At 37.0% G+C, this 91,326-nt stretch carries 93 protein-coding genes and 1 pseudogene; 57 read left to right on the top strand and 37 right to left on the bottom strand.

Annotated features, from left to right (window positions below; translation table 11 throughout):
- Positions 1-85: 85 nt before the first annotated feature.
- Complete coding sequence (rluA, locus tag ACT2CV_RS06830; protein ID WP_464973117.1) at positions 86-745, bottom strand: bifunctional tRNA pseudouridine(32) synthase/23S rRNA pseudouridine(746) synthase RluA; 660 nt, start codon at positions 743-745, stop codon at positions 86-88.
- A gap of 106 nt (positions 746-851) precedes the next feature.
- On the opposite strand from rluA, the gene ACT2CV_RS06825 reads away from it, so the two are divergent.
- Genes ACT2CV_RS06825 through ACT2CV_RS06815 form a run of 3 tightly spaced genes read left to right on the top strand, consistent with a single transcriptional unit; the run spans position 852 to position 3,288 of the window.
- Positions 852-1,568 carry an ABC transporter ATP-binding protein gene (locus ACT2CV_RS06825; protein WP_464974036.1) on the top strand — a complete coding sequence of 239 codons (717 nt, stop codon included), beginning with the start codon at positions 852-854 and terminating at the stop codon, positions 1,566-1,568.
- Positions 1,568-2,314 (top strand): ABC transporter permease, encoded by a 747-nt coding sequence (locus ACT2CV_RS06820; RefSeq protein ID WP_464973116.1) that lies wholly within the window; start codon positions 1,568-1,570, stop codon positions 2,312-2,314. Before ACT2CV_RS06825 ends, ACT2CV_RS06820 begins: the two co-directional genes overlap by 1 nt.
- A gap of 23 nt (positions 2,315-2,337) precedes the next feature.
- Positions 2,338-3,288, top strand: a complete 951-nt coding sequence (locus ACT2CV_RS06815; protein ID WP_464973115.1) for an ABC transporter substrate-binding protein — start codon at positions 2,338-2,340, stop codon at positions 3,286-3,288.
- A gap of 41 nt (positions 3,289-3,329) precedes the next feature.
- On the opposite strand, the gene ACT2CV_RS06810 is transcribed toward ACT2CV_RS06815, so the two are convergent.
- The 3 genes from ACT2CV_RS06810 to epmB form a co-directional block, all read right to left on the bottom strand.
- Entirely contained in the window at positions 3,330-3,719 is a 390-nt protein-coding gene (locus tag ACT2CV_RS06810) for an MliC family protein (RefSeq protein WP_464973114.1), read from the bottom strand.
- Between the two features lie 11 nt (positions 3,720-3,730).
- Positions 3,731-5,065, bottom strand: coding sequence for a LysM-like peptidoglycan-binding domain-containing protein (locus ACT2CV_RS06805; protein WP_464973113.1), 1,335 nt, complete (start codon positions 5,063-5,065; stop codon positions 3,731-3,733).
- A 97-nt stretch (positions 5,066-5,162) separates the two neighbouring features.
- A complete protein-coding gene (gene epmB, locus ACT2CV_RS06800) occupies positions 5,163-6,200 on the bottom strand; it encodes an EF-P beta-lysylation protein EpmB (protein WP_464973112.1) in 1,038 nt (345 codons plus the stop codon).
- Positions 6,201-6,235: 35 nt separating this feature from the next.
- Here epmB and efp point away from each other — a divergent pair, with 35 nt between their 5' ends.
- The gene (gene efp, locus ACT2CV_RS06795; protein WP_464973111.1) at positions 6,236-6,802 is read left to right on the top strand and encodes an elongation factor P; all 567 of its coding nucleotides are present in this window, start codon (positions 6,236-6,238) and stop codon (positions 6,800-6,802) included.
- A 47-nt stretch (positions 6,803-6,849) separates the two neighbouring features.
- Here the strand turns inward: efp and ACT2CV_RS06790 are convergent, their stop codons facing one another.
- A complete protein-coding gene (locus ACT2CV_RS06790; RefSeq protein WP_464973110.1) occupies positions 6,850-7,353 on the bottom strand; it encodes a DUF2301 domain-containing membrane protein in 504 nt (167 codons plus the stop codon).
- 125 nt (positions 7,354-7,478) lie between these two features.
- On the opposite strand from ACT2CV_RS06790, the gene ACT2CV_RS06785 reads away from it, so the two are divergent.
- Positions 7,479-8,165 (top strand): amidophosphoribosyltransferase, encoded by a 687-nt coding sequence (locus ACT2CV_RS06785; RefSeq protein ID WP_464973109.1) that lies wholly within the window; start codon positions 7,479-7,481, stop codon positions 8,163-8,165.
- Positions 8,166-8,233: 68 nt separating this feature from the next.
- A complete protein-coding gene (gene nfuA / locus ACT2CV_RS06780) occupies positions 8,234-8,818 on the top strand; it encodes a Fe-S biogenesis protein NfuA (protein ID WP_464973108.1) in 585 nt (194 codons plus the stop codon).
- Between the two features lie 34 nt (positions 8,819-8,852).
- On the opposite strand, the gene ACT2CV_RS06775 is transcribed toward nfuA, so the two are convergent.
- Positions 8,853-9,905, bottom strand: a complete 1,053-nt coding sequence (locus ACT2CV_RS06775; RefSeq protein ID WP_464973107.1) for a glycosyltransferase family 9 protein — start codon at positions 9,903-9,905, stop codon at positions 8,853-8,855.
- A 75-nt stretch (positions 9,906-9,980) separates the two neighbouring features.
- On the opposite strand from ACT2CV_RS06775, the gene ACT2CV_RS06770 reads away from it, so the two are divergent.
- Together ACT2CV_RS06770 and proS are read left to right on the top strand one after the other, a co-directional pair.
- Positions 9,981-10,712: a 3-deoxy-D-manno-octulosonic acid kinase gene (locus tag ACT2CV_RS06770; protein ID WP_464973106.1), complete on the top strand. Its 732-nt coding sequence runs from the start codon at positions 9,981-9,983 to the stop codon at positions 10,710-10,712.
- A gap of 49 nt (positions 10,713-10,761) precedes the next feature.
- The gene (proS, locus tag ACT2CV_RS06765) at positions 10,762-12,477 is read left to right on the top strand and encodes a proline--tRNA ligase (RefSeq protein ID WP_464973105.1); all 1,716 of its coding nucleotides are present in this window, start codon (positions 10,762-10,764) and stop codon (positions 12,475-12,477) included.
- A gap of 82 nt (positions 12,478-12,559) precedes the next feature.
- Here the strand turns inward: proS and modC are convergent.
- From modC to gpt, 3 genes and pseudogenes are all read right to left on the bottom strand, one after another.
- Positions 12,560-13,237: pseudogene (modC, locus tag ACT2CV_RS06760) on the bottom strand (molybdenum ABC transporter ATP-binding protein); the annotation flags it as partial.
- Complete coding sequence (gene modB / locus ACT2CV_RS06755) at positions 13,224-13,940, bottom strand: molybdate ABC transporter permease subunit (protein ID WP_464973104.1); 717 nt, start codon at positions 13,938-13,940, stop codon at positions 13,224-13,226. The gene modB and the pseudogene modC, both read right to left, overlap by 14 nt.
- Positions 13,941-13,995: 55 nt before the next feature.
- On the bottom strand, positions 13,996-14,454 hold the full coding sequence (gene gpt, locus ACT2CV_RS06750; protein ID WP_464973103.1) for a xanthine phosphoribosyltransferase: 459 nt from the start codon (positions 14,452-14,454) through the stop codon (positions 13,996-13,998).
- Positions 14,455-14,648: 194 nt separating this feature from the next.
- On the opposite strand from gpt, the gene ACT2CV_RS06745 reads away from it, so the two are divergent.
- From ACT2CV_RS06745 to narL, 20 genes are all read left to right on the top strand, one after another.
- On the top strand, positions 14,649-16,109 hold the full coding sequence (locus ACT2CV_RS06745; RefSeq protein WP_464973102.1) for an aminoacyl-histidine dipeptidase: 1,461 nt from the start codon (positions 14,649-14,651) through the stop codon (positions 16,107-16,109).
- 104 nt (positions 16,110-16,213) lie between these two features.
- Entirely contained in the window at positions 16,214-16,627 is a 414-nt protein-coding gene (secE, locus tag ACT2CV_RS06740; RefSeq protein ID WP_464973101.1) for a preprotein translocase subunit SecE, read from the top strand.
- Position 16,628: 1 nt separating this feature from the next.
- Entirely contained in the window at positions 16,629-17,186 is a 558-nt protein-coding gene (gene nusG / locus ACT2CV_RS06735; RefSeq protein WP_464973100.1) for a transcription termination/antitermination protein NusG, read from the top strand.
- Between the two features lie 217 nt (positions 17,187-17,403).
- Positions 17,404-17,832, top strand: coding sequence for a 50S ribosomal protein L11 (rplK, locus tag ACT2CV_RS06730; protein WP_005542594.1), 429 nt, complete (start codon positions 17,404-17,406; stop codon positions 17,830-17,832).
- A gap of 4 nt (positions 17,833-17,836) precedes the next feature.
- A complete protein-coding gene (rplA, locus tag ACT2CV_RS06725) occupies positions 17,837-18,526 on the top strand; it encodes a 50S ribosomal protein L1 (protein ID WP_464973099.1) in 690 nt (229 codons plus the stop codon).
- Between the two features lie 85 nt (positions 18,527-18,611).
- Positions 18,612-19,583 carry a glycosyltransferase gene (locus tag ACT2CV_RS06720; protein WP_464974055.1) on the top strand — a complete coding sequence of 324 codons (972 nt, stop codon included), beginning with the start codon at positions 18,612-18,614 and terminating at the stop codon, positions 19,581-19,583.
- A gap of 1 nt (position 19,584) precedes the next feature.
- A complete protein-coding gene (locus ACT2CV_RS06715; RefSeq protein WP_464973097.1) occupies positions 19,585-20,697 on the top strand; it encodes an FAD-dependent oxidoreductase in 1,113 nt (370 codons plus the stop codon).
- Positions 20,687-22,726: a hypothetical protein gene (locus tag ACT2CV_RS06710; protein WP_464973096.1), complete on the top strand. Its 2,040-nt coding sequence runs from the start codon at positions 20,687-20,689 to the stop codon at positions 22,724-22,726. The genes ACT2CV_RS06715 and ACT2CV_RS06710 overlap by 11 nt, the downstream gene beginning before the upstream one ends.
- 4 nt (positions 22,727-22,730) lie before the next feature.
- Positions 22,731-23,492, top strand: a complete 762-nt coding sequence (locus tag ACT2CV_RS06705) for an NAD-dependent epimerase/dehydratase family protein (protein ID WP_464973095.1) — start codon at positions 22,731-22,733, stop codon at positions 23,490-23,492.
- A 17-nt stretch (positions 23,493-23,509) separates the two neighbouring features.
- Positions 23,510-24,325, top strand: a complete 816-nt coding sequence (locus tag ACT2CV_RS06700; protein WP_464973094.1) for a sugar phosphate isomerase/epimerase family protein — start codon at positions 23,510-23,512, stop codon at positions 24,323-24,325.
- The gene (locus ACT2CV_RS06695; protein WP_464973093.1) at positions 24,325-24,681 is read left to right on the top strand and encodes a DMT family transporter; all 357 of its coding nucleotides are present in this window, start codon (positions 24,325-24,327) and stop codon (positions 24,679-24,681) included. Before ACT2CV_RS06700 ends, ACT2CV_RS06695 begins: the two co-directional genes overlap by 1 nt.
- A gap of 10 nt (positions 24,682-24,691) precedes the next feature.
- Positions 24,692-25,483: a glycosyltransferase family 2 protein gene (locus ACT2CV_RS06690; RefSeq protein ID WP_464973092.1), complete on the top strand. Its 792-nt coding sequence runs from the start codon at positions 24,692-24,694 to the stop codon at positions 25,481-25,483.
- Positions 25,484-25,501: 18 nt separating this feature from the next.
- A complete protein-coding gene (locus ACT2CV_RS06685) occupies positions 25,502-26,374 on the top strand; it encodes a hypothetical protein (RefSeq protein WP_464973091.1) in 873 nt (290 codons plus the stop codon).
- A gap of 106 nt (positions 26,375-26,480) precedes the next feature.
- On the top strand, positions 26,481-27,236 hold the full coding sequence (locus ACT2CV_RS06680; RefSeq protein ID WP_464973090.1) for a hypothetical protein: 756 nt from the start codon (positions 26,481-26,483) through the stop codon (positions 27,234-27,236).
- A 292-nt stretch (positions 27,237-27,528) separates the two neighbouring features.
- Complete coding sequence (rplJ, locus tag ACT2CV_RS06675) at positions 27,529-28,020, top strand: 50S ribosomal protein L10 (RefSeq protein ID WP_464973089.1); 492 nt, start codon at positions 27,529-27,531, stop codon at positions 28,018-28,020.
- Between the two features lie 57 nt (positions 28,021-28,077).
- A complete protein-coding gene (gene rplL / locus ACT2CV_RS06670; RefSeq protein WP_464973088.1) occupies positions 28,078-28,449 on the top strand; it encodes a 50S ribosomal protein L7/L12 in 372 nt (123 codons plus the stop codon).
- A 304-nt stretch (positions 28,450-28,753) separates the two neighbouring features.
- The gene (rpoB, locus tag ACT2CV_RS06665) at positions 28,754-32,782 is read left to right on the top strand and encodes a DNA-directed RNA polymerase subunit beta (protein ID WP_464973087.1); all 4,029 of its coding nucleotides are present in this window, start codon (positions 28,754-28,756) and stop codon (positions 32,780-32,782) included.
- A 149-nt stretch (positions 32,783-32,931) separates the two neighbouring features.
- Entirely contained in the window at positions 32,932-37,197 is a 4,266-nt protein-coding gene (rpoC, locus tag ACT2CV_RS06660; protein ID WP_464973086.1) for a DNA-directed RNA polymerase subunit beta', read from the top strand.
- A 132-nt stretch (positions 37,198-37,329) separates the two neighbouring features.
- Positions 37,330-39,834 (top strand): class I adenylate cyclase, encoded by a 2,505-nt coding sequence (locus ACT2CV_RS06655; protein WP_464973085.1) that lies wholly within the window; start codon positions 37,330-37,332, stop codon positions 39,832-39,834.
- A gap of 53 nt (positions 39,835-39,887) precedes the next feature.
- The gene (narL, locus tag ACT2CV_RS06650) at positions 39,888-40,517 is read left to right on the top strand and encodes a two-component system response regulator NarL (RefSeq protein ID WP_464973084.1); all 630 of its coding nucleotides are present in this window, start codon (positions 39,888-39,890) and stop codon (positions 40,515-40,517) included.
- A 40-nt stretch (positions 40,518-40,557) separates the two neighbouring features.
- Here narL and ACT2CV_RS06645 read toward each other — a convergent pair whose 3' ends face one another.
- Positions 40,558-41,628: an AI-2E family transporter gene (locus ACT2CV_RS06645; protein WP_464973083.1), complete on the bottom strand. Its 1,071-nt coding sequence runs from the start codon at positions 41,626-41,628 to the stop codon at positions 40,558-40,560.
- Positions 41,629-41,728: 100 nt separating this feature from the next.
- Here ACT2CV_RS06645 and ACT2CV_RS06640 point away from each other — a divergent pair, with 100 nt between their 5' ends.
- Together ACT2CV_RS06640 and ACT2CV_RS06635 are read left to right on the top strand one after the other, a co-directional pair.
- A complete protein-coding gene (locus ACT2CV_RS06640; RefSeq protein ID WP_464973082.1) occupies positions 41,729-42,004 on the top strand; it encodes an alternative ribosome-rescue factor A in 276 nt (91 codons plus the stop codon).
- A gap of 14 nt (positions 42,005-42,018) precedes the next feature.
- Positions 42,019-42,315: a DUF5377 family protein gene (locus ACT2CV_RS06635; protein WP_464973081.1), complete on the top strand. Its 297-nt coding sequence runs from the start codon at positions 42,019-42,021 to the stop codon at positions 42,313-42,315.
- Between the two features lie 30 nt (positions 42,316-42,345).
- Here ACT2CV_RS06635 and ACT2CV_RS06630 read toward each other — a convergent pair whose 3' ends face one another.
- Together ACT2CV_RS06630 and gorA are read right to left on the bottom strand one after the other, a co-directional pair.
- Complete coding sequence (locus ACT2CV_RS06630) at positions 42,346-43,209, bottom strand: DMT family transporter (RefSeq protein WP_464974035.1); 864 nt, start codon at positions 43,207-43,209, stop codon at positions 42,346-42,348.
- A gap of 42 nt (positions 43,210-43,251) precedes the next feature.
- Positions 43,252-44,622, bottom strand: a complete 1,371-nt coding sequence (gene gorA, locus ACT2CV_RS06625) for a glutathione-disulfide reductase (protein WP_464973080.1) — start codon at positions 44,620-44,622, stop codon at positions 43,252-43,254.
- Positions 44,623-44,820: 198 nt separating this feature from the next.
- On the opposite strand from gorA, the gene ACT2CV_RS06620 reads away from it, so the two are divergent.
- The 4 genes from ACT2CV_RS06620 to ACT2CV_RS06605 all read left to right on the top strand — a co-directional run bounded on the left by ACT2CV_RS06620 (position 44,821) and on the right by ACT2CV_RS06605 (position 48,183).
- Positions 44,821-45,831, top strand: a complete 1,011-nt coding sequence (locus ACT2CV_RS06620; protein WP_464973079.1) for a YeiH family putative sulfate export transporter — start codon at positions 44,821-44,823, stop codon at positions 45,829-45,831.
- 101 nt (positions 45,832-45,932) lie between these two features.
- Positions 45,933-46,703 carry an amino acid ABC transporter substrate-binding protein gene (locus ACT2CV_RS06615; RefSeq protein ID WP_464973078.1) on the top strand — a complete coding sequence of 257 codons (771 nt, stop codon included), beginning with the start codon at positions 45,933-45,935 and terminating at the stop codon, positions 46,701-46,703.
- On the top strand, positions 46,687-47,403 hold the full coding sequence (locus tag ACT2CV_RS06610) for an amino acid ABC transporter permease (protein WP_464973077.1): 717 nt from the start codon (positions 46,687-46,689) through the stop codon (positions 47,401-47,403). The genes ACT2CV_RS06615 and ACT2CV_RS06610 overlap by 17 nt, the downstream gene beginning before the upstream one ends.
- Positions 47,404-47,412: 9 nt before the next feature.
- Positions 47,413-48,183: an amino acid ABC transporter ATP-binding protein gene (locus ACT2CV_RS06605; protein WP_464973076.1), complete on the top strand. Its 771-nt coding sequence runs from the start codon at positions 47,413-47,415 to the stop codon at positions 48,181-48,183.
- 53 nt (positions 48,184-48,236) lie between these two features.
- Here ACT2CV_RS06605 and ACT2CV_RS06600 read toward each other — a convergent pair whose 3' ends face one another.
- Both ACT2CV_RS06600 and eno read right to left on the bottom strand, forming a co-directional pair.
- Positions 48,237-48,644 carry a DUF2251 domain-containing protein gene (locus ACT2CV_RS06600; protein WP_464973075.1) on the bottom strand — a complete coding sequence of 136 codons (408 nt, stop codon included), beginning with the start codon at positions 48,642-48,644 and terminating at the stop codon, positions 48,237-48,239.
- Positions 48,645-48,746: 102 nt separating this feature from the next.
- Positions 48,747-50,048 carry a phosphopyruvate hydratase gene (eno, locus tag ACT2CV_RS06595; RefSeq protein WP_464973074.1) on the bottom strand — a complete coding sequence of 434 codons (1,302 nt, stop codon included), beginning with the start codon at positions 50,046-50,048 and terminating at the stop codon, positions 48,747-48,749.
- Positions 50,049-50,280: 232 nt separating this feature from the next.
- Here eno and ACT2CV_RS06590 point away from each other — a divergent pair, with 232 nt between their 5' ends.
- The 6 genes from ACT2CV_RS06590 to ACT2CV_RS06565 all read left to right on the top strand — a co-directional run bounded on the left by ACT2CV_RS06590 (position 50,281) and on the right by ACT2CV_RS06565 (position 58,653).
- Complete coding sequence (locus ACT2CV_RS06590; RefSeq protein WP_464974054.1) at positions 50,281-50,856, top strand: restriction endonuclease subunit S domain-containing protein; 576 nt, start codon at positions 50,281-50,283, stop codon at positions 50,854-50,856.
- Positions 50,853-54,056 carry a type I restriction endonuclease subunit R gene (locus ACT2CV_RS06585; RefSeq protein WP_464973072.1) on the top strand — a complete coding sequence of 1,068 codons (3,204 nt, stop codon included), beginning with the start codon at positions 50,853-50,855 and terminating at the stop codon, positions 54,054-54,056. Before ACT2CV_RS06590 ends, ACT2CV_RS06585 begins: the two co-directional genes overlap by 4 nt.
- 13 nt (positions 54,057-54,069) lie before the next feature.
- Positions 54,070-55,029 (top strand): Abi family protein, encoded by a 960-nt coding sequence (locus ACT2CV_RS06580; RefSeq protein ID WP_464974034.1) that lies wholly within the window; start codon positions 54,070-54,072, stop codon positions 55,027-55,029.
- A gap of 128 nt (positions 55,030-55,157) precedes the next feature.
- Entirely contained in the window at positions 55,158-56,360 is a 1,203-nt protein-coding gene (locus ACT2CV_RS06575; protein WP_464973071.1) for a restriction endonuclease subunit S, read from the top strand.
- A 63-nt stretch (positions 56,361-56,423) separates the two neighbouring features.
- Positions 56,424-58,040 (top strand): type I restriction-modification system subunit M, encoded by a 1,617-nt coding sequence (locus ACT2CV_RS06570; protein ID WP_464973070.1) that lies wholly within the window; start codon positions 56,424-56,426, stop codon positions 58,038-58,040.
- A 67-nt stretch (positions 58,041-58,107) separates the two neighbouring features.
- Positions 58,108-58,653, top strand: a complete 546-nt coding sequence (locus tag ACT2CV_RS06565; protein ID WP_464973069.1) for a restriction endonuclease subunit S — start codon at positions 58,108-58,110, stop codon at positions 58,651-58,653.
- Here the strand turns inward: ACT2CV_RS06565 and ACT2CV_RS06560 are convergent.
- The 12 genes from ACT2CV_RS06560 to ACT2CV_RS06505 form a co-directional block, all read right to left on the bottom strand.
- Positions 58,625-59,551, bottom strand: a complete 927-nt coding sequence (locus ACT2CV_RS06560) for a site-specific integrase (RefSeq protein WP_464973068.1) — start codon at positions 59,549-59,551, stop codon at positions 58,625-58,627. The two genes, ACT2CV_RS06565 and ACT2CV_RS06560, sit on opposite strands and share 29 nt — an antisense overlap.
- A 26-nt stretch (positions 59,552-59,577) precedes the next feature.
- Positions 59,578-60,072, bottom strand: a complete 495-nt coding sequence (locus ACT2CV_RS06555) for a restriction endonuclease subunit S (RefSeq protein WP_464973067.1) — start codon at positions 60,070-60,072, stop codon at positions 59,578-59,580.
- Between the two features lie 51 nt (positions 60,073-60,123).
- Complete coding sequence (pyrG, locus tag ACT2CV_RS06550) at positions 60,124-61,758, bottom strand: glutamine hydrolyzing CTP synthase (RefSeq protein ID WP_464973066.1); 1,635 nt, start codon at positions 61,756-61,758, stop codon at positions 60,124-60,126.
- A 142-nt stretch (positions 61,759-61,900) separates the two neighbouring features.
- Positions 61,901-62,731: a CAF17-like 4Fe-4S cluster assembly/insertion protein YgfZ gene (ygfZ, locus tag ACT2CV_RS06545; protein WP_464973065.1), complete on the bottom strand. Its 831-nt coding sequence runs from the start codon at positions 62,729-62,731 to the stop codon at positions 61,901-61,903.
- 3 nt (positions 62,732-62,734) lie between these two features.
- A complete protein-coding gene (locus ACT2CV_RS06540; protein WP_464973064.1) occupies positions 62,735-63,598 on the bottom strand; it encodes a YicC/YloC family endoribonuclease in 864 nt (287 codons plus the stop codon).
- A gap of 207 nt (positions 63,599-63,805) precedes the next feature.
- On the bottom strand, positions 63,806-64,582 hold the full coding sequence (locus ACT2CV_RS06535) for a DeoR/GlpR family DNA-binding transcription regulator (RefSeq protein WP_464973063.1): 777 nt from the start codon (positions 64,580-64,582) through the stop codon (positions 63,806-63,808).
- Between the two features lie 71 nt (positions 64,583-64,653).
- Entirely contained in the window at positions 64,654-65,697 is a 1,044-nt protein-coding gene (gene gatD, locus ACT2CV_RS06530) for a galactitol-1-phosphate 5-dehydrogenase (protein ID WP_464973062.1), read from the bottom strand.
- A gap of 13 nt (positions 65,698-65,710) precedes the next feature.
- Positions 65,711-67,075, bottom strand: coding sequence for a PTS galactitol transporter subunit IIC (locus tag ACT2CV_RS06525; RefSeq protein WP_464973061.1), 1,365 nt, complete (start codon positions 67,073-67,075; stop codon positions 65,711-65,713).
- 37 nt (positions 67,076-67,112) lie between these two features.
- On the bottom strand, positions 67,113-67,397 hold the full coding sequence (gatB, locus tag ACT2CV_RS06520) for a PTS galactitol transporter subunit IIB (RefSeq protein WP_464973060.1): 285 nt from the start codon (positions 67,395-67,397) through the stop codon (positions 67,113-67,115).
- Positions 67,398-67,406: 9 nt separating this feature from the next.
- Positions 67,407-67,847 (bottom strand): PTS galactitol transporter subunit IIA, encoded by a 441-nt coding sequence (gene gatA, locus ACT2CV_RS06515; RefSeq protein ID WP_464973059.1) that lies wholly within the window; start codon positions 67,845-67,847, stop codon positions 67,407-67,409.
- Positions 67,844-69,115 (bottom strand): tagatose-bisphosphate aldolase subunit GatZ, encoded by a 1,272-nt coding sequence (gene gatZ, locus ACT2CV_RS06510; RefSeq protein WP_464973058.1) that lies wholly within the window; start codon positions 69,113-69,115, stop codon positions 67,844-67,846. The genes gatA and gatZ overlap by 4 nt, the downstream gene beginning before the upstream one ends.
- A 15-nt stretch (positions 69,116-69,130) precedes the next feature.
- Positions 69,131-70,075 carry a tagatose 1,6-diphosphate aldolase gene (locus ACT2CV_RS06505; protein WP_464973057.1) on the bottom strand — a complete coding sequence of 315 codons (945 nt, stop codon included), beginning with the start codon at positions 70,073-70,075 and terminating at the stop codon, positions 69,131-69,133.
- Between the two features lie 259 nt (positions 70,076-70,334).
- Between ACT2CV_RS06505 and rph the strand changes: the two genes are divergently transcribed.
- The 3 genes from rph to ACT2CV_RS06490 are packed head-to-tail and all read left to right on the top strand — an operon-like array spanning position 70,335 to position 72,201.
- Positions 70,335-71,051 carry a ribonuclease PH gene (rph, locus tag ACT2CV_RS06500; protein WP_464973056.1) on the top strand — a complete coding sequence of 239 codons (717 nt, stop codon included), beginning with the start codon at positions 70,335-70,337 and terminating at the stop codon, positions 71,049-71,051.
- Between the two features lie 16 nt (positions 71,052-71,067).
- The gene (gene pyrE / locus ACT2CV_RS06495) at positions 71,068-71,712 is read left to right on the top strand and encodes an orotate phosphoribosyltransferase (protein WP_464973055.1); all 645 of its coding nucleotides are present in this window, start codon (positions 71,068-71,070) and stop codon (positions 71,710-71,712) included.
- Between the two features lie 18 nt (positions 71,713-71,730).
- Positions 71,731-72,201: an FxsA family protein gene (locus ACT2CV_RS06490; protein WP_464973054.1), complete on the top strand. Its 471-nt coding sequence runs from the start codon at positions 71,731-71,733 to the stop codon at positions 72,199-72,201.
- A 32-nt stretch (positions 72,202-72,233) separates the two neighbouring features.
- On the opposite strand, the gene metJ is transcribed toward ACT2CV_RS06490, so the two are convergent.
- On the bottom strand, positions 72,234-72,551 hold the full coding sequence (gene metJ / locus ACT2CV_RS06485; RefSeq protein ID WP_464973053.1) for a met regulon transcriptional regulator MetJ: 318 nt from the start codon (positions 72,549-72,551) through the stop codon (positions 72,234-72,236).
- Between the two features lie 191 nt (positions 72,552-72,742).
- Between metJ and aqpZ the strand changes: the two genes are divergently transcribed.
- Positions 72,743-73,435, top strand: a complete 693-nt coding sequence (gene aqpZ / locus ACT2CV_RS06480) for an aquaporin Z (RefSeq protein WP_464973052.1) — start codon at positions 72,743-72,745, stop codon at positions 73,433-73,435.
- A gap of 37 nt (positions 73,436-73,472) precedes the next feature.
- Here the strand turns inward: aqpZ and mutM are convergent, their stop codons facing one another.
- The 4 genes from mutM to radC form a co-directional block, all read right to left on the bottom strand.
- On the bottom strand, positions 73,473-74,285 hold the full coding sequence (gene mutM, locus ACT2CV_RS06475; RefSeq protein ID WP_464973051.1) for a bifunctional DNA-formamidopyrimidine glycosylase/DNA-(apurinic or apyrimidinic site) lyase: 813 nt from the start codon (positions 74,283-74,285) through the stop codon (positions 73,473-73,475).
- A gap of 57 nt (positions 74,286-74,342) precedes the next feature.
- A complete protein-coding gene (gene rpmG / locus ACT2CV_RS06470; protein ID WP_464973050.1) occupies positions 74,343-74,513 on the bottom strand; it encodes a 50S ribosomal protein L33 in 171 nt (56 codons plus the stop codon).
- An 11-nt stretch (positions 74,514-74,524) separates the two neighbouring features.
- Positions 74,525-74,761, bottom strand: a complete 237-nt coding sequence (gene rpmB / locus ACT2CV_RS06465; RefSeq protein WP_005717521.1) for a 50S ribosomal protein L28 — start codon at positions 74,759-74,761, stop codon at positions 74,525-74,527.
- 222 nt (positions 74,762-74,983) lie between these two features.
- Complete coding sequence (gene radC, locus ACT2CV_RS06460; RefSeq protein WP_464973049.1) at positions 74,984-75,646, bottom strand: RadC family protein; 663 nt, start codon at positions 75,644-75,646, stop codon at positions 74,984-74,986.
- 152 nt (positions 75,647-75,798) lie between these two features.
- Between radC and coaBC the strand changes: the two genes are divergently transcribed.
- The 5 genes from coaBC to crp all read left to right on the top strand — a co-directional run bounded on the left by coaBC (position 75,799) and on the right by crp (position 79,095).
- A complete protein-coding gene (coaBC, locus tag ACT2CV_RS06455; RefSeq protein ID WP_464973048.1) occupies positions 75,799-77,007 on the top strand; it encodes a bifunctional phosphopantothenoylcysteine decarboxylase/phosphopantothenate--cysteine ligase CoaBC in 1,209 nt (402 codons plus the stop codon).
- Between the two features lie 20 nt (positions 77,008-77,027).
- Complete coding sequence (gene dut, locus ACT2CV_RS06450; protein ID WP_464973047.1) at positions 77,028-77,483, top strand: dUTP diphosphatase; 456 nt, start codon at positions 77,028-77,030, stop codon at positions 77,481-77,483.
- Positions 77,480-78,136, top strand: coding sequence for a nucleoid occlusion factor SlmA (gene slmA / locus ACT2CV_RS06445; RefSeq protein WP_464974033.1), 657 nt, complete (start codon positions 77,480-77,482; stop codon positions 78,134-78,136). The genes dut and slmA overlap by 4 nt, the downstream gene beginning before the upstream one ends.
- A gap of 6 nt (positions 78,137-78,142) precedes the next feature.
- Positions 78,143-78,361, top strand: coding sequence for a YheU family protein (locus ACT2CV_RS06440; RefSeq protein ID WP_464973046.1), 219 nt, complete (start codon positions 78,143-78,145; stop codon positions 78,359-78,361).
- Positions 78,362-78,423: 62 nt separating this feature from the next.
- Entirely contained in the window at positions 78,424-79,095 is a 672-nt protein-coding gene (gene crp / locus ACT2CV_RS06435) for a cAMP-activated global transcriptional regulator CRP (RefSeq protein WP_464973045.1), read from the top strand.
- Between the two features lie 45 nt (positions 79,096-79,140).
- Here the strand turns inward: crp and recF are convergent, their stop codons facing one another.
- Genes recF through dnaA form a run of 3 tightly spaced genes read right to left on the bottom strand, consistent with a single transcriptional unit; the run spans position 79,141 to position 82,756 of the window.
- The gene (gene recF, locus ACT2CV_RS06430) at positions 79,141-80,226 is read right to left on the bottom strand and encodes a DNA replication/repair protein RecF (RefSeq protein ID WP_464973044.1); all 1,086 of its coding nucleotides are present in this window, start codon (positions 80,224-80,226) and stop codon (positions 79,141-79,143) included.
- Between the two features lie 26 nt (positions 80,227-80,252).
- Positions 80,253-81,353 carry a DNA polymerase III subunit beta gene (gene dnaN, locus ACT2CV_RS06425; RefSeq protein WP_464973043.1) on the bottom strand — a complete coding sequence of 367 codons (1,101 nt, stop codon included), beginning with the start codon at positions 81,351-81,353 and terminating at the stop codon, positions 80,253-80,255.
- A 32-nt stretch (positions 81,354-81,385) separates the two neighbouring features.
- Positions 81,386-82,756 (bottom strand): chromosomal replication initiator protein DnaA, encoded by a 1,371-nt coding sequence (dnaA, locus tag ACT2CV_RS06420; RefSeq protein WP_464973042.1) that lies wholly within the window; start codon positions 82,754-82,756, stop codon positions 81,386-81,388.
- 366 nt (positions 82,757-83,122) lie between these two features.
- On the opposite strand from dnaA, the gene rpmH reads away from it, so the two are divergent.
- From rpmH to mnmE, 7 genes are all read left to right on the top strand, one after another.
- Positions 83,123-83,257, top strand: coding sequence for a 50S ribosomal protein L34 (rpmH, locus tag ACT2CV_RS06415; RefSeq protein WP_005539760.1), 135 nt, complete (start codon positions 83,123-83,125; stop codon positions 83,255-83,257).
- A 15-nt stretch (positions 83,258-83,272) separates the two neighbouring features.
- Complete coding sequence (gene rnpA, locus ACT2CV_RS06410; protein ID WP_464973041.1) at positions 83,273-83,641, top strand: ribonuclease P protein component; 369 nt, start codon at positions 83,273-83,275, stop codon at positions 83,639-83,641.
- Positions 83,596-83,865, top strand: a complete 270-nt coding sequence (gene yidD, locus ACT2CV_RS06405; protein ID WP_464973040.1) for a membrane protein insertion efficiency factor YidD — start codon at positions 83,596-83,598, stop codon at positions 83,863-83,865. Before rnpA ends, yidD begins: the two co-directional genes overlap by 46 nt.
- A complete protein-coding gene (gene yidC / locus ACT2CV_RS06400; RefSeq protein ID WP_464973039.1) occupies positions 83,862-85,469 on the top strand; it encodes a membrane protein insertase YidC in 1,608 nt (535 codons plus the stop codon). Before yidD ends, yidC begins: the two co-directional genes overlap by 4 nt.
- A 153-nt stretch (positions 85,470-85,622) precedes the next feature.
- The gene (locus ACT2CV_RS06395) at positions 85,623-86,099 is read left to right on the top strand and encodes a cupin domain-containing protein (RefSeq protein ID WP_464973038.1); all 477 of its coding nucleotides are present in this window, start codon (positions 85,623-85,625) and stop codon (positions 86,097-86,099) included.
- A 67-nt stretch (positions 86,100-86,166) separates the two neighbouring features.
- Positions 86,167-86,502, top strand: coding sequence for a n-acetylglutamate synthase (locus ACT2CV_RS06390; protein ID WP_464973037.1), 336 nt, complete (start codon positions 86,167-86,169; stop codon positions 86,500-86,502).
- Positions 86,503-86,555: 53 nt separating this feature from the next.
- Complete coding sequence (mnmE, locus tag ACT2CV_RS06385) at positions 86,556-87,917, top strand: tRNA uridine-5-carboxymethylaminomethyl(34) synthesis GTPase MnmE (protein WP_464973036.1); 1,362 nt, start codon at positions 86,556-86,558, stop codon at positions 87,915-87,917.
- A 53-nt stretch (positions 87,918-87,970) separates the two neighbouring features.
- Here the strand turns inward: mnmE and ACT2CV_RS06380 are convergent, their stop codons facing one another.
- From ACT2CV_RS06380 to metN, 3 genes are read right to left on the bottom strand one after another with little or no spacing between them, the layout of a single operon-like run.
- Positions 87,971-88,801, bottom strand: a complete 831-nt coding sequence (locus ACT2CV_RS06380; RefSeq protein WP_464973035.1) for a MetQ/NlpA family lipoprotein — start codon at positions 88,799-88,801, stop codon at positions 87,971-87,973.
- Between the two features lie 28 nt (positions 88,802-88,829).
- Entirely contained in the window at positions 88,830-89,519 is a 690-nt protein-coding gene (locus ACT2CV_RS06375) for a methionine ABC transporter permease (RefSeq protein WP_464973034.1), read from the bottom strand.
- Positions 89,509-90,546 carry a methionine ABC transporter ATP-binding protein MetN gene (gene metN / locus ACT2CV_RS06370; RefSeq protein ID WP_464973033.1) on the bottom strand — a complete coding sequence of 346 codons (1,038 nt, stop codon included), beginning with the start codon at positions 90,544-90,546 and terminating at the stop codon, positions 89,509-89,511. The genes ACT2CV_RS06375 and metN overlap by 11 nt, the downstream gene beginning before the upstream one ends.
- A gap of 166 nt (positions 90,547-90,712) precedes the next feature.
- Between metN and gmhB the strand changes: the two genes are divergently transcribed.
- On the top strand, positions 90,713-91,267 hold the full coding sequence (gene gmhB / locus ACT2CV_RS06365; RefSeq protein WP_464973032.1) for a D-glycero-beta-D-manno-heptose 1,7-bisphosphate 7-phosphatase: 555 nt from the start codon (positions 90,713-90,715) through the stop codon (positions 91,265-91,267).
- Positions 91,268-91,326: the final 59 nt, after the last annotated feature.

Raw genomic sequence — 91,326 nt, 5'->3', positions numbered from 1 at the left:
AAAGTGCGGTGGGAAAATGCGAAGTTTTAGTGGTCATGCTTTCTGAAGATTTTTAACTTATTCCTATTGGTTGTTATTTAAATAACTAAAAATCTGCTTCACAATAGAAAGTCATTTTCTCTTTTGTGATTGGATGAGCAATTGTTAGGCTTTCTGCATGTAAGCAAAGGCGTGGAGACATGCTCTTTGCTTGCGGATGAGAATAAAATTTATCGCCTAATATAGGATGGCCTAATGCCAACATATGCAGGCGTAATTGATGAGAACGACCTGTTATTGGTGTGAGTTTTACTCTTGTGCTGTTATTGGGTAAACGTTCTAATACTTCAAATTCAGTAATAGCTTTCTTACCTAATACAAAATCAATACGTTGTCGCGGTCGGTTTTCCCAATCACAAATAAGAGGAAGATCAATGATGCCCTTATCTTGTTTAACATGGCCCCAAACTAGTGCTTGATAGTGTTTTTCTGTTTCTCTTTCACGAAATTGGCGTTTTAATTCGCTGTCAGCGGCTTTGCTCATGGCAAATAATAGAATACCGCTCGTTGCCATATCTAAACGATGAGCAGGTTCGCAAAAGCCATATTTCTCTTTCACTCGACTCATTGCACTATCATAATATTCGGGGCGATTCCCTGGTACAGATAATAACCCGCTTGCTTTATTTACAAGCAGGATATAATTGTCTCGGTAAATAATATCAAGCCAAGGTTCTGTTGGGGGATTGTAATCGATTAGCGCCATATTTGATTTCATCATACAAAAGTGCGGTGCATTTTAGCATAAATTTTGCTTTCTCTTTTAGTTATTTTTCCTCTATTATAGGGCTTTATGTTTATTGATATTGATGATGAATACTGTTGAAATTCAACATCTTGACTTTGCGTTTAGTCAACAACGTATTTTTCAAGATTTTAGTTTTAGTTTACCTCAGCAGAAATGGATCGCTTTGCTCGGAGCTTCTGGCATTGGGAAATCAACTTTGCTACGTCTGATTTCTGGATTGGAAACTAATTTTACTCAAGGAACCGTTACTGTTGCAGAGGGAATTAAACTGGCTTGGTTAGCACAACAAGATAGTTTGTTTCCTTGGTTGTCAGTGTTAGACAATGTGCAATTAGAAGCACATTTGCAATCAAAAACGAATGAGAATACCAAGCAGAAAGCAGAAGAATTGTTGGCTGCAGTAAAAATGGCGGAGCATAAAAATAAACCTTGTTATCAATTATCTGGCGGTCAGAGGCAACGCGTTGCTTTGGCTCGCACCTTAATGTTGGAAGCTGATTTAATCTTAATGGATGAGCCTTTTTCTGCTTTGGATGCGGTAACACGTTTGCAATTACAGAAGTTATCTCGAGAATTATTAAAAGATAAAACGGTTTTATTAATCACTCATGATCCGCAAGAAGCATTACGATTAGCGGATCAGGTCTTCGTTTTGAAAAATCAACCCGCACAACTTTCGCAAGCGATTATTCCCTCCACTAAAGCCCCTCGTTTTGAGCAAAATGAAGAATTATGGTTGCTTGAAAATCGCTTATTTAGTGAATTAACTGAGAATTATTGATGAAGACTTTTTTTAAATCCATTTTATTGTGCGTAAGCTTAATTCTGTTATGGCAAAGTGCGGTCTTTTTTTTCGATCTTCCTCATTATTTGTTACCAACTCCAAAGCAAGTTGGCATGGAATTAATGGACCGCTCTGCTTTATTGTGGGAGCATACTCAAGTTACAGCCATCGAAATTTTTATTGGTTTGTTATTAGGCTTTTTACTTGGTTTGATTTCTGCTTTATTACTTTCTTTATCGGAATGGCTGACTTCATTGCTGTTGCCTCTACTAGTGATTTCTCAGGCAATTCCCGTATTTGCCATTGCTCCATTGCTGGTTTTATGGTTTGGTTATGGTATGGCATCTAAAATTGCCATGACGGTATTAATTATTTATTTCCCTGTGACAGCTGCCTGTTATGACGGGCTGCGAAATACGCCAAAAGCTTGGTTAGAATTGGCTAAAACGCTCAACATCTCCGCTTGGGCAATGCTTTTTAAAGTGCGTTTGCCTGCAGCAATGCCTTCTTTAGCATCAGGTCTAAGGATTGCGGTATCTATTGCGCCTATTGGTGCCATTGTGGGAGAATGGGTCGGCTCATCACAGGGATTGGGTTACTTAATGTTACATGCAAATGCGCGTATGCAGATTGATCTGATGTTTGCTGCATTATTTATTCTATTATTAATTGCACTGTGCTTGTATTTTGCTACAGATAAAATTCTCACACATTATTTACCTTGGGTAAGGCATTTGCGCTAACGATGATTTATTTAGGAGGTTTTATGCAAAAAATTCTTTCATTTTTCACCGCACTTTTGGCGTCTTTGTTGCTCATATTGCCAGCACAAGCTGCTGAAAAGTTCACCGTATTAATTGACTGGTTTACCAATCCTGTACATGCCAGCATGGTGATTGCTAAACAGCAAGGCTTTTTTGAACAACAGGGATTAGACGTTGAATTAGTGGAACCCACTGATCCTTCAATGCCGCCAAAATTAGTGGCAGCGGGACAAGCTGATTTAGCTATGGACTACCAACCGCAATTATATATGCAAGTGGAACAAGGCTTACCCTTAGTTCGAGTTGGTACCTTAGTTTCTACTCCTTTTAATTCATTAGCCTTATTAAAAGAGAGTGGTATTAAAAGCTTAGCTGATTTGAAAGGTAAAAAAATCGGTTTTTCTGTTGGTGGTTTTGAAGATTCATTATTAAAAGCAATGTTGACTTCAGCTGGTTTAACGCTAAAAGATGTTGAGTTAGTCAATATTAACTGGGCATTATCACAATCTTTATTAACTAAGCGCGTTGATGCGGTGATCGGTGCTTATCGTAATTTTGAATTGCATGAACTACGTTTAGAAGGAAAAGAAGGTGTAACCTATTTCCCAGAAAATTATGGCGTACCTTCTTATGAAGAATTAATTTTAGTGGCACATAAAGATCGTGTAAATGATCCAAAAATTTCTGCTTTTTTAACCGCAGTTGAGCAAGCAACCACCTATATTAAACAAAACCCAGAAAAAGCCTGGCAAGAGTTTAAGGCTTATAAACCAAAAGAACTCGATAATGAACTAAATCGTCTTGCTTGGAATGATACTTATCCAAAATTTGCAGATAATCCTCGTACTTTAGATAAAGAACGTTATCATAAAGTCGCTGATTTTATGTTACAGCAAGGCTTGATTAAGTCGATACCCGAATTGAATGATTATGCTGTGGAACTAGTAAAATAAAATGAAAATAAAAGGCAGATTATTGAAATCTGCCTTTTTTGTTATTGTTGTTTCACACATTCTTCCGCGAGAATTTGTCCAACGCTATTAAGTAAGGTGTTACTATTATCTGATTTCTCAAACCAGTGCCAATGAATATTAGTATAGGATTTACCTGTTTGAGATAAAGTGGCGTTGAGTTTACCTGTCACGCCTTCAAAAGTAAGATTAATAGAATCTGCTTTTATTTTCTTTGATTTCTTACCACTTTGTGTGAGACGTACAACTTTTACATCTTTTCCATTTTTACAATGATAAAGATCTGTTGTCCCTTTTTGTGCCATTTTATCTAATGTTGTAGGCTTGCTTTTTGCCTTAGGCACTTCTATTGGCTCGATGTGGATGGTACAAGCGCTCAGTCCAACTGCCAGAAGTAATAAAAGTGGTTTCAATGTTAATTTCCTTATTTATGATATTTATAAGAGCCATCTGATTGGCGAGTGAAAGTACCACCATTTGATAAGCGTAATGTATTCACGCGTCCTTCACTATTCACAGAAACTTGAATTTTATCATTGGCTTTAAAGCTACTGAGTACATTATTCGCACCATTTGCTTTTGTCATTGCATTGGCATCACGAATATCTAAACCATTTGTACGGAATACCTGGAATAATGAAACTCCTGCAGGAACAGTTAAGGTTTTGTTGGTACCGTTGCTTGCTACTTTAGCTGGAGTAGCGGCTGTTGTGCTTGGTTTAGCTTCTACTACTGGCGCTTTGGTTTTCGCTTGTTCAGCTGCTGCTTTTGCTTTTTTCTCAGTAGCAATTTTGGCTTGTTCTTTTGCTTTCGCTTCTGCTAATTTTGCTTTTTCTGCTGCAATTCTTGCTTGTTCAGATACTTTTGCTTTTTCTGCTGCAATTCTTGCCTGTTCAACCGCTTTTGCTTTTTCCGCAGCGATTCTTGCTTGTTCTTCCGCTTTTTCTTTCTCTACTGCAACTTTGGTTTGATCTGGCTGTTGCATTGTTTCATTTGTTTGAACCGCTTGCTGAGGGAGTGCTTCCGTTGCAACTGGTTTTTGCTCAGTTGTTACAGACTCGTTGCTTACACTTGGTTGATTATTGGTTGCTGTAGATTCAAGAACAGCAGTTTCGTTTTTATTGTTTTCTTCAACTGCTTTATTTGGATCTAAAGATTGAAATTCTATTGGCATATTGTTGCTATTATTAGCTTGAATTTCTTCAACGGTATCATTGCTTGGTTTTAACCAAATAAGCGCCAATAAAACAGCGATAGCACCAGTAATTGCAATAAATAAACGGCGATGTTTAGTTGGTAATTTTTGCATAATCGCCCAATTCTCAGGGTTTTTACGATTTGGTTTTTCTTGTTGCGGAACGATAGCTTCAACCGGCGTTTCTACGTTTTCTGTTTCTTCCACAACAACATTCTCAGTTGCTACGCTTTCAATGGGTGTTTCTACCATAGTTGCAGATGCATCTACTTCGTTTTCTTCTACAGAGGTGCTCTGAGCCAATGTTGGATTGCCAACTAGGTTTACAGATGGATTGCTCGGGTTTTGTACCGCACTTTGCATACTCTGTGGTGTCACAATATTGGTCGTAGCAGGGCCAAAAGTTGGTTCTTTACGCACAGCAAATTGCGTATGTGATGTATCTTTTTTACCAAATAACCCTGTCATTTTGTATAAGATAGACTGTTCTGCTTTTGGTGCAGGGCTTTGATTTGAGTCGAAATCCAATTCGCTTTGATTGGATGGTTTGTTGTTTTGTTCCACGATAAACCTCAATAAATGCTAAAAATACGCAAAATAACCGCTAAAATTCGCAGCTAAAGTGCGGTCAAAAATTGGCTACATTTTAAAGGATCTTTAGTTATTTGCCTAGTATAAGTTCATTTGAATATAAGGTTTTGTTCGGCTCTTGAGCAATTTCACGTGCAAGTTTTGGCACCAGATAACCAGATGTTAATGTTTGTAGTTTCTGGTAAATTTCTGCTGCCTTCTTATCATCAATATGAAAATGGCTTGCTCCTTCAACTTTATCTAATAAATGCAAGTAATAGGGTAAAATTCGTGCTGCAAAAAGTTTCTCACTTAATGTTTTTAGAGTATGTGGGTTGTCATTCACTTGTTTTAATAACACTGATTGATTCAATAATACCACGCCACTTTGAGCCAATTTAGCCATGGCTGAGCAGAGCTGTTCGTCAATTTCATTAGGATGATTAATATGAGTGACCATAATGGTCGCAAAGCGAGAATTGGCGAGCAGTTGGCAAAGTTCATCGGTAATGCGTTGAGGAATAACGACTGGCAAACGCGTGTGAATACGTAAACGCTGTAAGTGCGGTATATTTTCCAATTGTTTTACCAACCATTCGAGTTCATGGTCTTTCGCCATTAATGGATCGCCACCAGAAAAAATAACTTCATCAATTTCAGTATGTGCAGCAATATAGTCCAATGCTTTTTGCCAATTGGCTTTATTGCCTTTGTTATCTTCATAAGGAAAATGGCGACGGAAGCAATAGCGACAGTTAATGGCGCAGCCACCTTTTACCATAAGCAAGAGGCGATTATGGTATTTATGTAAAATATTTGGCGCAGCGGTTTGTTGCTCTTGCAAAGGATCTTGGATAAATCCTTCCATTTGTTGAAATTCTTTCACATCCGTCATTACTTGCAGAAATAAGGGATCCAGAGGATTACCTTTTTCCATTTTATCTACAAAAGGCTGAGGAACGCGCATAGCAAATAAACGGCGAGCAGCAATATCTTTTTCAAATTTATCAAGGGGCAAATTTAATTGTTGAACTAATTCTTTCGGATCGGAAATGGAATTTGCCAGAATTTCCAACCAATTTGTTGTTTTTTCTTCTCTAATGGAGATATTTTGGGTTAAAATACGCACTTTAATAAAACTAGCTCTATCAAATTGAGGATAATATGGCTACATATACTACCACTGACTTCAAACCAGGTCTAAAATTTATGCAAGATGGCGAACCTTGTGTCATCGTTGAAAATGAATTTGTAAAACCGGGTAAAGGTCAAGCGTTCACTCGTACACGTATTCGTAAATTAATTTCAGGCAAAGTATTAGATGTTAACTTTAAATCAGGCACTTCTGTTGAAGCAGCAGATGTAATGGATTTAAACTTAACCTACTCATACAAAGATGATGCATTCTGGTATTTCATGCACCCAGAAACATTTGAACAATATTCAGCTGATGCAAAAGCAGTTGGTGATGCAGAAAAATGGTTATTAGATCAGGCGGATTGTATTATTACTTTATGGAATGGCTCACCAATTTCTGTTACTCCACCAAACTTTGTGGAATTAGAAATTGTTGATACCGATCCAGGTCTCAAAGGCGATACTGCAGGTACAGGTGGTAAACCAGCAACTTTAAGCACAGGTGCGGTAGTAAAAGTGCCATTATTCGTTCAAATCGGCGAAGTGATCAAAGTGGATACTCGTTCAGGTGAATATGTTTCACGTGTGAAATAAGCGTTGAGCAATGAAAAAGGGCGTATGTAAAAATACGCCCTTTTTGTTTATATTTGATATTTCGTTTTGTCGCCAATATCAAAATGTAATGGCATTCGCCATTTTTGAATAGCGAGAACCGCAAATAGCAATGCGCAAATCAGGCTTATAATGATCAATAAACCGTTAAATTTAGCCACATAACTTAACCATAATAAAGCCACAAGCACTGGCATAGCGTTTAATGCGAAAATACGAAAACAAAAATATTCTTTAAAACACAGCCCACCTAATGTGACCAATACCGCGCCAAGTGCTAATGTCGGTTGGTTAATCATATATAAAAACATGCCTATCCAAGTAGCAAATTGCAATAATAAGCGAAAAGATTTCAAATAAATATGTAACGAAGAGGCGCAGAGAATTGCCGCGGCAAAAAGACCTAATAAAGCGAATTCATAATAGGGTAAAAGTGCGGTGAAAATCGCAGCAAAAATAAAACCAGTTCGATATAAGCAAACGGTGAGTTTATCTAAAAAATCCATTGGAGATTGAATATGTGGATCTGCCATTGTTCTGTCCTTTAATGTTTAGAAAATGATTTTGTGATTTCGCTCGCAAAATCACCACAAGAAAATGTATTTAATCTGTTTTCTGTGTAAGCCTACCATAAAGTGCGGTGCAAAAAGGAATAATTATGAATTTTTGGCGATTTTGTTGTGTTCATTGTCATCGGAAATTAAAAATTGGTTCGCATGGACTTTGCAGTATTTGTAATCGACAAATTCGGCGTTTCAGCTATTGTGGTTGCTGCGGCACAGAATTGGTAAAAAATGAGCAGCATTGCGGGCAATGTTTACGTAATGAGCCGAGTTGGCAGCAAATGGTGATTGTTGGGCATTATAAAGAACCGCTGTCTATCTTAATTCATCGTTTCAAGTTTCAAGGACAATATTGGTTAGATCGTACTTTGGCACGCTTGCTTTATTTAGCTATTCGAGAAGCAAGACGAACTCATTATCTTGATTTGCCTGAAGTTATTTTGCCTGTTCCATTACACCATAAACGCCAATGGAAAAGAGGTTACAATCAGACGGCGTTATTGGCGAAATGGTTATCCAGATGGCTGAATATTCCAGTCAGAGAAGATTTATTGCGACGAGTAAAACATACGCCAAGTCAACGTGGGTTAACGGCAAAATCCAGGCGAGCCAATTTGAAAAATGCTTTTGAAGTTACGCCTGAATTTAAAAAGTGCGGTTATAAATCTGTTTGTTTATTAGATGACGTGATTACGACGGGTTCCACATTAAATGAAATATCAAAGCAGTTACATAAAGTGGGCATCGAGCATATTCAAGTTTGGGGACTGGCGCGTACATAATATTTGCATAAATAGCGATCTAAGCGTATTATGCCCGACATATAAAGTCAGATTATTAAGGGTATCCTATGCAACAAATTAAAATTTCAGCAGCAGCACAGGCGCATTTCCGTAAATTATTGGATCAACAAGAAGAAGGTACCAATATTCGTGTATTTGTGGTTAATCCCGGCTCACCTAATGCCGAATGTGGCGTGTCTTATTGCCCACCTAATGCAGTAGAAGAAGCGGATACCGAAATGAAATATGAAAGTTTTTCTGCATTTGTTGATGAGATCAGCTTGCCTTTCCTTGAAGATGCAGAAATTGATTACGTGACCGAAGAATTAGGCGCGCAACTGACATTAAAAGCACCTAATGCCAAAATGCGTAAAGTTGCCGATGATGCACCATTAATTGAGCGTGTGGATTATGTTATTCAGACACAAATTAACCCACAATTAGCCAGCCATGGTGGACGTATTACTTTAATTGAAATTACTGATGACGGCTATGCTGTATTGCAATTCGGTGGTGGTTGTAATGGTTGCTCAATGGTTGATGTCACTTTAAAAGATGGCGTTGAAAAACAGTTAATTGAAAGCTTCCCAAATGAATTAAAAGGCGCGCGAGATGTAACGGAACATCAACGTGGTGAACATTCATATTATTAAAAAATCTGCCGAAAGGCAGATTTTTTCTTTTAGCTTAATGAATAAAATGCAGTTTGCGTAATTGCACTAACACATCTTCCACTTGAATGTCTGCCATCAGTTGTTTGCCTTTTAATTTGGTTGCCCAAGGCAATTGATGAGAAGGTTTCCCATATTCTTTTTGCACATTCTTTTCGTAAACAGAAACCACATTATCTAAATGATGATAAGGGCCTGTGCGCCAAGGATTATGATAAGCATAAAGACCAACAACAGTTGTTCCCACCATAGTTGCAATGTGCGTGGGGCCACTATCTGGTGCGATGACTAAGTCTGCTTGTTGAATTAATGCGGTAAGTTCTGCAAGATTGGTTTTGCCACAAGCGTTAGTAATGGGAAAATCACAAAGTGCGGTGATTTTTTCACAAGTTTCCATCTCACGTTTGGCAGGCGAACCACATAAAATGACATGAATATTTTGTTGGTGAGCAATTTTCGCCACTTCCGCATAGCGTTCAGTTATCCAATCTTTTTCTACTTTGCTGGAACAAGGCGCAATCACTAAGTTTCGTTTATCTGTGGCAAGGAATTGTTTGGTTTTTTCCTTGCTTTCGGCGGGAATTTGCAAATGCCAATGGGGTTGAAATTCAGGTACGCCAATTTTGTAAGCAAATGCTTTGAAACCTTCTAGCACATGGGGATTTTCAGGATCATTAACACGTTGATTCACAAAAAAATGTTGTCCTTCTCGGCTACGTTTTTGCCCAAAACCAATTTTATATTTGGCTTTAATGCCAAGAGATAAAATAGATGCGCGAATAGCTGTCTGCATATTTAATAACGCATCAAATTGTTGATTCTTAAGTTGTTTCCATAATGCTATTAGTCCTTTCCAACCTGTTTTTTTGTCGTACACAACTAAATTTAAATCAGTGAGAGATGACAATAGCGCATATTCGGCCTTGCCTACAATCCAAGTGATTTTGCATTCAGGATAAAAACGAGCAATTTCCTGTACCACAGCTAAAGCATGGGTTACGTCACCAATGGCGGATAAGCGTAAAATACAGAGAGATTTTGGTGGTTGCTGTGCGCTAAAAAGTGACATAAAAAAGCTCCTTAAATTTTGGAAACCTCAATATTTTAAAGTAGAATAATGCCGTATGCTAGAAGGATCATTAAAATGATTGAATTACAACATAAAAATGCATTTTTTCTCTTTTCTGAACCCCATTATGCAACGGGGGATTATGCACAATTTTTTAATCCAGATTATTGGCAGCAACAAGCGAGAATTTTAGGATCGGCTCGAGGGCGTGGTGTGACTTGGTTTTTACACACACAAGATGTATTTGGGATTAATACGGCATTACGTCATTATTACCGCGGTGGTTTGTGGGGAAAACTGGTAAAAGATCGTTATCGTTTTAGCACCATTGAGCAAACGCGTAGTTTTATGGAATTTAAGTTGCTCCATAAGCTATATCACTCTGGTTTACCAGTGCCGAAACCCATTGCCGCACGTGTTGAAAAAGGTTTGTTCAGCTATCGCGCTGACATTATCATGGAAAAAATTGAAAATGCGCAAGATTTAACCGCACTTTTGCAACAACAAACGCTACCTTCAGCGGCTTGGCAACAAATTGGTGCGCTCGTACGTCAATTACATGATTTGCAAATTTGTCATACTGATTTGAATGCGCATAATATTTTGCTGCAACAAATTGACGCTCAACAAAAATGCTGGCTGTTGGATTTTGATAAGTGCGGTGAAAAATCTGGTGATTTTTGGAAAGCAGATAATTTGGCGCGTTTGCTCAGATCCTTTAACAAAGAAGTCAAACGAATGAATATTCAATTTGAGCCACAAAATTGGCAAGATTTGCTTTCTGGTTATCACAACGCATCAATTTAATGATAAACTAGCGCCATTTTTTGAAAAGATACAACAATTAGGAATAACAATGCGTACAAGTCAATATTTATTTTCAACTTTAAAAGAAACACCGAATGATGCGCAAGTGGTCAGCCACCAATTAATGTTGCGTGCAGGCATGATTCGTGCGATGGCATCGGGTTTATATAACTGGTTGCCAACGGGCATTCGTGTATTAAAGAAAGTCGAAAATATTATTCGTGAAGAAATGAATAAAGGTGGTGCGATCGAAGTGCTTATGCCAGTGGTTCAGCCTGCAGAATTATGGCAAGAATCTGCACGTTGGGAGCAATATGGTCCAGAATTACTACGCTTTAAAGATCGTGGTGAACGTGATTTTGTGTTAGGACCTACTCACGAAGAAGTGATTACTGATCTTGTGCGTCGTGAGGTGACTTCATACCGCCAATTACCACTAAACTTATATCAAATTCAAACAAAATTCCGAGATGAAGTGCGTCCTCGTTTTGGTGTAATGCGTTCTCGTGAATTTGTGATGAAAGATGCCTATTCATTCCATACGACACGCGACAGTTTGCAAGAAACCTATGATGTGATGTATCAAACTTATAGCAATATCTTTAGTCGCTTAGGTTTAGATTTCCGCGCAGTACAGGCGGATACGGGTTCTATTGGTGGTTCAGCATCGCATGAATTCCAAGTGTTAGCAGCTAGTGGTGAAGATGATGTAGTGTTCTCTAGTGAAAGTGATTTTGCAGCGAATATTGAGTTAGCTGAAGCTATTGCCATTGGAGAACGTCAAGCACCAACAGCTGATTTACAATTAGTGGATACACCAAATGCGAAAACTATTGCTGAATTAGTGGAACAGTTCAATCTACCAATTGAAAAAACGGTTAAAACGCTGGTGGTAAAAGGTGCAACTGAAGAACAACCTCTGGTTGCGCTTATTATTCGTGGTGATCATGAATTAAATGAAGTGAAAGCACAAAAACATCCACTGGTGGCGGATCCATTAGAATTTGCTGATGAGGCGGATATTAAAGCAAAAATTGGTGCAGGTGTCGGCTCATTAGGGCCAGTGAACTTAGCTATTCCGGCAATTGTTGATCGAACTGTGGCTTTAATGTCTGATTTTTCAGCAGGTGCGAATATTGATGGTAAGCATTATTTTAATGTGAACTGGGAACGTGATGTGGCATTACCTGAAATTGCTGATTTGCGTAATGTGGTGGAAGGCGATCCAAGCCCAGATGGCAAAGGCACATTACAAATTAAGCGTGGTATTGAGGTGGGGCATATTTTCCAATTAGGTACGAAATATTCAGAAGCGATGAAAGCCACTGTTCAAGGTGAAGATGGCCGCCCACAAACCATGATTATGGGTTGTTATGGCATTGGTGTTACACGAGTTGTGGCAGCAGCAATTGAGCAACATCATGATGAACGCGGTATTATTTGGCCAAGCGATGAAATTGCGCCATTTACTGTGGCGATCGTGCCAATGAATATGCATAAATCGGAAAGTGTGCAACAATTCTCGCAAGATTTATACCGCACTTTAATGGCGAAAGGCGTAGATGTAATTTTTGATGACCGTAAAGAGCGTCCAGGTGTTATGTTCGCTGATATGGAATTAATTGGTGTGCCTCACATGCTTGTTATTGGTGAGAAAAATTTAGCAAATGGCGAAATTGAATATAAAAATCGTCGTACTGGCGAGAAGCAAATGATTGCAAAAGATCAATTGTTGGATTTCTTAGCACAGCAAGTGAAAGCTTAAACTGTAACGAAGAAAAAAGTCATCTAATTTTCACCGCACTTTATGAAAAGTGCGGTGATTTTTTTTGGTTATTTTAGGCAATTCGCCACTTGTCAAATTGGGCACTGTTTACGACCGTATCCACCTTGTCGTAAGCAATAACTTGACCATTATCCAGTAGAATCACTTGATCTGCCAATGTGGTTAATTCATCCACACTGTGGGTTACATAGAGAATAGGGATCTCTATTTCATTGGAGAGCGAATCTAAATATGCCATAAGCTCTTGCTTACGAGGGAGATCCAAAGCAGACAATGGTTCATCCATGAGTAGCATTTCTGGTTGCGTGAGTAAGGCGCGCCCAATGGCGACACGTTGTTTTTCTCCGCCAGATAAACTTAATGGATAACGATTGAGCAGAGGTTCCAAAGAAAGTAAATTAATAATTCGTTCAAATTCCACCGCACTTTTCTTCTTCATGCCATAGCAGAGATTGCCTTTCACCGAATAATGTGGAAATAAGCGACCATCCTGAAAAACATATCCCATATGGCGTTTGTGAGCAGGCAAGTAAATATTCTTTTCTGTGTCTACTAAGGTGTTATTATTGAGGCGAATGTAGCCTTGATCTGGTTTGGTTAGCCCACTAATTAAGTTAATCAATGAGGATTTACCTGAACCTGACACACCAAAAATTGCGGTAATATTCGGCTGTGGAATGGTTAAGTTTACGGCGAGATCGAGTTTGCCTAGTTTCTGTTTTACATTAATCTCTAGCATCAATTTGTCCCAATTTTTTCTGTGTTCGTTTTGCTAGCCATTCTGATGCAAGCAAAGAAATTAACGAAATAATGATAGCGATAATACATAGCCTTGCAGCTGCGCTTTCTGCGTTAGGGGTTTCAATAAAAGAATACATCGCAAGAGGCAAGGTTTGAGTGACTTTCGGAATATTGGAGACAAACGTAATGGTGGCACCAAATTCACCGAGGGAGCGGGCAAATCCCAAGATCATACCCGCAAGAATGCCTGGGAAAGCGAGAGGCAATGTGATGGTATAAAAAATACGCCAAGGTGAAGAACCTAGGGTTTGAGCAGCTTGTTCTAGGCGTAAATCAATGCTTTCAATGGCAAGGCGAATGGAGCGAACAACCAAAGGAAAAGCAACCACTGCGGAAGCTAAAATTGCACCATTTAAATTAAAACCAAAGGTAAAACCAAACCATTTGCTCAGATATTGACCGATAAAACCATTGCGTCCCATTGATATGAGTAATAAGTAACCAATGACAACAGGTGGGAGAACGAGAGGTAAATGAATGATGCCATTGATTAATGATTTTCCCCAAAATTGTTTACGCGCAAGTAACCAAGCAATAGCAATCGCTGGTGGCAATAACCAAATATTTGCCCAAAATGCGACTTTTAAACTCAGTATAATTGCATTAATTTCGGAGGGAGAAAGTTTTATATAATCCATCATATAACGAAAATAGCGTTAAAAAATACGAGCATTGCCCGCATTTTTCATTAAATAATTACTTACGTGAAATAGGTGGTACAAAACCTAAACCTAAATCCCAAGGTTGTTCAATCCATGTATTTTGTGGAATATCAATAACATATTTATCCACTAATGATGCCCCTGCTGGTTTTGCAAATACAGTAACAAATTTTGCTTTTGGATAAAGACGACGAATTTCACGTGCAGTATTGCCCGTATCCACTAAATCATCAACTACAATAAAACCTTCGCCATCCATATCTGGTGCATGTAAGACTTTTAAATCACCTTGTTGATCATGATCATAGCTTGCGATACAAAGGGTTTCTACATAACGAATGCCTAATTCGCGAGCTAAAACTGCTGCAGGAAATAACCCGCCACGACTTACAGCAATAATCCCTTTCCACTGTGAAGCTGGAAGTAAATGTTCAGCTAATTTGCGGGCATGCATATGGAACATATCCCAAGTAACAATATATTTTTCGCTCATAGAAGTACCTTTCGTTCGATAAATTTAAAAATTGCGTTAGGATACCATTTAATTTTGCCCAATTGCTAGAATTTTTCTTTTTTTCACCGCACTTTTGTATAAAAAGTTGACGAAAATCGCGGAATCAGTTCGTTAAACTAGAAATTTACAGTAAAAAGGTCCATAATCAAGCCACTTTGTAAGGAGATCTTAAAATGTCAGAAATTCAATTATTACAACCTACATTACTTTGGAAATGGTTTGATCAAATTTGCGCAATTCCTCATCCCTCTCATCATGAAGAAGCCATTGCGACTTTTATTGTGAATTGGGCGCAGCAAAAAGGCTTATTCGTTGAACGAGATGAGGTGGGCAATGTGCTCATCAGAAAACCAGCAACAGCTGGTATGGAAAACCGTCAAGGCGTGACATTACAAGCCCACTTGGATATGGTGCCACAAGCAAATGAAGATACAAAACATGATTTCTTAACAGATCCAATTTTACCTTATGTGGATGGCGATTGGGTCAAAGCGAAAGGCACCACATTAGGTTCAGATAATGGTATTGGTATGGCGTCAGCTTTGGCGTTGTTAGATAGTGATGATATTGCTCATCCTGAATTAGAAGTCTTGCTTACCATGACGGAAGAAGCAGGTATGGATGGCGCAGTTGGTTTACGTCCAAATTGGTTGAAATCTGATATTATGATTAATACTGATACGGAAGAAAATGGTGAGATCTATATTGGTTGTGCTGGTGGTGAAGATGCGGAGTTAGTATTACCAATTGAGTGGGAAGCGAATAAATTTACTCACAGTTATCAGCTTTCATTTAAAGGATTACGTGGAGGTCACTCAGGTGGCGATATCCATAAAGGTCGCGTAAATGCGATTAAATTACTTGCACGTTTCCTTGCTAATTTCCAACAACATCATGATTTTGCATTTAGTTTAGCGGAAATTCGAGGTGGCTCAATTCGTAATGCTATCCCGAGAGAAGCTTTTGCAACTCTTTGTTTTAATGGCGAACCGGCAGTATTGCAAAGTGCGGTGCAAAAATTTGCAGATTTAATGAAACAAGAATTAGCTATTGCTGAGCCTTCACTGGTAATTAGCTTACAAGCGGTAGAAAAAACAGCACAAGTATTTGATGCAACTTCAAGTCTTAAAGCTATTCATTTCTTAAATGCGTTACCAAATGGTGTGTTACGTAATAGTGATGCGGTAGAGGGGGTTGTAGAAACCTCAAGTAGCGTTGGTGTATTAAGTACCACTGAACAAGGTGTGAAAGCAATTATATTAATGCGTTCATTAATTGAAAGCGGAAAAGAATATATGGAAAATCTGCTTTATTCTTTAACCGCACTTTGTGGCGCAAAAGTGACCTTTGCTAATAGTTATCCAGGTTGGGCTCCGCAGCCAAACACAGAAATCTTAAATTTAACGCAAAAATTATATGCGGAAGTTTTAGGTTATGAACCTGTGGTAAAAGTGATTCATGCAGGCTTAGAATGTGGCTTAATTAAGAAAATTTATCCTAATATGGATATGGTTTCAGTTGGACCTACTATTCGTAATGCTCATTCACCTGATGAAAAAGTTCATATTCCAGCGGTGCAAACTTATTGGCAATTGATGACTAAACTTTTAGCAAATATGCCTGTGAAAAAATAAGCGGAAAATTCGGGAAAAATTAATATGAAAATGAAAAAGAAAGTGCTACAATCGCACGTTCTAAAATTATGTCCCGAATTTATATTTCATCGATAGGTTAATTTATGGCTCTTGAAATCGAGAAGAAAAAACGTGCACCTGAAGAAACAACAGGGCAGAAATCAGTTGGTTTAAACCGTCTTTTATGGTTATTAGTTGCTATTTTAGTTGTAGCAGCTGCAGTAGGAAATATCTATTTAGCTGATCAGTATTCAACACCAATTCGTGTTGTGGGTATGGCTGTATTACTTGCCATTGCCTTCGTATTAGCAGCAATTACTAATCAAGGTGCAAAAGCACGTGCATTTTTCAAAGAAGCGCGTGTTGAATTAAGACGTATTGTATGGCCAACTCGTCCAGAAGCAATGCAAACAACATTTATTGTGATGGCAGTCACTGTTGTTATGTCATTAATTTTATGGGCATTTGATAGCATTATTGTTTCAGTACTTAACTTTTTAACTGATTTGAGATTCTAATATGACAGAAACAACAGTAGCAAAAAAACGTTGGTATGTATTGCAAGCGTTTTCCGGTTTTGAAGGTCGTGTAGCAGCAACGTTGCGTGAATATATCAAATTAAACCAAATGGAAGATCAATTTGGTGAAGTGTTAGTACCAACAGAAGAAGTGGTTGAAAACGTTGCAGGTAAACGTCGCAAAAGTGAGCGTAAATTCTTTCCTGGCTATGTATTAGTTCAAATGGAAATGAATGATTATACTTGGCAGCTTGTGCGTAGTGTACCTCGCGTAATGGGTTTTATTGGTGGCACTCCTGATAAACCATTACCAATTAGTCAACGTGAAGCAGATATCATTTTAAACCGCGTTGAGCAAAATGCCGATAAACCACGTCCGAAAAATGTGTTCCAGCCTGGTGAAGAAGTTCGTGTTACTGAAGGTCCATTTGCTGACTTCAACGGAACAGTGGAAGAAGTGGATTACGAAAAAGGCCGTTTAAAAGTATCTGTTTCTATCTTTGGTCGTGCAACTCCAGTTGAACTTGAGTTTGGTCAAGTGGAAAAAGCGAACGGTTAATTAAGCAAACTATTTAAAAACACGCTTTGTTGATAAAGCGTGTTTTTTTATTTTTTATCATTAAAACTGCTTGAAAATCCACCGCACTTTGATTATAATCCGCATCCTATTTTACGAGTAGCCTCGTCTGCTCGTATTTTTATGTATGGCACTTTGGTGCTGAATATCATCGGGGAGCTAGTAATAGCGTTATCACCCATTTTAGAGGAAGCTAAAAATGGCAAAAAAAGTACAAGCCTACGTTAAGTTGCAAGTTGCAGCAGGTATGGCTAACCCTTCACCACCAGTTGGTCCTGCATTAGGTCAACAAGGTGTGAACATCATGGAATTCTGTAAAGCATTCAACGCTCGTACTGAGAGCTTAGAAAAAGGTTTACCAATTCCTGTGGTTATCACTGTTTACGCAGACCGTTCTTTCACTTTCGTTACCAAAACTCCACCAGCAGCAGTTTTATTGAAAAAAGCAGCAGGTATCAAATCTGGTTCTGGTAAACCAAACAAAGACAAAGTGGGTAAAGTGACTTTAGATCAAATCCGTCAAATCGCTGAAACTAAAGCAGCAGATATGACTGGTGCGACTATCGAAACCAAAATGAAATCAATCGCTGGTACTGCTCGTTCAATGGGCTTAGTGGTGGAGGAATAATACGATGGCTAAATTGACTAAAAAAATGAAAGCAATCAAAGCTGGCGTAGACTCTACAAAAGCATACGAAATCAACGAAGCAATCGCAGTATTAAAACAATTCGCAACAGCGAAATTTGTTGAAAGCGTTGATGTTGCAGTTAACTTAGGTATTGATCCTCGTAAATCAGACCAAAACGTACGTGGTGCAACTGTATTACCACATGGTACTGGTCGTTCTGTACGCGTTGCTGTGTTCACTCAAGGTGCTAACGCAGATGCAGCTAAAGAAGCAGGTGCTGATTTAGTAGGTATGGAAGATTTAGCAGAGCAAATCAAAAAAGGCGAAATGAACTTTGACGTTGTTATCGCTTCTCCTGATGCAATGCGTGTTGTAGGTCAATTAGGTCAAGTTTTAGGTCCACGTGGCTTAATGCCAAACCCGAAAGTGGGTACAGTGACTCCAAACGTAGCTGAAGCAGTTAAAAATGCAAAATCTGGTCAGATCCGTTACCGTAACGACAAAAATGGTATTATCCATACCACAATCGGTAAAGCTGACTTTGCGCCAGAGCAATTAAAAGAAAACTTACAAGCATTATTAGCAGCGTTAACAAAAGCAAAACCAAGCACAGCAAAAGGTATTTTCATTAAGAAAGTTAGCCTTTCAACTACAATGGGTGCTGGTGTTGCAATTGATCAAAGCAGCTTATAATTAATATTTGAAAGCCATATTTAATATGGCTTTTATTTTTTAATTCAGTAGAGCAAATTATGAAAGAACGTTATTCTATTTTCTTATCAGTTGTCATAAATTTACATCAATCAATCAATCAATCACATCTCGACTTACTCAAATCACAGAATTATTATCAGACTTAGTGAGTGATTATGAACTTATTATTGTTGATAATGGTTCAATGAATGATGACGTTTTATCAGAGCTAAAGAAACTAACCGCCATTGATGGTTTGCCAAATTTACAGGTATATAGCCTTTCCAAAGAAATTGATTCCGATACGTTGGCTTGGTTAGGTTTGGAGAATGCTTTAGGCGATTATGTGACGATTTTAGACGTTGATGATATAGATAGTTTTAATATTTTGCCTGAGATGTTGGAAGAGGCAACAAATGGTCATGATGTTGTTTTCGCAAGAAATACTTTACAACATAAAAATGAATCTATTTCTTATCGAGTTGCAAATAGTATCTTTAATTCCTTATACCGAATTTTTAATAAAGGGTTAAATTTAAACAAAGAAGCACCTAGATATCGTTTATTAAATAAGCGTGTTGTAAATTTTATTTTGCAGCATAATCGCCCAGCTATTGCTTTACGTTATCTACCTGTAATTAGTGGTTTTTCAAAAACTTATGTGGAATATAAATTAGAATGCCAATCTACTTTGAATAATAAGAATTTATTTCAAAGTATTGCTCGAGGATTAAAGTTATTGGTTTCTTCCACAAGCAGTCCTATGCGCTTAGTTACTTTACTTTCTTTATTTGGGGCTGGTGCAAACTTCCTTTATTCTATTTATGTTCTATTGATATATTGGTTTGGAACTGATGTCTCTGAAGGCTGGACAAGTATGTCATTGCAAATTTCAGGCATGTTTTTCCTTATTTCATTAGTGCTTTTTGTATTGGGAGAGTATATTCTCTATTTAGTTGAGCAGCGTGATGAAACCCCTAAATATTATATTGCCCAAGAATTGACTAGTGCGCGTATTTTACGTCATGAAAAACTTAATATAGAAGAGGAAAAATAATATGATTCAGGCTCAAGCTGTCATTATCGGTGGCGGATTTTATGGTGTAAATATAGCTTTATATTTAATTAAGCATAAAGGTTTTTCTGATGTTATTTTAATTGAACAAGAAGACCGATTGTTACAGAGAGCCTCATATACTAATCAAGCGCGGGTGCATAATGGTTATCATTATCCGCGTAGTTTTATAACGGCTTATCGTAGCCGAGTTAATTTTCCTCGTTTTGTACAAGATTGGCAAGCAGCCGTGAAAAGTGATTTTACTAAAATTTATGCTATTGCTCGCCAAAATTCCAAAGTGACTGCAAAACAATTTTATAAATTTTGTAAAGAAATTGGTGCAGAGATTGAAAAAACAGACCAAAAAGTTACCGCACTTTTTAATACTCGTTTAATTGAAGAGAGCTTTTTAGTTAAAGAATATGCTTTTGACTCCACTATTTTAGAACAGTGGGCTTTAGAGTCTTTGGCTGCTGAACCCATTTCTGTTATGTATAAGCATAAAGTGAAAGAAATTAATAAGCAAGCCAATGGACTTGAGGTGGTGATGGAAAACCAATTAGGTCAATGCGAAAAGATAGTGGCTAAATATGTATTTAATTGTACTTATAGCGGACTAAATCAATACGGGGGTGATTTTTCTCAAACAGGCTTACAAACAAAACTGAAGCACGAAATTACAGAAATGGCTTTAATGGAAATGCCTACTTCATTAAAGAATATTGGAATTACTGTGATGGATGGGCCATTTTTTTCAGCTATGCCTTTTCCTGCTAGGAATTTACATAGTTTATCACACGTTCGTTACACTCCGCATTTTAGCTGGACTGATGAATTGGGAAAGGAAGTTTATCAAGAATTAGACAAATACGATAAACAAACTAGAGTCGATCGAATGGTAAGAGATGTTGAACGTTATATTCCATCAATTTGCGATGCTGTTTACAAGGATTCCTTATTTGAAATAAAAACTGTTCTAGTAAAAAATGAAGGAGATGACGGTCGTCCTATTCTATTTGAAAAAAGTGTTGCTTTACCAGGTTTATATTCAGTGTTAGGCGGAAAAATTGATAATATTTATGATATTTTTGAGAGATTAGAGAATGAGTTTTAATAGAAAATACGTTTTATTTTTAGCCTCTTTTATTTTATTTGTATTGGTTTTTCAATTTAACTTCTTTAAGACTGTATCCAGAGATTGGTTTAATTATCATCAACGGGACTCAGAAGCGTTGGTTATCTCTAAGATATTAGAATCTGAAAGAAATGGGCTTTTTTCTCATATGGGATTTATGGGGAATTATACTGAAGGACCGAAAAATATTGGCTATATTGATAACGCACCATACAACATTCCAATAAATGGAAAATATGGGGTTTATTCCTCTAGTTTTGGCTTACAAGGTATTTTCTATTCGTTACTTGATCAGACTCAACAAAAATTAGGTGTAGAATCCCCTGAACTTAGGTTATTTTATAATAAACTATTTACTTCAATTTTATCTGCCTTATTATTTTCTATAATTGCTCTCTTTTTTTACCAGTATTTCGGAATAATTTCATCTTTAACCTACCTAGTTACAATGATCTTTTCAGGCTGGTTAATTGTTTTTGCCAATAATCTTTATTGGATGTTATTTTTAATCTATTTACCTTGCATAGTTACTGCCTATTTTTCTGTAAGAGAAGATAAAACAGGAAAATGGAATACATACACAGTATGTGGTTTTACTTTTTTAGCAGTGTTTATTAAATGCTTAGCTGGGTATGAATATATCTCCACAATACTGATTACAATGTTAATTCCTTTAGTTTTTTTCTCTATTAAGAACAGTCTAAGATTAAATGAATTTATTAGTCGTTCTTTAAAGATTTCATTTGCTGGTGTTATTGGTTTTTTATTTGCATTAGCAATTCATTTTACTCAGTTAATGTATTATTCTGGTGGATTTAAAAATGCGAAAGCAGTTCTTATGAGTATTATTTTGAAAAGGACACATGGTAATCCTGATGATTTTACTTATAATGCGACATTGGCATATTCATTAAAAACCGATCTTTTTTCAGTGTTAGTTCTTTATATTAAGAAACAGCTAGTTTTTGGGGTTAGTGCGGGAAGTATTATTTTAGGTGTGCTGATAATTTCTTTATTAAATGTAGTATTAATGAGAACTCATCCGCTGAAAAAAAATAATTATGCTTTTCTTGCTAGTTTGTGGTTATCCTTACTTGCACCATTGTCTTGGTATATTCTAGCGAAAGGTCATTCTCATATTCATCATCATATAAACTACTTACTTTGGTATGTTCCATTTTTATTGCTTGTTTCTGCTTATATAGGATATTCTTTTCAGTTTTATTGGGGATTTGTTCAGAAAAGACCAAAGCTCTTCATTACTATTATAGTATCGATTTTATTATTCGCAATACCAGTATATATCTATAAATTGTATAATTTTAAAAAAGACTTAATTACTCAATCTACTCATTTAGTATCTGTTCCAGAAAGGGATTTGGATATTTATATATCAGAAAACAAATTACTTTATGTTTCTAGAACCTGTGATTCGAATATCGAGGATAGGTTTTTTTTACATATATCTCCAGTAGATAATACTTATCTTGATAAAATGCAGATAAAGCGTGGAGCAACATTTAATAACTTTGATTTTAATTGGTATCAAGCTGAAAAAATAAAAGCAGATCCATTGTTAAAATCATTATTTTCACAAACGATTTTTTTAAAAAATAACGTTTGTATTGCAGTTAAAGATCTTCCATTTTATCCTATAAAATCCATTAAAACAGGGCAGTATGCACAGTATAAGGGGGGGCTGATATATTGGGATAGAGATATAAATATATCAAAATTCTTACTTATTCCTGAAATAGAACTGATTGATTTAAGTGATTCCAATTGGGAAAAATCAGTCCATAGAGTTGATAACGCATTTTTTATAAAAAATACTTTTGATGTAAGAAATGCTATAAAAGTCAATACTGTTTTAAAATTTAATGATGATGAGGAAAGAATGGTCACTCACCTAAAATATAGCAAAAATTATATTAATATTTATGTAAATGGAACTAAGTTAAACCCTCATTTAACAGGTTACCCTAATAAAGTAAAAATCGTAAGGTAAATATATGAATGCACTTATTGGTTATACAGGATTTGTTGGAAATACAATCCTAAAACAAAAAAAATTTGAATGTTTATTTAATTCTAAAAATATTGCAGAAATAGATAATCAAGAATTTGAACTTGTCGTTTGTTCTGCCGCACCAGCACAAAAATGGTTAGCGAATAAAGAGCCAGACAATGATTTAAAAATAATTAATGGGTTAATTGAACATTTAAAAACAATTAAATGTAATACATTTATTTTAATTAGCACGGTAGATGTATTTAAAGATCCGATTGATGTGGATGAGGACACTGCAATTAATGAAGAAAATTTACAGCCTTATGGCTTACATCGTCGTTATTTAGAAAAGTTTGTTGAATCACATTTTGAGAATTATCTTATTGTTCGCTTGCCTGGGCTTGTAGGTCCTGGCTTAAAGAAAAATATTATTTTTGATTTTCTAAATAATAACAATCTAAATATGATTGATAGTCGTGGTATTTTTCAGTTTTATCCAATGGTAAATTTATGGTCTGATATTCAGGTTGCATTGGAGAATAAACTTCACTTAATCCATTTAACGTCAGAACCGATTTCAGTAGAAGAAGTTGCAAAGAATGGATTTGGATTTAAATTTGAACAATCATTAATAAACCCGCCTGCAAAATATGATATGCAGAGCAAATTTGCTGTCCTTTATGGTGCGGAAAAATACCAATACTCTAAAAAAGAAACATTATTAGCAATTCGAGCTTATGCTCAATCAGAAAATACAAGGTAGTTAAATAGGTTAGCAGAATGAATAACATTTCCATTTCTAATATTGCTTGGGAAGTTAGTGAGGATTCTCAAGTAATAGATTTGCTTAATCAATATCAAATAAATAAAATTGATATCGCTCCAAGTAAATATTTTTCTGATTTTAGTTCAGTTTCTGAGGAAGATATCTTACGCATCAAAGATTTCTGGAATAAAAACGGTTTTGAGTTGATAGGAATGCAAGCTTTATTGTTCGGTACAAAGGGATTGAATATTTTTGCATCTGATGAAATTCAAACAAAAATGCTTGATCATTTAAATAATGTTTGCCGTATTGGCAGATTATTAGGAGCAAATAAATTGGTATTTGGTTCTCCTAAAAACCGAGATATAACAGGATTCTCTGATGAGAAAGTGCGGTCAATTTCAAAGGTGTTTTTTAATCGCCTAGGGGATATAGCTGAGAAAAATCAATGTATTATTTGTTTGGAGCCAAACCCTGTCTGTTATGGTGCCAATTTTATGACCAATAGTTTAGAAACACTGGATATTGTGAAAATGGTTGAGCACCCAGCAATTAAAATGCAACTTGATTTAGGGGCGGTAACTATCAATCAAGAAGATATTGAGCAAGTATTAAAATCTACTTCCTCCTATATTGGACATATTCATATTAGTGAGCCAGAATTAGATATTATTGGCAGTTCTAAAATTAATCATCGTGAATATGCGAAAGCAATATCAGCCTATATTCCAAATCAAGTATTAACAATTGAAATGCGTTCAAATAATGTTAGATCTAATTTAGAGCGTATTGAACAGGCATTAAAATGTGTTGCTGAGAGTTATCAATAATGAACTGGATCATATTATTACTCGGTGTTTTAAGTAATGCCGCTGCGAGTATTTTAATTAAAATTGCTGTTATCCCACCTCGAAAATTTCCATCTTTAAATGAACCTTGGGAAGCATTAACAAATATCCCTTTTTGGTTAGGATTGTTTTGTTATGGACTCGCATTCTTATTATATGTAATGGCATTAGCCCGTTTTCCATTAAATATTGCACATCCTGTGTTGACATCAGGTGCTATTGCGACGGTTGCATTAGCCTCTATGTTGTTTTTTAAAGAGCAATTTTATTGGACAACATTATTAGGAATTGTATTCATTATATTAGGTGTAATTCTAATTGCATCAAAAATAAATTAAGGTGATTAAAATGGAAAATATCAACAAATGGCAAATACCAACATATGATGAATTATTTTGGCTAGGGAAAATAAAAAAATATTGTGTTGTTATCCCCGTCATCAATGAAGGAATGCGGATTATTAATCTGCTTGACAAAATGAAAGCAAATAATATCTCAAACATTGCGGATATTATTATTATTGATGGTGGTAGTACGGATGATTCTTTAGAAATAACCCGATTGCAAGATTTAAATGTGAAAGCCCTGCTATTAAAAACTGGGGCTGGAAAATTAAGTGCTCAATTACGTTGTGCTTATTCTTTTGCATTAAAACAGGGATATTTAGGTATTATTACTATTGACGGCAATGATAAAGATGATCCTGCGGCTATTTCTCAATTTGTAGATTCGTTGGAAGATGGTATTGATTTTGTTCAAGCTTCTCGTTATTTATCTGGAGGCATTGCGGTTAATACGCCAAAATCAAGAGATTTTGCTATCCGTTGTATTCATGCACCTTTACTAAGTTTAGCCTCAGGATTTAAATGGACTGATACAACACAAGGCTTTAGAGCTTATAGTGCTAAAATGTTATTAGATGAAAAAGTATCACCATTCAGAGATATTTTTGTGTCTTATGAATTATTAGCTTATCTATCTTATATAGTACCTAAGCTAGGCTACAAATGTATAGAACTACCAACATCAAGAATTTATCCTGAGGGTGAAGTACCAACAAAAATCAGCTCATTTAGAGGTAATTTATCTGTGTTGATAGTTCTATTTAAGGCGTGTTTAGGCCTATATAACGTTAAATAGGATGAATAATGGGCTTTTTTGCATTATAAAAACACCAGATTTGTAAAAATAATAGGGTTATTGATAGTAATGCTTTTGCTCATTTTTTCTTTTATTTTAAGAAAAAATGATTTTAACAATGTAGTAGGCTCCGCAAATATAGAGGCAACTTATCATACCCTCTTGACTGTTCAAGCTTTACAAAAAAATACAGCAGATCACCATTATTTTTTACCTACGGTCAGTTTGGGAAAGGAGAGAGATAAGCACATAGCTTGGGGAGCGACTGTTCCTACAGAAAAAGGTGATTATATTTATACTAGTTTTACATCTCCAGGTTTTCTTGCACCGTATGCTATCTTTTCTTTTTTCTCTATTGAACCTACGGAGAAAAACCTTGCCTATTTGAATTTTGCGATTGGTGCATTTGTGTCAGTCGTATTATATTTACTTCTATTTCGTAGTCTAATAGTATTAGGTTATAAAAATAGTCAAGCCATAGGCGGAGCGATTATTGGTTGTATCATCTCTATTTTCAGCAAAGAAGTCTTGCAATCCCATGGGGTTATATATTGGGTTCATAGTTTTTATCAACTTATTTTTATTTTGGGATTGTATTTTCTTTTCTTATATTTAACAGCCTCGGATGATAAAAAGAGTTCTATATATGAAAAGCTCTTAATTGTTTTTGTTGGGATTGGGGCACTTACTGAGTGGACAGGGTATATTTTTAGTCTTGGTTTGATCTTGCTCTTTTGGTTTGGTAAAGCACTAAATTGTGAAAATAGAAAATTGGCAATCAAATTATTAATTACAACGTTGATGGCTGGTTTTTTAACAATTGCTCATTATAGCTTTGCAGTTGGAGTAGAACCTACAATTAAAGCCTTTATTGCTAGCTTTTTTATATAGCTCATTTAATCTCTTGTCTTATAATAAGAATGAAACAAAATCAGCTTATCAAAAAATCTCTTTTTTGTTTTTGGCTGCGCTAATCCCTCTCCTTGAGAATATTATTATGTTGCAGCATGCAACTCAATTTTCATTTGATAGATTAAAAGCCTTGTTTGTATTAGCAATGATATTAGCTATTTCTTTTGCTAGAGCAGAGCATTTTATCAAATTGCTATTTGGTATTCTTGTTTGTGCTGCGAGTATCCAAGGATATTCAAGTTATCGTACGGATTTGAATAGGTATTCAGTATGGAGTGAAATACATTACAAAAATAAATTATTAGTACAGGCTGTGAAACATTCGATAGCTCTAGAATGCTCAGTATTACATTCAAATAGTAAGGTTAGAGGATACCTAAATCTTTTATGGGGTCGAGGGATTATTGAGGGGAGTAGGTTAGACAAGTCATTATCTTTGATGAAAGATTTGAACGCCTGTGGTTCAGTTCATATTCAACAAACTGAACCTTTTATTGATTTACATTATGTTCATAGGGCTATTGTGACAAGATCTGATAATCCTCAAGTTTGGTTTGAACAATTAGTTATCGGAAATACAAATAATAATTTCTTTTTAACAGATATAAATTGGAAGAATGGAGTAGCTAGGGGGAGGGCTGGTTTTTTCGTGCCTAATACAAATTCTCTAAGAACACAATTATTACCAGGAAGGGAATTAGTGTTTAAGGACGGAGATGTAAGAACTATTCTTGAAGCTGTAGATGCGGGGGGATATTTGAATATCTATCTTAATGGTCCACCTCTAGATTCTGATTCAGTAGGGATTCCTACGCATTATATTTTACGTTATACCAAGTAAGTTTTTGCAGTTAATATTGAATATTACTTTACAAGAGGATTTTTCTTTACTATAATTTCGAGCCTTAATTTATGGTATATCCATAAAACTGATGGTGCTTGCCTCATCAAGCCCCGTCGAAGACCGTAGGAGAAAACGCGGTTAAATTTAACTGAGTTTTCTTAATTGCCTACGTAGATGGTGAACAGAAAAAGAATTTTCTGCTTCTGTACACCGAAGTCGTCCTAATATGTTGTTTATATTAGGTAATTTAATTCCGAGTTATCGGAGTGTATTCAGGAGCTAAAAGCCAATGGCATTAAATCTTCAAGATAAACAAGCAATTGTTGCTGAAGTAAATGAAGCAGCCAAAGGTGCCCTTTCAGCTGTTATCGCGGATTCTCGTGGTGTAACAGTTGAGAAAATGACTGAATTACGCAAATCAGCTCGCGAAGCTGGCGTTTCAATGCGTGTTGTTCGTAATACATTATTACGTCGCGCAGTAGAAGGCACAGATTTCGAGTGCTTGAAAGATGCGTTTACAGGTCCAACTCTTATTGCATTCTCTAATGAACACCCAGGTGCAGCAGCACGTTTGTTCAGCGAGTTCGCAAAAGCAAACAAAGAGTTCGAACTTAAAGGTGCAGCCTTTGAAGGTAAAATCCAAGATGTTAACTTCTTGGCAACATTACCAACTTACGAAGAAGCGATTGCACGTTTAATGGGTACAATGAAAGAAGCTGCGGCAGGCAAACTTGTTCGCACTTTTGCAGCATTACGCGACAAATTACAAGAAGCGGCTTAATTTTTATAGCCTTTCTTAAATCGTTTACAAACTTATTTACTTTAGGAATTGATTGTTATGTCATTAACTAACGAACAACTAATCGAAGCGATTGCTTCAAAATCAGTATCAGAAATCGTTGAATTAATCGCAGCGATGGAAGAAAAATTCGGTGTTTCAGCAGCAGCAGTAGCAGCAGCGGCGCCAGCAGCAGGTGCAGCAGCAGCGGCAGAAGAAAAAACTGAATTCGATGTAGTTCTTGCTGAAGCAGGTGCAAACAAAGTTGCTGTAATCAAAGCAGTACGTGGTGCAACTGGTTTAGGCTTAAAAGAAGCTAAAGACTTAGTTGAATCTGCACCAGCAGCATTAAAAGAAGGCATCTCTAAAGCAGAAGCTGAAGCACTTAAGAAAGAATTAGAAGAAGCAGGCGCTAAAGTAGAAATCAAATAATTTTGATTGATACTTTCCCTCTTCGGGTCCAGTGAATTCTGGATAAAGTGGCTGGCGGATCTCCGTCAGCCATTTTGTGCCTAATAATATGCACAAAAAAATTCACCGTTTAATTACCGATAAATTAAGTTAAATCAAGCTGTTAGCTTAATGGTAATCCGCTCATCAGAAGTAAGGTTCAGAGTGCGGTATCTAGTGAACGGGTTCAAAAATATTGCAATGATTCAATAAAAAAGTGTTATTTTTTTCACCGCACTTTTATTCATTGTAAACGGCCACACTAAGAAATTACAGAGGAACCCCAATGGTTTACTCCTATACCGAGAAAAAGCGTATTCGTAAAAACTTCGGCAAACGTCCGCAAGTTTTAAATGTACCTTATTTATTAACTATTCAATTAGACTCCTTTGATAAATTCATTCAAAGAGATCCAGAAGGTCAACAAGGCTTGGAAGCTGCGTTCCGTTCTGTTTTCCCTATCGTAAGCAATAATGGCAGCACTGAATTACAATATGTCAGCTATAAATTAGGCGAGCCTGTATTTGATGTTCGTGAATGTCAAATTCGTGGTACAACTTATGCTGCGCCATTACGTGTAAATTTACGTTTAGTTAGCTACGATAAAGATGCGGCGCCAGGCACAATTAAAGATATTAAAGAACAAGATGTGTATATGGGCGAAATCCCATTAATGACTGAAAATGGTACTTTCGTTATTAATGGTACTGAGCGTGTTATCGTATCCCAATTACACCGCAGTCCAGGCGTGTTCTTTGATAGTGATAAGGGTAAAACTCACTCTTCAGGTAAAGTATTATATAACGCAAGAATTATTCCTTATCGTGGTTCTTGGTTAGATTTTGAATTTGATCCGAAAGATAATTTATTTGCACGTATTGACCGTCGCCGTAAATTACCAGCAACCATTATTTTACGAGCTTTAGGCTATACAACAGAAGAAATTTTAGATTTATTCTTTGAGAAAATCAGCTATGAAGTTCAGGACAATAAGCTATTAATGGAACTTGTTCCTGAACGTTTACGTGGTGAAACTGCGACATTTGATATTGAAGCAAATGGTAAAGTGTATGTTGAACGCGGTCGTCGTATTACAGCTCGCCATATTCGCGCATTAGAAAAAGATAATGTGACTTTAGTTACTGTTCCTACTGAATATATTGTGGGTAAAGTTGTCGCGAAAGATTATGTTGATTTGGAAACTGGCGAGTTAGTTTGTCCTGCGAATACGGAATTAACCTTAGAATTATTAGCAAAATTAGTACAAGCAGGTTACAACAAGATCGAAACGCTATTCACTAACGATTTAGATTTCGGTCCTTATATGTCTGAAACATTACGTGTAGATCCATCTTATGATCGCTTAAGTGCATTAGTTGAAATCTACCGTATGATGCGTCCAGGTGAACCACCAACAAAAGAAGCAGCGGAAGGTTTATTTGATAACTTATTCTTCTCAACTGAACGTTATGATCTTTCTGCAGTTGGTCGCATGAAATTCAATCGTTCCTTAGGCATTGAAGAAGAAGCGGGTAGCGGTGTATTAAGCAAAGAAGACATTGTGAATGTGATGAAAAAACTTATCGACATTCGTAATGGTCGTGGTGAAGTAGACGATATTGACCACTTAGGTAACCGTCGTATCCGTTCTGTTGGTGAAATGGCTGAGAACCAATTCCGTATTGGTTTAGTTCGTGTTGAGCGTGCTGTTCGTGAACGTTTATCTTTAGGCGATTTAGATAATGTTACGCCACAAGATTTAATCAATGCGAAACCAATTTCTGCAGCAGTGAAAGAATTCTTTGGTTCATCTCAATTATCTCAATTTATGGACCAAAATAACCCACTTTCAGAAGTGACACATAAACGTCGTATTTCTGCATTAGGTCCAGGTGGTTTAACGCGTGAACGAGCAGGCTTCGAAGTGCGTGACGTACATACCACTCACTATGGTCGTGTTTGTCCAATCGAAACTCCTGAAGGTCCAAATATCGGTTTGATTAACTCGCTTTCTGTATATGCTCGTACCAACGACTATGGTTTCTTAGAAACACCATACCGTAAAGTAATCAATGGTCAAGTAACAGAAGAAATCGAATATTTGTCAGCAATTGAAGAAGGCAAATATGTGATTGCGCAGGCGAACTCAAACTTAGATGAAGATTTCCGTTTTACTGATGCTTTTGTAACCTGTCGTGGTGAGCATGGTGAGTCTGGTTTATATCGTCCAGATGAAATTCATTATATGGACGTTTCAACACAGCAAGTTGTTTCTGTTGCTGCAGCGTTAATTCCGTTCCTTGAGCATGATGATGCGAACCGTGCCTTAATGGGCGCGAACATGCAACGTCAAGCCGTACCAACATTACGTGCGGATAAACCGTTAGTCGGTACAGGTATGGAAAAACCTATCGCACTTGACTCCGGTGTAGCTGTTGTTGCTAAACGTGGTGGTACAATTCAATATGTAGATGCTTCACGTATTGTTGTGAAAGTCAACGAAGATGAAACTATCCCAGGCGAAGCGGGCATTGATATTTATAATTTAATCAAATATACCCGTTCAAACCAAAATACTTGTATCAACCAAATTCCTTGTGTGAATTTAGGTGAACCAGTGGGGCGTGGCGAAATCTTAGCAGATGGTCCATCAACAGATTTAGGTGAATTAGCATTAGGTCAAAACATTCGCGTGGCGTTCATGCCTTGGAATGGTTATAACTTCGAAGACTCAATGTTAGTGTCTGAGCGTGTTGTACAACAAGATCGTTTCACTACAATTCATATCCAAGAATTATCTTGTGTTGCACGTGATACCAAATTAGGTGCAGAAGAAATTACTGCAGATATTCCAAACGTAGGTGAAGCGGCATTAAGTAAATTAGACGAATCTGGTATTGTTTATGTCGGTGCTGAAGTCAAAGGTGGCGATATTCTTGTGGGTAAAGTGACACCTAAAGGTGAAACACAATTAACTCCAGAAGAAAAATTACTTCGTGCTATCTTTGGTGAAAAAGCGTCTGATGTGAAAGATTCTTCTTTACGTGTACCTAATGGGACTTCTGGTACAGTTATCGATGTTCAAGTCTTTACGCGTGATGGTGTAGAAAAAGACAAACGTGCACTTGAAATCGAAGAAATGCAGCTTAAAGAAGCGAAAAAAGATCTTGTTGAAGAGCTTGAAATTCTTGAAGCCGGTTTATTCTCTCGTGTACGCAACCTCTTAATTGAAGGTGGCATCGGTGAGAAAGAATTAGATAAATTAGACCGCACTCAATGGTTAGAACAAACATTAAGTGATGAAGCTAAACAAAATCAATTAGAGCAACTTGCTGAACAATACGAAGAATTACGCAAAGACTTTGAACTGAAATTAGAAGTTCAACGTGGCAAGATTATCCAAGGGGATGATTTAGCACCAGGCGTATTGAAAGTAGTTAAAGTGTATCTTGCTGTTAAACGCCAAATTCAACCTGGTGATAAAATGGCGGGTCGTCATGGTAACAAAGGGGTTATCTCGAAAATTAACCCAGTTGAAGATATGCCATACGATGAAAATGGTCAACCAGTTGAGATCGTATTGAACCCATTGGGTGTTCCTTCTCGTATGAATATTGGTCAGATCTTAGAAACACACTTAGGTTTAGCGGCACGCGGTATTGGTGATCAAATCAATGCAATGATCAAACAAAAACAAGATGTTGAGAAATTGCGTGGTTATATCCAAAAAGCCTACGATTTAGGTCATGGCTCACAAACTGTGGATCTAAGCACTTTCACTGATGAAGAAGTGATGCGTTTGGCAGAGAACTTGCGTAAAGGTCTACCTGTTGCAACCCCTGTATTTGATGGTGCAGCAGAGAAAGAAATCAAAGAGTTACTTCAATTAGGTGGTTTGCCAACTTCTGGTCAAATTACCCTGTATGATGGTCGTACGGGTGAAAAATTTGAGCGTCCAGTAACTGTAGGTTACATGTATATGCTCAAATTGAACCACTTAGTTGATGATAAAATGCACGCGCGTTCAACAGGTTCTTACAGCTTAGTAACACAACAACCATTAGGTGGTAAAGCACAGTTCGGTGGTCAACGTTTCGGTGAGATGGAGGTGTGGGCACTTGAAGCTTATGGTGCTGCTTATACCTTACAAGAAATGTTAACGGTGAAATCTGATGACGTGAATGGTCGTACGAAGATGTATAAAAACATCGTGAGTGGCAACCAACAAATGGATCCAGGTACACCAGAATCTTTCAATGTAATTATGAAAGAGATTCGTTCACTTGGTCTAAACATTGACTTGGATGAAGAGTAATTCACTGAGCTTGTTTATGATGTGTAATTTGAGCTTAGCGCTTTTGGGTTAGGCTCAAAAACAAAGTTTATCCGTGCAAAGTGCGGTGTAAAAATTGAGATTTTTTCAACCGCACTTTGAATAAGTTTAACTCCGACAGGAGCAAATCTGTGAAAGATTTAGTTAAATTTCTCAAAGCGCAATCAAAAACTGCTGAAGATTTTGATGTGATTAAAATTGGTTTAGCCTCACCAGACATGATTCGTTCATGGTCATTTGGTGAAGTGAAAAAACCGGAAACAATCAACTACCGTACGTTTAAACCAGAACGTGATGGTCTTTTCTGTGCGCGTATTTTTGGACCAGTAAAAGATTACGAATGTTTATGTGGTAAATATAAACGTTTAAAACACCGCGGTGTTATCTGTGAAAAATGTGGCGTTGAAGTGACACAAACCAAAGTGCGTCGTGAACGTATGGGGCATATTGAATTAGCTTCACCAGTTGCGCATATTTGGTTCTTAAAATCACTTCCATCCCGTATCGGCTTATTATTAGATATGCCATTACGTGATATTGAGCGTGTATTATATTTTGAATCTTATATTGTGATTGAGCCGGGTATGACTGATTTAGAAAAAGGTCAGCTATTAACGGAAGAACAATATTTAGATGCAGAAGAGCGTTGGGCAGATGAATTCGATGCAAAAATGGGTGCGGAAGCAATCCAAGCCATTTTACGCAATATGGATTTAGAGCATGAATGTGAAGTGTTACGTGAAGAATTACAAGAAACCAATTCTGAAACGAAACGTAAGAAAATCACTAAACGCTTGAAATTATTAGAAGCATTCATTCAGTCTGGTAATAAACCAGAATGGATGGTAATGACAGTTTTACCTGTATTACCACCAGATTTACGTCCATTAGTGCCACTTGATGGTGGTCGTTTTGCGACTTCAGATTTGAATGATTTATATCGTCGTGTGATTAATCGTAACAACCGTTTAAAACGTCTTTTAGACTTAATTGCGCCAGATATTATTGTGCGTAACGAAAAACGTATGTTACAAGAATCTGTGGATGCGTTATTAGATAATGGTCGTCGTGGTCGTGCGATTACCGGCTCTAACCGTCGTCCATTAAAATCACTTGCGGATATGATCAAAGGTAAACAAGGTCGTTTCCGTCAAAACCTATTAGGTAAACGTGTTGACTATTCAGGTCGTTCTGTAATCACCGTTGGTCCATACTTACATTTACATCAATGTGGTTTACCGAAAAAAATGGCATTGGAATTATTCCGTCCATTTATCTATGCGAAATTAGAAAGTCGTGGTCATGCTTCAACTATTAAAGCGGCGAAGAAAATGGTTGAGCGTGAAGATGCAATCGTATGGGATATTTTGGCAGAAGTGATTCGTGAGCATCCGATTTTATTAAACCGCGCTCCAACACTTCACCGTTTAGGTATTCAAGCATTTGAACCAATTTTGATCGAAGGTAAAGCAATTCAGTTACATCCACTTGTGTGTGCGGCGTTCAACGCGGACTTCGACGGTGACCAAATGGCGGTACACGTACCATTGACATTAGAAGCGCAGCTAGAAGCGCGTGCTTTAATGATGTCAACTAACAACATTTTATCACCTGCAAGTGGTGATCCTATTATCGTTCCATCACAAGACGTTGTATTAGGTCTTTACTATATGACGCGTGATAAAGTGAACGGTAAAGGCGAAGGCATGTTGTTGCAAGATCCACGTGAAGCAGAAAAAGCTTATCGTACAGGTCAAGCTGAGTTACATTCCCGCGTGAAAGTGCGTATCACTGAATATGTGAAGAATGAAGCAGGCGAATTTGAGCCAAAAACTAATTTAGTGGATACTACAATTGGTCGTGCGATTTTATGGATGATCGCACCAAAAGGTATGCCATTTAAGTTGTTTAACCAAACTTTAGGCAAAAAAGCGATTTCAAAATTAATCAATGAAAGCTATCGTCGCCTTGGTATGAAACCAAGCGTTATGTTCGCTGACCAAATTATGTATACAGGTTTTGCTTATGCGGCTCGTTCTGGTTCATCTGTTGGTATTGATGATATGGAAATTCCAGCGAAGAAATATGAAATCATTTCTGCTGCGGAAGAAGAAGTTGCAGAGATCCAAGAGCAATTCCAATCAGGTTTAGTGACTGCGGGTGAACGCTATAATAAAGTAATCGATATTTGGGCAGCTGCGAATGAACGTGTTGCAAAAGTGATGATGGAGAATCTTTCTACGGAAGAAGTAATCAACCGCGAAGGAAATCCAGAAAAACAAGCTTCATTTAACAGCATCTTTATGATGGCGGACTCAGGTGCGCGTGGTTCTGCCGCGCAGATTCGTCAGTTAGCAGGTATGCGTGGTTTGATGGCGCGTCCAGATGGCTCAATCATCGAAACACCAATTACAGCAAACTTCCGCGAAGGCTTGAACGTTCTTCAATACTTTATTTCAACCCATGGTGCGCGTAAAGGTTTGGCGGATACCGCATTAAAAACAGCGAACTCAGGTTACTTAACTCGTCGTTTAGTGGATGTAGCACAGGATTTAGTAATTACAGAAGAAGACTGTGGTACACATGAAGGTATCGTAATGTCACCATTAATTGAAGGTGGTGATGAAAAAGTACCATTACGCGAGCTTGTATTAGGTCGTGTGGCGGCAGAAGATATTTTAAAACCAGGTACGGAAGAAGTATTGATTCCACGCAATACTTTATTAGATGAGAAATTGTGTGATCTAATTGACGAAAATTCTGTTGATAGCATTAAAGTTCGCTCAGTTGTAACCTGTAATACTGATTTCGGTGTTTGTGCGAAATGTTATGGTCGCGATCTTGCTCGTGGTCACTTGATCAACCAAGGTGAAGCAGTAGGTGTTATTGCAGCACAATCTATCGGTGAACCAGGTACACAGTTAACCATGCGTACGTTCCATATCGGTGGTGCGGCGTCTGCGGCAGCGAAAGAGTCAAGTGTACAAGTACGTAATACAGGTACATTGCGTTTAGCTAATGCTAAATTCGTTACTAATAACGAAGGTAAATTAGTATTAACTTCACGTAACACAGAATTAACAGTAATTGATGTATTTGGTCGTACCAAAGAGCATTATAAATTACCTTATGGTGCAATTTTAAATAAAGCTGATGGTGCTGAAGTTGAAGCGGGTGAAACCGTAGCAAATTGGGATCCACATACAATGCCTGTTATTTCTGAAGTAGCTGGTTTTGTTAAATTTGTGGATATCATTGATGGTTTAAGTGTCAGCCGTCAAACCGATGAGCTTACAGGTTTATCTTCAATTTTAGTTCAGGATGTGGGTGAACGTGCAACAGCAGGTAAAGACTTACGTCCTGCAATTAAATTAGTTGATGCACAGGGTAATGATATTCTGATCCCAGGTACTGATGTTGCAGCGCAATACTTCTTACCAGGTAAAGCGATTGTGACATTAGATGATAATGCAGAAGTTCATATTGGTGATCCTTTAGCGCGTATTCCGCAAGAATCTGTGGGTACGAAAGATATTACCGGTGGTCTTCCACGCGTAGCAGACTTATTTGAAGCACGTAAACCGAAAGAGCCTGCAATTTTAGCTGAGATTTCAGGTATCGTATCATTTGGTAAAGAAACCAAAGGTAAACGTCGTCTATTAATCACCCCAACTGATGGTGGTGAAGCATACGAAGAAATGATTCCTAAATGGCGTCAATTGAACGTATTCGAAGGTGAGATGGTAGAACGTGGTGATTTGATTTCTGATGGTGCAGAAACACCACATGATATCTTACGTTTACGTGGAGTTCATGCGGTAACTGAATATATCGTTAATGAAGTACAAGAAGTTTACCGCTTACAAGGGGTAAAAATTAACGATAAACACATCGAAGTTATCGTACGCCAAATGTTACGTAAAGCAGTGATTACCAATGCTTACGATTCAGAGTTCTTAGAAGGCGAGCAAGTTGAAGTTGCACGTATTAAGATTGTGAACCGTAAACGTGAAGCAGAAGGCAAACCGTTAGTTGAATTTGAACGTGAATTGCTTGGTATTACCAAAGCATCACTTGCAACAGAGTCATTCATCTCTGCAGCATCGTTCCAAGAAACGACTCGCGTATTAACTGAAGCAGCGGTAGCGGGTAAACGTGATGAATTACGTGGCTTAAAAGAGAACGTAATCGTTGGTCGTTTAATCCCTGCTGGTACAGGTTTTGCATATCATCAAAACCGTATCAAAAACCGTCAGGCTGGCTTTGTAGCTCCAGAAGTAGAGGAAGTTAAATTCTCTGCGGATGATGAAGCGGAAATTGAAGCAGAATTTAATATTATTGCAGAAGATCCGACAGCAAGCTTAGCGGAAATGTTAAATATGGTGGATGAAGAGTAAATTTTATCCGAAATGAATGAAGCCCTTTACCTTGAGTAAAGGGCTTTTTTATTGCCTGATTTAGTTATTTGCTTTCATTTAAGTGAAATGTTAGAGTAAGCAAAATTTATTGCTAACAGTAGAGCGTACTTTTTGAAATACGACTTAGAATTTGCAAAAAAACAAGTATTGGATCTCGAAAAGTTCCGTATTATCAGAGCATTATCAGGGACTTCAACTGAGTTTCAATACGTATTTAAATTAATTCCTTTATTATTGCATATAAACCACCCAGATTTGCCAGGCTATATAGAAGATAGCCCGACGGGGATCTGTGGCTTCAATTTATCCGATTACCAACAGCAATATCTTGAACAATTTTTTTCTCATCTTTCTTTCCACGAAATTAATGCATTTTCTCACCGCACTTTTGATGCAATTTATGGTGTCTATGTGATGGGGAGTATTGCATCTGTTTCACAAACTTCCGCTTCTGATTTGGATATTTGGGTCTGTCATCGTGAAGATCTTAATTATCACGAAAGAGAAAAACTACAAGAAAAAATGAATGCATTGCAAGAATGGGCGAAGCAATTTGAAGTCGATATGAATCTGTTTTTGATTGAGCAAGATCGCTTCCGTAGTTTCCGTTATTCTGATGTACTTACTGCTGAAAATTGTGGTTCCGCGCAATATATGTTGTTACTAGATGAATTCTATCGTTCAGCAATACGTTTAGCGGGCAAACCATTACTTTGGCTGCATTTGTTAGTGGAAGATGAAAAAGAATATGAATCGGAAGTCGAACGTTTAATTTTAAATAAGGTGATTAATCCTCAAGATTGGGTTGATTTTGGCGGATTAAGTCAGTTTTCGGAAAATGAATATTTTGGTGCGAGTTTGTGGCAGTTGTATAAAGGCATAGATTCGCCTTATAAATCTTTAATCAAAATCTTATTGCTCGAAGCCTATTCTTGGGAATATCCAAACACCTATTTAATCTCGTCTGATTTTAAACAGCATTTATTGACGGATCGTACCGAAGACCAGCATTTTGATCCTTATTTAGCTATGCTTGAGCGGGTAACAGCTTATTTAACTTATCTAAAAGATTTCGAACGTTTAGATTTTGTAAGACGCTGTTTCTATATTAAAGCCACTGAAGATTTGTGGTACAGCAAGACGAAGAGTTGGCGTTTTGATTTATTAGATGATTTAACAAAACAATGGGGTTGGAAAGCGGATGTTGTTGATGAGTTGAACCAGCGACCATTTTGGCAGATTAAACGTGCGAAAAAATCGCATCATATTTTAGTCAACTTATTAATGCAAAGCTATCGCAAGCTTATTGGCTTTGCGCGCCAGCACAATCTTGATGACAATATCATGCCACAAGATATCAGTATATTATCTCGCAAACTATATAGTGCTTTTGAAGAAATTCCGGGCAAAGTGTCTTTATTAAATCCGTTGATTTCGACAAATCTGGCTGAACCGCATTTGACATTTATTGAAGTGAGCAAAACAGGTACAGCAATGAAACCTGGTTGGTATATGCTGAATCATGCTCCTAGCATATCAGCATTATCTTCGGAGCGTTATGTCGAATACAACCCTAATTTGCATAAATTAGTGGCTTGGGCTTACTTTAATGGTTTACTAACCCAACAAACCAAAGTGTATATTTCAAGTGAGCATGTGTCCTTGCAGAAATTAACCTCTTTTATTACGGATTTAGGAGAATTTTTTCCTGTTCATGTGCCTCCTGCAAGCAATGAAGATTTACATCATCCTTGTGAAATTCGTCATTTAGCGATATTAGTCAACTTGGTCACCGATCCAACTCGTGAAATTATCAAGCCGAAAAATCACATTCAGAAAGGGGACTTATTTAGCTTTGGTCCTAATGAAGAAAGCTTAGTAGGCAGTATTGATTTGGTTTACCGTAATTTATGGAATGAAATCAGAACCTTACATTTTGAAGGCCCGAATGCCATTTTATTAGCTTTAAAAGTGCTTTCTAAAAAGATTCACCGCGGTTCTGTGTCACCTCGTTCATTAGAAATATTTTGTTATAGTGAACATTACCAATCAGCTTTGCGTGATTTAGTGGCAAATTTAGTCAAAAAATGCATTAGTATCCAAACAGAGAACTTGCCTCAAACACAGAATTTATTACGAATTGCAGGGCGCAACTGGGAATTCTTCTTTGAAGAAAAAGGCATGAGTTGGCATGAAATGCCTGATATTGCTATTGCGAATGTGGATGAGTTAGCGAATACCGCAGAATTTGAGAAAAAAGCACCGCACTTTCAGCAAAAAGTGACCTCCTATACAAAACAAAAATATCCAGTTGAAATCGATGCTTTTGCTAGCGAGGGTTTCTTACAGTTTTTCTTTAAAGATAACACCAATGGCACTTTCAATGTCTATATTTTAGATGAAGATAACCATATTGAAATTTACCGCCAATGTGATGGTGATAAAGAACAAAAAGTGAAAGAAATTAACCGCATTTATAATCAAGCTGATCGTGAAGGAAATAATCCTTATGGTATAGTGCAGAGCGATTTTAATTATCCTCAGTTTTACCAACTAGCTTATGAGCGTGATGGCAGAAAGATCGTACCTTTTAATTGTGTTTCTCAAATGACATAAATCATCAGATTGATTATAATAGAGCCTAATATTAGGCAGATCGAGGACAGCGTATGATAGATAAAACCAAGATCGTGATTATTGATGATCATCCTTTAATGCGTCGTGGTATCAAACAACTTATTGAATTGGATGCTGGATTAGAAGTTGTAGGCGAGGCGAGTAATGGCAATGAAGGTGTATCTCTTGCATTACAGACAGATCCTGATTTAATTATTTTAGATTTAAATATGAAAGGGCTTTCAGGATTGGATACCTTGAAAGCTTTACGTAATGAAGGTGTTGATGCACGTATCGTTATTTTAACGGTGTCTGATGCCAAGAATGATATTTTTGCCTTAATTGATGCGGGGGCTGATGGTTATTTATTGAAAGATACCGAGCCAGATACCTTATTAGCGCAAATTAAGCAGATTGCACAAGGCGAAATTATTTTAAGTGATAGTATTAAAGATTTACTGTTAGAGCGCCATCCATCACAAGATCCGATTTATTCATTGACTGATCGTGAAATGGATGTATTGCAATTAATTGCCACCGGTTTGTCTAACAAGCAAATTGCGGGGAAATTATTTATTTCTGAAGAAACAGTAAAAGTCCATATTCGTAACTTATTGCGGAAGTTAAATGTTCATTCGCGGGTTGCGGCTACGGTATTATACCTAGAACATAAAGGTGGTTGATAATAAAGAAAATGGGCTGAACAATATTCAGCCCATTTTTTTACTTATTGATAATAATATCATCATTGGATGGCCACGCATTCACGACGGCTTTCACCAATGTCGCCAGTGGAATGGCGAAGAAAACGCCCCAAAATCCCCACAATCCTCCAAAAATGAGTACAGAAATAATAATGGTGAGAGGATGTAAGTTAACCACTTCTGAGAACAGGAAAGGAACCAAAATATTTCCATCCAATAGCTGACTAATCACAAAAGCAACCATGATGTACCAAAAAGTGGAGTGATCGCCAAATTGGAAAATGGCGACTAAAGCAACTGGGATGGTCACAATAACTGCGCCCACATAAGGAATTAAAACGGATATGCCAACCGCAACAGAAAGTAGTAGCGGATAATTTAAGCCAAAGGCGAGGAAAATAATGTAGGTTACCAACGTAACAATAATAATTTCGAGTAATTTACCTCGAATATAATTGGCAATTTGCAGCTGCATTTCTTGCCATACGGTAGTCGCTAAACGACGGTTTTTAGGTAAAAAACGCATAAATGAAATAATCAGTACGCGTTTATCTTTCAACATAAAGAACATCATCAATGGTACTAAAAAAGCATAAATGCCAATAGACACCAAGTTCACGATAGAAGTTAATGAAAATTTGACCGCACTTTCACCAAAAGAAAGGATTTTTTCTCTTGTTGAACTAAATAGACTATCCACCATTTGATAATCAATTAATTCGGGATAAGACTCGGGGAGTTGAGCTAACCATTCATGTAATTTATTAAACATAATTGGAAGGTCGCTTAATAAATTAACGGTTTGATTAATCAAATTAGGTAGTAAACCGAAGGTTAACGCGAGCACGAGAGTAATGAAGCTACCTAAAACCAGAATAATTGAAAGAATACGAGGAACGCGTAGTTTTTTGGAAATAAAGTTAATGGGAATTTCCAGCAAATAGGCTAAAACCACCGCAACAAGAAGAGGTGCAATGAGATCGCTAAAGAAATAAATTGCAATAAAGCCAAACAGCAAAATAGCAGCTAATCCCATGGCTTGTGGATCGCTAAAACGGCGAATATACCAACTTTTTAGCATCTCAATCATAAATTTTCCTTTTCTCATCTATCGTATTTTTGTTGATTATAAGTTAAAATCTTGAGGAATTACATATAATAATCGCCATTTGTAAATAAGTGAGGAAATTATGGCAAACAAAAAAGGCATTTTATCGGATGCAGATAAAATGCAAAGCGCAATCCCTTATCAGCATCATCGAGGGGTTATTCGAGATAATGCAATTCAGGCGTTATTGAGCGATCGATTATTCCGTCAACGGATTGAGAAAAAGTTAAAAGGCAAAGGCAGCTATCAGCGTAAAGCGAAGCATGCGGCAAAATGGTTTGAAAAGCCCGATCATAAAATTTCTGTTAATAGAGGTTTTATGATCGGGTTTTTCTTTAATAACAATAGATTACATTAAAAAGGAAATAAAATATGGCAGTAACAACAGAAGTACTATTTAACAATACATGGAATGTGCGAATTAGCGATCCGGGTGAGGAAGGCGCGAAAAGCCATTTTTTTGAAACCATTTATATTACGTTGGAAGCGCATATTGATAACGACAATGTGGTTTATGAATTTACCCGTAAAATTGAAAATGATGTGAAAATTGACCGCACTTTTTCTGATGTAAATGAATTATTTAAGTTCTTAGCGGAATATTTAGATCCTGTTGCATTGGGCAATCTTGGTGTGAAAATTGGTGCATTAGGCTTAGTAAAACCATAATAAAGTGCGGTGATTTCACCGCACTTTTTGTTATTCACTTTTTTGTGTAAATCTTGGCATTACGCTCGAGATAACCATCGATCCCACAATAATCCAAATCCCCAACCAAGAGAGAGTTGAGACTTGCTCATTAAGCAAAATAATGGCTGCAAATACCCCAAATATTGGTTCGAGAGCGGTTAATAATCCCGCCATATTGGCTTTTGTGTAATGCAATCCTTTATTCCATAACCAAAATGCAATCCAGCTACAAAATATCGCGAGATAGAGAAGAGAAATCACGCCTTCTTTATTCCAGTTAATTTGCCAGTTTTCTGTGAGTAGTAAAGTAAAAGGCAAGCAAGTGATGGTGCCAAGTACAATGGAAATAACGGTATAGCTTTGCGCACCAATTCGGTTAATCATCGCTTGTGTCCAGCGTAAACAAGCGGAGAAGCTAATGCCAGCTAACAAGACCAACGTACAACCTAATAAGGTGATTTCTCCTTCATCACTTCCACCAGCGATTAATACTGCAACGCCAGAAAAGGCGAGAATGCCGAATAACCAATGATACCAGCCGGCTTTATCTTTGAAAAAGAAATGGCCGATAAAGACAATTAATATAGGCTCTAAGCCAATAATGGTAATGGCGCTTGAGGCGGAAGTATATTTCAGTCCAAAAAATTGTAATAAAAAGATCACTGGGTAGTTAATAAACCCAAGCCACCAGAGTTGCGAACGCAGTGATTTATCCACTTTGCGCCAATGACGTAAAAAAAGTGGAAAAATGCATACAGAAATAATAAGCAAGCGCGCTTGAACTGTGAGCACAGGATCAAGCATAGTGAAGGCATATTTACCAGCGACTAAAGAGCTTGCCCAAATAGCAAGTGCAATAATTAAATAAATCATAGGTAGAAAAAGTGCGGTAAATTTCACCGCACTTTTATATCCTTAACGCATAGTTACAAATTCTTCAGAACCTGTTGGGTGAATAGCAACGGTATTATCAAAATCAGCTTTTGTTGCGCCCATTTTGATTGCTACCGCAAATCCTTGGATCATTTCATCGACACCGAAACCAATGCCATGTAAACCGACAATTTTTTCTTCTTTACCCACACAAACCAACTTCATACGACAAGGTTGGCGATGTTGAGTCACAGCGCTATACATTGGGGTGAAAGAAGATTTATAGACTTTCACATTTTCTGCACCATATTGCTCAATAGCTTTAGGTTCTGTTAAACCAACAGTACCAATCGGCGGATGGCTAAAAATAACCGTTGGTACAAGGTTGTAGTCCAAATGTTCGTTCGGTTTGTTGTTAAATAAACGTTCAGATAAACGACGACCCGCAGCAACAGCAACAGGCGTTAATTCAATTCCACCTTCAATAATATCACCAACAGCATAAATGCCTTCCACATTGGTATTTTGGAATTTATCTACTTTGATGAAACCACGTTCATTAGTTGCAACACCTACAGCTTCTAAATTAATCACATCTGTGGCTGGCTCACGACCAATTGCCCAAATGACGCAATCCACTTCTTGAGAGCGGCCATCCGCTAATTTCAAGGTTAAAGAACCATCAGCATTTTTCACGACTTCTTGTGGAATAGCTTGAGTATGTAACTGGATACCATCTTGAGCAAAAACTTCTAACAAGGTGTCAACCACTAATGGATCTTGACTGCGTAGTGGCGCATGTTGGCGAACAAATAAATGGGTTTCAACACCAAAACTATTGAACACTCCTGCAAGTTCAACAGCAATATAGCCTGCACCAACAATAGCAGCACGTTTTGGTAATTGACTGAGTTCAAATACACCGTCAGAGGTAATCCCATATTCAGCACCTTTTACATTAGGCACGCTTGGACGACCACCAGTGGCAATTAAAATATGATCCGCAGTCACTAATTCTTTTTTACCATCGGCATAGCTGACTTCTACGGTATGTTGATCAACAAAGCGCGCAAAACCATTGAGTACATCAACGTTATTTTTGCCTAATACATTGCCATAAGAGGTATGAATACGGCTGATATAAGCTTGACGGCTTTCAACAAGCTTCGCGTAGTCAAAGTTTTTTACGTCTAAATCAAAGCCATAGTCTGGTGCGTAACTATGAATTGCCTCAGCGATTTGTGCGCCATACCACATCACTTTTTTCGGTACACAGCCTGCGTTTACGCAAGTACCACCTAAATATTTCGCTTCTACAATTGCACATTTCTTGCCATAGCTTGCTGCACGATTAATGGACGCAATGCCACCGCTACCACCACCAATCGCTAAATAATCGTAATGTTTTGTCATTATTAGTTTCCTTTCTTCTCTTAAAACAGTGGCAATATTCTGCCTAAAAAGCGATTAAAGTGCAATCAAATGCAGGGATTATTTATGCGTAGGACGATAAAAGCGCGGTGCTTTTTTAGTAAGTTTTATAAGAATTAGTTTAATTCTGTGGTGAAATATTTTATGCTAGCAACCACTTGTTATCACAAGGAAAAAATAATGAAAAATAAAACACTTTATATCGGATTAATCTGGATTGCTTTCCTGACTTTTGTGGTAGATTTACTCGCGCATTCTCAATTTGCTATGCAGATGAAAGTGAGTTCATTAACTATCGCTATTTTATTAGGTATTTTGATCGGTAATACCTTTTATTCTAAAATCTCGGCTTATACCCAACAAGGAGTTTTGTTTGCCAAAGGCACCTTATTACGTTTAGGTATTATTCTTTATGGTTTTCGTTTGACCTTGCAGGATATTAGTAGTGTAGGTGTGAATGCCATTGCAACGGATGCCATTATGTTGACTTCCACATTCTTGCTAGCTATTTGGTTAGGCATTCGTTATCTCAATATGGATAAACAAACTGTCTTTCTAACGGCAGGGGGATGTAGTATTTGTGGTGCAGCAGCGGTAATGGCGATGGAACCTGTGACCAAGGCAGAATCTCATCAAGTGTCTGTTGCAGTTGCAGTGGTGGTCATTTTTGGCACCATTTCCATGTTTCTCTATCCGATAGCTTATCCCTATTTACAAGATTGGTTGACACCACATCAATTTGGCATTTATATTGGTTCAAGTGTGCATGAAGTGGCTCAGGTTTATGCCGCTGGTGGCAATATTAGTCCCGCTGTTGCGGATACTGCAGTGATCTCAAAGATGATCAGAGTGATGATGCTAGCGCCATTTTTACTGATTTTATCTTGGGCATTATCTAAGACGGATAATCAGGCAACACAAGGCAAAATCAATATTCCTTGGTTTGCATTTTTATTTATTTTAACCGCGGTATTAAATTCATTTTCTTTGTTACCACAAAGTGCGGTTAAATTTATTGTAGATTTAGATAGTCTGTTGTTAATTTCGGCAATGACTGCCTTAGGGTTAACGACACATATTAGTGCTATCAAGCAAGCGGGAGCGAAACCTCTTGTGCTTGGGGCAATGATTTATGTATGGCTGACCATTGGTGGATTTGTTGTCAATTTTAGTATGCAGCAACTTTTATAACTGTTATTCCAGTTAGTTATGAGAAATAATTTATAGTTATTGTGAAATTAGCAAAAAATTTTTTACAATCAAATCATATTCACTACGTTATTGGGGGAAAAATGAAATTTATTAAAGCAGCATTATTAGCCGGTTTAGCATTTGGCGTCGCAACACAGGCGAATGCAGGACCAATTGCAGATCGTGTAGAAAGTACAAAAACATTATTAGTGGGTACAGAAGGTACCTATGCACCTTTCACATTCCATGATGAAACAGGTAAATTAACGGGTTTTGATGTGGAAGTGATTGAAGCAGTTGCAAAACATCTTGATTTAAAAATTGAGTTTAAAGAAACACAATGGGACGCAATGTATGCGGGATTGAATGCACAACGTTTTGATTTAATTGCAAATCAAACCAATCCAAGCCCTGAGCGTTTGAAAAAATATATTTATACTGCGCCTTATAACTATTCTAATGCAGTGATTGTGACGCGTGCTGATGATGAAAGCTTAAAGCATTTTGCTGATTTAAAAGGTAAAAAGTCTGGACAATCTTTAACCAGCAACTTCACCAAAATAGCAAAAGCAAATGGTGCTGAATTGGTGACAGTAGATGGCTTAGCGCAAGCATTAGAATTAATCCGCCAAAAACGAGCTGACACAACAGTAAATGATAAATTAGCGGTATTAGATTATTTCCAAAAAATGCCTAAAGCTGGGTTAAAAATTGCAGCAGAAGGCGAGGAAAAAATTCCATCAGGTTTTGCAATCTTAAAAGGTGAAGAAGCACTTGTGGAGAAATTAAATAAAGCGATCGCTGAATTACACGCAGATGGCACATTAAAACAAATTTCAATTAAATGGTTTGGTGATGACATTACTAAATAACCTCTTCGCAAATTTGCCTTTTATGACCGAAGAACGAGCTGATCTAGTGATCAGCTCGTTTTGGCCTATGTTAGAGGCAACTATTCTGAGCACAATTCCACTTTCGGTGATTTCATTTTTCTGTGGGTTATTGATTGCTGTTGGTGTAGCCATTATTCGCACGACGCCTGCTCAATCCTTATTGCATAAATTGCTACACTGGATTTGTCGAGTGTATGTGTCTATTATTCGTGGCACGCCATTGCTTGTGCAAATTTTTATTATTTTCTATGGGTTGCCAGAAGTTGGAATTACCTTAGATCCTTTCCCAACAGCGATTATTGCTTTTTCGATTAATATTGGGGCTTATGCCTCGGAAACAGTGCGAGCGGCGATTTTATCTATTCCGAAAGGACAATGGGAAGCGTCTTATGCCATTGGGATGAATTATCCTCAAGCCTTTATTCGTACTATTATGCCGCAAGCAATGAGAGTATCTGTGCCACCATTAGCTAATACTTTTATTAGTACCATTAAAGATTCATCTTTGGCTTCTTTAGTATTGGTAACAGAATTATTCCGAATTGCTCAGAATGTGGCTGCGTCATCTTATGAATTTATTTTGGTTTATAGTGAAGCCGCATTAATTTATTGGATTGTTTGTTTTGTATTAGCGATTTTCCAACAAGGTTTAGAAAAACGTCTTTCTCAGCACTTATAGAGGTAAGCAATGTTAGAAATTAAAAATATTCATAAGCAATTCAATGGTAATGAAGTACTGAAAGGCGTAGATTTAAGCATTCAAAAAGGGGAAGTAGTGGCTATTTTAGGGCCTTCAGGGTCGGGGAAAACCACTTTTTTACGTTGCCTTAATTTATTGGAAAGAGCTGATGCTGGCACCTTACGTTTTACTGACGGATGCCTTTCCATTGATTTCGCACAAAAAATTCCTAAAGCCACAGAGTTAGCCTTGCGTCGCCATTCATCCATGGTTTTTCAGCAATATAATTTATTCCCTCATCGCACCGCACTTGAGAACGTGATGGAAGGTCCTGTGATTGTGCAAAAAGTACCAGCAGAGCAAGCGAAGCAACAAGCATTAGAATTGTTAGCTAAAGTAGGTCTAGCTGATAAAGTGAACCTTTATCCATCACAGCTTTCAGGTGGTCAGCAACAACGGGTTGGTATTGCTCGCGCTTTAGCTGTTCAACCTGATTTAATTTTATTAGATGAGCCGACCTCCGCTTTGGATCCTGAATTAGTTGGTGAAGTATTGCAAGTTTTACGTTTGCTTGCCAAAGAAGGTTGGACAATGATTATTGTTACTCATGAAATGAAATTTGCTCGTGAAGTGGCAGATAAAATTGTCTTTATGGATGGAGGAAAAGTGGTGGAGCAAAATAATGCACGAGATTTCTTCGCTTCGCCACAGCAAGAACGGACAAAACAATTTTTGTTACAAACAAAAATGAATGATTTTGAGACTGATTATGTGATTTAACCCTTAATAACAATAAACCGCGCTTTAAAAGTGCGGTTTATTTTTTATGAGTTTTATACCTTCAACCATTCAGCCACTAATTTGTCATTAATTTCTTCGTGGCTCCACATACTACTGATGTCTGGCATAGGGAATTTACTGCTGTTGTACCCCACTAAACGACGGAAATCAAAGGAAGCATGCGGATAGCCATTGACCAATAGAAAAGCTTGCATACCATCTTCTGACCAACAGATCTGGAATTGGCGGGGTTCATGTTTACCTTCAATATTATCCACACCATATACATACAAAGCATCCACGATGGGTTGTCCTTGGTTGTTCAAATCCATAGCATAAAAGTAGCCGGTTTCACCATCATCTTCAAACATGACGACCAAGTTCTCATGATGCGTTGAATGAGCACCAAAATGTTTTGCCTGACCAATTAAATGTTTATCTTCTAAAACTAAATTGAGCATTTTCAATCCCTTTCATTTTGTAGAAACTGAATAAAAAAACACCGCACTTTCTAAACTAAAAGTGCGGTGTTATTTTCATGAGTTTTAACTCAAACAGCGTGATTACGCTTGACCTTTAACCGCTTTTAAACCTAAGAACGGTGCTTTGTCGCCTAACGCTTCTTCGATACGGATTAATTGGTTGTATTTCGCAATGCGGTCAGAACGGCTCATAGAACCAGTTTTGATTTGACCTGCTGCTGTACCAACCGCTAAATCAGCGATAGTTGCATCTTCAGTTTCACCAGAACGGTGTGAAATCACAGCGGTGTAACCAGCATCTTTCGCCATTTTGATTGCCGCTAAGGTTTCAGTTAATGAACCAATTTGGTTGAATTTGATTAAGATTGAGTTCGCAATACCTTTTTCGATACCTTCTTTTAAGATTTTGGTGTTGGTTACGAATAAGTCGTCGCCCACTAATTGAACGTTGTTACCTAACACTTTAGTTTGGTATGCGAAACCTTCCCAGTCAGATTCGTCTTGACCATCTTCGATAGACACGATTGGGTATTCTTTGCATAAGCCTTCTAAGTAGTGAGTGAACTCTTGAGAAGTGAATGATTTACCTTCACCTTTCATTTCGTACATACCGTTTTCTTTGTTGTAGAACTCAGAAGATGCACAGTCCATAGCTAAAGTTACGTCTTTACCTAATACATAACCTGCTTTTTCAACTGCTTCTTTGATACAAGCAAGTGCTGCTGCGTTAGATTCTAAGTTAGGTGCGAAACCACCTTCGTCACCAACTGCTGTGCTTAAGCCTTTGCCTTTTAATACTTTAGCAAGGTTGTGGAAGACTTCAGCACCGATACGTAATGCTTCACGTAAAGTTTTTGCACCAACTGGTTGAATCATAAATTCTTGAATATCAACGTTGTTGTCTGCGTGCTCACCACCATTGATGATGTTCATCATTGGTAATGGCATAGAGTATTGACCTTCAGTACCGTTAAGGATTGAGATCCACTCATAAAGTGCTTTGCCTTTTGATGCAGCAGCTGCTTTTGCGTTTGCTAAAGATACTGCTAAGATTGCGTTTGCACCAAATTTAGATTTGTTTTCTGTACCATCTAAATCGATCATGATTTGGTCGATTTCAGCTTGGTTACTTGCATCTTTACCTAAAATTGCTTGAGCAATTGGACCATTTACGGCTTCAACAGCTTTTAATACGCCTTTGCCTAAGAAACGTGATTTGTCACCATCGCGTAATTCTAATGCTTCACGAGAACCAGTTGATGCACCAGATGGCGCAGCAGCTAAACCAACGAAACCGCCTTCTAAGTGAACTTCAGCTTCAACAGTTGGGTTACCACGTGAGTCGATGATTTCACGACCAAGTACTTTAACGATTTTTGCCATTTTGTTTTCCTCTTAAGTTAATAATCTAAATTAGGTATAACAATACTATGTTATCGATCTTTCGTGATTTTGTCTTGTAAAAAATCATATTTTTTTGATTTGGATCCATAAATAAGATATTTTTACTCCTGCTTTATTTGTAATTTTAATAAATTACAATAAAAGGTTGCTATTTGTAATTTTCATGGTTATTATATGTGCACAATGTAATTTTAAAAAGGCACAGTTTATTATGCTTTTGAGTGAGTTGGTGAAAATAAATAGTGGTCAGCCACAATTTCGTATCTCTGAAACAACTGATTTAGAGGCACCAAGTTATACCTATTATACGCAAGCAAATCTTGAACTTGACGCTCAATTTGCTGATATAGCGATCTCCCCTAATAAAGTAATAAGGACCTTTGATCCTATTACTAGCCTATTATCTGCAGGAGATGTTATTTTTAGTTTAATTTCGGGTAAAAGCGTCCGTATTAGTGATATGCATCAAGGGTTTTTATATACTCAGAATTATGTCAAATTAATCCCAACAGAACAAATTGATGCTAATTACTTGATTTATTTGTTGAATGAATCTCCCACGATTCAAAAACAGCTAGCGAACGGGTTACAGGGCACCCAGGTCTTAAAATACACAACGAAACAGCTGAAATCCCTCAAATTGCCAAAACTTCCAACTTTATCAAAGCAGTGTTTGATAGGTGATATTTATTGTAAACAACAAAAATTAGCTTATTTAAAACAGCGTGCTGCAAATTTAGAAAAATCACTTGTATTACATCAATTACAAAAAGCGAGCTCAAAATGACCAATAAAATGCCTGAAGTAGTCTTTGAAAAGAACTTAATTGAATATCTTTGTACTGGTGCTATCACACCAGAAAATAGTATTAATGAATCAAGTGCTGATTATATTGTGCGCACAAAGCTATGGCGTTATGAACCAACAATTAAAACAACAGAAGATTTGTGGGCAAATTTCAAACAGATTTTAGAAAAGCTAAATCAAAAAACGCTAGAACGTCCATTAAGCGCGGTGGAATTTGAGCAAGTTAAGCGCATTATTTCTAATCTTTCCACACCTTATGCCGCTGGTCAATTCCTTTATGGTACCAATGGTATTTCACAAATTGAAATTGATTTAGACGATGATCGCCACGTCTTTTTAACGGTTTTTGATCAAAAACAAATTGGTGCAGGCGACACTACTTACCAAATTGTCAATCAAATTCGACGTCCAGCTGTCATTGCAGGAAAAGAAAACCGCTGTTTTGATACAACCTTATTGATCAATGGATTACCTATTATTCAAATTGAAGAAAAAAAAGAAACACGCGATATTAATGAAGCGTTGAACCAAATGCACCAATATATTGCGGAACATCAGTATAGCGATATTTATTCTACCTTACAGATTTTGGTCGCCATTACGCCAAATAATGTGAAATACATGGCAAATACCACAGCGGATCGTTTTAATAAAGATTTTGCCTTTAACTGGCAACGTCAGTCCGACAACAAACCTATCTATAAATGGAAAGAATTTTCGGATTCTATGTTGAGTATTCCAATGGCACATCAAATGGCAACCAATTATATGATTTTAGACGGCACACCCAACAAACAAGCCTTAAAAGTGATGCGTCCTTATCAAGTGTATGCCACAAGAAATGTAATGAACAAGCTAAAAAAAGCTGATTTTTCGCAAGCGATAAATAAGCTTGGTTATATTTGGCATACAACGGGGTCTGGAAAAACCATTACGAGTTTTAAAACCGCTTGGTTAGCAAGTCGTGCTGCTAATGTGGATAAAGTGGTTTTCTTGGTGGATCGTATTGCATTAACGAAGCAAACTAATGATAACTATCGTGCCTATGATCCAGATACAACGAAAGATAATGTTGGTACCGTACAGGACACCAAAAATACAACTGATCTTAATCGCAAATTACATAGTAAAGGCAGTCAAATCATCGTTACTTCAGTACAGAAACTAGACACCTTGGTCAAACGAGCTTCTTTCAAAGCACCGAATAAAAATATCGTGTTTATTGTTGACGAAGCACATCGCTCGACAGGCGGTGAAAATTTCCAATCCATTCAAAAAGCCTTTAAACATTCTGCTTGGATTGGCTACACTGGCACACCAATGTTTGATGAAACCACCAATGGTTTACGCACAGAAGATATTTTTGGCGAACTTTTACACGCTTATACTATTCGTGAAGCTATTGCAGATCGAAATGTATTAGGTTTTAAAGTGGATTTTGAAACCACCATTAGCGAAGAAAGTATGAAAAAGGATTACTTACCCAAATTCTATCGCCAAAAATACCCGAATTGGACAGAGCAACAAATCACACAAAAAATTGAAAATTTGACTCAGCAAGATATGGACGACAGTATTGAATCAAGTTTCTACGATGAGAATCCTGAACATGTTGAATTGGTAGTTGGAGATATTTTCAAGCATTGGAAGAATCGTTCGAATTGGGATAATAAACTTAATCGTGGTAAATACAATGCACTTTTAACGACCCACGTTGGTGGAGGAAAAGCCAGTACACCAATGGCAATGATGTATTTCCGCGAGTTCCAACGAATGAATAAAGTGCGGTCAGAAAAAGGTGAGTTTTGTTTAAAAGTAGCTGTCACATTTAGCCAAAATAATACTAATAGCGATTCAATGCTTGAAACCAATCAAGGTTTATTTGAGGCGATCCAACATTACAATGCGGAATTTGGAACTAATTTCAGTATGTCAGATGTTTCTGCTTACACAGAAGATGTGACTAGTCGGTTAAATCGAACTGCAACAGACAAACAATTTTTAGATCTCGTTATTGTGGTGGATCAACTGCTTACTGGTTTTGATGCCCCAGAATTAAACACCCTGTATGTTGACCGCACTTTAAAAGGTGCTGGATTAATTCAAGCGTATTCACGCACTAATCGAGTAGCAGATATGCGTGAAAAACCTTGGGGACGAGTGATTAATTACCGCTGGCCTGCACATAATGAAAATTTAATGAATGAGGCATTGTCCATTTACGCCAATAAAGATTCCGCACAATTATCTTCTGAAGAACGCAAAACGAAAAATACACAAGATAATATTACTGCCCCGAAATATCAGGTTTTACTCAATGAAACCAAAGAAATCGTGCAGAATTTACGTGAAATTACTGATGACTTTTCTCAACTTCCGCCCTCTGAAACTAAAAAATGGGAAATGTTTGAGCAGCTTAAAACTTACACTAGCAATATTGCTAAGCTAAAACAATATTCTGGCGAAGACGAAAACGGCGAGCCTGTTGGGTTTGATTATGACAATCCTGATAAATTGATTGAGCAACTCGGCATGAGTGCTGAAGAAGAAAGTATGCTGACAAATACGTTAACAAATGAGCTTAAAAATCATTTAGCGAAAAGCAAGAATATTCCAGTGATACAAATTGAGCTTAAAATGACCCACGTGAAAGATGTAGAAATTAATTACGATTATTTAACAGAATTAATTGAAACCTTATTAAAACAAGTGGAAGCTGGCGAAACCGAAAAAGCGATCGAGACAGAAAAAGAGCTACAAAAATTTGCCAATGGTTTGGAAGATCGCAATTTTGCTGGTCGAATTTTCAGTGCAGCGAAAGCGATTATGAAAGGCTTTTTTGGTCGCAAAGATCTGATTAATAAACCCCAAGACGGTATTACCATTGTAGAACAGGCCAATCTTGCCTCACAAAATCAACGATTGCTGGATTTTCGTTTATATTGGGGATTAACTGAAATCATAACAAACGCAGAACTAACCGCACTTTTCAGTCGTCATCAATATCAACAAAAAGATCTTGATGACAACGACCAGCTTACAGAATTAATTAAAAATGCTGGGGTAACTTACGCCGAAATGGCACAGGATAATGAAATCAAAGCCTTATCTAAAATGAAATACCGCAATCAGTTGCGTAATGCAATTTATCAATTAGCGGATGAATTAATGGGAGAGTGATTTTGTGGAAGAAATGAAGCCCATAAAAGAGTGGAAAGATTATGATGAATTACTGAACGTATTGAAATGTCGAAAAATGTGTATTAGTGATGAAGCACGAGCATTACATTATCTAAAAAATATTGGCTATTACAGATTAAGTGGCTATTGGCATTCTTTTAAGCAAAAAGATGAAGTCAAATCAAACCAACAAAAACGACTTGTGTTATTAAATGTATTTCAATCTGGCACTGATTTTGGAACTATTTTAGATTTATATATTTTTGATAAAAAATTACGATTATTGGCACTAGATGCCTTAGAACGAATTGAGATGGCGGTTAGAAATGATGTGGTGCATTTGCTTGGTAAATTACATCCACTTGCACATATTGAGCCTTATCAAATCGATTTAAAGACAGGTAAAGAAATATGTTGTTTACACCCAAATTTTGTTTCTAAGGGTGATAAATATGTTAAATGGAAAGAAAAGCATAATCAGCTTATTGAACGAGCTAAAAAACGAGATGCAATAAGACATTATAAAGATCAATATGGCGGTGTATTGCCTATTTGGGTTTCCGCTGAAGTATGGGATTTTGGTTTATTATCGCAATTATTTGCAGGAATGCGTTATCACGATAAAAATAGCATTGCGGCAAAGTACGGTGTAAAAAATGGAAAAATGTTTGAACAATGGTTAAGAAGTTTGAATTTTATCCGAAATGTTTGTGCTCACCATAGCCGTTTATGGAATTTAAATATAGTGAATACATCAGCACCATTGAGTGATTCACCAGAAATGAATCAGTACCGTGTGTTTATGTATCTATGTATTATGCAAAAATTGCTTACAACGATCAATCCCAAATCGACTTGGCGTAAACGGCTATATCAGCTATTGAAAACATTTCCTAAACCTAACAATGATGCGGTCTTGATAAATGATATGGGGTTGCCATTAGATTGGGAAAATTTGAAGCTATGGAAATGAGAACTGACGCGTGCAAAAGCAGAGGCGTCAGTCATATTGGCACAGATTTTAACATACATTTTTTATTTTTCAATGTAAAATTTTGTCAAAATCCACCGCACTTTTTAGAAATGTAGAGAAAAACAACAATGAATAACAAAAAATCGTCCGTACCTAAACTTCGTTTTCCTGAATTTACTGACGCTTGGGAACAGAGGAAATTCTCTGAATTAGCTTTTAGACGTTCAAAAACTGAGACGGGTAATCAGTTACCAACAGTTGAATATGAAGATATTATTTCAAGTGAAGGACGATTAAATAAAAATATTTTCATCAAAGGTAATAATAAAAAAGGAATTGAATTTAAAGCAGGGGATGTACTATTCGGTAAATTACGACCTTATTTGGAAAACTGGTTACATCCTGATTTTAATGGTGTCGCAGTAGGTGATTGGTGGGTTTTAAGTTCAAAGATGTTATGTAGCGATTATTTATATTTTCTGATTCAAGGTAAATTATTCCAAACAGTAGCTAATTTATCAGCTGGTTCAAAAATGCCTCGTTCAGATTGGAAAATTGTTTGTAATACAGAATTTTATATACCAATGGAAAAACAAGAACAACAAAAAATCGGCACATTTTTCACCGCACTTGATCGCCTTATCACCACTCATCAGCGTAAGTTAGAAAATGTAAAAAAATTGAAGAAATCTTTGTTACAAAAAATGTTCCCAAAAAATGGGCAAGAATTTCCAGAAATTCGTTTTCCTGAATTTACTGACGCTTGGGAACAGCGGAAGTTGGGGGAGATAACAAAACGAGTTTATGGTAATGACGGCAGAATGGACTTACCGACTCTAACTATGTCGGCAAGTAATGGTTGGTTGGATCAAAGAGAACGCTTTTCCACTAATATTGCTGGAGAAGAACAAAAAAATTACACATTATTAAGAAGAGGGCAACTTTCATATAACCATGGTAATTCTAAATTAGCAAAGTATGGTGTCGTTTTTGAATTAAGAAATTATGAAGAAGCCTTAGTGCCAAGGGTTTATCATAGTTTTGAAACTAATCGGGAAACGCAAGCAACTTTCTTAGAATATCTATTTGCAACAAAATTGCCAGAGTGGGAACTTGGAAAATTAGTTTCTTCTGGGGCAAGAATGGATGGATTGTTAAATATTAGCTATGACGACTTTATGAGTATAAAAGTTGTGATCCCAGAAAACCAAGAACAACAAAAAATCGGATCCTTTTTCACCGCACTTGATCGCCTTATCACCACTCATCAGCGTAAGTTGGAAAATGTGAAAAATTTGAAAAAAGCACTATTGCAACAGATGTTTGTTTAAATAAATAGAGAAAAAGCACGAAAGTGCGGTTAAAAAACAACGAATTTTATAAGGAAAACACATATGAGTAATGTACAAACAATCACTTCAAAACTTTGGGCAATGGCAAATGAATTGCGTGGCACAATGGATGCATCAGAATATAAAAACTATATTCTTGCCTTTATGTTTTATCGTTATTTATCAAAACATCAAGAACAATATTTGGTGGATAACCATTTGCTTGATATTGTGGAAAATCAAAGCGTGAATGCGGCTTATCTTGTGCAGGCAAAAGGCGAAGAATTACAAGATTATTTGGAGGATATTTCTGCCTCGTTAGGCTATGCCATTAATCCTGAGGATACTTGGGATTCCTTGATGGATAAAATTCATAATGCAGCGGTAATGCCAAGCGATTATCAGGCGTTATTTGATAACTTTAACCAAAATGCAAACTTAAATGAAAATGCGGTGGCAGATTTTCGTGGCGTATTTAATGATTTGAATTTAGGTGATTCTCGCTTGGGGAATTCCACTAATGAACGTGCAAAATCTTTAGGGAATATTGTTAAATTGGTTGATGAGATTGAATATAAAGATGATGATGGGCGCGATATTTTAGGGGAAATTTATGAATATTTAATTGGGCAATTTGCGGCAAATGCAGGTAAGAAAGGCGGCGAATTTTATACGCCCCATCAAGTATCGAAAATTCTTGCGAAATTAGTAACGCTTAATGTGGAAGATAATCAGGATAACTTTTTAGTTTATGACCCGACAATGGGTTCTGGCTCGTTATTGTTAACCGTAGGGAATGAATTGCCAACCTCTAAACCAGTAAAATATTATGGTCAAGAGTTAAATACGACGACCTACAACCTAGCGCGTATGAATTTAATGATGCATGGTGTTTCCTATAAGAATATGACCTTATCAAATGCAGATACGTTAGAAACAGACTGGCCAGAGGGATTGGATTCGCAAGGGATTGATCAGCCTTTGTGTCGGTTTGATGCAGTAGTAGCAAATCCCCCATATTCGGCTAATTGGGACAATAATGAACGTAAATTAAAAGATGCTCGTTTTCAACCATTTGGTGCATTAGCCCCTGCTTCTAAAGCAGATTATGCCTTTATTTTACACAGCTTATATCATTTAGGTGAACAAGGCACAATGGCAATTGTGTTGCCTCATGGTGTACTTTTCCGAGGTGCAGCGGAAGGGAAAATTCGTAAAGCCTTAATTGGTGATAATACAACCAACGCAAAAGGGAATTATTTAGATGCGGTGATTGGATTACCTGCTAACTTGTTCTATGGAACCAGTATTCCAACCACAATTTTGGTATTTAAAAAGAATCGTAGCAATAAAGATATTTTATTCATTGACGCTAGCCAACATTTTGAAAAAGGCAAAAATCAGAATCGATTAACCGATGAGCACGTGCAGAAAATTATTGAAACCTATCAACAACGCAAAAATGTGGATAAATATGCTTATGTTGCCAGTTTAGATGAAATCATCGAAAACGAATATAACTTGAATATTCCTCGTTATGTGGATACTTTTGAAGAAGAGGAAGAAATTGACATTGATCTTGTACTAAAACAATTGCAAGAAGATGATGCGGAAATTGCCCAATTGGAGAAAGAAATCCACGAGCAATTAAAACTCTTGGGAATTAATTTGCCCGAATAACAAACAACATAAAAAGTTGTATTCTGTATAACCCATTATGGCAACGTCGTAGTGGGTTTTTTAATGTTTGCACTTTAAAACCCATCCAACAATTACTGACGCTTGGGAACAGCGGAAGATAGAAGATTTATTTAAGATCACTCGTGGCTATGTATTACCTACATCCTCTACAAGTGAAAATATATCAGAGGATAAACAATATCCTGTTTTTTCATCTCAAACTAAAAATGATGGCTTAATGGGATATTACAATGAGTATTTGTATGAAAATGCTATAACTTGGACAACTGATGGTGCAAATGCGGGGACAGTTAACTATAGAGATGGTAAGTTTTATTGTACTAATGTCTGTGGTGTATTGATAGAAGATAAATTTAGACCGAATAAAATGATAGCTGAAGCATTAAATAAAGTTGCAAAGAATTATGTTTCTTATGTTGGGAACCCTAAGTTAATGAACAACGTAATGTCGAAAATTGTAATTTCACTTCCATTATTACAAGAACAACAAAAAATCGGCACATTTTTCACCGCACTTGATCGCCTTATCACCACTCATCAGCGTAAGTTTTTGCTATATAAGGTTAACTTAAATTTGATAATGAACGCATAACGAGATCAATATCACGATTTTCTAATTCTTGAATGATGTGTAGATAAGTTTTTTGCGTTGTTGTCATATTAGAATGCCCCAAACGTCTAGCAACACTTGCAATAGATACGCCTGCAAATAATAGTAGGGAGGCATGCGTATGTCGTAACCCATGTAATGAAATAATGGGAATATTTGCCTTTTTACAACGACGAATCAAAATACCATTAATAGTAGAATTGAAAACTTTTTTGTGAACAAAAATAGGTTTTTCTTCAGGCTTATTTTTTACTAATTCTGAAAATTGAATAATGGTTTGCCAATCAAGGGGGATTTTTCGAATTGATGAGCGATTTTTAGTTGGTTGAAAACCGCCACCCTCTTTATAATTCCAAGTCTTGTTAATTGATAAGGTTTGATGAGAAAAGTCAAAATCCTTTGGCGTTAAGGCTAAAGCCTCAGAAAATCGCATGCCTGTTTTAGCGATTAATAAAATCAACCAATCCCAATTAATATCTTTTGTTAGATTAAGTTGAGTAATTAAGGTATGCAATTCAAATTGGTTAAGGTATTTGGGCTTTTTCATTCTAGGAGGGCGACCTTTAATGATAGCCTTTCTCGTCGGATCTTTTGCTAAAATACCTTCATCAACGGCGTCAAGAATGGCACTTTTGAGCTGATGATGAAAGTCCATTGTTGTTTGTTTTTCATGATAGATCGCGTAGTCATTTAATAATTGCTGATAAGTAATACGATTAAGATCACATAACAATAGATTTGGAATTAATTTTTTGAGCCATTCTAAAGTACTTAGATATTTTGACATAGTGACTTTCCTGATAGCCCCTTCTTTGTAAATATGAATCCAACGAGAATAGTACTGGTAAAATAGCTCTTGAGTTGAATCTGTGTTGTTCATAGGTATCTCCTATCAAATGATTTATTTTACTTACGCTGATGAGTGGTGATAAGGCGATCAAGTGCGGTGAAAAAGGATCCGATTTTTTGTTGTTCTTGTTGGCTTGAGATTACTATTTGAGCATTCTTTATGTCACTAGAATTAATTGACTCAAATGTTGAACCTGTACTTAATGTTTGCCAATACCCATCTATTTTCATTTTGTTTAATAATTGGTAAATAAATTCATCTCCTCTTATTGCACACACTCCACGCCCAAGAACCACCTCATAATCTGTTTTCGCCATATCTCCAACTGGAGCTCGGACACTCATAATTAGGTCATTCTTTTTGCTCATTTTAGTAATTTGAGTTGTCCATACACGTGGAAATACTTTTCCATTTTTAATATCTGCATTTCCTTGAACAAGGATATAATCTTCAGGGTTATCTGTGTAATATTCAGAACTAGGTGACTGTCCCATAATGATTTCAACAATATCCCCCAACTTCCGCTGTTCCCAAGCGTAAGTAAAATCCAAATAAAAAGGCTGCCAAGCGATGCCTGACAGCCTTAGGAATTTATTTAATTTTTAAGCTTTTTCCTGATTATCTCTCGCTGCTTTTACAAAACCAGCGAATAACGGATGTCCATCACGTGGTGTTGATGTAAATTCTGGGTGGAATTGTGCAGCAACAAACCATGGGTGAGTTGGAATTTCAATAATTTCGACTAATTTTTTATCCGCACTTAAACCTGTGACTTTTAGGCCCGCGGCTTCAATTTGTGGTAATAGTTTATTATTGACTTCGTAACGGTGGCGGTGGCGTTCTTCAATTGTCGCTTTACCATATAATTCGTAGGCTTTTGAACCTTCGATAAGATGACATTGTTGTGCGCCAAGACGCATTGTACCGCCTAAATCCGATTGATCTGAACGAGTTTCAACATTACCTTCAGCATCTTGCCATTCTGTAATTAAACCAACCACTGGTTGTGGGCACTCTTTATCAAATTCGGATGAATTCGCTTGAGTTAAACCTGCTACATTACGTGCATATTCAATTAATGCAATTTGCATCCCTAAACAAATGCCTAAATAAGGAATATTGTTTTCACGTGCATATTTAGCTGTCAGAATTTTGCCTTCTACACCGCGATAGCCAAAACCACCTGGTACTAAAATACCGTCCAATCCTTTTAATACATCAACCCCTTTGGTTTCAACATCTTGTGAATCAATGTATTTGATGTTAACGGTTAAGCGGTTGGTTAAGCCAGCGTGTTTTAACGCTTCATTAACAGATTTGTAAGCATCTGGTAATTCAACATATTTTCCGACCATACCAATGGTTACTTCACCAGTTGGATTCGCTTGGCGATAAAGCACTTGTTCCCACTCGGATAAATCGGCAGGTTTGCAATTTAAGAAGTTGAAACGTTTGCAAACCAGATCATCTAAGCCTTGTGATTGCAATAGCGCAGGAATGCGGTAGATTGAGTCCACATCTTTTAATGAAATCACTGCTTTTTCTGGCACATTACAGAATAAAGCAATTTTGGCACGTTCATTTGGTGGAATCATACGATCTGAGCGGCAAATTAACACATCTGGTTGAATACCAATGGATAATAATTCTTTTACTGAATGTTGTGTTGGTTTGGTTTTCACTTCACCAGCAGTTGGAATATATGGCACTAAGGTTAAGTGCATAAATAATGTATGTTCGCGTCCTACCTGTACTGCAAGTTGACGGAGCGATTCAAGGAATGGTAAAGATTCGATATCGCCTACTGTGCCGCCCACTTCAATAATGGCAACGTCATGGCCAGCAGCGCCATCAATGACACGCGCTTTAATTTCATTGGTAATATGTGGGATAACTTGAATGGTAGCGCCTAAATAATCGCCGCGACGTTCTTTACGTAATACTTCAGAATAAATTTTACCTGTGGTGAAGTTGTTACGTTTTGTCATTTTTGTACGGATGAAACGCTCATAATGACCTAAGTCTAAATCGGTTTCTGCGCCATCCTGCGTAACGAACACTTCGCCATGTTGCGTTGGGCTCATTGTACCTGGGTCAACATTAATGTAGGGATCCAATTTCATAATGGTGACGTTTAAACCGCGTGCTTCTAATAATGCAGCTAATGAGGCAGCAGCAATTCCTTTCCCTAACGATGAAACAACACCGCCTGTGACAAAAATATAATTGGTAGACATAGTGAAACCTAAATAAATATAGAACTAAAAAGAGTTGATTAATATATCAAGACGGGAGAATAGTTTACAGGAAATGAGGTTTGATCTCAATAAAACCGCGGTGAAAAAATGGCAAGTTTTCACCGCAGTTTTGTGAACAGGATTAATTATCTAAATGATAAGGCAATGCTTGCAATGTTAAGGCGGTTTCCGTATTCAATAATCTAAATTGATCTTTATCCGAAATTTCATTGCTCAGCACCACTTGGAGCCATAAAACATCGCCAAAATGCACCGCACTTAGAATGGTCCCCGTTTTACGCCAACCATTTTCCAGTTGCATTTCAATTTCGTCGTTCACTTCAGGCAACAGCGTTGAATTGGCGGTGAAAGTAAACATCGCACGCTTATTGGCGCCACGATATTTCGCTCTCGCGACGGTTTCTTGACCAATGTAGCACCCTTTTTGGAAGGAAATTGCTTGCTCAATGCATTGTAAATTTAACGCCTGCGGAATAAATTCGGTTTGTGTTTTTTCACTTAATATCGGATAACCTTGCTGAATATCCGCCACATCCCACTGCGAGAAATCTGCATTAAATGGCACCGCACTTTGAGGATTAATTAAAATAGTTCGATTAGCTAGCTTGAGCACAATCTGTGCCGAAATGTCGACATTTTCGTCGATTATGCCAACAATTTGCAGATCTAATTGGGTAAAGCTTACCTTGGAGAAAACTGCATATTTTTTCAATTGATCTAACGCCAATGGCAATAATGCACTTCTTATTAAGAGATAAAATTGCTCGTTAGAAAGACGAATTAAATGAAAAGCAGAATTGACTTTTCCTTTTGGATCGCAATGTGCGGTGAAGGTGGCTTGTCCGTCTATTAGTTTAGTCACATCACAAGTTAATTGCCCTTGTAAAAATTTCTCTGCATCCGCCCCTGCAATCTCGAACAAACGATATTGTGTTAAATGAATAATTGCCATGATTTACTCCAAATTCTGAATTTGTTCGCGCATTTGCTCAATTAATACTTTCAATTCAACTGCGGAGGCTGTCACTTCAGCATTAATTGATTTTGAAGCTAAGGTGTTACTTTCTCGGTTAAGCTCTTGCATCATAAAGTCTAATTTACGCCCCACTGCGCCACCTTTTTTCAAAATAGATTTAGTTTCTTTTACGTGCATTTGTAAACGATCTAATTCTTCTGCCACATCAATACGTTGCGCCAATAAAATTAATTCTTGCTCTAAACGAGTTGGATCAGGCAGGATTTGTACTTCTTCAAAACGCTGCAATAAACGATCACGTTGCCATTGCAAAATCTCTGGCATTTTTGACCGCACTTTGCTAGTTTCAATGTCAATGCTTTCCAAACGTTGCTGAATAATTTGTTGTAATTTTTCCCCTTCACGCGCACGCATTTCAATAAATTCTTGTAATAACAGATCAAATTCCGCTAATAAATCTTGGCTGATCGCATCAAGATCTTGCTCTGGTGTTTCAACGACGCCGGGATAACGCAATACATCCGTTAAATTAATATCGCCTTCTCCAGCCTGTGTTTGTAACCATTTTAATGATTGAATAACTTGCTCTGCTAAGTCTTTATTTAAATGCAATTCGCTGATAGTTTGTTTTTTATTATCAATCCGCAAGCTACATTCAATTTTTCCTCTTGTGAGATTTTGACGTAATTTTTCACGCAAACTGTTTTCTAAACCACGAAATGCTTCAGGTAAACGGAAAAAATTCTCTAAATAACGCTGGTTCACCGAACGAATTTCCCAAACTGCGTCGCCCCAATCTTTTTTTAGTTCGCGACGCGCAAAAGCTGTCATGCTGTAAATCATATTTCCTTCCTTAATTATCTGTATATTAATTTACCTTGGGTATTTTACTGGGAAATTTTTTATTTTGTAAAATAAAAGCAGTGGTAGATGATGATTTTTAAAAATTTTACTTGGATTTATAACTCAGGTGAATTTAGAGTTTATAAAAGATGAAATAATACTTATATGTTATTGGTAATTTATTTAATAATAATTCTCACAACTAAATTAAGCGATTTCAACTTGAATATTTTTTTGTGTGAGTTCAAGTAATTTGTCTTGTGGAATTTGATTATCAGTAATAACTAAATCTACTTTATGCATTGGCAATACAATATTAAAACCTCTTCGGTTAAATTTTGTAGAATCAACAACACAAACGACTTTAGATGATTTGTCAGCCATCACAGCACTAATTCCATATCCTTCATTAAATGTCGTTAGGCCTATTTGTGGATCTAATCCATCTGCACCAACAAACATGATATCCGCTTTAATTCCTTTTAATGCATTTTCGGTTATGATTCCATGCATTGATCTTGTTTTATGACGAACATAGCCTCCACATACAATCAACGTGATATCTACTGAATCAGAAAGCAATGCCGCTGCTGGTAAATTATTTGTAATAACAGTGATATTTTTGAGGTTTAATAATTCTTCAGCAATCATCATAGTAGTACTACCGCTATCTAAAATGATTGTATCTCCTTCTTTGATTAACGCGAGAGCTAACTTCGCAATATTTTTTTTAGGATTGGAAGAAAGTGAATAACGTTCATCTAATTTTGTTTCTTGAGGATTGTTAATGATTTGTGGTTGATGTGTCGGTAGCCCTGCACCACCATGAAAACGCATTAAAGAGTTTTGTTTTTCTAAAATACGCAAGTCGGAGCGTATAGATACTTCTGAAATATTAAAACGTTTAGCTAAATCTGTCACAACAACACTACCTTGTTCATGTAATAATTCAACTATTTGTTTTCTTCTTTCAAAAGTATTCATACATCGCCCTTTATTATTTATTTTTTAAATGAAAGCGTATGAGTTATCATACGCTTTTATTATGTGCTCTTTTAATTGAATTTCAACATAATTTTTCCATTCATGGGTTTCCCATCTAATTTTTTTACTTCCTCAATATAATTTTCCAAATTATTTATTGAAGCAATGAGAGGTTCAAATTCAATTTTAGATTGAGATATAAGCTCGGCAGCTTGCTGCCATTCTGTTCCAGGCCAAGGAGCAGAATAGTTCATCCAAGAACCTAATATACTTAATTCTTTACGTAGTATTTGTCCAAATACCTGTTGATTTAGATGTAAATCATTATGTAAGGTACCAATCAAACCAACCTGGGCTCTAGGTCCTGCAACTTTTATAGATAATTCAACTGTTTGAGGAACACCTGCCGTTTCTAATATTAATTGATTGAAACGATAACTATCCATTTCTTTATAAATATCTTCAGCGCTTAGTTGTGCGGAATTGAAAGTAAAATCTGCACCTAATTGTTTCGCTAAAGTTAGCTTGTCATCGTTAATATCTATTACAGTGACTGTTTTCGCTCCTAGTGCCTTAGCAGCTTGCGCTGCTAAGAGACCAATAGTACCAGCACCAATAATAATAACATTTTTGTTTTCACATCCATTCGAGAGATTTATTGCATGTAATCCAACTGTAATAGGTTCAATAAATGCGTTATGTAGAGGATTAGAAGTTTCTAATACTTTTACTATATTTGCTTTATTAACGTTAACGTATTCAGCGTTACCGCCATTACGTCGAGAACCTATAAATGAGTAGTTCTTACAAAGCGAATAAAATCCTTTTTCACACTCAGGGCAACTGAAACAGGGAAGTAATGGTGCACAAACAACCATATCTCCTTTATTTAACCCCGTTACATTATTTCCAAAGCTTTCAACAAGACCACAAAATTCATGTCCTAAAACTATAGGGTAGAAATGTGTGCCATGATGAAATACTCTAGGAATATCAGAACCACAGGTACCGGAATACAATACTTTTACTAATACATCATCTGCATTTTCTATTTGAGGGCATTCAATATCAGCTATAACTAGCTCTCTATTGGCTTGAACAACTGCCGCTTTCATGTTTAGCATCCCCTTATTGTTGAGTTTGATTTTGTTCTGCTAAATCTAAGCGTTCCCCATTTTTTGCTCGTTTCCATGTTAAGAAAACACCAAGGAAATAAATAGCACCAATTACGGCTAAGCCTGCGATATTTTCAAAAGTTAGGAATTGAATCAATAAATATGTTACTGGTGAACCACCTTGGTCCATAGATGCTACTTGTTCTCCCGCTTTTAATGCACCTGCATTCGCTGCTAATTGGGTATTCAATGCAATAGTTTGTGTAGCAATCCATAGGGTAATTGACATGATGATTGTTCCAGAAATTAAGGTTCTAAATAGATTACCTTGGTGGACAGCAACAGCCATAGCAACAAAGAAACCGATGGTCGCAAGATCCCCAAATGGAAGTACTTGGTTTGTCGGAAGTAATACGGCAATTAAAATTGTTAATGGGATGAAGATCAAGCTAGCAGATACAACTGAAGTATGACCAAGTAATAATGCTGGGTCTAAACCAATTAGGAATTCTTTACCACCAAATTTTGTTTGTAATTTTTTACGAGCATGTTTAGCAATAGGAGTTAAACCATCCATAATTGGTTTAATTACACGAGGCATTAATAACATGACCGCAGCAGTTTTAATTGATAGCTGTAATGTGTCTTTAATTGAGTAGCCTGCAAGTAAACCGATTGCAATCCCCATAATAAAACCAACTGTAACAGGTTCACCAAGAGTGCCAAAACGTTTTTGTAAATCATCTGCAGAAAAATTAATTTTGTTTAAGCCTGGGATTTTATCAATGATCGTATCAACTAAGACAGCGATAGGGCCTAAGTAAGCAGAGGTACCATGAGGAACTGCAATACCTTCTAATTCAAAGTAATTTCTTGTATCACGACTAAACCAATCACCTAGTTTATAAGCAAAAGCTGCGTGGATAATAACGCCTAATATGCCTAACCAATATGAACCTGTTGCAATATGAACTAATGCACCTGTAAAGGTCATATGCCAGATATTCCAAATATCCACGTTCACAACACGCGTCATTTTTAAAATTAACATAACGATGTTAGTTGCAATCGCAATTGGGATAGCTATTAATGCAATTTGTGATGCCCAAGTAATTGGTGAAGCTCCTGGCCATCCTAAATCTACAACATTTAATTTAATATCAAATGTGTGAGCCATTTCTTTGGCAGCAGGTCCAATACTATCAAGCATTAGACCTATTACTAAACCGATACCCACAAAACCAATACCAATTTGTAATCCTGCTTTAAAAGAATCGCCTAATTTCATTCCTAGAATTAGGGAGAAAATAATAATTACGATTGGTAGCATTACTGCTGGCCCCAAATCTAAAATATATTGCATAATTTCAGTAAACATAATGAATTCCTCCGTATAAAAAGGTCTTTAATTAGTTTTAATTAGCTAAAATATTGAGAATCTTTTCTTGTAATTCTTCAATACCTACACCAGATACAAATGGCATTCCATGTACTAGTGGAATATCACCAAAATCTTGAGTTACTTTAGATGTTGTGCAAATTAAATCTGTACCATCTAAATAAGTACCAATTTCATTAATTCTGCATTGAATGAGTTCTATTGGAATATTATGTTGAGAACATAACTCTTTAATTTCTTCTGCGGCAAGAGTTGATGTAGCAACAGCACCGCCACAGGCAACAATAATTTTCTTTTTCATAAATAACTCCTATAGGTTTTGTTTTATGATTGTAGCTAGTTCGCTATCAGGGGCATTAAGAAGTAATTCAACAAAATCATTCTTTTGTAGAATTTTGAATAATTTCTGTAATATAGTGATTTGTTCTTTCGGATCTGTCACTACTAAGGCGATGATGAGTTCAGCGTCTACAGTTGAATCTTCATCTGGACGATTAAATTCCACAGTTTTATTTGGTCGAATAAAATATATAGCAGGTTGTAGAGCATGATCCGCATCGCAATGAGGAATTGCTATAGAATGCTTTTCTAATTCGATCCCTGTTGGGAACTCCATTTCTCGTTCAAAAATGGCATCTCGATAGCTTTCTTTCACAATGCCTTTTTCTATAAATACATCTGCAAGATGATGAAAAACTTCTGAAAAGCTATCAAAAGAAATATCAGTTTTGATTAATAAATTTTGGCTCATATTGCTTCTCCATTGCATCCATAGGAATAATCTCCAAGCACTTGTTGTATTTTATCCATGATAAGTGCAGTTGGTTTTGCTTCAATTTTTTTCTGGATAACTTTTTTATATTGCTCTGGTAGATATTGACTGAGTAGCCCAAATGGTATTTGTTCATTTGATAAATTGTTTATTAATTTAGTTACTGCATGTTCAATACGTTTGTTAGGCCAATAATAACGTATGCGATCTGATAAACTGAAATGAAGATCAATCATTGCTTTTGAATGAGTTGGTGCGTAGTACTTCTTCCAATATTTCGGATCATCTTGCATAACTTGATCAATCACCTCAAGTAAACGACTACGTTGTTCAGGAGGGATAATTTCTTCCTCAATATTAGCAAGAGCAAAAAGTGCTTCGCGTAGCGCAAAAGTGAGAGCTGGTCCAACTTTTAAGATTGCAAAATGATCATTGACTAAATTTCTATATGATTGAGGTGTTTGATAGTCGGTTGAATGAGCCTCAAATACGTAAGGTGTTGTTTTGATAAATTCAGATAGATTCTGAGCTTGTTCAGGTTGGTATAAAATGACATTAGAATGATCAAATTCAACACCTGGTTGAACGACTATTCCAATAACTCTTTTGAAAGCATTATGTAGTCCCAATTTATCAAATGCGATTCTATGAGTATCAATAGTTTGTTTTGCACTTTCCACACTAGTCACATCAATACTAGAAATAGCATGAGCTTCTCCACCAGGAACAGGGACTTCAGTACCTATAATATAACTGATATTCTCACATTCTTGAGGAGATAATTCATTCTCTATTGCATGGCACAATTCTGCAGCACGATCAGCAACGATTTGAGGATGAAGAGGAATAGGATCATCATTACAAGACATTGATGTATCTAAGTGAATTTTAGTAAAACCAGCCTTAGCATATTCAACCACGAGATTTTTCGCTTTTTCCATTGCTACCGTTGATGGTTCATCTTGCCAACAATTAGGCCCGAGGTGATCTCCTCCTAAAATAATTTGGTGCTTAGGAAAGCCGACTTTTTCAGCGATACTGTAAACAAAATTTTTGAAATCTACAGGTCGCATACCTGTATATCCTCCCAATTGGTTTACCTGATTAGACGTGGCTTCAATAAGCACTTTGTTTGATGTATTCAGGTTGAAATGTAATGTAGCTTCAATAACAAAAGGATGGGCAGAACAAACAGACGTTATTCCTTGTGCATGCCCAGACTTGTTTTTTCGAACTAATTCTTTCATATTTAAAATCCCAAATTATTTTACTGGTGTTGCTGTTCGCATAAGCACTTCATTTAATTCAGTAATATTTTTTAGTCCTTGTTCAAATAACCATTTTTCTGCTTGCTCAGCTCCTTCATTTTTGAAAAACTCCGTACTTCCGCCCCAAGTTGCTCTTCCACAGAGTACACCATTAAAATGAGAGTCTGATGATTTAGCGAATTCTAATGTTGATTGGAATAGTTTAGGTGAAACGCCAGCGCTTAAGAAAATAAATGGTAAATGGGTACTTTCACTTTGTTGTTTAAAATAGTCTTTAGCTGTATCTTGACTATATACTTCCTCATTGCCAAATCCTTGAACAAAATTCATATCAACAGGAACTTCTACTTTGAGTACATCTACATTAAAGCGTGGTTCGGAAAATAATTTCATTGCTTCATTTACTTTTCTTGGTTTTATCTTAGCAAATTCTTTCTTATCCGAAATTTCTGAATCGTAAGTTAATATTTCTAAAAAGAAAGGCATTTCTTCAGCAACACATTCTGAACCAACTCGTTCTACAAACGCTATTTTTTGATCATTAATTGTCGGAGATTCATCAACATCAATATATAGAAGTAACTTAACGGCATCAGCGCCTTTCTCTTTAAGTCTTTTAACCGATACATCATCAATGAGATCTGGTAGACGACCTGGAATATTTTTATCGTAACCTGTTTTCTCATATGCCATAATCAACCCGCATGATTTATCTTTATAATCAGCAGCAGGCCAACCATATTCTGGATCTAATAGAATGGCAGATGCTTGTGAAGTTAGCGTTTTAGAGACTAAACTTTTAAAAGACATTAATTCAGTATCTGTTGCATCTTCTCCTAGCATACGCTTTAACGCTCCACGTTGATCTATTGCTAAGGCGCGGAAAATTTTGTCTTGACCATATAGTTTATTGAGGCGGATTTGTTTCATACTATCCATTTTTGCTCTCCTGTTTGAAGGTATATTATGTTATCTTTCGATATCTTTTGAATTAATAATAATATTTCTTTTTCTTTTGTAAAAGAATAAAAATCGAAAACTGAGAACTGGATCACAAAAAAACGAAAGTTTTAGAAATAAGTATTAATACATTTGAGGAGGTATGTGGATATATAAAGAAAGTTTATTGATGTTAGTTTGCATGTTAGAATAACCGCGTTTTTTAAGCGTGCATGTTGCACATTGTAAGGAATTTATTATGCGTCCAAATAATCGAGCGGCGAATGCTCCCCGTCCAATTAAAATTACTCGTCATTATACAAAACATGCGGAAGGTTCAGTTTTGGTAGAATTTGGTGAAACCAAAGTGATTTGTACTGCAACAGTGGAAGAAACTGTACCGCGCTTTTTGAAAGGTCAAGGGCAGGGCTGGGTCACTGCTGAATATGGTATGTTGCCTCGTTCAACACATAGCCGTATGCAACGTGAAGCCGCGAAAGGTAAACAAGGCGGACGCACGATGGAAATTCAACGTCTTATTGCACGTTCATTGCGTGCAATGGTGGATTTGGAAGCCTTAGGTGAACGTTCTATTACCTTAGATTGTGATGTGATTCAAGCTGATGGCGGTACGCGTACTGCTTCGATTACTGGTGCTTGTGTTGCCTTAATTGATGCGATTAATGGCTTATTAGAAAAAGGCATCTTAAAAACCAACCCAATCAAAGGCTTAGTTGCCGCTATTTCAGTTGGTATTGTTGATAGCGAAGCAGTTTGTGATTTGGAATATGTGGAAGACAGTGCGGCTGAAACGGATATGAACGTTGTGATGATGGAAGATGGCAGAATGATTGAGGTGCAAGGCACTGCTGAAGGCGAGCCATTTAGCCATGCCGAATTATTAACCTTGTTAGATTTAGCAAAACAGGGCTGTGAACAAATTTTTGTGGCTCAACGAGCAGCATTAGCAAACTAAAAGTGCGGTGGAAATTATGCAAGATTATAAAATTGAATTTATTAAATTTGCCTTAAGTCGCAATGTATTACGTTTTGGTGAATTTACCTTAAAGTCAGGTCGTAAAAGTCCTTACTTTTTCAATGCTGGTTTATTTAACACAGGGGCTGACTTAGCACGTTTAGGTGAGTTTTATGCAGCAGCAATTCAAGCAAGCCAATTGAATTACGACGTAATTTTTGGACCTGCTTATAAAGGTATTCCTATTGGTACAACGGTATCGGTTGCATTATTTAACAAATTTGGTTTAGATAAACCTGTTTGTTTTAATCGCAAAGAGGCGAAAGATCATGGTGAGGGCGGCAACTTAATTGGTTCACCACTGCAAGGAAAAGTGTTATTAGTTGATGATGTAATCACTGCTGGCACTGCAATTCGTGAAGCGATGGACATTATCGCAGCAAATGGTGCGAGCTTAAGTGCAGTGGTTATTGCATTAAATCGTAAAGAGCGAGGCAAAGGCGAATTATCAGCAATTCAAGAAGTCGAGCGTGATTATCAATGCGACGTGCTTTCGATTGTTGATTTAGATGATTTAATGCAGTTTATTGAGCAAGATGAACAATATCGTGAATACTTGCCAGCAATGAAAGCATATCGTGAACAATACGGTGTAGCCTAGTGTAATTAAGGAATAACCATGCCAATATTGATATTTCTTTTTGGGATTTTCTTCTATATTTACTGTGAAATTTCACTATTAGTAAATATTGGAGCTAGTATTGGAGTTATTCCGTTAATTTTATTAATGATCGCCATATCCGTCGTGGGATTATGGCTGATTAAATTGCGTGGGGTTGTGGCAGTCTGGGAAATTAGAAAACAACTCAGTGAAGGAAAAATACCAACTCAAGCCGTAATATCATCGGTTTTCTTTGTGATTGCAGGCGTGTTACTGCTTATCCCCGGCTTTTTAAGCGATATTCTCGCGATTTTATTATTACTACCCATAACTCGAACTTTATTTCAAAGCGTGTTATTGAAATACCTTTCCAAAAAGTTCCAATTTGTTTCATTTGGCAGAACGTTTTCTTCTTCTACAAAAGAAGAAACAATTTTTGATGCGGAATTTGAAACTAAGCAAGATAAAGATAAATGGATTAATAAATAAAACTTTTTATTTTTTCACCGCACTTTTGGGGATTAATATTCCCACTCATCAGGATTAACACCTAACTCACGCATAATTTTCTTCGCATCTTCAGGGATTTCATCATGGCGTTCTTTTAACAAATCTTCATCTGTTGGTAGCGGTTGACCCGTAAAGGCGTGTAAAAATGCTTCACAGAGTAGCTCACTATTTGTAGCATGACGTAAATTCTTGATTTGGCGACGTGTACGTTCATTAGTGAGAATTTCCAGTACTTTAATTGGGATGGATACCGTAATTTTCTTCACTTGCTCGCTTTTTTTGCCATGTTCTGCATAGGGGCTGATATATTTTCCATCCCAATTCGCCATAAGATCCTCTGATATAACGATAAATTTTCTAGGGGTATTTTAATCAAAAAAGGAAGGAATAACAATCTGCAAAAGAAGTTAAAAACTTTACATAAACTTTACAAAAAGCGTTGAATTTTTCTGATTTATTACTGACTAACTGAACGGTGCGATAAGCAATCGCCATTTTTATTTTTTATGAGGTTTATTTTATGAAAAAATTATTTGCTGAATTTTTTGGTACATTCTGGTTAGTGTTTGGCGGCTGTGGCTCTGCAGTATTAGCGGCAGCATTTCCTGAATTAGGAATTGGTTTTACAGGCGTTTCATTAGCTTTTGGTTTAACCGTATTAACCATGGCTTACGCTGTAGGTCATATTTCTGGTGGTCATTTTAACCCAGCAGTAACTTTAGGTTTAGTTGCCGGTGGCCGTTTCTCTGCGAAAGAGGCTTTACCATACATTGCATCTCAAGTAATCGGTGGTATCGCAGGTGCCGCAGTACTTTATGCTATTGCTTCAGGTAAAGTAGGTTTTGATGCAGTTGCAAGTGGCTTTGCTTCAAATGGTTTTGGCGAACATTCACCAAATGGTTATTCATTTGCAGCAGTAGTTATTGCTGAAATTGTATTAACTGCATTTTTCTTAATCGTTATTCATGGTGCAACAGATAAAAAAGCACCAGCAGGTTTTGCGCCAATCGCAATTGGTTTAGCGTTAACCTTAATTCACTTAATTAGTATTCCTGTGTCAAATACATCAGTGAACCCTGCGCGTAGTACAGCTGTTGCTGTCTTCCAAGGTGGTTGGGCATTAGAACAATTATGGATTTTCTGGGTTGCTCCAATTGTTGGTGGTATCTTAGGCGGTATTATTTATCGTTCATTATTAGAAACACGTGATTAATCACTTAAAGGAACCCGCTGAAAAGCGGGTTTTTTATTTATTCATTTTGACAATTCGGGCAATAGAAACTGTTTCGTTGCCCGATTATTAAACTTTTAATTTTTTCACCGCAGTTTATGCAAGGTTGATCTACTTTGCCGTAGATTTGCAGCTCTTGTGCAAAATAACCGGGTTTACCATCAGGTTGTACAAAATCTTTCAATGTTGTTCCGCCTTGATGAATAGCACGTTGCAATTCTTTTTTTATCGTTGTTACCAATAATTCTGCTTCAATAGTATTGATACTTCCAGCTTTCTTTAATGGATGTAATTTACATTGAAACAGCACTTCATTGGCGTAAATATTGCCAACGCCAACTACCACAGCATTATCCATTAAGAAGGTTTTAAGTGCGGTGCTTTTTTTGCGAGATTTTTTAAATAGGTAATCAGTATTAAAATCTTCTGATAGCGGTTCAGGCCCAAGTTTAGCGAATAGAGGGAAGTGTGCAATGTCGTCAGTCCATAACCATGCACCAAAACGGCGAGGATCGTTATATCGCATGATTTTTCCATTACTCATCACAATATCTAAGTGATCGTGTTTCTCAATGGGATCTTGTGCTGTGACAATACGAACAGAACCAGACATACCCAGATGTCCAATGATTGCGCCTTTTTCTGTATGAAGGATTAAATATTTTGCGCGGCGAGAAAGTGCGGTGATTTTTTCATGAGAAATTTTGCTCAGTTCTGGGCTAACAGGCCAACGCAGCTGAGGTTGACGTACAATAATCTGTTCAATATAGAAACCTTGAAGGTGGGGGTATATCCCATTTTTCGTCGTTTCCACTTCTGGTAATTCAGGCATAATCAATTCCTATAAAAAAACCCGACTAAAGTCGGGTTTCTTAATGTGATTCTAAAATTATTTAATTTTAGCTTCTTTATAAACAACGTGTTTACGCACTACTGGATCAAATTTTTTGATTTCCATTTTTTCAGGCATATTACGTTTGTTTTTTGTTGTTGTGTAAAAATGACCTGTTTCAGCAGTTGAAACTAATCTAATTTTCTCACGAGTACCTTTAGCTGCCATCTTTTAGCTCCTTAGATTTTCTCGCCACGAGCACGAATGTCAGCTAATACTGCATCAATGCCTTTTTTATCAATAATACGCATACCTTTCGCTGTTAAGCGTAAAGTTACGAAACGTTTTTCGCTCTCAACCCAGAAACGGTGAGTGTGAAGGTTTGGTAAAAAACGACGTTTAGTCGCATTCATTGCGTGTGAGCGGTTGTTACCCACTGCTGGACGCTTGCCTGTTACTTGACAGACTCTAGACATAATAAACTCCAATAATTAAATATAAGCTCGAGCTTATGGTTCGGATACAAAATCAAGACAAAAGCTTGATAGCTACCTCGTCAGGTCGCCATAACCGACCCACTTACTATATTAAAGGTCGCAAATTATACTTGCTTTATCTTCTTTTCTCAAGCAAAAATTTTGCTTATAACGTGAAAATAGTCGATTAGCTTGAAATTTATGAGATCGTTACCATTGTATTCAAAGCCAACCATTTTCGGCAAATGAAAAATAACATCCTTTTCCAATTACAAAATGATCTAATAATTTGATCTCAATAAGATCCGTTGCCTGTTTGATTTTTTGTGTGATTTGGCGATCCGCATTGCTAGGCTCTGAAATTCCAGAAGGATGGTTATGGGCGAGTATTAAGGCGGCTGCGTTACAATATAAAGCGGCTTTAATAATTTCTCTGGGGTGAATGGTGGCAGAATTAATGGTGCCGAGAAACATTTCTTCTTGTTTAATCAGGCGATGTTGATTATCCAAAAATAATACAAGGAAAACTTCACGTTCGTGGTCCTCTAATTCCGTTTGTAAGTACATTCGTACAGTTTCTGTGCTATTAAATATGTGATTCACTTTTAATTCTTCTAATAAATAGCGCCTCGTCATTTCCGTACAGGCTTGCAATTGGATGAATTGAGTAATGCCAATTCCTTTGAAGGCACAAAATTGTTTTTGATTGGCGGATAGTAATCCTCGTAACGATCCAAAATGTGTAAGTACTGCTTGAGAAAGTTGCATAACGGGAAGATTTTTAATGCCCGTACGCAAGAAAATAGCTAATAATTCTTGATTACTTAATGCTTCGGCGCCAAATTGAAGCAATTTTTCTCTAGGCATAAGTGGTTGAGATGACATGATTTTTCCTAAATTTTTTATTTTATTTTGTATTTATCAGTTATAAAAAACGAGGAAGAGATGATCTTTTTGGAACGGAGATCAAAAAATAAAATGTTTTATTGCTGAGTTTGAAGTAGAATGAGCAAAAATGATGTGAAGAAGGACTAACAATGATAAATTTGCACAATAAGCGCGTTGTTGTGGGCATTACGGGGGGCATTGCTGCTTATAAAGCGATTGAACTTATTCGTTTATTACGTAAAGCGCAAGCGGAAGTACGTGTTGTATTAACGCCGGCTGCCGCTGAGTTTGTTACGCCTTTAACGTTGCAAGCAATTTCAGGTAATGCGGTTGCACAATCTTTATTAGATCCACAAGCTGAATTAGCTATGGGGCATATTGAATTAGCTAAATGGGCAGATCTTATTGTTATTGCTCCTGCTTCTGCTGATTTTTTGGCTCGTTTGACAGTTGGTATGGCGAATGATTTGTTGTCCACAATATGTCTTGCAACTCCAGCTCCGATTTTACTGGCACCTGCGATGAATCAACAAATGTTTGCGCAGAAAATAACGCAACAAAATTTAACCGCACTTTTAGCGCGAGGATTGCATACAGTTGGGCCTAATTCAGGTGAGCAAGCTTGTGGTGATGTTGGTTTTGGGCGGATGTCGGAACCCGCTGAAATTTTTACCGCACTTTGTGCGTTGTTAGAGAAAAAGCAAGATTTACAACATTTGTCTGTAGCGATTACTGCAGGACCTACGCGTGAAGCAATTGATCCAGTACGCTATATTAGTAACCACAGTTCTGGCAAAATGGGTTTTGCGATTGCGGAAGCCTTTGCTAAAAGAGGGGCGAAAGTGACTTTGATAGCGGGACCAGTTAATTTGCCAACGCCTGTTAATGTAGCAAGAGTTAATGTGATTTCTGCTCAACAAATGTACGAAAAATCATTAGAAAGTGCGGTGAAGAATCAGATATTTATTGGTTGTGCTGCAGTGGCGGATTACCGCATGGCAGAGGTTGCAGAACACAAAATGAAAAAAACAGCAGGACAAGATGAATTAGTGCTGAAACTAGTTAAAAACCCAGACATTATTGCAACGGTGGCAGCGTTAACGAAAGATCGCCCATTTACAGTGGGTTTTGCTGCTGAAACGCAGGATGTGGAGCAATATGCCAAAGATAAGTTACAACGCAAAAATTTGGATTTAATTTGTGCAAATGATGTGTCAAATGGACAAGCGTTTAACGCAGATCAAAATAGCTTGCATTTATTTTGGCAAGATGGTGATAAACTATTGCCTTTTGCGGATAAAAGTAAGTTAGCAGAACATTTAGCAAATGAAATTGTTGCGCGTTACCAAGATAAATAAAATCATCATAGGATATAACAATGAAAAAAATTGATGTAAAAATTTTAGATGCCCGTATTGGCAACGAATTTCCTTTACCTACTTATGCAACTTCTGGTTCAGCTGGATTGGATTTGCGAGCATTAGTGGATGAAGAATTTGAAATTCAACCCGGAGAAACTAAACTGATCCCAACGGGATTATCAATTTATATTGCGGATCCAAATTTAGCTGCAGTTATTTTACCGCGTTCTGGCTTAGGTCATAAAAATGGTATTGTGTTAGGCAATTTAGTCGGATTAATCGACAGTGATTATCAAGGTCCTTTGATGGTTTCCATGTGGAATAGAGGAAAAGAACCATTCAAAATTGCTGTGGGTGATCGCATCGCACAACTTGTTTTTGTACCTGTGGTGCAGGCAGAATTCAATATTGTTGATACCTTTGAATCGACAGATCGTGGTGAAGGTGGTTTTGGTCATTCAGGTAAGAAATAATGATTGAACAACTTGAAATTGCAGAAGTTGAACCTATGCCAGAAGAAAAAACGGCACCTAAAATAGAAAAACGCAGTGTTCAAGCACGTCGCCAGCAAGTACTTGCAGTGCTATCAAGCATGCTGCATTCTGAACGGGGCATGGAACGAATGACAACTGCAAAACTTGCGGAAGCAGTTGGTGTTTCTGAAGCTGCGCTTTATCGTTATTTCCCAAGCAAAACGAAAATTTTTGAAGCGCTGATTGAGAATATTGAACAAAACTTATTTATTCGTATTTCTCAGTCAATTAAGATGGAAACTAACACAGTGAACCGAATTCATGGTATCCTACAGATGATTCTTGATTTTGCGCGAAAAAATCCAGGTATGACGAGAGTATTAACTGGACATGCTCTCATGTTTGAAGATGCGCAATTACAATTAAGAGTTGCACAGTTTTTTGATCGCTTAGAATTACAATTTGTGAATATTTTACAAATGAGTAAATTACGCGAAGGAAAAAGCTTTGCTACCGATGATCGTACTATAGCGAGTTATTTAGTTACTTTTTGTGAAGGACAGTTTATGCGTTATGTCCGCACTAATTTCCGTCGTTCAGTCAACCAAAGTTTCGAGCAGCAATGGAAATTGTTAGAACAGTTATTTGTGTAATTTCCTATGATTATTCCATGGCAAGAACTTGAAAAACAAACCTTAATTAATCTGGTAGAAAGCTTCATTTTACGTGAAGGTACAGATTATGGTGAAGAAGAGCTATCCCTTGCTCAAAAAACACAAAATTTGCTTGATCAAATTTATCAAGAAAAAGTGGTGATTGTTTGGTCAGAATTGCATGAAACTATTGATATTAAAAACAAAAGGGATTTTTTCCGTTAGAATTCTTTAATGTTATTATGTATGAATTCTTGACTTATTTTTAGGCAAGTAGAGGTTTATTTATGCCAGAACAACTTCAACATCTTGATGTATATCAACCACATAGACCCGCTAATGCAGCGGATCCAACATTAGAGTGGTTTATATCGCATTGCCATATTCACAAATATCCTGTGAAAACAACGATTATTCATGCAGGAGAAAAAGCGGAAACCCTTTATTATTTAATCAAAGGGTCGGCTTCTGTGTCGACAAAAGATGAAGACGATAAAGAAATGTTGCTCACTTATTTAGGGGCAGGAGATTTTTTTGGTGAAGCAGGTTTATTCAATGAAGATGAAGTTCGCTCTGCTTGGGTTAGAGTGAGAACTCCTTGCGAAGTAGCAGAAATTTCATACAAAAAATTCCGTCAGTTAGTTCAAGTGAACCCAGATATTTTAATGATTTTATCTGGTCAACTTGCTAAACGTTTACGTACTACTTCTCAACAAGTGCGTAATTTAGCCTTCTTGGATGTAACAGGTCGCATTGCACAAACTTTATTAAACTTGGCTAAAATGCCAGAAGCAATGACTCATCCTGAAGGGATGCAAATTAAAATTACACGTCAAGAAATAGGGCAAATGGTAGGATGTTCCAGAGAAACGGTGGGACGCATTTTGAAAATGCTAGAAGATGAGCATTTGATTTCCGCTCATGGAAAAACCATTGTCGTATATGGTACGCGTGACTAAAGGAATTAATGAACAAAAAGTGCGGTGAAATTCACCGCACTTTTTTTATGTATTGATTAATTGAATATGACCATTGTGCAATTGAAAGATTTTGGCTTGCTTAGGCTGCATTTGTTTGAGTTGTTCTTTTGTAATTGCAGTGACAAAAACTTGAGATTGGCTATGTTGGAGCCGCTCCGCTAACAAACCTCGTTTAATTTCATCAAGCTCTGAGGCGAAATCGTCAATAAGAAAAATACAGTGGCGATTTTTTTGTTTCATTAAGTGCTCGCCCTGTGCAAGTCGTAAGGCACACATCAGTAATTTTAATTGTCCGCGAGATAGCACATCTTCTGCTGGTAAGCCATTGGCTTTAAAACGAAAATCGGCTTTTTGCGGACCTGAAACCGTATAACCAATTTGCCTATCTCGTTCGAAATTTTCTTTTAATAAACTTGCGTAGTCTGTATCTTTTTCCCAACCTTGATGAAAACTCACTTGAATTTCTAATTCAGGTAAAAATAGCTGGCAGGTTTTTTCTATTTCAGGGCGGAGTTCTTCCGCATAATGTTGCCGCCATTGGCTAACTTGATGTGCTAAAACAGCGAGTTCTTTATCCCAAATGCTGAGTATGTCGTAACGATAGTTCTGTTGCAGAGCGGCATTACGTTGGCGTAGTAAACGGTTTAAATTTGACCAAGCGGAATAAAAAGCGGTTTGGTGGTGGAATAACCCCCAATCTAAGAATGCTCGACGGAAACTGGGACCGCCATTAAGTAAGTTTAGTCCCTCAGGCGTGATGAGCTGCATGGGAAGCAAATGGGCAAGATCGGAAATTTTACTGCCATCTTCACCGTTGATTTTGACAATGGTGTTACCTTCTTTACGTAATTTTTGTAAGCCTACGGACCATTGATGTTGCTGCTCTTGAATACGTCCATGTAATGTGAAGTGGGGTTGTTCGTAACGAATAATTCTAGTCGTAACGTTACTCTTAAAGGAGCGTCCATGACCTAAGTAATAAATAGCTTCAAGTAGGCTAGTCTTTCCGCTGCCATTATTGCCTATTAAAAAGTTAAAGCCGCAATCTAATTCAAGATCAACGGCTGTTAAATTTCTAAAGTTTTCGACAATTAAGCGAGAAATAGCCATAAAGTGCGGTTAAAAAATCAGTAGTTTTATAAACGCATTGGCATGATGACATATTCAGCGCTGCTATCTTCACAATCTTCAATTAAGCAACTTGATGACGCATCAGTGAGACGCATACGCACACGATTACATTTTAGTGCGTTGAGTACATCTAAAATGTAGCTAGCGTTAAAGCCAACTTCCATTTCTTCGCTTTCATAGAATACATCTAAAATTTCTTCTGCTTCTTCATGCTCTGGATTGCTTGCTAAAATTTTCAATTGATTTTGGCTAAGTTGCAAACGCACTGTACGTACTTTTTCCGTTGAAAGAATAGAAGCGCGAACAAAAGATTGTTTTAATGCCTCCCAATCGCTTTCTAAAATACGATCTGCATTGCGAGGTACAACGCGGCGATAATCAGGAAAACGTCCGTCAATTAATTTGGTAGTAAAGACGATAGTGCCAAGCTCTACACGCAAATTATTTGTTCCAATTTTTAAACGAGCAGGCTGTTCGCTGTTTGCATCAAGGAGGCGGGCTAATTCTAAGACACCTTTGCGAGGTACGATAACGGAATGATCTTGTAAAGCCTGTTCCAGAGCAATGGTGCAAACGGCAAGGCGGTGACCGTCAGTTGATACAGTCCGTAATAAGTTGCCTTCGGTTTCTAATTTCATCCCGTTCAATGAATAACGAGCGTCATTGTTCGCCATAGAAAACTGTGTTGCATCAATAAGACGGCGAATGATATTTTGCGTTACTTCAAAATCCACTTCTGATTGCCAGTTCGCAAGATTTGGATATTCTTCTGCAGGGAAGGTGGATAAGTTAAATTTCGTTCTGCCTGAACGAACAATTGCGCGATCTTGTTCAAAATCTACGGTAATGCTTGATTGTTCTGGTAAGCTGCGGCAAATATCAAGGAATTTTTTGGCAGGAATTGTGAAATTGCCTTCACCGCTATTTTGTAGCAACGCTTGAGTTGATAGCTCAACTTCCAAATCCGTTCCAGTAATGGTTAACACATTGCCATTTACTTGTAGCAATACATTGTTTAATACAGGAATATTTGGGCGGTTGCTAAGTACACCACATACTTGTTGTAATGGTTTTAATAAATCTTCTCTTGAAATAATCAGTTGCATATTGATTTTCCTTTCATTGATATTGACCACAATTATGCGGATAAAGTGCGGTTTAAATTTAACCAATCTTCTTGAATATTCGTATCTGTTTCCCGTAATAATTGGATCTGGCGACAAGCGTGTAATACCGTTGTATGATCACGATCGCCGAATGCTTTACCAATTTCTGGTAAACTGCGGTTTGTTAATTCTTTCGCTAACGCCATCGCTAATTGACGTGGTCGAGCAATAGAACGTGAACGATTTTTAGATTTTAAATCAGATACTTTGATACGGTAATATTCTGCCACGATTTTTTGGATATTTTCAATTGTAATCAGTTTTTCTTGTAAAGCCAAAATATCTTTTAAGGTTTCTTGCGCAAACTCAATGGTGATAGGTTTTCCAGTGAATTCTGCATAAGCTTGCACGCGATTTAAAGCACCTTCTAATTCTCGCACATTGGTGCGTAACTTTTTGGCAATAAAGAAAGCAACTTCATCAGGTAAGTGTAATCCTTTTTCCTCTGCTTTCTTCAGTAAAATAGCAATACGGGTTTCTAATTCAGGCGGTTCAATTTGTAGCGTCAATCCCACGCCAAAACGAGATGTTAAGCGCTCAGTGAAATCTTCAATAGCTTTTGGTAAGCGATCTGAAGTAAGAATAATTTGGCGACCGCCTTCAAATAAGGAATTAAACGTATGGAAAAATTCCTCTTGTGTGCCATCTTTTCCTGCAAAAAATTGAATGTCATCGATGAGCAATACATCTAAAGAACGATAGAATTTCTTAAATTGTTCAATACGTTCTGTTCGCAATGCTTTCACCATTTCTTGCACATAGCGTTCTGAATGAATATACACAATTTTAGCTTGAGGATTGTCCGCTAAAATACTGTTACCAATGGCGTGTAATAAATGGGTTTTGCCTAAGCCTGTACTACCATATAAAAATAGTGGATTGGTTAATTTGTCGCCTGGTTGTTTAGACACTTTGAGTGCTGCAGAACGCGCTAACTGGTTGGATTTACCTCCCACGAAATTTTCGAAAACATATTGAGGATCTAAATTCGTGCGAAATACGGGGTTATTTTCCGTATTAACTGGTGTTGAGGATGTTGTAGTTTCAACGACAACTTGAGCTGGTTCTTGTTGTTTCGTCGGTGCGGGCTTGACCCCTTCTTTAATTTTAATAACAAGATTTGGGTTTTGGCTAAGTTGGTACATCATTTTACTGATTTTTTCAAGATAGTGATTTTCAACCCAACTTTTAATAAACACATTGGACGCGTACAAAGTGATTGAATTTTCTTTGTTAGCATCTACTTGCAAGGGACGTAACCACATATTGAAGTCATTTGCAGACATCTGATCTTGTAGTTGTAAGAGGCATTCTTGCCATAATGTTGAGGGATTGAAGCTCATTTTATCTTTTTAAATCAGTAAATTAATCTAGCTCGACCTAAAAGTGCGGTCAAAATTTCGATTTATTTTACAATAAAATGGTTGAAAGATCTCCCCAAATGGATCAAAAAAATCACTTGAGATTTTTGCTAAAAAACGTATAATTTGGCACGCTTTTATGGCATAAATTCAGCTGAATGACAAAAAATGTAAAATAATTGTCTGATTTTAGCTATTCTGATTTGACGAATGCTGATTTTATAAGTAAAATCCGCTTCCTTATTTTGAATAACCTTGTTTTCAAGTAATTTGTGTTTTGTTCGCTTTTGCCACTCGCATTTGTGAATAAAGCGATCAATAAACAATTTTGATTTAGGTAGATTTAATATGAAACGTACATTTCAACCTTCTGTATTAAAACGCAGTCGTACTCACGGTTTCCGTGCACGTATGGCAACTAAAAACGGCCGCCAAGTTTTAGCTCGTCGTCGTGCTAAAGGTCGTAAAAGTTTATCAGCTTAATTTTTAACACCTTGTGTGATTAAGCTAAACTTTTCTAGGGAGTTACGTTTGCTAACTCCCGAACATTTCAAATACGTCTTCCAACAGCCGCAACGCGCTTCCACGCCTGAAGTAACAATTCTTGCTCGACAAAATAGCCTAGATTATCCTCGTTTGGGATTAACTGTTGCTAAAAAACATTTAAAAAGAGCACATGATCGTAATCGTATTAAACGTTTGTGTCGTGAGAGTTTCCGTACTCTACAACATGAATTACCTCATTGTGATTTTGTTATTGTTGCTAAAGCAGGGATCCATAAATTAGATAATCAAACCTTTACCCAGAATTTGAGTAAATTATGGCAACGTCATATTCGTTTAGCGAAAAAATCCTTATCCGATTAATTCGTTTTTATCAAATTGTTATTAGTCCATTGATTGGACCACGTTGTCGCTTTGTGCCAACCTGCTCTTGTTATGGTTTAGAAGCAATAAAAGTGCATGGAGCTGCAAAAGGTAGTTGGCTTACGCTTAAACGTATATTAAAATGTCATCCTTTGAATGCTGGTGGATTCGATCCTGTTCCGCCAAAAACTAATAACCATAACTACAAAGAGAACAACAAATGAATTCTAGTCGTAGCTTATTAGCGCTTGCGTTACTTTTTATTTCTTTTCTTGTGTATCAACAGTGGGAAATTGATAAAAATCCAAAACCAGTAGTGCAACAAACTGCCGTATCACAACAAACAGATACACCAACAAGTTCTAGCTCTACTGCGACTGTCGATAATCAAACTCAAGGTCGTATTATTACCCTTAAAAATGATGTATTTAGCTTAAAAGTAGATACATTAGGCGGTGATGTGGTTGAAAGTAGTTTACTGAATTACGCTGCAGAATTAGATAGCGAAGCGCGTTTTTCTTTATTACAAAATCAAGCAGATAAAACTTATGTCGCGCAAAGTGGTTTAGTGGGTAAAGACGGTATTGATAGTGCAGCAGGTCGTGCAGCTTATCAAGTGGATGGAGATCATTTTGCTTTAGCCGAAGGTCAAAATGAATTACGAGTACCATTAACATTTGAAAAAGATGGCGTGATTTTCCGCAAAGTATTTGTATTAAAACCAGGTGCTTATGATGTAGAAGTCAATTATGAAGTACAAAACCAAAGCGCATCAGCGATTGAAGTACAGCCTTATGGTCAATTAAAGCATACTTTAGTTGAAAGCTCTGGTAGCATGGCAATGCCAACCTATACTGGTGGTGCTTACTCATCTTCTGAAACAAACTATAAAAAATATAGCTTTGATGATATGCAAAAAGATAATTTATCTATTGCAACAAAAGCTGGCTGGGTAGCCATTTTACAACATTATTTTGCATCAGCTTGGATCCCTAATCCAGATATGGATAACCAACTTTATACTAGCACCAACAATGGCATGGGATTCATCGGTTATCGTGGTCCAGTAATTACGGTACCTGCTGGTGCAACAGAAACTATCAAAAGCACACTTTGGACAGGTCCTAAATTACAAAATAAAATGGCAACTGTAGCTAACCACCTAGACTTAACAGTTGACTATGGCTGGGCTTGGTTTATTGCGAAACCATTATTTAAATTACTTACCTTTATCCAAAGTTTAGTACACAACTGGGGTCTAGCGATTATTGGTGTAACCTTAGTGGTTAAAGCGATTTTATATCCATTAACCAAAGCACAATATACCTCAATGGCAAAAATGCGTATGTTGCAACCAAAACTTCAAGAAATGCGTGAACGTTTTGGTGATGATCGTCAACGTATGAGCCAAGAAATGATGAAATTGTATAAAGAAGAGAAAGTAAACCCATTAGGCGGTTGTTTACCAATCTTAATTCAAATGCCTATTTTCATCGCATTGTATTGGACATTTATGGAGGCGGTTGAATTACGTCACGCTCCATTCTTTGGCTGGATTCAAGACTTATCTGCACAAGATCCATACTATATCCTGCCATTATTAATGGGTGGATCGATGTTCTTATTACAGAAAATGTCGCCAACGCCAATGACCGACCCAATGCAACAAAAAGTAATGAACTTTATGCCTGTTATGTTTACAGTGTTCTTCTTATGGTTCCCAGCAGGCTTAGTGTTATATTGGTTAGTGTCTAACTTAATTACGATTGTTCAACAACAATTAATTTATCGCGGTTTAGAGAAGAAAGGATTACATTCTCGTAAATAGTTGATTAAATAAAAGGAAAAGGTATCAGTAAAATGATACCTTTTATTTTATGTGAAAATAAAATATTGTAATTTCTTGTTTCATGGTTACAATCTGATCTTGTAAAGATTTTGCTGTTGAGTGTATTTTTATATCCAACTAAGGAGATCTAATATGAAACTAAAAACATCTTTAGCCGTTATTATGTTATCCACCGTTGCTTTTAGCCAAATGGCTTCTGCAGAAGCAGCTGAGAAGAAAGAATACGATCGTAGCATCCAGCTTTACAAGAAAGCTGAACTTGCCACATGGGATCGAGAAAATGCGGGTGGCGGAGAAGGTCCTTTATTAGGTAAATTTGCTTATACTCGTCATGATACTGGTAGCCAAGATGCGTTCCAAGAAGTAGGTTGGTTAACTTTACCTAAAGGCGCTTCGATTGGTAAACATAAACACAATGATAATGAAGACGTATATATCATTGTTTCCGGAAAAGGCTTGTTCGTCGATAGTAATGGCAAAGAGTCCATTGTTGAAGCTGGCGATATTACTATTGCACGCCCAGGGCAATCTCATGGTTTAAAAAATATTGGTGATGATCCGTTAATTTTCATTAATACCGTTGCTAAACGAGATCAAACAACCAAATAGGTAAAACTATATTAAAATCAATGAATAAAAGGTATCATATTGATACCTTTTATTTTGGGAGCAAAATATGGATTTAAATGACCGCACTTTTTCCTCAATCAGCAATTCAGAAAGTGGCGAAGTGAATGGAAACACATTCTTCTATTATCATCAAGATAATCGATTGATTTGGGCAGAATATGAAGGTGGTGAAATTATAAAAGGTTTTCTAATTGGCAAATTTATTGCGGAAAATAAAATTGCATTTACTTATCAACATGTTAATCAATCATTAGAAAATCGCCTTGGTAAATGTGTAAGCCAAATTGAAGTGCTGCCGAATGGGAAATTACGTTTACATGAAAATTGGCAGTGGTTGGATGGCGAGCAAAAAGCTGGACAATCCATTATTGAAGAAATTTAGTAAAAATTGACCGCACTTTGATCAAAAAGCGCGGTGCATTTTAGGAATATTTTATGACAAAAGAAACAATAGTCGCTCAAGCAACGCCGATTGGTCGAGGTGGCGTGGGAATTTTACGTGTATCTGGACCTTTAGCACAGGACGTCGCGCAAGAAGTGCTAGGCAAGACCTTATCTCCACGTATGGCAAATTACTTGCCTTTCAAAGATGTAGATGGCTCGGTATTGGATCAAGGCATTGCCTTATTTTTCAAAGGTCCCAACTCTTTTACGGGTGAAGATGTCTTAGAGTTTCAAGGACATGGCGGACAAATTGTATTGGATCTGTTATTGAAACGCATTTTGAAAGTAAAAGGCATTCGTTTAGCAAAGCCGGGCGAATTTTCAGAGCAGGCATTTTTGAATGATAAATTGGATTTAGCACAGGCGGAAGCTATTGCGGATTTAATTGATGCAACTTCAGAACAAGCGGCACGTTCCGCATTGAAATCGCTGCAAGGCGAATTCTCTAACAAAGTGAATCAGTTAGTTGATTCCGTCATCTATTTGCGAACCTATGTGGAAGCAGCAATTGATTTCCCAGATGAAGAAATTGATTTTTTGGCTGATGGCAAAATTGAAAACCATTTGGTTGATATTATCCGTCAATTAGAGCAAGTGAAGGCAGAAGCAAAACAGGGATCGATTTTACGCGAAGGAATGAAAGTGGTGATTGCAGGTCGCCCTAATGCAGGTAAATCTAGCTTACTCAATGCCCTTGCCGGACGAGAAGCGGCGATTGTAACGGATATTGCAGGAACAACCCGAGATGTCTTGAGTGAGCATATCCACATTGATGGCATGCCATTGCATATTATTGATACGGCAGGTTTGAGGGAAGCAACGGACGAAGTAGAACGTATCGGGATTACGAGGGCTTGGAACGAAATTGAACAAGCAGATCGTATTTTATTAATGTTAGATAGCACAGATCCTGACAGCCAAGATATGCAAAAAGTGCGGTCAGAATTTTTACAGAAATTACCAGAGAATTTACCTGTTACGCTAATTCGTAATAAAACTGATTTAAGCCAAGAAGGTGAATCTATCTTAGAAGAAAATGGTTATACTACGATTCGTTTGTCTGCGCAGACCCATAAGGGTATTTCATTATTGCGTGAACATTTAAAACAGTCCATGGGATACCAAACAAGTACGGAAGGCGGCTTTTTAGCTCGTCGTCGCCATTTAGAAGCATTAGAAAAAGCAGCAGAACATTTACAACTAGGTTATGTGCAATTAACAGAATTCTATGCAGGCGAACTGTTAGCGGAAGAACTGCGTTTAGTCCAAACCCATTTGAGTGAAATCACAGGCCAATTCACTTCTGATGATCTACTTGGCAATATCTTTAGTTCATTCTGTATCGGTAAATAACTAATAAAAAAGTGCGGTGTTTTTCACCGCACTTTTTGTTTCATTAAGTTGAATTACCAACCTTTTACTACACCGTCTTTAAAGAATTTGACGGCTTCTTGGTAAACTTCTTCAGTTTGATATGCTTTCACGAAGTTTTGTACTGCTGCACTGTCTTTGTTATCTTGACGAGCAACAATGATATTTACATAAGGACTGTCTTTGCTTTCAACAAATACACCATGCTCAGTTGTATTTAAACCAACTTGACCTGCATAAGTGTTGTTTACTACTGCTAAATCAACATCATCTAATGCACGAGCTGCAACTGCGGTATCAACTGGTGAAATTTGGAAGTTTTTCACATTCTCAACAATATCTAATGGCGTCGCTAATAAATTTGTATTGTCTTTTAATTTGATTAGACCTTGTTTTTCTAACAGAATTAACGCACGACCTTGGTTAGATGGATCGTTTGGTACAGCAATTTTGGCACCTTCTTTTAATTCTTCTACTTTCTTAATAGTTTTAGAATAACCAGCTAATGGGTATACGAATGTATTACCTACAATCACAAGATTAGTAATATTATTCGCTTGTGTATTGGTATCTAAATAAGGTTTATGTTGCATTGCATTGATGTCTAAGTCGCCTTTACTTACTGCTGGGTTTGGTAATGCATAATCGTTAAATTCAACGAATTCAACATTTAAGTTGTATTTTTCTTTTGCAATTTTTGCAGCAATTTCAGCAACTTGGTGTTCAGGACCTGACATTACACCCACTTTGATTGTTTGTGGTGCAGACGCTGCTGGTGCAGCTTCAGCTTTTTTCTCTTCCTTACAAGCTGTTAATGCAAATACAGATGCAAGTGCGGTAATAGTAAATAATTTTTTGAAATTCATGGAGCTTCCTTTTTTATTGATAATGATATTAACGATGATCGAAATGATCAGCGAGTTTGTTTCCGTACCTTTCGCAAATCATTACGATCAATACGATGATAATAGTTGCCACCCAAAGCACATAAGGCATATTGCGGTGTAAACCATAAGAAATCGCAGTGTTACCTAAACCACCGCCACCAACAGCACCAGCCATAGCGGAGTAGCCAATGAGTGTTACCAAGGTTAAAGTGGTTGCTTTAATCAGCATTGGTAAGGCTTCAGGTAAATAGAATTTTGTAATTAATTGCCATACGCTTGTTCCCATTGCTTTTGCGGTTTCCGTTAAGCCACTAGGAATATCACCCAATGCATTGGCTGTTAAGCGAGCAAAAAATGGCATGGCTGCAACGCCTAATGGAATAATAGAGGCGGTTGTACCCAATGTGGTTCCAACAAGGAAACGTGTTACAGGCATTAAATCGAATAATAAAATAATGAAAGGAATAGAACGTCCTACATTAATAAATGCTTCTAAAATGCGATTGATTCGGCGGTTTGCTAAGGTTTGACCTTGTTGAGTTAAAAATGTCCACACACCTAAAGGTAAGCCGAATACAACAGCAAATAGAGTAGCGGCAAAACTCATATAAATGGTTTCGTATGTACTTAAACCGATAAGTTGCCAAACTTGCGGTGTAATTTGAGCGTTGAAGCTAGTAATAAAATTATCCCACATAACCTAAAACCTCCACGCGGACATTATGTTCCATCAAATAAATTTTCGCTTGCGTTATGGCATCTTCATCACCTTCCATTTCGGCAATGACAAAACCAAATTTCACCCCGCCTGCATAGTCAATTTGCGATGTTAAAATACTTAAATCAATGCCAAACATTTTTGATGCTTGAGAGAGAACTGGCGCATCAACTGTGCGACCAGTAAATTCAAATTTCACAATCGGCCAAGAACGATTATGTTTTGGCGTGTCAGAAAGTTGTTCTAAATATTCTTCAGGCAAATTGATATGTAATGTTGAGCTGATGAATTTTTTTGCCAATTCGGTTTTTGGGTTTGAGAAAATGTCGCTGACAGACCCTTGTTCAACTAATTGGCCTTTATCAATCACCGCAACTTGATCACAAATACGTTTTACAACTTCCATTTCATGAGTAATCAATAAAATAGTAATGCCCAAACGTTGATTGATTTCTTTTAATAGTTTTAATATTGATTGTGTTGTAGCCGGATCTAAGGCACTGGTTGCTTCATCGCAAAGTAAAACATGCGGATCGCTTGCTAAAGCACGCGCAATGGCAACACGTTGTTTTTGACCACCAGAAAGATTTGCAGGATATACATCTTTTTTATCTGATAAGCCGACCAGCTCTAAAAGTGCGGTGACTTTTTGATGAATTTTCTCTTTTGCGGTTTTTTCTAATTCAAGTGGTAACGCAATATTGTCAAAAACAGTGCGCGAGCTCAGTAAATTAAAGTGTTGGAAAATCATCCCGATATTACGGCGTTCAGCAATCAGTTGCTTGTCACTCATCTCGGTTAATTCTTTTCCATCTACAATGACATGACCAGACGTTGGCCTTTCTAATAAATTGACACAACGAATTAATGTACTTTTACCTGCACCAGAAGCGCCTATGACGCCACAAATATGGCCAGCCGGCACCTCTAATGACACATTGTCAAGTGCGGTTAATTTTTTTCCAGAAATATCAAATATTTTAGTTATATTTTTTAGCTTAATCATATAAGCCCTTTGTTAAGTAAATAGTTGAGTAAATAAAAATGATTTCTTTCGTATTTTAGACGTCTATATGGCTATGTCAACAACTATTCGCTTTGTTTTTCATAATAAATAGGTAAAATTGCAAATGAATAACACCATAATTTGCGTTGTGATTGGGAGAGAATAAATGAAAAAAGCGATTTTTTTAGATCGAGATGGCACTATTAATATTGATCATGGGTATGTGCATCAAATAGATAATTTTCAATTTATAGAAGGGAGTATTGAAGCATTACAACAATTAAAAGCCATGGGCTATTTATTGGTGTTAGTCACAAATCAATCAGGAATTGCACGAGGTTATTTTTCAGAAGAGCAATTTTTGCAATTAACAGAATGGATGGATTGGTCGTTGGCGGATCGAGGTGTTGATTTCGATGGCATCTATTATTGTCCTCATCATCCACAAGGATTGGGTGAATATCAACAGGATTGTGATTGTCGTAAACCCAAATCCGGCATGTTGCTACAAGCCATCAAAGAGCTAAAAATTGATCCGACTAAATCTTTTATGGTCGGCGATAAAATAGAAGATATGCAAGCAGGTATCGGGGCGAATGTAAAATATAAAGTATTGGTAAAAACGGGTAAGCCCGTTACAAGCGAAGGAATGGCAAAAGCAGACTATACGATTGATTCAATTGTTGAATTACCGCGGTTGATAAAACAGTTAAAAATTTAACCGCAGTTTGTTGTGGTTTTCATCGTTAAGATTAAAAAAGCATCGCTTAACAAAAAAGT

Source organism: Reella acinonychis (assembly GCF_052384575.1).
GTDB lineage: Bacteria > Pseudomonadota > Gammaproteobacteria > Enterobacterales > Pasteurellaceae > JBQSUQ01.
The sequence above is the reverse complement of the archived record's forward strand: the minus strand, read 5'-3'. Positions and strand labels throughout refer to the sequence as shown.

Bases quoted from the DNA above. Each gene is read 5' to 3' on its own strand.
- rluA (WP_464973117.1), bottom strand. From the start codon at position 745: ATGGCGCTAATCGATTACAATCCCCCAACAGAACCTTGGCTTGATATT.
- ACT2CV_RS06825 (WP_464974036.1), top strand. From the start codon at position 852: ATGAATACTGTTGAAATTCAACATCTTGACTTTGCGTTTAGTCAACAA.
- ACT2CV_RS06820 (WP_464973116.1), top strand. From the start codon at position 1,568: ATGAAGACTTTTTTTAAATCCATTTTATTGTGCGTAAGCTTAATTCTG.
- ACT2CV_RS06815 (WP_464973115.1), top strand. From the start codon at position 2,338: ATGCAAAAAATTCTTTCATTTTTCACCGCACTTTTGGCGTCTTTGTTG.
- efp (WP_464973111.1), top strand. From the start codon at position 6,236: ATGGCTACATATACTACCACTGACTTCAAACCAGGTCTAAAATTTATG.
- ACT2CV_RS06790 (WP_464973110.1), bottom strand. From the start codon at position 7,353: ATGGCAGATCCACATATTCAATCTCCAATGGATTTTTTAGATAAACTC.
- ACT2CV_RS06785 (WP_464973109.1), top strand. From the start codon at position 7,479: ATGAATTTTTGGCGATTTTGTTGTGTTCATTGTCATCGGAAATTAAAA.
- nfuA (WP_464973108.1), top strand. From the start codon at position 8,234: ATGCAACAAATTAAAATTTCAGCAGCAGCACAGGCGCATTTCCGTAAA.
- ACT2CV_RS06775 (WP_464973107.1), bottom strand. From the start codon at position 9,905: ATGTCACTTTTTAGCGCACAGCAACCACCAAAATCTCTCTGTATTTTA.
- ACT2CV_RS06770 (WP_464973106.1), top strand. From the start codon at position 9,981: ATGATTGAATTACAACATAAAAATGCATTTTTTCTCTTTTCTGAACCC.
- proS (WP_464973105.1), top strand. From the start codon at position 10,762: ATGCGTACAAGTCAATATTTATTTTCAACTTTAAAAGAAACACCGAAT.
- modB (WP_464973104.1), bottom strand. From the start codon at position 13,940: ATGATGGATTATATAAAACTTTCTCCCTCCGAAATTAATGCAATTATA.
- gpt (WP_464973103.1), bottom strand. From the start codon at position 14,454: ATGAGCGAAAAATATATTGTTACTTGGGATATGTTCCATATGCATGCC.
- ACT2CV_RS06745 (WP_464973102.1), top strand. From the start codon at position 14,649: ATGTCAGAAATTCAATTATTACAACCTACATTACTTTGGAAATGGTTT.
- secE (WP_464973101.1), top strand. From the start codon at position 16,214: ATGGCTCTTGAAATCGAGAAGAAAAAACGTGCACCTGAAGAAACAACA.
- nusG (WP_464973100.1), top strand. From the start codon at position 16,629: ATGACAGAAACAACAGTAGCAAAAAAACGTTGGTATGTATTGCAAGCG.
- rplK (WP_005542594.1), top strand. From the start codon at position 17,404: ATGGCAAAAAAAGTACAAGCCTACGTTAAGTTGCAAGTTGCAGCAGGT.
- rplA (WP_464973099.1), top strand. From the start codon at position 17,837: ATGGCTAAATTGACTAAAAAAATGAAAGCAATCAAAGCTGGCGTAGAC.
- ACT2CV_RS06715 (WP_464973097.1), top strand. From the start codon at position 19,585: ATGATTCAGGCTCAAGCTGTCATTATCGGTGGCGGATTTTATGGTGTA.
- ACT2CV_RS06710 (WP_464973096.1), top strand. From the start codon at position 20,687: ATGAGTTTTAATAGAAAATACGTTTTATTTTTAGCCTCTTTTATTTTA.
- ACT2CV_RS06705 (WP_464973095.1), top strand. From the start codon at position 22,731: ATGAATGCACTTATTGGTTATACAGGATTTGTTGGAAATACAATCCTA.
- ACT2CV_RS06700 (WP_464973094.1), top strand. From the start codon at position 23,510: ATGAATAACATTTCCATTTCTAATATTGCTTGGGAAGTTAGTGAGGAT.
- ACT2CV_RS06695 (WP_464973093.1), top strand. From the start codon at position 24,325: ATGAACTGGATCATATTATTACTCGGTGTTTTAAGTAATGCCGCTGCG.
- ACT2CV_RS06690 (WP_464973092.1), top strand. From the start codon at position 24,692: ATGGAAAATATCAACAAATGGCAAATACCAACATATGATGAATTATTT.
- ACT2CV_RS06680 (WP_464973090.1), top strand. From the start codon at position 26,481: ATGTTGCAGCATGCAACTCAATTTTCATTTGATAGATTAAAAGCCTTG.
- rplJ (WP_464973089.1), top strand. From the start codon at position 27,529: ATGGCATTAAATCTTCAAGATAAACAAGCAATTGTTGCTGAAGTAAAT.
- rplL (WP_464973088.1), top strand. From the start codon at position 28,078: ATGTCATTAACTAACGAACAACTAATCGAAGCGATTGCTTCAAAATCA.
- rpoB (WP_464973087.1), top strand. From the start codon at position 28,754: ATGGTTTACTCCTATACCGAGAAAAAGCGTATTCGTAAAAACTTCGGC.
- narL (WP_464973084.1), top strand. From the start codon at position 39,888: ATGATAGATAAAACCAAGATCGTGATTATTGATGATCATCCTTTAATG.
- ACT2CV_RS06645 (WP_464973083.1), bottom strand. From the start codon at position 41,628: ATGATTGAGATGCTAAAAAGTTGGTATATTCGCCGTTTTAGCGATCCA.
- ACT2CV_RS06640 (WP_464973082.1), top strand. From the start codon at position 41,729: ATGGCAAACAAAAAAGGCATTTTATCGGATGCAGATAAAATGCAAAGC.
- ACT2CV_RS06635 (WP_464973081.1), top strand. From the start codon at position 42,019: ATGGCAGTAACAACAGAAGTACTATTTAACAATACATGGAATGTGCGA.
- ACT2CV_RS06630 (WP_464974035.1), bottom strand. From the start codon at position 43,209: ATGATTTATTTAATTATTGCACTTGCTATTTGGGCAAGCTCTTTAGTC.
- gorA (WP_464973080.1), bottom strand. From the start codon at position 44,622: ATGACAAAACATTACGATTATTTAGCGATTGGTGGTGGTAGCGGTGGC.
- ACT2CV_RS06620 (WP_464973079.1), top strand. From the start codon at position 44,821: ATGAAAAATAAAACACTTTATATCGGATTAATCTGGATTGCTTTCCTG.
- ACT2CV_RS06615 (WP_464973078.1), top strand. From the start codon at position 45,933: ATGAAATTTATTAAAGCAGCATTATTAGCCGGTTTAGCATTTGGCGTC.
- ACT2CV_RS06610 (WP_464973077.1), top strand. From the start codon at position 46,687: ATGACATTACTAAATAACCTCTTCGCAAATTTGCCTTTTATGACCGAA.
- ACT2CV_RS06605 (WP_464973076.1), top strand. From the start codon at position 47,413: ATGTTAGAAATTAAAAATATTCATAAGCAATTCAATGGTAATGAAGTA.
- ACT2CV_RS06600 (WP_464973075.1), bottom strand. From the start codon at position 48,644: ATGCTCAATTTAGTTTTAGAAGATAAACATTTAATTGGTCAGGCAAAA.
- eno (WP_464973074.1), bottom strand. From the start codon at position 50,048: ATGGCAAAAATCGTTAAAGTACTTGGTCGTGAAATCATCGACTCACGT.
- ACT2CV_RS06590 (WP_464974054.1), top strand. From the start codon at position 50,281: ATGCTTTTGAGTGAGTTGGTGAAAATAAATAGTGGTCAGCCACAATTT.
- ACT2CV_RS06585 (WP_464973072.1), top strand. From the start codon at position 50,853: ATGACCAATAAAATGCCTGAAGTAGTCTTTGAAAAGAACTTAATTGAA.
- ACT2CV_RS06580 (WP_464974034.1), top strand. From the start codon at position 54,070: ATGAAGCCCATAAAAGAGTGGAAAGATTATGATGAATTACTGAACGTA.
- ACT2CV_RS06575 (WP_464973071.1), top strand. From the start codon at position 55,158: ATGAATAACAAAAAATCGTCCGTACCTAAACTTCGTTTTCCTGAATTT.
- ACT2CV_RS06570 (WP_464973070.1), top strand. From the start codon at position 56,424: ATGAGTAATGTACAAACAATCACTTCAAAACTTTGGGCAATGGCAAAT.
- ACT2CV_RS06560 (WP_464973068.1), bottom strand. From the start codon at position 59,551: ATGAACAACACAGATTCAACTCAAGAGCTATTTTACCAGTACTATTCT.
- pyrG (WP_464973066.1), bottom strand. From the start codon at position 61,758: ATGTCTACCAATTATATTTTTGTCACAGGCGGTGTTGTTTCATCGTTA.
- ygfZ (WP_464973065.1), bottom strand. From the start codon at position 62,731: ATGGCAATTATTCATTTAACACAATATCGTTTGTTCGAGATTGCAGGG.
- ACT2CV_RS06540 (WP_464973064.1), bottom strand. From the start codon at position 63,598: ATGATTTACAGCATGACAGCTTTTGCGCGTCGCGAACTAAAAAAAGAT.
- ACT2CV_RS06535 (WP_464973063.1), bottom strand. From the start codon at position 64,582: ATGAATACTTTTGAAAGAAGAAAACAAATAGTTGAATTATTACATGAA.
- gatD (WP_464973062.1), bottom strand. From the start codon at position 65,697: ATGAAAGCGGCAGTTGTTCAAGCCAATAGAGAGCTAGTTATAGCTGAT.
- ACT2CV_RS06525 (WP_464973061.1), bottom strand. From the start codon at position 67,075: ATGTTTACTGAAATTATGCAATATATTTTAGATTTGGGGCCAGCAGTA.
- gatB (WP_464973060.1), bottom strand. From the start codon at position 67,397: ATGAAAAAGAAAATTATTGTTGCCTGTGGCGGTGCTGTTGCTACATCA.
- gatA (WP_464973059.1), bottom strand. From the start codon at position 67,847: ATGAGCCAAAATTTATTAATCAAAACTGATATTTCTTTTGATAGCTTT.
- gatZ (WP_464973058.1), bottom strand. From the start codon at position 69,115: ATGAAAGAATTAGTTCGAAAAAACAAGTCTGGGCATGCACAAGGAATA.
- ACT2CV_RS06505 (WP_464973057.1), bottom strand. From the start codon at position 70,075: ATGGATAGTATGAAACAAATCCGCCTCAATAAACTATATGGTCAAGAC.
- rph (WP_464973056.1), top strand. From the start codon at position 70,335: ATGCGTCCAAATAATCGAGCGGCGAATGCTCCCCGTCCAATTAAAATT.
- pyrE (WP_464973055.1), top strand. From the start codon at position 71,068: ATGCAAGATTATAAAATTGAATTTATTAAATTTGCCTTAAGTCGCAAT.
- ACT2CV_RS06490 (WP_464973054.1), top strand. From the start codon at position 71,731: ATGCCAATATTGATATTTCTTTTTGGGATTTTCTTCTATATTTACTGT.
- metJ (WP_464973053.1), bottom strand. From the start codon at position 72,551: ATGGCGAATTGGGATGGAAAATATATCAGCCCCTATGCAGAACATGGC.
- aqpZ (WP_464973052.1), top strand. From the start codon at position 72,743: ATGAAAAAATTATTTGCTGAATTTTTTGGTACATTCTGGTTAGTGTTT.
- mutM (WP_464973051.1), bottom strand. From the start codon at position 74,285: ATGCCTGAATTACCAGAAGTGGAAACGACGAAAAATGGGATATACCCC.
- rpmG (WP_464973050.1), bottom strand. From the start codon at position 74,513: ATGGCAGCTAAAGGTACTCGTGAGAAAATTAGATTAGTTTCAACTGCT.
- rpmB (WP_005717521.1), bottom strand. From the start codon at position 74,761: ATGTCTAGAGTCTGTCAAGTAACAGGCAAGCGTCCAGCAGTGGGTAAC.
- radC (WP_464973049.1), bottom strand. From the start codon at position 75,646: ATGTCATCTCAACCACTTATGCCTAGAGAAAAATTGCTTCAATTTGGC.
- coaBC (WP_464973048.1), top strand. From the start codon at position 75,799: ATGATAAATTTGCACAATAAGCGCGTTGTTGTGGGCATTACGGGGGGC.
- dut (WP_464973047.1), top strand. From the start codon at position 77,028: ATGAAAAAAATTGATGTAAAAATTTTAGATGCCCGTATTGGCAACGAA.
- ACT2CV_RS06440 (WP_464973046.1), top strand. From the start codon at position 78,143: ATGATTATTCCATGGCAAGAACTTGAAAAACAAACCTTAATTAATCTG.
- crp (WP_464973045.1), top strand. From the start codon at position 78,424: ATGCCAGAACAACTTCAACATCTTGATGTATATCAACCACATAGACCC.
- recF (WP_464973044.1), bottom strand. From the start codon at position 80,226: ATGGCTATTTCTCGCTTAATTGTCGAAAACTTTAGAAATTTAACAGCC.
- dnaN (WP_464973043.1), bottom strand. From the start codon at position 81,353: ATGCAACTGATTATTTCAAGAGAAGATTTATTAAAACCATTACAACAA.
- dnaA (WP_464973042.1), bottom strand. From the start codon at position 82,756: ATGAGCTTCAATCCCTCAACATTATGGCAAGAATGCCTCTTACAACTA.
- rpmH (WP_005539760.1), top strand. From the start codon at position 83,123: ATGAAACGTACATTTCAACCTTCTGTATTAAAACGCAGTCGTACTCAC.
- yidD (WP_464973040.1), top strand. From the start codon at position 83,596: ATGGCAACGTCATATTCGTTTAGCGAAAAAATCCTTATCCGATTAATT.
- yidC (WP_464973039.1), top strand. From the start codon at position 83,862: ATGAATTCTAGTCGTAGCTTATTAGCGCTTGCGTTACTTTTTATTTCT.
- ACT2CV_RS06395 (WP_464973038.1), top strand. From the start codon at position 85,623: ATGAAACTAAAAACATCTTTAGCCGTTATTATGTTATCCACCGTTGCT.
- ACT2CV_RS06390 (WP_464973037.1), top strand. From the start codon at position 86,167: ATGGATTTAAATGACCGCACTTTTTCCTCAATCAGCAATTCAGAAAGT.
- mnmE (WP_464973036.1), top strand. From the start codon at position 86,556: ATGACAAAAGAAACAATAGTCGCTCAAGCAACGCCGATTGGTCGAGGT.
- ACT2CV_RS06380 (WP_464973035.1), bottom strand. From the start codon at position 88,801: ATGAATTTCAAAAAATTATTTACTATTACCGCACTTGCATCTGTATTT.
- ACT2CV_RS06375 (WP_464973034.1), bottom strand. From the start codon at position 89,519: ATGTGGGATAATTTTATTACTAGCTTCAACGCTCAAATTACACCGCAA.
- metN (WP_464973033.1), bottom strand. From the start codon at position 90,546: ATGATTAAGCTAAAAAATATAACTAAAATATTTGATATTTCTGGAAAA.
- gmhB (WP_464973032.1), top strand. From the start codon at position 90,713: ATGAAAAAAGCGATTTTTTTAGATCGAGATGGCACTATTAATATTGAT.